Consider the following 81,523-nt stretch of genomic DNA (forward strand, 5'->3'; position numbering starts at 1 on the left):
GCCCGCTCCCACAGGGATTGTGCTGTTCAATCCCTGTGGGAAAGGCCTCTCACTACTGGGTGTTCAGGCGATCAGAACCACTGCTTGAAGCGGCGGATGTAGATCGTTTTCATGACCTGCGCGAAGACGCAGTAGCTGAGCAAGGTGCCCACCAGCCAAGGGAAGTACGCCCATGGCAACGGCTGCAAACCGACCAGCGTGCCCAGTGGCGAAAACGGAATGTAGATGCCCAGCACCATCACCAGTCCGGTCATCAGGATCACCGGCAATGCGGCCGTGCTCTGGAAGAACGGAATCTTCTGCGTGCGCAACATGTGCACCACCAGCGTCTGGGACAGCAGCCCTTCGATGAACCAGCCGGACTGGAACAGGCCCTGCATCTCCACGCTATTGGCGGCGAACACGTACCACATCAGCGCAAACGTGGTGATGTCGAACACCGACGAGGTCGGTCCGATCCACAGCATGAAACGGCCGATGTTCTTCGCGTCCCACTTGCGTGGTTTGCTCAGGAACTCCTTGTCCATCTTGTCCCACGGCAGCGCCAACTGAGAGATGTCGTACATGAGGTTTTGCAGCAGCAGATGAATCGACAGCATCGGCAAGAACGGAATGAACGCACTGGCCACCAGTACCGAGAACACGTTGCCGAAGTTGGAACTGGCGGTCATGTTAAGGTACTTCATGATGTTGCCGAAGGTTTCGCGGCCTTTGAGCACGCCTTCTTCGAGCACCATCAGGCTCTTTTCCAACAGAATGATGTCGGCCGATTCCTTGGCGATGTCAGTGCCGCTGTCCACCGAAATACCGACATCGGCATCACGCAGGGCAGGGGCATCGTTGATGCCGTCGCCGAGGAAGCCCACGGTGTGACCGTTCGATTGCAGCGCCTTGAGCACCCGCGACTTTTGCAGCGGCGTCAACTTGGCAAACACCGTGCGTTCTTCGACGCGCAACTTGAGGGTGGTGTCGTCCATGGTCTCGATGTCGTGACCGAGCAGCGGTGTGCCAGGCTCCAGACCGACTTCGCGGCAGATCTTGCACGTCACCACGGCGTTGTCGCCGGTCAGCACCTTGACGGTCACGCCCATGTCCCGCAGTGCCGCAATCGCCGGACCAGCGGTTTCCTTCGGTGGATCGAGGAAGGTCAGGAAGCCGCGAATCACCAGGCCATGTTCGTCCTGAGTGGTGTACTGGTTTTTGCTCTGCGCCTTGGGAATCTCGCGGGTGGCGACCAGCAATACGCGGAAACCGTCCTCGTTGTATTCGTTGGCCAGGCTCAACAGGTCTTTGCGACGTTGTTCGTCGAGTGCGACCACCGCGCCGTTTTCATGCAGGTGGCTGGAAATGCTCAGCATCTCCTCGACCGCACCCTTGCACACCATCAAATGATCGTCGTGGCTGTCCTTGACGACGATCGACAGGCGCCGGCGGACGAAGTCGAACGGCAACTCATCGACCTTGCTGTAGGCGAATGGCACACGGAACTTCGGGTTGCCGTTGGCGAACTGCACCACCGCCTGGTCCATCAGGTTTTTCAGACCGCTCTGGTGATGGCTGTTGAGCCACGCCAGTTCCAGGATCGCATCGTCGCGCCGGCCGTGGCTGTCGACGTGGTGCTCAAGGATGATCTTGTCCTGGGTCAGGGTGCCGGTCTTGTCCGTGCACAGCACGTCCATTGAACCGAGGTTCTGGATCGCGTTGAGGCGCTTGACCACCACCTTGCGCTTGGCCATGGCCATGGCGCCTTTGGCCAGGTTGGCGCTGACAATCATCGGCAGCATTTCCGGGGTCAGGCCGACCGCGACGGCCAATGCAAACAGCAACGCGTCGCTCCAGTCGCCCTTGGAAAAACCGTTGAGCAGGAACACGATCGGCACCATCACCAGCATGAAGCGGATCAGCAGCCAGCTGACGCTGCTCACCCCTCGGTCGAACGCCGTTTGTACCCGTGAACCGACAATGGCTTTGGCCAGCGAGCCGAAATAGGTGCGCGAACCGGTCGCGACCACCACGGCTTTGGCGGTGCCGCTGACCACGTTAGTGCCCATGAAGCAGATGTTCGGCAGGTCCAGCAGGTTCGACTGATCGGCAGCGTTGCCGGTCGCGCATTTCTGCGCGACGTTGCCCAGCGTGTCGTATTTCTCCACCGGCAAGGCTTCACCGGTGAGCACGGCCTGGCTGATGAACAGGTCGCGTGATTCGATCAGGCGGATGTCCGCCGGGATCATGTCACCGGCGCTGAGTTGCACAATGTCGCCGGCCACCAACTCGCGCATCGGCACTTCGCGCAGCGTCGCACGGCTGCCGCGTTGCCCGCGCCGCAGCACAGTCGCGGTGGTGCGTACCATGGCTTTCAGGGTTTCGGCGGATTTAGCGGAGCGGTATTCCTGCCAGAAGCGCAACAGGCTGCTCAAGGTGACCATGGTCATGATGATAATGACCTTGGTCAGGTCGGCTTCGTCGCTTTCACCCTGGCTGATTGGCAGCCAGTAGTCGGTGAAAAAACTGATGCCGGCCAGGGTCAGCAATACATAGATGAAGGGATTGTTCAGGGCTTTGAGCAGTTGGACGAGGGCGTGGGGCGGCTTGTCGTGGGCCACTTCGTTGTAGCCCCCGCGTGCCAGCCGCCCTTCGGCTTCCAACTCGGTCAGGCCGTCAGTGGTTGCGTTGAGGTTGGCGAGGGTTACGGCCAGGCCGTTCTGGGCTTCTCGTGCAGCGCGCATCGACAGCTTTGCGTTGTCGTTGCTGGCACCTTGGGTGCGGGTCTTCGGAGTTTTTACTGTGGTCATTGCGTGTGCTCCTGCCGCTGTCTTGCGGCACGACACACAGCCAACTCGCCGAACTAGAGGCGAGCGAACGTATGTCGAGCCGCAAACAAGCGATCGATGTCAGAAGTGTTGTTTTTTTGTTTTAACGTTCGCTGGCTATCAATAGGGAAGTGATAGGCAGCGAACCGTCTACTGGCTTCGTCCATAACTAACTCCGATTAACTAAAGTTTTAAAAGGCAATAAGAAGCTGCCGGTTTTCATCATAAGAAAACCGTTAGAAGAAGGACTTTAAAGTGCCTTCAAATCAATGGGCGGAGCGGGCCCCGAGGCTCGGATTCAGCCGGGGGGAGCGGCGCACGTAGCGCCGACTCGGTGGTTCCTGGTTGTCGTCCAGGCTCCAGCGCTGCACGAGCCGACCGGTCATCGGGCAGACGCGCCAGTTGGCACGCGGGTGTGCCTTGGCTTGGGAAGAAGGTGCGCAATAGGGCGCAATGGCGCGGTTTGCGGTGGTGCGCTCACGGCAGGGCTTGACCCGCATGGTCAAAGCAAAGGCGCGTACGCCGGGCATTACAGTGGTGTTGAAGTTCATAACATGCCTCTGGACCGGACTGACGCCGGTGAGGCAAGTTACGGTGGAGCATCAAGCTCTAGCGCAGCTCACCCGACCGAAAAGTCGAGCCCCGTCATTTTCTGGGTTGTGTGCCAGATTCTGCAGTTTTGCAGTAACCCGACAGCGACTAGATACTGTGTCCATTGGATTCTTTTGTGAGTTGAAAAAAGGCCTTCGTCGAAGGCCCGGGCAATTTACTCAGGGACGTTGGATACGTCAACCTTAAATGCCCGATTAATAGTGCATTGAGTGGAAATAGCGACAAACTTAATTAGTGGTTCAGCTAAATGACAGTGAGTTGTCTTTATCTAACTGCTTACACAATTGTGTAGCAGCTGCCGAGCCTGCGAGGCTGCGTCCGGCTGCGCAGCAGTCGTAAATCCTGCACGTGCGATTTGTCTGATGGAACCCAGTGTGTGAGTTGGCGACCACTGCGCCCGAGCGCGGACCGGCCGACGCAGGCTTCGCCAGTTGCTACAGAAGTCGTGTGGCGCAGGCGCCGGTTATCAGCGTTTGTGATGCGGCCCGCCATCAGGGCTATGCTTTGCAGTGCGCCCATCACCATGGGAGACCTCTGATGATCAACGTACGCACGGCCCGCATGCTTGCCGATTACAAAAACTGGGCCGACCAGCGCCTCTTTGACAGCCTGGCGGCATTGCCGGCGGGCGAGGTCAGCAAAGAGCGAGTGTCGGTATTCAAAAACATGATCGGCACCCTGAACCACATCTACGTCGTGGACTGCATCTGGCAGGCTCACCTCGAAGGCCGAGGCCACGGTTTCAAAACCTCACACGATCTGTTGCATGCCGACCTTGCCGAGCTGCGCAGGGCGCAACGGGAGATCGATCACTGGTACTGCGATTGGAGCGAACGCCAGACCGACGCATCGCTGGATAAACCCTTCGAATTTACGTTTGTATCGGGCGAAAGCGGCACCATGAGCGCCGGCGCGATGCTGATGCACGTGGTCAACCACGCCAGCTATCACCGTGGCTGGGTGATCCAGATGTACTTCGAGATACCGGCCATGCCGCCGGTCACGGACTTGCCGGTGTACCTGCGCGAGGCCCAGCCAACCGCTTTCAAGTCGCTGCATACCCCGGCAGTGGAGCCGACATGTGCTGTGCAATTTTCGAGCGCAACCAGCGTTCTGCCGGATCGTTATCGTTGACGCCGTTCCAGACCATGGACAGCTCGGACAGCACGATGTCGAACGGCGGGTCATCGGCCCGCAACTGGCTGCTGCCTTCGATCAATGCACACGCGGCATAATCCGGCACCGAGGCGAGCATATCGGTGCCGGCCAGCAACGAGCGCAAACCGGCGAATTGCGGCACCGCCAGCACGACCCGCCGTGAACGTCCGATACGCGCCAGGTCGTTGTCGATGGCCCCACTCAAATCCCCGGAAAACGACACCAATGCATGGGGGCGCTCGCAGAATTCATCCAGCGTCAGCGGGCCCGGGCGGTCATCGCCGCGCAGGATCTTCACGCTCAGGTCGCGCAACTTTTTGCGCTTGGCGTTGGCCGGCAACTCCGTGGTGTAACTGATCCCGACAGAAATCTCGCCGCTGGCGAGCATCGACGACATCAGCAGAAAATTCACGCGTCGCACCACCACCACAACGTTCTGCGCCTCTTCGCGAATTTGCTTGAGCAGCGGCGGAAACAGACCGAACTCAGCGTCGTCGGATAAGCCGATGCGGAACACATCACGGCTGGTGGACGGGTCGAAATCCTTGGCGCGGCTGACCGCGCCGGAAATGGTGTCCATTGCCGGCTGTAACTCCTTGAGAATCGCCAGCGCCCGTGGGGTGGGTTCCAGGGAACGGCCGATGCGCACCAGCAACGGGTCGTCGAACAGATCGCGCAACTTGGCCAGCGAGGCGCTGACGGCGGGTTGGCCGAGGAACAGTTTCTCCGCGGCGCGGGTCAGGTTTTTCTCGAACATCAGCGTTTCGAAAATCACCAACAGGTTCATGTCCACGCGGCGCAAGTCGTTGCGGTTCATGGAGAGGCTCGCAGGGATTTGAGGGTTTGTTCAGTAAAGCATCAAACCTGGAAGAGCCATTAAACAGCGATGTTTAACACACATCTCCAGACACTCTGCGAGGCTACACATCCTTGCGCCGTTACCTACGACTGCGCCAGAATCCGCCGGCTTGTGCGCCTTGGGCCGGGACTTTACTGTTTGCGGGTCGCTGCCAATTCAGCGACCGGATTTGACCGTCCGATTCGATCAAGGCGTATCAGTGTCCAAGAAAAGTGTCAGGCTTTTTGCGGTGGCTGTGCGCGGGACACCTTCGGGTGTGCCGGATTCCTTGATTTCCGGTCGGTCAACCCGCGTACAGCTGCCACCTTATCGTTTGACCGCGAACGGTGGCGGCTCCGCCAATCAAGGAGTTTCACTGTGTTCAAGATCACACCCAACCCACCCGAAACCRTCACCGACGACGTTTCCCCCTACGAATCCACCGATTCCAAAAAACTCAATACCGCCGCCGACCGCGCCCTCGATTACTACCTCAAACCCGTCATCCCCAAAGACACGCCACGCAAACCCAGCACGATCTACTTCGTCGGCCCCGACACCGATAACGAAACGTTGCTGGTGAACGCCTGCGAGACGTTGGCGTCCGCGAGCGTCATGTTGAGCGATTTCGCGGGGCAGTTAAGCGGCCCGCAGCGTCACACCCTGTTGGGCATTCAACACTCCGTCATGCTGGGTGAACTGGCGGTGAACTGGATGCTGGATAACGTCGACCCGCAAAACGCTTAACGCACAGATCGTTCCCACGCTCTGCGTGGGAATGCAGCCCGGGACGCTCCGCGTCCCATTTTAAAGCTGGAACGCGGAGCGCCCCTTTAGGCATTCCCACGCAGAGCGTGGGAACGATCCTCTCGCCTTAAGCCGCCCTTGGCTCTTGCGAACTGACCCTTGATCTGACCGATGCCCAACCCGACGGCTTCCTGCTGGCGGGTCGCTACACTCTTCTGGGCCATGATCGTGCCTTCAATGTCTTATGGACGTCGCGTTGGCACAGAACGTCGAGATCGTGGTCGGTGGTCCTTACAGTTCGGGCATTTTGGCCGGTGGTGCGCGAGGCCAAACGGGTGGCCGACCGCGCGCCATTGCCAATCACAGGAGTTTGAGCATGAAAATTGATCTGACTGGAAAACTCGCGATTGTCAGCGGCAGCACCGCCGGCATTGGCCTGGGCATCAGCAAGGCACTGGCCGAGTCCGGCGCCACGGTGGTAGTGATCGGCCGCGAGACGGCCAAGGTCGAGCAGGCGCTGGCGAGCATTCGTCAGAGTGTGCCAGGGGCTCAGTTGCGTGGCCTCACCGCCGACCTGGGCACCGCCGAAGGCGCCGAGGTGTTGTTCGCTGCCGAACCGCGCGCGGACATCCTGGTGAACAATCTCGGGATCTTCAACGACGTCGATTTCTTCGACACGCCAGACAGCGAGTGGACGCGGTTTTATGAGGTCAACGTGATCTCTGGCGTGCGCCTGTCCCGGCATTACGTGCCAGACATGGTCAAGCAGGGTTGGGGCCGGGTGATTTTCCTGTCCTCGGAATCCGGCATCGCGATCCCCGCCGACATGCTCAATTATGGCGTGACCAAAAGCGCCAACCTGGCAGTGTCTCATGGCCTGGCCAAACGGCTGGCCGGCACTGGCGTCACGGTCAATGCGATCCTGCCCGGCCCGACGTTGACCGATGGCCTGGAACAGATGCTCAAGGACGCCACCGCCGCCTCCGGCCGCAGCGTTCGCGAAGAAGCCGATGCGTTTGTGCGCAAGGCCCGGCCGACCTCAATCATCCAGCGCGTGGCAGATGTCGAGGAAGTCGCCAACCTGGTGGCCTACATCGCTTCGCCACTGTCCTCGGCAACCACCGGCGCGGCGCTGCGGGTCGACGGAGGTGTCGTCGATAGCCTGGCGATTTGAAAACCAGTGATTGAGAGAGCATTTCCACGAAGTATTTGGCGACGATCAACGTTGAAGCGCAGGGGCAGGGGGCGCGGGTGACGTGGTCGGCTTGGTTTGAGCCGGTGGGGGGAGTGAGGAAGAAGTCGTGGCGTTGTTTACCGGGATTAATCAGGGTGGACTGGACGCTTTGCGGGCCAACTATTCCGCTTAGAAGTACGACTTAACCTTGTAGCAGCTGCCGAGCCTGCGAGGCTGCGTTCGGCTGCGAAGCAGTCGTGGAATCAGATGACGCGGTGTTTCAGATAGACCGCGTGTGCAGGGTTTACGACTGCTTCGCAGCCGGACGCAGCCTCGCAGGCTCGGCAGCTGCTACAAGCGGACGCAGCCTCGCAGGCTCGACAGCTGCTACAAGCGAACGCAGGCTCGGCAGCTGCTACAGAGCTGCTACAACGGTTGTGTCAGTGCAGAGCTTTTGCAATCGAGCGCCAACCGCGCGCCACCGAGTTCGCTGTTACCCACTGCAAGCGCAAAGCCATGCAGGCTGGCAATCGCCGCGACGATCGACAACCCCAACCCAAACCCGCTTTTCTGATTTCCGCCTTCAGCACGATAGAAGCGCTGGAACACCGCCTCCCGCTCGGCCTCGGGAATCCCTGGCCCTGAATCGAGCACTTCGATTCGCGTAAACCCGCCCTCGCTGACCCCACGCAAAATCACCTCGCCACCCGGAGGTGTGAATTTGATCGAGTTGCTCAACAGGTTCGCCACGGCTTCGAACAACAGTGCGCGATCGCCAGTCAGTGCGGGCAATGTCGCCGGCAATTGCAGTGTGAACACCAGTTCGCCTTCTTCCGCCAGTGGCAGGTAAAAGTCGTGCAGCTCTTGCAGCAACGGCACGGGATCGAGTTGCACGAACCCCGACCGACGCTGGCGATCCTCCAGCTCGGAGATCCGCAGCAACCCACGAAAACGCGCCATCAGGGTGTCGGCTTCACCGAGTACGGAATCCAGTTGCACGGCCAGCGTCGAGCCGTCTTCAGCCTGCTGTTGAATCCGGTACAACTGGGCCCGCAGGCGTGTCAGCGGGGTGCGCAGGTCGTGGGCGATGTTGTCGCAAACACCCTTGACCTCGTGCATCAAGCGCTCGATGCGTTCGAGCATGGCGTTGACGATGGCAGCGAGCATGTCCAATTCGTCACGACGATTGGACAATGGCAGGCGCCGGGTCAAATCGCCGGCAACGATGGCTTCGGCGCTGGCCTGGATCGCGCGGATACGCCGCAGCGGTCGGCGGCGCAACACCTGCCAACCGACGATGCCCGGAAGAATGGTCAGCGTGACACCCCAGAACAACGCGTGAAGGATGATCCGGGTCACAGCGAACAACGAACCGTTGTCGCGCACCAGAATCAGCCAGCGACCGTCACGCGTCTGGGTCGCCACGGCGTCGCAACTGTCGGCGGGCAGGGTCGGGTCGTCGGACTCTGCGCAGTCGCTGAGCATGTGGATCTTGCCGTCCAGCGGCAAGTCTTCGGGGATATGGTGCAGCGCACCACTGAGGTAGCGATGCTGGTGGTCGAACAGGCCATAGGCGTCGATGCCACGTATGTCGAAGGTCATGCTGACGGCGAGGGCGTCCACCAGCTGTTCGCCCTGAAAGCGTGAAAACAGATGCTGACGTTGCATCAGCGAGTGTTTGGCCAGATTGTCCAGGTAAGCGGACACCTCGTAATACATGACACCCATGAGGATCGCGCTCCAGATCACGAACAGCGAGCTGTAGAGCGCCAGCAAACGGCTGCTGGAGGAACGCCAGCCTTTAGACGGGTTCGGCAATGACATAACCCGAGCCTCGCACGGTCCGAATCAGTGGGACCTGGCCTTGCGGGTCGATTTTCTTGCGCAGACGGCCGATGTGCACGTCGATCAGGTTGGTGCCGGGGTCGAAGTGGTAGCCCCAGACTTCTTCGAAAATCATCATGCGCGACAGGATCTGCCCGGTGTTGCGCATCAGGAATTCGAGCAACTTGTACTCGGTCGGTAGCAGTGTCAGCAGCAGGCCGGCGCGGCTGGCTTCGTGGCTGATCAGGTTGAGTTCCAGGTCGGCCACTCGCAAGGTGGTGGCCTGGGCGGTCACGGTGTTCTGACGGCGCAGCAGCACTTCGACCCGGGCGGCCATTTCATCGGTGGCGAACGGTTTGGTCAGGTAATCGTCACCGCCGGCGCGCAAACCACGCACGCGCTCATCGACGTCGGAGAGGGCGCTGATCATCAGGATTGGCGTGGCCACGCCCATGGTCCGCAACGTGGTGACAATCGCCAGGCCATCGAGCTCCGGCAGCATGCGGTCGAGGGTGATCAAGTCGTAATCGCCACTGACGGCACGCTCCAGGCCTTCACGACCGTTGTCGACCCAATCGACATCGAGGCCGTGGCTGCTCAGTTCGGCGACAATTTCCCGGGCGGTCACGGCGTCGTCTTCGATGGTCAAGATGCGGGTCATAAGGCTGGCCTGATAATCGGTTCAATACGGAGTGGGGAACATTTTGCCCAGAATTACGCGTGACTTAATAAATTAACTTTCATGTTGCACCAGGGGCCACTGCGGAACATTGATATCATACGGCCACAACTTAAACAGGAAGCTGCGTTGTGCACTCGTTGATTCGCCGTAGTGGGATGCTGATTGTATTGCTGTTGTGCCTCACCAGCCTGTCTGCCTGGGCGGGCAATACACCTTGTTCGGGAAAGAAAGGCGGTATTGCCCGCTGCGATGGCGATCTGTTTTTGTGCAATGACGGCTCCATCAGCGGTTCTAAGAAAAGCTGCTCGGCGATGTATGGCGGCCAAAGCCAGGCCCGTCCGCAAACGCTGATCCAGAGCGACGATGGCTGCGCCTGCGGCACTGGTTCGTTCTGCACCGGGCCCAGAGGCGGGGTGTATTGCCTGACGCCTAGCGGTAATAAAAGCTACAAGCGCAAGTAACTCATCTGCAGTGCATAAAACCCGTCGGGATGACGTGTTCCTTGCAAAATGCATGGAAAAGGGAAGTTCAATCTTTATAGATTATTGAAATACAAAGATTTATTTAATTGTCGCGACTGGCACGGTGACTGCAATTACTCATTCGAAGAGTTGTAACACCATCTTTCCTGCCTGGAGCGATACAACAATGAATAGATCCTCTGAAGGTTTCTATCCCATCGCAGAAGAAACAAGCACGCTGTCGGGGGTGTCCTGGGGCGCGATTTTCGCCGGGGCCGCGGCAGCCGCGGCGTTGTCGTTGATCCTTTTGCTGCTCGGTGTCGGCCTGGGTTTTTCCGCGGTATCGCCGTGGGCCAATGAAGGCGTGAGCGCCAAGAGCCTGGGCATATCAACCATCGTGTGGCTGGCGGCGACGCAAATCGTCGCTTCCGGGCTCGGTGGCTACATTGCCGGTCGCCTGCGGATCAAGTGGGCGAACCTGCACGGTGACGAGGTGTATTTCCGTGATACCGCCCATGGCTTTCTCGCCTGGTGCGTGGCGACGCTGGTGACGGCGACCCTGGTGGTCGGCTCGGTCAGCAGCATCGTCAGTGGCGGTGTGCAAGCCGGGGCGAGCGTGGTCGGCGGGGCGGCCAGTGCGGCCACTCAAGCGGCGAGCACTGCGGCCGGTAATACCGACAGCGATCAGTACGGTTACTTCGTCGACAGCCTGTTTCGTGACGATCGCCCGGCCGCCGTCAGCGATGACGCCGTGCGTGGCACGGTCACGCGCATCTTCATGCGCAGCCTGAGTAACAACGGCTTGACCGCCGAAGATCGGACTTACCTGGCGCAACTTGTTGCACAGCGGACCAACCTGACTCAGGCAGACGCTGAACGCCGTGTCGATGACGTCTACGCCCGTACGCAAAAAGCCGTTGCCGACGCCAAACTGGCCGCACAGCAAGCCGCCGACACGGCCGCGAAAGTCGCCGCCTGGACCTCGTTGTGGATGTTCATCGCACTGCTGATCGGCGCTTTTTTCGCCAGCCTCGCCGCGACCTTCGGCGGTCGCCGCCGGGACGCTGTGGTGTACGTCGAAACCGACGCCTACCTCACCACCGCTTCGCTGCAACCTGTTCGTTAACCCAGGAGAATCATCATGCGCTCATTACTGCTGTTCTTCCTCGGCGTGCCCATCCCGATCATCATCCTGATCGCCTTGTTCATGCATTGATCCCTTGAGGCACATGCCTCTGCCGCTTCTGCCTCTGGTGGAAGCGGCGTTTTGCTTTGTGGCCTCCAATAAAGCGAAGATGCCCGCCACGGTTCTTGAATTGGGTTGTCTTTGAAAGGGGAGTAGTGAGTTGGACAAAAAGGAAATCAAGCGGCAACTGGCGGCAATGCTCGAAGCCGGGCGCTCCAAAACCGAAACGTTCAAGGCGTTTTCCGGTGGGGCGGTCAAGGACCGGGTACTGGCTTACTGGATTGGCGCCCGAGCGGATCCGGCGCTACGGGAAAAACACGCACTCAAGGTCAATATTTTGCTCGCACTGATGTGCGTTCAAACCTTGCTAGGTGCCGTCAGCGGATTTTACCTGGGCTCGACGATCGGCCCTGGTGCCGTGGTGTTTTTTACTCTGTTTGCGGTGCTGGTGCCGCTGGCGTTTGCCTGGGGGTTCTACAAGAACTCGGCACGGGCCTACACCCTTTACTTGATTCTGACCGTCAGCCAGATCTCGCGGATGTTCAAGGGATATGAGGAAGACCCGGTGATGACCGTGGCCGGTTTTGTGATCACGTTGGGCATCGTGTGTTTTGTCGCTTGGGTAAAAGTGCTGCTGTTCCCGGACCTGGGCTTCGTCGGCTCGAAAAGGGTCAAGGGCGAGTACGTATTTTCCAACTGATTCTTGGGAGGCGCCTGGCATTGCACCGCGTCATCGTTCATCGCGGGCAAGCCATGCTCCCACAGGGGCACACTGTCACACTGTGGAAGCATGGCTTGCTCGCGATGGCGTCATCACAGTCGCCACACCGCTTAAACCTTGCTCGCCTCCTGCTCCTCCAACTGATCCGACTCAAACAGTTTCGCCAACTCTGCCCGCGCTTCCTGCGCCGTCTGCAACACCTTCGCTGCATCGTCATAAACCGCATGCTGTGCTTCCAGCACCTGTTCGTCGTGATGCTGGAAGCGCTTGATCCGCGCATCGGCCTGGGCCTGGGTCAGACCCAGGCCAACCAACGTGCGCCGGCTCATCTCAAGGCTCGAATAGTAGGTTTCGCGGATGGCCTCGGCGCCAAGGTCCACCAACCGGTGCACATGCTGACGGTTACGTGCACGGGCGATGATTTTGATGTGCGGATACAGCCGGTGCACGACCTCGGCGGTCTTGATATTGGTGTCTGGGTCATCGGTGGCGATGATGAAATATTCCGCCTGCTCGACCTTGGCCGCGCTGAGGATTTCCGGGCGCATCGGGTCACCATAGAACACCGGCACGCCGCCGAAACTGCGGGACAGTTCGATGGTTTCAACCGAGGTATCGAGCGCCACGAACTTGATGTTCTGCGCCCGCAGAATCCGCGCGACGATCTGCCCCATCCGGCCCATGCCGGCAATCACCACGCGCGGCGTATCGGTGTCGATGTGGCGGAATTTCTCGGGCACCACGACCGGTTGCACCTTCGGCGAATACAGACGTGCGCACAGCAGCAACAACAGCGGCGTCACCGCCATGGACAAGGTGATCGTCAGCACCAGCAAGTCGTACAGGTGCGGTTCGAACAAGCCCTGGTCGCGGCCGATCTTGAACACCACAAACGCGAACTCACCGCCGGCCGCCAGCACGATGCCCAAGCGGATCGCACTGACCTTGCCCAGCCCACCAGCCAATCGCCCGACCACAAACAGCAGCGGCAATTTGATTGCGATCAGCAGCAGGGTCAGCCCGAGTACTGCAATCGGTGCGTTGAGCAACAGGCTCAGGTTGGCGCCCATGCCGACGCTCATAAAGAACAGCCCCAGCAACAGGCCTTTGAACGGCTCGATCTGCGCTTCCAGTTCATGACGGTACTCGGAGTCAGCCAGCAGCAGCCCGGCGAGGAACGCACCGAGCGCCATGGACACGCCGACCAGGTCCATCAACCACGCCGTGCCGATCACCACCAACAGCGCGGTCGCGGTGGACACTTCCGGCAGACTGGTTTTGGCGACCACGCGAAACACCGGTCGCAGCAGGTAACGTCCACCGATCACTACCACGGCAATGCTGCCTAGCACGCGTAAGCCGTGATTCAGGTCTTGCGCAGCAGTGGAAGTGTGATCACCGCCGGCCAGCAACGGCACCATAGCAATCAGCGGGATCGCGGCGATGTCCTGAAACAGCAGAATCGCAAACGCCAGGCGACCGTGAGGGCTGGTCAGTTCCTTGCGCTCGGCGAGGCTTTGCAGGCCAAAGGCTGTCGACGACAAGGCCAGGCCCAGACCGAGCACGATGGCGCTGTTCAGCGGTTGGCCGAACACGAACAAGGCGACTACGCCGATGACCGAACCGGTCAGCAGCACCTGTGCCAGGCCCACGCCAAACACCGATTTGCGCATCACCCACAAGCGCCGCGGCGACAGCTCAAGGCCAATGATGAACAGCAGCAACACCACGCCCAGTTCAGAGATATGACTGACGCTTTGCGGGTTGCCAATCAGCCCCAGCACCGACGGCCCGATGAGGACGCCGGCAAACAGATAACCCAACACGGCACCCAACTGCATGCGTTTGGCCAGGGGAACGACGAGCACCGCCGCGAACAGAAACACGACAGCGGCTTGTAAAAGGTTGCCTTCATGGGGCATGACTGACTCCAACAACGGTACGGCGGGGGGGCAAGGATAAAGGCTGAGGCGAGAGGCGTCAGCTATGAACATAAACGGGGTTAGCGTCTACACCGTTGAAGCGCGCTGATGTTGAAGGTGCGGTTACATTTTGCATCAATTAGTGACATTCATAGGATAAGCTGATCAATCTGTTTGTTCACGAGTACACACCGATGGCCATCAATTTTGACCTGAACGATCTCCAGGCTTTTCGCGCGGTGGTTGAGCAGGGCAGTTTTCGCAAGGCCGCCGATACGGTGCGTATCTCCCAGCCAGCACTGAGTCGTCGGATCGAAAAACTTGAAGATGCCCTGGGTGTGAGACTGTTCGAGCGCACCACGCGCAAGGTCAGCCTGACCCAGGCGGGACGCGGTTTCATGCCCAGTGTCGAGCGGTTACTGGATGACCTGGACGTGGCGTTGCTGGGCATCAGCGAAGTGGCCTCGACCCGGCTCGGCCATGTCACGGTTGCCTGCGTGCCGTCGGCGGCTTACTACTTCATGCCGCGGGTAATCGCCCATTACCACCGGCAATTCCCACGGATCAAAGTCAAAGTGCTGGATTCCAGCGCGCACGAGGTGCTGAGTGCAGTGGTCAACGGTGAGGCGGATTTCGGCCTGAGTTTCATGGGCACGCTGGAGGCCGAAGTCGAGTTCGAACCGCTGGTGAAGGAGGGCTACGTGGTGGCTTGTCGGCGCGATCACCCGCTGGCCGGGCGCAGCAGCGTGACCTGGGACGAGTTCTATCAGCAGGATTACATCTCGCTGGACAAAACCTCGGGCAACCGCTTCTTGCTGGATCAGGCACTGACCGGCATCGTGCCGCAGCGGCCGAGCATCTGCGAAACGCGGCATGTGACGACAATGATTGGCCTGGTGGAAGCGGGATTGGGTATCGCGGCGGTGCCGTTGATGGCGATGCCAGCGGCAGATCATCCGATCCTGACCCGGGTGCCATTGATCGAACCGCAAGTGATGCGCAGCGTCGGTCTGATCAAGCGCCGGGGTCGTACATTGACCCCGGCAGCATTGGAACTGGAGCGGCTGGTGGTGGAAATGAAAGTGCAGTCACCTGCGATCAGCGGCTGACCGAATCCAGCCCTGTAGACTTTACATCCGACTGAGCGGCTGAGGAGGCCAGGTACTCAAGCAAGGCCTTGGCTTGCGCAGGGTGTTGCGCACCCACCGCAATACCGGCGGCGAATCGGGTCACCGACTGCACTGACTCCGGAATCTTCGCCACAAAACTCACCCCCGGCACTGGCAGCAATTCGCTGACCTGCTGAAAACCCAATTGATAGTCGCCACTGGCAACGACCGAACCCACCGGGATTTTCGGGATCATCTTCGACTTGGGTTTGAGCTGGTCTTCGATGCCCAGTCGCTTGAACAGTTGATCTTCGATGTACACGCCGCTGGCACTGTCGGAATAAGCAACCGAGCGGGCATCGAGCAGGGTCTTTTTCAGACCGTCGACGGAGCTGATGTCTGGCTTGGGAGCACCTTCGCGTACCACCAGCCCAATTCGCGAGTCCGCCAGTTCAACCCGAGAAGCCGGGTCGACTTTGCCCTGTTTGATCAGTTCATCCAGGGCGTAACCGACCATTATCACCACGTCGGCTTTCTCACCTCTGGCCAGACGATTCGGGATCGCTTCCGGGGCTTTGCCCATGGAAGGGCCGAGAGCGGTGTCCAGGGTATTACCGGTAGACTCGGCGAATTTCGGGCCGAGGATTTTGTACGCAGCAGTGAAACCACCGGAGGTCATCACGCGGATATCTTCGGCCTGCGCGATATTACTCAGGCCAAGGCTGGCAGCCAGCGTCAGGGTTGCAAATTTCAATAGTTTGTTCATGTCCATGTTCTCGAAAAGGGCAGGATCAAGACGCCGCCGGTTGCAGGCGACCGGTCGAACGGCGATACAGATACAGCGTTGCGCCCAAGGCGCAGAGTGCGGCGAAACTCATCCAGTAACCCGGCGCGGCCTTGTCGCCGGTGTACTGAATCAGAAACGTCGACATCGCCGGCGTGAAACCACCAAACACTGCTGTTGCCAGGCTGTAAGCCAGAGAGAAGCCGGCAACTCGAACCTCACTCGGCATGATTTCGGTGAGCGCGGGGATCATTGCGCCGTTGTACAAGCCGTAAATGAACGACAGCCATAACAGCACCAGCAACATGTGCATGAAGCTCGGTGCGTTCACCAGATAGGTCAGCGCCGGATACGCGGTGGCAAGGGTCAGCAGAGCCATGGCAATCAATACCGGACGCCGGCCTATACGGTCGGACAACGCGCCCCCGATCGGCAGCCAGATGAAATTCGAGACACCCACCAGCAAGGTCACCAACAATGCATCGGATGTGCTGAGGTGCAGCACGGTTTTGCCAAAGGTCGGTGCATAGACCGTGATCAGGTAGAACGCAGTGGTGGTCAGCGCGACCATCATCATCCCGGCGAACACGATGACCCAGTTCTGTGCCAGGGTACGGAACACATCAGCCATGCTTGGCCGGTGTTTGCGCGCAGCGAATTCCTCGGTTTCTTCCAGGTTGCGCCGAAGGAAAAAAATGAACGGCACGATCATGCAGCCGACGAAAAACGGAATCCGCCAGCCCCAGTCGGCGATCATCGCGGGCGCCATCCATTGGTTGAGCCCATAGCCCAGCGCCGCCGCAACGATGATTGCTACCTGCTGGCTGCCAGACTGCCAACTGGTGAAAAAGCCCTTGTTGCCGGGGGTGGCGATCTCGGAGAGGTACACCGACACACCACCCATTTCCGCTCCGGCCGAGAAGCCTTGAAGCAATCGGCCAATCAGCACGATGGCAGGTGCGAATAACCCGATGGTTTCGTAGCCGGGCACCAACACAATCAGAATCGTGCCGCTCGCCATGATCGACAGTGTGACAATCAACCCTTTGCGCCGGCCCACGTCATCGATGTACGCACCCAGTACGACGGCTCCCAGTGGGCGCATCAGAAAGCCTGCACCAAACACGGCGAAGGTCATCATCAAGGACGCGAACTCGCTGCTGGCGGGGAAGAACACCGCAGCGATCTGTGTGGCGTAAAAGCCGAAAAGGAAGAAGTCGAACTGTTCGAGGAAGTTGCCCGAGGTGACCCGGAAAATCGCACTGGCGCGGGAGCGCCCGGTCGGGATTGATGTTGTCATTGACGTGTACTCCACCGCTTTTATGACGTGCCCGCCTGGACGCGGAGCACGGTTCTTATTGGGGCGGATAGTGGAGCAGGAAGATCGATATGATAAGTGCATTGTTGGCATGCATTGATGCGCCAAACGGATCAATGCACTTGCGGGCGGTGCCGCTACAGATGGGCCTCGATGTGAGTAAACGCTTGCGCCACGTAGCCTTCTTTCTCACCCACGGGCGCGAAATAGTGCAGTACCTCGTGCGCCGTTTCAGTGCCCTTCAAACGTGCCAGCAACCACGCGACAAGGTACTGCGCCGACAAACAACCCCCCGCCGTGGCGACATTGCCATTGGCATAAAACGCCTGATTGACCACATTGACCCCGGCCGCCTGCACCCACGGTTTGCTGATGGAATCGGTGCACGCGGGGGCGTCGCCAAGCAGCCCGAGTTTTGCCAACAGAAAAGTGCCAGAACACTGCGCAGCCAGTAGCTGGCGGCTTGGGTCGAAGCGCAGTTGGTCCATGATCGTCGAATCCTCGGCCACTTCCCGGGTCTTCCTGCCACTRCCGACCAGCACCGCATCCGCCTGACAGGCCTCGGCCAGATCAATGTGCGCGTCGATGGTCAAACCATTCATCGACGTGACCCGCGATGTCGGCGAGGCAATGCTCACGTGCCAGTCCTTGTCGCCCAGCAGCGAAACCCGGCTGAGCATGCCGTAAGCAATCAGGGAGTCGAGTTCGTTGAAACCGTCGAAAGTCAGAATGGCGATGTGCATGGCGGTTGATCCCGGGTGTTTTTACGCAGCCTACGCCGACCCGGGGCGCAACTCCCGGTACAGTGCGGGACAGAATCATCGAAACAGTCAGAGACGAGCCTGCACGGCGCTTTCGCCGCCCAACCGATATTGATTATTGCCACTGCGCTTGGCTTCATACATCGCCAGGTCCGCAATATGAATCAACCGGTCCATGCTCTGTGCATGGTCCGGAAACACCGCGACGCCCAGGCTGGTGCCGATGTGACGCTGATCGTTGCCGATGGTGATCGGTGGTGACAGTTCGACGAAGATTTTCTGAGAGATAGTGCGGGCTTCTTCCTGCAGGCAGATGTTTTTGGACAAGCCTTGAAGGATGACCACGAACTCGTCACCGCCAATGCGGGCGACGGTGTCGGTTGAGCGCAAGATCGTCTTCAAACGTGTGGCGGTGGTGATCAGGACGCGGTCGCCGGCGGCATGACCGTAGTGGTCGTTGATCGCCTTGAAACCATTGAGGTCGACAAACACCAGCGCAATCCGGGTGGCGCTGATGCGTGCTTGTTCCAGCGCTTCGGACAAGCGTTCTTCGAGCACCAGGCGATTGGGCAGGCCAGTCAATGGGTCGTAGTGAGCCAGGTGTTGCAGGTAACTGGCGGAGGCTTTTTCCTCGGTGATGTCGCGCACTACACCCATCATTTTGATGGTGGCGTCGTGGTCGTTCTTGACCACATTGCCGGTTTCTCGCAGCCAGTGAATGCTGCCGTCGGGCCAGACCACGCGGTATTCTTCGTCATGGTTTTCGCCGGTTTCCAGGCAGCGCAACTCCCCGGCACGCACGCTGGCCCGGTCCTCCGGGTGTACGCAGGAACAAAACAGGGCGTAGGAGGGCGTCACTTCGCCGATCTTGAAGCCGAACATGCCGTAGATCGCATCCGACCAGTAAAGTTTTTCGGTGTCGACGTCCCAGTCCCAGGTGCCAATGCGGGCGAAATATTGGCTGCGCTTGAAGCGTTCGACATCGCCATCCTGGCGCACCGAAGGGCCCTGGGACAGGCTGGCGATCAGCGTCCGGCATTCGGCCAATTGCTTTTTCAGCGAACGTTCCCGATGGATCATCGCGATGAGCAGGGCAAGCAGGACTGAGCCGATGGCTGCGCTGGTCCAGAGCGGATTCATTCAGGGATCGCCATCATTGGGGTGTTAAACCGAGGAGGATTAGGTGTTTATGTTAGTTCACCCTGTCACCGGGTTACAGTCGCTTTCTTTGCAGCCAGCGCTAGACTTGATTGGCACGCCCTCAGCTTCGTGATCATCCACCTGCTGGAGATCATCAGCATGTCTCAGGTCAGTACTTCGCGGTCGAGGCGAAGCAGAAGGAAGACAAGAAAGTCGTGGAAATGTTGTCTCACCGAGATTAAGGCGCCTGAGTAGTTGCCAGCCGGGTGATTTTCTGGGAAAACCACGCCCCTCGAATTCCGCCAACAGATGAAACATCGTCATGAATGAAGAACTGCAAATCATCGACCTCCAGCCAGGCGACGGCAAAGCCGCTGTCAAAGGCGCGCTGATCACCACCCAATACCGTGGCTGGCTGGAAGACGGCACTGAATTCGACTCTTCCTACAGCCGTGGCAAACCTTTCCAGTGCGTGATCGGCACGGGTCGGGTTATCAAGGGCTGGGACCAAGGGATCATGGGCATGCAGGTGGGCGGCAAGCGCAAGCTGTTGGTGCCGGCGCATCTAGGCTATGGCGAGCGTTCGATGGGGGCGATCACGCCGAATTCGAATTTGGTTTTCGAGATTGAACTGCTGGAAGTGCTGACGCGGGATGATTGATTTGTTGGGTGTGGGCTGAAATGGCGAACCCCGCCATCTCTGTTAGAAGAAATGGTGGGGTTTTTATGTGTTGGGAGGGTGATTTCTGGTTTTGATTTAGCGAGTCAGGTGAACATTTCAATATCGTCGAGCGTGTCAGCAACTGTGGCTTCAAGTGCAGGGAATTTTCCTTTTACGGAATCAAGGGCGGGCATCACGGCTTGCATTTCAAGCTCACCGAATCTGCGGGCTACATGGCCGAGTGCGGTGATTGCTGCCGCAGCCACCGACTGAGTGCCACTCTCGAGATGTTTCAGGCAAATGGTCTGAGCCCAGGCACTGTCTTGCTCATTTAATCCGATGGAAATCAGCGCGGTGACAATGTTCCTTTCTAAGCCGCTATCAACGAGACTGACTGCTTCGTCATGGCTAATCGACGGATCGTGGTAGATAAGACTCACTGTTTAGCTCCCAGGATGTTTCCCTTGGTGTCGGCTTTTTTTGCCTTGATCAATACATTTTTCATATCTTGATGGAGTTTATTCCATGCTCTGACATGTCCGTGGTAATCGTCCCCTCCCGTATGATCAAAGACGACAAACTCGTTCGTTTTGGGATCAATACCAATCCTGCGTTCCGATGTAGGTTTTACCTGTACTGAATTATCCAAAGCATCCTGGCCATTCTCGGGACCCTTACTTTTAACTGGTGTATCCGTCTTTCCATGGTATCTGGCAGCATCGAATCGCAGGGAAAAGACAATGTAAAGAGGCTTGATGCCGGAATCAGCCGGAAAAACAAGGATGAAGTCCTTGTACTCAGGCGGGTAGATCGGGTTAACAATGATGCTGTCAGCCGCTGGTGTAGGCGGATAAATCCAGATTTGCGGAGCTTGTGGAGCTCCTTCTAGCGGCGGTATTCCCGAAGTGCTCGACGGATCTACGGCTGGTGTCCATATCAGCGTTACCCCGTTACCAAAGTCAGCCACTTGCTGAGAGCCTTGAGCTACGAACTGCACGACAGGAATCATTTCCCAGTCGCTGCGCTTTTGAGTGTTGTATCCGTATGCCTTCAAGGTGCCGTTGGCCTGTTGTTCTATATGCAGGCGAACTCGGGTGCGACCTTCTTTGAGTGATTTGAGCTGTTCTTCCGAATACAGAGAACTGTCCCCGAGCGTCGATGGCCAGAGCAACGCAACGACTCCCGCCAAAGCGCCAGCAACAACACCAGCCGTCACTACCCCCGCACCGCTTGCAGCCGCCCCGGAGCCAGCAGCTCCTACACCACCCAAAATCAGTGTTCCGAATGAGCGAGGTAATGCGCTACCACTGATTTTTTTTAGAGGTATGTTTCTTGCTTCATCCCTTTCGCTGCCATCTAAAAGCGAGAACTTTCCGTAGTCCGCCAATTTCTCGACCGGGACAAACCCGGTTGGATTGTCGTGGTTGATTACGCCGTCGGGGAGGTTGCAACTTTTGGCGAATACGCAACCCTTGGAGCTGGGCTGGTCATGTTGCTGAGGTTGCCTTATGAAACGGTTTTCATATGCCTGTTGTCGGGCCAACATGTCTTCATATGTTTTTTGCCTCGCGTCGCGTTCTGCCAGTTCGGAGGCGGTCATGTAGCGGCTGGTGTTGTGGTGCCCGTCGCCTGACGGTGGGTTTTGAACCCTGGGTATGTCTGTTTTGCGGGCCATGAGCGTCCTTGTTTCATTTTTTGAAAGCGATGCGGACGCTATATCAAAGGGTATTTGAAAGATGTAGGACGGGTCTGAAGCTCCGGCTGTTGTTACAAATGGCGCTCTTCGCTGTAGATCAGTACCAACCTACATATGCAAAACTTGCGACCAAGGGATCATGGGCATGCAGGTGGGCGGCAAGCGCAAACTGCTGGTGCCGGCGCATCTGGCCTATGGCGAACGGACGATGGGCAAGATCACGCCGAACTCGAATTTGATTTTCGAGATTGAGCTGCTGGAAGTGCTGACGCGGGATGATTGAGGCGGGGGGGCGGAACGCCTCACCGTCCTGTTGCGCAGCCACCTTCAAACCTGCGAATAATGCACTTCAGGAAACCCTACCCCCGCAACCCTATGAACAGATCCAGTTCAGTCGGTAGCTGCTCATTGAGCGCAATTGCGATTTGTTGGACTTGTCCGGCGGTTAGAAAACAGTCCCCGTCCTCGCTTTGATCAAGGTTTTTCCAGCCCAGTACTCCCAGTATCGTGACTTCAGACTCACGCGGAACGGTCAGTTCGTACTTCAGGAAGTCACCCTCCTGATCACCTTTTAGAAACCCACTGATCCAAAAATAATACTGGGACCCCTGGGTTGTTTTCGGAGGGCGATGCCAGTTGCAGGCAGGGAGTCCGTCGCCCGACGGTGGATTTTGAATCGTTGGTTTCTCTGTTTCGCGAGCCATAAGCGTCCTTGTTTCATCCTTTAAAAGCGATGCGGACGCTATCTCAATGAGCTTTTGATAGCTGTAGGACTGATCTGAAATTTTGGTCGTTATTTCAGATGGAGGCTTCCTACTGTGTGTCCTTGAGTGATGCTGCCACTCACCCCTGAAACGCCTCCCTATACGCATACAACCCCGGCGCACCACCCGTCATCACAAACAGCACATTGTCCCCACGCTGGAAGCGCCCGTCCCGGAGATCGGCCACTAGCCCGGCAAACGCTTTGCCGGAATACACCGGGTCGAGCAACAGGCCTTCTGCGCGAGCCATCAAGTGCACCGCCTCGCGCATGGCCGGCGTCGGGAGGCCGTAGCCATCGCCCAACTGACTGCCGTCGATGACAATATCTGAAGCCTGAACAGTGGCGCTGCTGCCCAGCAATGCCAGTATTTCCTGAGTCAGTTGCAGGGTTCGGGCCGCCGAAGTTTCTCTGTCTGATAAAACCGAGTAGGACTTCACCAGCGAGGCACTTCGATCCAGTAGCTCAAACCCGGCCGCGAGCCCGGCGTGGGTGCCGGCGCTGCCGTTCGGCACCACGACCTGGTTGAAGGCCAGGCCGAGTTCGGTTTGCTGTTGCGCGATCTCCGCCGCGCAGCGCGCATAGCCAAGGCTGCCCAGTGGTGTCGAACCACCCGTAGGAATCACCAGCACCTTGCGTCCGGAACCCCGAAGGTGTTCGGCACGATTCTCGGCTTCGGCGAGTGAATTGCTGCCGCCGGCAAGCACGCGGAGGGTGGCGCCGAATAATTGGTCGAGCAGGATGTTGCCGTTAAGTTCGTAGTCCACTTCTGTTTTGGGCACTGAACGGGTGAGGATCAGTTCGCAGGCGATGCCGAGGCGGGCGCATGCCGCGGCGGTCAGGCGCGCATGATTGGATTGAAGGCCGCCGATGGTGAAGACCGTGTCGACCCCTGCTGCCAGCGCTGCACCGAGATGAAATTCGAGTTTGCGCAGCTTGTTGCCGCCACCGCCAATCAGCATGTGGTCATCGCGTTTGACGAACAGGCCGATGCCTCGGGCCTTCAAACCCAACTGCTGTTCAATGCGTTCAGCGCGCTGGATTGGCGTCGGGCCTTGCAAAAGGTCGGTCCGGGCAAAAGAACTCAGAGACGTGTCCAGTAGGGTTTGCATCAATGGCGCCTCGCGGGTTTTGTTGCGGTGACTCTAGGGAGAAAGCCACTCTCGATAAACGCATCGCAGGTAATTACTCCTTTAACCTGATGTAATTAATGCAAGGTAAGGTCAGAGGATTTTTCTGATCGATTTGGATAGGCTATGGCGCGTCGTATCACCAACGCAATGGCATGGGAGGGCGCGTGTCGCCAATCAACGAATACGCGGCTGTTCAGTTGCTGGACGAGGCTTATCGGCACTGGACCGGCCAGGGGCTGCCGGCCCCTGAATCACTGACCGGGCCGGAACGCTTGCATTGGTTGCACGAGCACGCGCCTTACAGCCTGTTAGCCCATGGCACTGAAGGCGATCCCCGTTTCTTCTACGCCAATGAACAGACGCTGGCCTGTTTCAAATACGATCGCGAGCAGTTCCTTGGCATGCCGTCACGGTTCAGCGCTTCGCCGTTGGACCGAGCCATGCGCCAGTCACTGCTGGAACAGGTCACGGCGAACGGAATTGCTCATGGCTATAGCGGCTGGCGGGTGGACAGGGACGGCCATGCCTTCATGATTTACGAAGGCAAGGTCTGGACCCTGATCGATCAGCACGGCGAGCATCGGGGGCAGGCGGCATTGTTCTGGCCGGATGCAGAGTGTGTCGGGTCGTTAATGGATTGACAGGTCTCATGGCGCGTCACGAAACACCGGAACCCGGCCATTCAGCGAAGGCCGATACGCCCAGGCAAACTGCTCCAGCGCAGGTCGATGCGCCAGAATCTCCCGCAGCGTCGCACTGGCAATCCCCAACGCCAATACGTGCCCCGGACAATGATGCCTTCCGGCGCCGAAGGTAAAACTGCGACGCTGCGGGCGATCCACCAGAAAGACGTCCGCACGATCATTGAGCTGCGGATCGCGATTGGCCGACGCCAACAGCAGAAGAATCACATCGCCCGAATCAAGGCTTACCCCCTCGATTTCACACGGCGCGGCGACAAACCGGCGAGTGTTCTGTACCGACGGGTCAAAACGCTGGGTTTCGGCAATCACATCTTCTGCGCGTGCCTCCAGTAGCAATGGATGTCGAATCACTGCCAATAGCGCATTACCGATCAGTCCTGCAGTGGCATCAAACGTCTGGGAAAACAATCCGATCAGATTGGCAAACAGCGTTTCGGGGTCACCCGTAAAGCGCCCGCGAATCCCGGCGAGCAGCGGGCTCTTGTTATCCGCATCGTCGAGAAGCTCAATCAAGTAACCCCGTAAATGTTCGGCGGCAGCCTGTGCGGCATTGAGTTGCGCCTGATCGCTGAGCGGTGACAGGCACGCAACAAACTCCGCCGTCAGCTCGCTGATCGCCCGACCCTGAGCCGGCGTGAATCCCAGCAACGCCGCCACTACGCACACCGGCCCGCGAAACATGGCGTTGTATAACCCATCGGCGTGCGGCGTGATCAACCGCACGGCCACTAGCGAATTGACTTCATCCACATCAATCAGCGCTAACCCAGGCTCAATCGCCGACCTCGGACAGCGCTGCCGTTCGCCTTCATTCATGCGCATCAATTGCCCGAATACCCTGCCGGCCATGCCCCCGGCAATCGCCTTGGGCACGGGTTCAGCGGCTGGCCGGACATGGCAATCGGGATGCGCCAGCACCGCGGCAACAGCCTGAGCAGTGCTAGCCACCCACATATTCAGTCCTTGGTGAAAAACCAACCCGCCTTGTGCGCGCAATTGCGCGTAATAGGGATAAGGGTCGACGTGAGTCGCAGCGATGATCGGGTCCATGGGTCGCAGCCTCGTTCGTGGAGGGGAAAGTGTTGCTACTATCTCCAGTCCGAGCAGCCCTTGATTCGTCCGGGAGCGAAATATGAACGTAGAACAACACGACATCGGCGTCTCTCAGGTCGCGGCAGCCATCGCAGAGCCGGCCCGGACGAAAATCCTCTGTTCCCTGATGGATGGCCATGCACGTACCAGCACCGAGCTGGCGGCGATTGCCGAAGTCAGCGCCTCTACCGCCAGCGCGCACTTGGCCAAACTCAAGGAGCTGGCGCTGGTGCGGCTGCACGTGCAGGGCCGCCATCGCTATTACAGCCTGGCGGACAAGCGTGTGGCCCAGGCACTGGAAGCATTGATGGTGATTGGCCAGAACACTGCGCCGACGTTCAACTCGCGCACGCCGGATCGGCTGCAATTTGCCCGCACCTGTTACGACCACATGGCGGGGACGTTGGCGGTGTTGCTGCATGACCGGATGCTGGAGAAAGGCTGGTTGCTGGAAACCGATGAGCAGGCCTATCGGCTGAGCGACAGTGGCGAGGTGCTGTTCGAAGGATTGGGGATCGAGGTCAAGGACCTGAACACCTTGCGTCGTCGTTTCGCTTGCCCATGCCTGGATTGGAGCATGCGCCGGCCGCATCTGGGCGGCTCATTGGGTGCAGCGTTGCTGCAAACCGCGATCCAGCGCAAATGGGTGACGCAGGATCTGGACAGCCGGGCGTTGACGTTGACAGCGGTGGGGCGCAAGGCACTGAGTACGCGGTTTGACCTGATGTTACCGCCCTCAAGCGGATCGCCCGCTCCTGTTTATGAAACATCTCATGAGGTTGCTGTAAGACACTGATATATAAAAATATTAATAAGGTGCAGATGAAAAAAAGCCCGGTCATCCAATGGATGGCCGGGCTTTTTTACTCAAGCGTACTGCAACGTCAGATCAAACCTTGACGATCCAGCCCGCCGGCGCTTCGATGTCGCCAGTCTGCACACCGGTCAGCTCTTTGTAGAGCTTCTGGGTGACCGGGCCGACTTCGGTTTCACTGTGGAACACGTGCAGGTGATCGTTGTAGCTGATGCCGCCGATCGGGGTGATCACGGCAGCAGTACCGCAAGCGCCGGCTTCTTTGAAGTCCGAGAGCTTGTCGATGAACACGTCGCCTTCGATCACTTCCAGGCCCAGACGCGATTTGGCCAGCTCGATCAACGACAGGCGGGTGATGCCTGGCAGTACCGACGGCGAGTTCGGGGTGACGAACTTGTTGTCGTGGGTGATCCCGAAGAAGTTGGCCGAACCGACTTCCTCGATTTTGGTGTGGGTCATCGGGTCCAGGTAGATGCAGTCGGCGTAGTGCGCTTTCTTGGCCTGGGAGCCTGGCATCAGGCTGGCGGCGTAGTTGCCACCGACCTTGGCCGCGCCGGTGCCTTGTGGGGCTGCACGGTCGAAGCTGGAGATCAGGAAGTTGTGCGGGGTCAGGCCGCCCTTGAAGTAGGCACCAACCGGAATGGCGAAGATCGAGAAGATGAACTCGGGCGCGGTACGCACGCCGATGTTGTCACCCACGCCGATCACGAACGGACGCAGGTACAGCGCGCCGCCGGTGCCGTAAGGCGGGATGAAACGTTCGTTGGCGCGGACCACTGCCTTGCACGCTTCGATGAACTGCTCGGTTTCCACGAACGGCATCAGCAGACGTGCACAGCTGCGCTGCATGCGCAGGGCATTCTGGTCCGGGCGGAACAGGTTGATCGAACCGTCCTTGCAACGATAGGCCTTCATGCCTTCGAAGCATTGCTGGCCATAGTGAAGGGCGGTGGAGCCTTCGCTGATGTGCAGCACGTTGTCTTCGGTCAGGGTGCCTTTGTCCCACTCGCCATTGCGCCAGTACGACAAGAAACGCTTGTCTGTCTTGATGTAGTCAAAACCCAGCTTGTCCCAATTAATGCTTTCGTTACCCATGACACCCTCTATCACTGAACAACCGTCGAAACGGTTCAAGGCTTCTGACGTTTTTTGGATGGGGACAACAATACTTCATTCCGGACCCATTTCGCAGCCTGCAATTCGATCTCTGCGACCATCGATACGTCCCGGTGTAGCAGCTGTCGAGCCCCGCGAGGCAGCGTCCGGCGACGAAGTCGTCGTAATCCGGCTGGCTCGGTGTGCCTGACAGCACTGGGTCGCAGGTCTTGCGACGACTTCGTCGCCGGCCGCTGCCTCGCGGGGCTCGTCAGCTGCTACAAGGTATTGCGTACGGTTTTACAGGTGCAGCGCGTGGCCAAGGGCTCGCAACGCTGCTTCCTGCACGGCCTCGCCCAAGGTCGGATGCGCGTGGATGGTGCCGCCGATGTCTTCCAGGCGCGCGCCCATTTCCAGGCTCTGGGCGAAGGCCGTGGACAGCTCGGAAACCCCGACGCCCACCGCTTGCCAGCCGACAATCACATGATTGTCCCGACGAGCGACCACCCGCACGAAGCCGCTTTTCGATTCCAGCGTCATCGCCCGGCCATTGGCCGCGAACGGGAAGCTCGAAACGATGCAGTCCAGACCCGCCGCCTTGACCTCGTCCGGGGTCTGGCCGACCACCACCAGTTCCGGGTCGGTAAAGCACACGGCGGCAATGGCGGTAGGGTTGAACTCGCGGGTTTTACCGCTGATCAGTTCAGCCACCATCTCGCCCTGAGCCATGGCCCGGTGCGCGAGCATTGGTTCGCCGCTCAGGTCACCGATGGCGTACACGTTGCGCATGCTGGTCTGGCAGCGGTTGTCGATCTTGATCGCCGAGCCGTTCATGTCCAGGTTCAGCGCTTCGAGGTTCCAGCCCTGGGTGTTCGGTTTGCGACCCACGGCGACCAGCACCTGATCGGTTTCCAGGTTCAGGGTGTCGCCGTTTGGATCAAGAACTTTAAGAGAATTGTTCGAAGAATCAAAGCCTTGAACGCTATGCTTCAAGTAAAGCTTCACGCCGAGTTTTTTCAGTTCGTCGTGTACCGGCTGAGTCAGTTCAGCGTCGTAAGCCGGCAGGATCCGCTCCTGTGCCTCGACTACGCAGACGTCGGCGCCGAGCTTGCGATAGGCAATCCCCAGTTCCAGACCGATGTAGCCGCCACCGACCACGGTCAGTCGCTTGGGCACGGACGTCGGCGCCAGGGCTTCGGTGGAGGAGATGATCGGACCGCCAATCGGCAGCATCGGCAGGTTCACGCTTTTCGAACCGGTGGCCAGCACCAGGTGCTCGCACTGAATGCGCGTGTCGCCAACCTCGACGGTTTTACCATCGATCACCTTGGCCCAGCCTTGAATGACCTGGACCTTGTTCTTTTTCAGCAGCGCCGCGACGCCAGTGGTCAGGCGATCAACGATGCCGTCCTTCCACTCGACGCTCTTGCTGATGTCGAGGGTTGGTGCCGAAACGTTGATGCCCAAGGCTGAATGCTGGCTGTGGTGTTGCGTCTGGTGAAACTGCTCAGCGACGTGGATCAGCGCTTTCGACGGGATGCAGCCGATATTCAGGCATGTACCGCCCAGCGATTCACCTTCCACCAGAATGGTCGGGATGCCCAACTGACCGGCTCGGATCGCGGTCACATAACCGCCGGGGCCGCCGCCGATGATCAGCAGTGTGGTGTTCAGAGATTGCATGCCTTACTCCACAAACAGGGTAGCGGGTTGTTCGAGCAAGCCGCGAACGGCCTGGATGAATTGCGCCGCGTCCATGCCGTCGACCACACGGTGATCGAAGGAACTGGAGAGGTTCATCATCTTGCGGATCACGATCTGGCCTTTGACGACCATTGGGCGCTCGACGATTTTGTTGACGCCGACAATCGCCACTTCCGGCAGGTTCAACACCGGGGTGCTGACAATGCCGCCCAACGCACCGAGGCTGGTCAGGGTGATGCTCGAACCGGACAGTTCATCACGGCTGGCCTTGCCATTGCGTGCGGCGGTGGCCAAACGGGAGATTTCAGTCGCGCTGTCCCACAGGCTGCGGGCTTCGGCATGACGCACCACCGGCACCATCAAGCCGATGTCGGCCTGGGTGGCGATGCCCACATGCACCGCGCCGAGGCGGGTGATGACTTGGGCTTCGTCGTCATAACGGGCGTTGATCTGCGGGAAATCACGCAGGGCAACGACCAGGGCACGGACCAGGAACGGCAGCAAGGTCAGCTTGCCGCGAGTCGCACCGTGTTTTTCGTTCAGGTGCGCGCGCAATTCTTCGACGGCGGTGACGTCGATTTCTTCAACATAACTGAAGTGTGCTGCACGCTGGGTGGCGTCCTGCATGCGCTGGGCGATCTTGCGGCGCATGCCGATGACCGGGATTTGTTCTTCGTCGTTACGCTGGGCGTAAGCAGAGGGCACGGTCGATGCATTCGACTGACCCTGCGCCAGATAGGCGTCGAGGTCTTCGTGCAGCACGCGACCGGCAGGGCCGCTGCCACGCACCAGACGCAATTGAATGCCGAGGTCCAGCGCGTGTTTGCGCACGGCCGGGGAGGCCAGCGGGCGTTCGTCGGCCTCGCGTGCCACCATTGGGCCCAGGCAAGCAGCCATTCGCGGCGCTGCGGCAGCGACGGGTTTGCTGGCAACCACGGCTTCAACTTTAGGGGCTGCAACCGGTGCTTCTTTAACAGGGGCCGGCTGGGACGACTCTTTAACGTTGCCCGCGCCTTCCACTTCGATGCTGATCAGGATGCTGCCAACCGCCATGACTTCGCCAGGCACACCGCCCAGCGCAATCACCTTGCCGTGGACCGGGGAAGGGATGTCGACCATCGCCTTGTCGGTCATCACATCGGCCAGCACCTGATCTTCGACGACCATGTCGCCAACCTTGACGTGCCACACCGACAATTCAACTTCTGCAATGCCTTCACCAATGTCCGGCATTTTAATAACGTGCGTGCCCATTCAGACCTCCATAACCCGATGCAAAGCCGCGCCCACACGGGACGGACCAGGGAAATACGCCCACTCTTGTGCGTGCGGGTAGGGGGTGTCCCAACCGGTGACGCGTTCGATAGGCGCTTCCAGGTAGTGGAAGCAATGCTCTTGCACCAGGGCGACCAGTTCGGCGCCGAAGCCGCAGGTGCGGGTCGCTTCGTGAACGACTACGCAGCGTCCGGTTTTCTTCACCGATTTGACGATGGTCTCCAGGTCCAGCGGCCAAAGGCTGCGCAGGTCGATGACTTCAGCGTCGATGCCGGTTTCTTCAGCGGCCACTTGCGAGACGTAAACGGTGGTGCCGTAGGTCAGGATGGTCACGTCCTTGCCCGGACGGGCGATGGCGGCGACGTCCAGCGGCACGGTGTAGTAGCCGTCCGGCACTTGTGCGGCCGGGTGTTTCGACCATGGGGTAACCGGGCGGTCGTGGTGGCCGTCGAACGGGCCGTTGTACAGGCGTTTTGGCTCAAGGAAGATCACCGGGTCATCGTTTTCGATGGAGGCAATCAGCAAGCCCTTGGCGTCGTATGGGTTGGACGGCATGACCGTGCGCAGACCGCACACCTGAGTGAACATCGCCTCGATGCTCTGGCTGTGGGTTTGGCCGCCGTAGATACCGCCGCCGCAAGGCATGCGCAGGGTCATCGGTGCGGTGAACTCACCGGCCGAGCGATAGCGCAGGCGGGCGGCTTCGGAAATGATCTGGTCCGATGCCGGGTACACGTAGTCGGCGAACTGAATCTCGGCCACCGGGCGCAGGCCATAGGCGCCCATGCCCACGGCGACACCGACGATGCCGCTTTCGGAGATCGGCGCGTCGAACACCCGGGAGGTGCCGTACTTGTTCTGCAAACCTTCGGTGCAACGGAAAACGCCGCCGAAGTAACCGACGTCCTGGCCGAAGACCACGACGTTGTCGTCACGCTCAAGCATCACATCCATGGCCGAGCGCAGGGCCTGGATCATGGTCATGGTGGTCGTGGTCATGGCAGTTTCCGGCTTGATATTGTTGTTGTGGTCGTTCATGTCAGATCCCCAACTCTTGACGCTGGCGCTTCAAGTGCTCCGGCATCTCTTTGTAGACGTCTTCGAACATGGTCGCGGCGCTTGGAATCTGGCCACCGGCGAGGGTGCCGTACTGTTCGGCTTCTTTCTGCGCGGAGATGACCTGGGCTTCCAGTTCGGCGCTGACGGCGGTGTGTTCCTCTTCGGACCAGTGACCGATCTTGATCAGGTGCTGCTTGAGGCGGGCAATCGGGTCGCCCAGCGGGAAGTAGCTCCAGTCGTCGGCAGGACGGTACTTGGACGGGTCATCGGAGGTGGAGTGGGGGCCGGCGCGGTAGGTGACCCATTCGATCATGGTCGGGCCGAGGTTGCGGCGGGCGCGTTCGGCGGCCCAGGCAGACGCCGCATAGACTGCGACGAAATCGTTGCCATCAACCCGCAGGGAGGCAATGCCACAACCGACGCCACGACCGGCGAACGTGGTGGCTTCACCACCGGCAATCGCCTGGAAGGTGGAGATCGCCCACTGGTTGTTGACCACGTTGAGGATCACCGGCGCACGGTACACGTGGGCGAAGGTGAGGGCGGTGTGGAAGTCTGATTCAGCGGTGGCGCCGTCACCGATCCAGGCCGAAGCGATTTTGGTGTCGCCCTTGATCGCCGAGGCCATGCCCCAGCCCACACCCTGTACGAATTGGGTGGCGAGGTTGCCGGAAATGGTGAAGAAACCGAAGTCTTTGACCGAATACATGATCGGCAGCTGACGGCCCTTGAGCGGATCGCGCTCGTTGGACAGCAGTTGGCAGATCAGGTCCACCAGCGGCACGTCTCGTGCCATCAGGATGCTTTGTTGGCGGTACGTCGGGAAGCACATGTCATCAACGTTCAGCGCCAGGGCCTGGCCGCTGCCGATGGCTTCTTCGCCGAGGCTCTGCATGTAGAACGACATTTTTTTMTGACGCTGGGCGACCACCATGCGGTTGTCATAGATCCGCGTCTTGAGCATGGCACGCATGCCCTTGCGCAGGATCTCGACCGGTACGCCTTCAGCCCACGGACCGAGGGCATTGCCCTGGTCGTCGAGCACGCGAATGAGCCCTTTGGCCAGGTCGGCGGTGTCGGCGGGTTCGACGTCGATGGAAGGTTTGCGCACCGTGCCGGCGTCGGTCAGACGCAGGTAGGAGAAGTCGGTTTTGCAGCCAGGACGGCCCGATGGTTCGGGAACGTGCAGTTGCAGCGGTTCGTACGCTTGGTTCATGGCTTCTACGCTCGATCTTGTGAATTTCTTGTAGTGAGCTGACCGTCATTCTTCTGTGGAAGAAATCTTGTCCTACAACAATCATAGGCCCGGCGAAGAAGAATATTTATCTCTGTTTCGTTGCACTGGAGATCATTTGGGGATAAAAAATCTGCATATACAAAAAAAACAGGTGGTTTTGTCTCATGCGCAAATTGGACCGTACCGATATCGGCATTCTCAACAGCCTTCAGGAGAATGCGCGCATCACCAACGCCGACCTCGCACGCTCGGTCAACTTGTCGCCGACACCGTGCTTCAACCGGGTCAAGGCGATGGAAGAACTGGGCTTGATTCGTGAGCAAGTGACGCTACTGGATGCCGATCTGCTTGGGCTGCACGTCAATGTGTTCATTCACGTGAGCCTGGAGAAGCAGGTGGAAGAAGCGTTGCAGCATTTTGAGGAGGCGATCTCGGATCGCCCGGAAGTGATGGAGTGCTATTTGATGGCTGGCGACCCGGACTATTTGATCCGGGTGCTGGTGCCTACCATTCAGTCGCTGGAGCGCTTCATGATGGATTTCCTGACCAAAGTCCCTGGCGTTGCGAACATCCGTTCAAGCTTCGCCCTCAAGCAAGTGCGCTACAAAACCGCACTGCCATTGCCGGCCAACGGCCTGACCCTTTCGAGCTGACCCCGTCCCCGTAGCAGCTGACGAGCCACGCGAGGCAGCGTCCGGCGGCGCAGCCGTCGCAAACCTGGCCATCGAGTTTTGTCAGGTAAACCGCAGACGCAGCCTCGCGGTGCTCGACAGCTGCTACGAAGGGTGGGGAGTCAGCGTGGAAGTAATCGAACGTCAGAGTTTATTGATGGGGATTTTCAGGTACGTCACGCCATTGTCCTCAGGCGGCGGCAGATTCCCGGCCCGCACATTCACCTGAATCGCCGGCAGCAGAAGGTTCGGCATGCCCAACCCGGCGTCGCGGCGCGTGCGCATTTCAACGAAGGCGGTCTCATCAATGCCGTCATGCACGTGAATGTTGCTTTTACGCTGTTCGCCGACCGTGGTCATGCACTGGGATTCGCGGCCTTCGGGCGGGTAATCGTGACAGATGTAAAGACGCACGCTGGCCGGAAACGCCAGTAATTTCTGGATCGAGGTAAACAACTGATTCGCGTTGCCGCCGGGAAAGTCGCAACGCGCGGTGCCCACATCCGGCATGAACAGGGTGTCGCCCACCAGAATCACATCGCCGTCGACCAGGTAAGCCATGTCCGCCGGCGTGTGGCCGGGTACGTGCAGGGCGGTGGCCTTGAGGTTGCCGATCATGAACGACTCATCCGGTGCGAACAGATGATCGAACTGCGAGCCGTCAATGCGAAATTCCGGCTCCAGGTTGAACAGGTTTTTGAACACGCCCTGAACCAGGCTGATCGACTGGCCAATCGCAATGTTGCCGCCCAGCTCGCGGCGCAGGTAAGGCGCGGCAGACAAGTGATCGGCATGGGCGTGGGTTTCCAGCAGCCATTGCACCTGCAAATGATGTTCACGAACAAAGGCGATGATCTTGTCGGGTTGGGTGGTCGCGGTCCGCCCGGCCGCCGGGTCGTAATCGAGCACCGGGTCGACGATGGCGCAGTGGCCGCCATCGGTTTCATAAATCACGTAGCTATAGGTCGACGAGGCGGGGTCGAGGAAGGCTTTGATGAGGGCAGGCATGGTGAGCGTTTCTTACTGGGCGAGTGCTGAGGGTAGATTCATTTTCCCCGCATTGGCCAGCCCGGATTAATTCAAATGATGAAAAAATCTGCGCGGGCTCTATCCTGTCAGTCATCGATACCGGGCGGTCCCGGCTTTTTTCGCAGATCACGAGTGGTTTATGTTGCTGGCGAGTTTTTTTGGGGTGGTCATGGGCCTGGTCCTCGGGTTGACCGGGGCCGGTGGCGGCATTCTTGCGGTGCCGGCCCTGGTATTGGGGCTGGGCTTGACCATGACCCAAGCGGCACCCGTTGCCTTGTTTGCCGTGGGCAGTGCGGCGGCGGTCGGGGCGATTGACGGATTGCGGCATGGCCTGGTGCGTTATCGCGCGGCGTTGCTGATCGCGTTACTCGGCGCGGTGTTTTCACCGGTCGGCATTTACTTCGCCCATCAGTTGCCGGAAAAAATCCTGATGGTCCTGTTCAGTATGCTGATGGTCATGGTTGCCTGGCGGATGCTGCGACGTGAACGCAAGGACGAAGGGCCAAGCGATCACGGCCACGCCAACTGGGGCCAGAAAAACTGCATGCTCGATCAGCAGACCGGGCGTTTTTCCTGGACTGCCAAATGTACGGCGACCTTGGCCGCGCTCGGCGCGGTTACCGGTGTGGTGTCGGGGCTGCTTGGGGTGGGCGGCGGTTTTCTGATTGTCCCGGCGTTCAAGCAGCTCACTGATGTGCAGATGCGCGGCATCGTTGCCACTTCCTTGATGGTGATCAGCCTGATTTCCGCCATCGGCGTGATCGGTGCGTTTCATGCCGGCGTGCGAATCGACAGTCTCGGCGCAATCTTCATCGTCGCCAGCATCGTCGGCATGATCGTTGGCCGCAAGCTTTGTGCGCATGTGCCGGCCCGGGCGCTGCAGGTGGGCTTTGCCAGCATCTGCATGGTGATTGCGGCTTATATGCTGTTCAGAGTAGGCGTTTAGCCAGTACTGAGGTCTATGACTTCCAAGTGGGTCAACAGACCTACACCTTGAGTTCCGGGCCGTGCCGACGGCCGGTCTTACACCGTAGTTGTCATGCGTTCCCGGCCCTGCCAAAGCACTTGAGCACCGCTCCCAAGGCAGCGTATGGCGCCGCCGGTCACCTTTCGATAATCGCTTCCGACACCTCGTCCCCTGTCGCGGAGCGCGCCATGTACAACAATAAGAACGTCAAGCATCGCTTTTTACCCCTCTTCATCGCCAGCCTGTCCGGCCTTGGCCTGAGCTCAATGGCCGAGGCCGAGATCATGCTGTATGACAAGGACCAGACCACATTCTCGACCGACGGCTACATCAACGCATTTTATGTGAACAGCGATGTCGACCGTGCCGGTAATCAGTTCGACCGCCGACAGGCACGCGTCAAGATGGGGTTCCTGCCCAACTACCTGGGCTTCAACATGGGCAAGCAGGTCGATGACCTGAAGCTCGGTGCCCGGGCCTCGTTTTGGGTGACCATCAACGACAGCCAAACCAACGGCACCGACACCGCCATCGATGTGCGGCAGTTCTACGGTACGGTGGCAAACGCTGAGTGGGGTGAAGTGCTGATCGGCAAGGACTTCGGCCTGTTTGCCCGCTCCAACATCCTGCTCGATGAAATGCTCGCCGGTTACGGTCAGGTCAGCGATACCTTGGGGTTGGTGGATGGCGGCGGCGTCTCGTTCGGCAACATCGGCACCGGGTATCCGTATCCGTTCCCGACATCGCAGATCACCTACCGCACGCCGGTCATGGACGGTTTGCGCGTAGCGGTCGGGATCATGGACCCGGTTGATACCAACGACAGCAGCCCGACGGGCAAGGCTTATCAGGAAAACCCGCGCACCGAGAGCGAGATCACGTACCAGTTCGACGTCGCCGGGGCGAAGATCTACAGCTGGGTCAATGGCAGTTACCAGACTTCGGACAATACCGACTCCACCGTCAACACAGTCACCTCTAAAGGGGTTGGCTATGGCGTGCAGGCGAAGATGGGCGGGTTGTCACTCACTGGGTCCGGGTTCCAGGCCAAAGGCATCAATCCGTTCTTCACCAACAACGCCGGCGAGCCAACCTTGCGCAACGTCGACAGCGACGGATACCTGCTGCAAGGCTCCTACAAACTGGGCAAAAACCGCCTGGCCCTGTCCTACGGCAAGACCAACGATGATGGCAATGGCGTGGTCGGCAGTGGCGCGGACTACGAAACGCGCGGTATTGCGCTGTTCCATGACGTGAATGACAACCTCAAACTTGTCGCCGAGTACAACCAGTTCGAAATCAACGGTCATGACACCAGCGCCCAGAACGAAAACACCGATACCGTTGCGGTGGGGGCCGTGTTGACCTGGTAATCCTTGGTCGTGACCCTGGCTGTGCGCATCGCAGCCGGGGTCTCGACCCTTCTCATCCCATCGAAGTGGTTACCCGCTACCCAAGTAGCATTCGTTACGACCCACAGGCTTCGTACACTCATGCCTCATATCTACGCACCTGCGGGGGGCGATCATGGAGCAGGCCCAAGGCGCAGGCATTGTCAGCGCAATGTCCCAAGCCACCGATGCCCGGCAAGTGGCGCAAGAACTGGCGCGGCAATTGTTGCACCCGCATCTGGGTTTCGTGCTGTTTTTCTGTTCCGCCGAGTATGACTTGCAGGCGCTAGGGCAGGCCTTGCAACACAGCTTCGGCGGTATTCGTCTGGTGGGTTGCACCAGCGCCGGGGAAATCACCCCGCTGGGCTATGGGCGCAATTGCGTGACGGCAGTGGGTTTTGATCATCGGCACTTCTCCATTGCGGTCGAGCTGATCGACGAAATGGAACACTTCAGCCTGATCGATGCCCAGCAAATGGTCGAGCGTCTGGTCAGTGGCTGTCGCAGTAACACCCTGGCCCCGATCAAGGGCAACAGCTTTGCCCTGACGTTGCTCGATGGTTTGTCCAGCCGTGAAGAAATGGTCCTCGCGGCGCTCAGTGCCGCGTTGGGCGACATTCCGCATTTTGGCGGTTCGGCCGGTGACGACAATTACCTGACCCATACCCACGTTTACTTCGACGGCGAATTCCACAGCGGCGCGGCAGTGGTGGTGCTGGTCAATACCTGGCTGGATTTTGAAGTGTTCACCACCCACCACATTCTGCCCAGGGCCGAAAAACTGGTGGTCACCGGGGCCGACAGCGCCTCGCGCCGAGTCTATGAACTCAACGCCGAACCGGCCGCCGCCGAGTACGCCCGGCACATTGGCGTTCCGGTTGATGAGCTGGATCACCGGATCTTCGCTGCACACCCCTTGGCCGTGCGCATCAACGAACAGTATTACGTGCGCGCCATTCAGCAGGTGCACCCGGACTTGAGCCTGAGTTTTTACTGCGCCGTGGAGAACGGCATCGTGCTCACCGCCATGACCCCAGGCCCGATGTTGCCGAACCTGCAAAACCTGTTCGAGGGGTTACAGGAGCGCTTGGGCGACTTGTTGCTGACCATCGGTTGTGACTGCTTTCTCAGGCGTCTGGAGCTGGAAGACGACGGCAGTCTCGACGCAATCGGAACGTTTTTGCGCGAGCAGCGGGTGATGGGTTTCAACACCTACGGAGAACAGTTCAATGGCATGCACATCAACCAGACCTTCACCGGCGTTGCCATTGCCCGAGGCCGGTCCCCGGGGCACCGCTGAACTCCAGGCAGAAGTCGCCAGCCTGCTGCACGATAACCACAAACTTCAACGCATCAACGCGGCGCTGATCGAGCGCATCGAGTCCGGCATCACGCGCGGCAACGATCCATATGCGGCGTTCCAGCACTCAGTGGTGCTGGCCGAGCAGGTGCGTGAGCGCACCGATGCCTTGAACCAGGCCATGGCCGAACTCAAGGCTGGCAATCATTTGCTCAGTGAGGCACGCCTGCGCGCCGAAACGGCGCATCGACATCTGATCGATGCCATCGAGAGCATTTCCGATGCCTTTGTATTGTTCGACGCCGACCAGCGAATTGTCTTGTTCAACAGCCGCTTCAAGGCGTTCTGGAGCAACAGCCGGGTGCGGATCAACGCGGGCATGCGCCTGACCGAGGTCAAGCGCCTGATGATGAACAACGGGTTGTTCACCGAAGAACCGCGCGGCAATGCTGACGAGAGCCTGCTCTATCGCCTGCTGAACGGACGTTGGCTGCAGGTCAGCGAGCGGCCGACTCAGGAAGGCGGGCGGGTCATCCTGTTCACCGACATTACTGACGTCAAACTCAGCGAAACCGTGCGCCGCGAGCAGGCCGTGGCGCAGAAATCGCATTTGTTGYAGCGGGCGGTCGATAACCTGTCCCAAGGGGTCGCCATGGTCAACGCCGACGGCATCCTGGAGTTGTGGAACCGGCGTTTCCTCGAATTGAGCGGCCTGGCACCGGTTGCGGCCCATCGACCGTTTGCCGAAGTGATTGCCGACACGGAGTTGAATTTGCTCACCCCGGCCAGTCGCGATGGCAACGGTCGGCCCGTACAGGAATGCGAGCAACGCCTCTATGACGGCCGGGTCCTGGAGATCCGCACGCATCCGCTGCCCACTGGCGGATTCGTCAACACCTTCACCGACATCACCGAGCGCTACCAGCACGCCGAGGCACTGAGTGAAAGCGAGCGCTGGATTCGCCTGATCACCGACCACGTCCCGGCGCTGATCGCCTACCTCAATGCCGATCTGGTGTACGAATTCACCAACAAAGTTTACGAAGAGTGGTACTGCTGGCCCCGTGGCGTGATGCTCGGTCAGAGCCTGCGTGAAGTGCACAGCGAACAGCATTACCAGCGCCTGGAGTCTTACGTGGCCCGGGCGTTGGCCGGTGAGAGCGTCACGTTCGAGTTCGCCGAGACCAACGTCAATAATCAGGAACGCTACATGCTGCGCTCCTATGTGCCCAATCGACTGGCGACAGGGGAGGTGGTGGGGATTTTCGTGTTGATTCGCGACATCACCGAACGTCGCCGTACCGCCGAGGCGTTGCACCAGGCGTACCAGAATCTTGAGCTGCGGGTGTGTGAGCGCACCGCAGAACTGACCACCCTCAATGACCAGTTGTTGCGTGAAATCGATGAGCGTCGTCGGGTGGAATCCCGTTTGCGCGAGGCCAAGCTTGAAGCCGAGCAGGCCAACCTGTCGAAGACCAAGTTTCTGGCGGCGGTCAGCCATGATCTGCTGCAACCGCTGAACGCCGCACGATTGTTCACCAGTGCATTGATGGAGCGGCGCGAGCCCATCTCCAACGAAATTCTGGTGCGCAATGTCAGTAACTCCCTGGAAGACGTGGAAAACCTGTTGGGCACGCTGGTAGATATTTCCAAGCTCGATGCCGGGGTGATCAAGGCCGATATTGCGCCGTTCGCCCTGAGCGAACTGTTGGAAAACCTGGCGGCTGAATACACCCAGGTGGCGCGCAGCGAGGGCCTTGAACTGCGCTTTGTTGCCTGTTCGGCCTTGGTGCGCAGTGACATCCAGCTATTGGCGCGCATCCTGCGCAATTTGTTGAGCAATGCGATTCGTTACACCTACAGCGGTCGTGTGGTTTTGGGCTGCAGACGCCATCACCAGCGGTTATTGATTCAGGTCTGGGACACGGGCATGGGCATCGCCGAACATCGCCTGGAAGAGATTTTTCAGGAGTTCAAACGCGGTGACGTGCAGCGTCCGGATCAGGATCGCGGCCTGGGACTGGGCCTGGCAATTGTCGAGAAAATTGCCGGCATTCTCGGGCATCGCATTCAGGTGCGCTCCTGGCCGGGCAAGGGTTCGATGTTCTCGGTCGAAGTGCCGTTGAGTGCAACAGCGCCCAAGCCTCAGCCGACATTGCAGATGAGCGAGCCGATGCTTGAGCGCTTGCGCGGCGCGCGGGTATGGGTGCTGGACAACGACGCGACCATTTGCGCCGGTATGCGCACGTTGCTGGAAGGGTGGGGTTGTCGGGTGGTCACGGCGCTGTCGGAAGAGGATCTGGCCCGGCAAGTGGACAACTACCACGCCGAGGCCGACCTGCTGATCGCGGACTACCATCTGGACAACGATCAGAACGGTGTCGACGCCGTCGCCCGGATCAATGCCCGTCGGGCTTCACCGATCCCGGCAATGATGATCACGGCCAACTACAGCAATGAACTCAAACTGCAAATCCGTGAGTTGGGCCATACCCTGATGCACAAACCGGTGCGGCCAATGAAACTCAAGACCGCGATGAGCCATCTACTCGGCAGGCCTTGAAGGCTTGCTCCCATAAGGGTCGCGTTGTACCTGTGGGAGCGAGCTTGCTCGCGATGGGGGCGACGCGGTCCATCGGTTGCCGCTAATTTCAACGCCGCAAATAAGACCCGAAATCAATATCCCCGGCACTCAAGATCGCCTGCACCCGGTTGTGCACGTTGAGTTTGCGCAGGATCGCCGAGACGTGGGCCTTTACCGTGGTTTCGGCAATTTCCAGGGTGTAGGCGATCTGCTTGTTCGACTCACCTTTGGTCATGCGTTCGAGCACCTGCAATTGCTTGCGGGTCAGGGCCTGGAGCAGTTCGGGCGGGAAGCTCGGGGTGTCGTTCATCCGCCGGTGAGTGCTGCTTTTGGTCGTGCGAATGATGTCCGGGGGCAGGTAGACATTGCCGTTGAGGATTTGCTGGATCGCGTCGGTCATCTGAGTACGTGGCGAAGACTTGGTGATGAAGCCCACGGCGCCGTAAGTGATGGCTTGCAGGACGATTTGTTTGTCCTGCTCGGCGGAGACAATTACCACCGGAATGGTGGGCGCCTCGTTGCGCAGGTTGATCAGGCCATTGAGACCATGCATGCCGGGCATGTTCAGGTCGAGCAGGATCAGGTCCAGGTCGTCGTGTTCCTGAGTGAGCGCCAGGGCACTGTCGAGGTCGGCCGTTTCCATGACTTCGCTATTCGGGAAACCATCGCTGATGACGTTATGAATTGCTTCGCGGAACAGCGGGTGATCGTCGGCAATCAGAATTTTGTACATAGCCTTTCACCTCATTATTTTGATTATGGTGTGGCAACAACACGCCAGCGTAAAGGTCAGGGGAAAGGTTCGGGCCGGGCGGGCGTCACGGGCAGGTTTGCCGCTTGCCAGGCGTCCAGGCCGTCGCGATACCAATACAACGTCTTATAGCCCATGGTGGCGGCACGTTTAACCGCGTTCCAGCTCAACCAGCAGTCGGAGCGGCAATAGAAGACCAGCGGTTGCGCCGGATCGCCGGCGGTCAATGCCTTCAGGTTTCGCGCAAAGTAAGCCTGCCAGTCGGGCGTCAGGTTGCCGTCGCCGGTATTGGCCAGCCAATGACTGCCGGGCAGGTTTTCATGGGGCTGGTCTTCGATAAAACGCCCTTGCAGCCATTGGCGGCGATAGACGTCGATCAGAATCGGGGCAGGGGTTTGACTGAGCAGGTCTTGCAGGGCAGGGGTGTCAATCAGCGTMGCGCCTTGCAGGCTGTTGGGCGTCGGGCTGCGGTACAGGTCGATGCGATAGCCATCGGGCGAAAACAGCGCTGGCTCAGCCTGCGCGGTGCCCAGCAACAGGCTCAGCGACAGCGCAGCGAGAGTAGGGCGCAACAGACAACGTCGGGCACGCGGCATGGGTTCAATCCTTATAGTTATGAACCTATTACATGCCAGTCGGGGTGCGTTGGGAATGAGACGATAGACAGGTAAACCCGTACTAAAGTAGTAATTTTGCCGTGTTCAATGAAGATCAACGGTGCGGCGCTGTGTCATTAGCCGGCTTTGCGCAAGGCCGCATGCTGCGGGTTGAAGGTGAGCACGGCGAGTAACGTGAACATCACGGTCAGCCCCCCACACACCGCCAGTGCGAGCGGATTGAAGCGTTCATAAAGGGCAAACCGCACCAGCTCCACCGCATGAGTGAACGGGTTCACCGCGCACAGCCAGTACAACCACTCGTTGGCCTCACGCATTTTCCACAGCGGATACAGCGCCGATGAGAGGAAAAATAGCGGGAAGATCACGAAATTCATCACCCCGGCAAAGTTCTCCAATTGGCGAATGGCGTTCGACAGCAACAGGCCGAGTGCGCTGAGCATCAACGCCACCAGCAACAGCGCGGGCAGGGCAATCATCAAACCCATGGCCGGTGGCTGCACGCCGTAAACCCAGGCAATCGCCAAAAAGGCATAGACCTGCAGCAGTGAAATCAGTGAAGTGGCCAACAGCTTGCTGCACAGCAGAAAGGTTCGCGGCAGCGGGCTGGTCAGCAGCACGCGCATGCTGCCCATTTCGCGGTCGTACACCATCGACAGCGAGCCTTGCATGCCGTTGAACAGCAGAATCATGCAGGCAAGGCCAGGGATGATGTAGACCTCGTACGGAATGTAGGTGTCGTAGGGCTCGATGATCGCGATGCCCAGGGCCGCCCGGAAACCGGCGGCGAACACGAGTAGCCACAACAGCGGCCGTACCAGCGCACTGAGAAATCGCGTGCGCTGCAACACAAAGCGCAGCCATTCGCGCAACACGATGCCGCTAAAACATTGCCAGTAAGCATTCATCGAGCAACTCCTGTGGTCGCCAACGTGGTCAGGCGGGTGAAGACTGAGCCGAGGTCTGCGCCGTATTCCAGGCTCAATTCACTGGCCTGTCCGCTGGCCACCAACCGGCCCAGATGGAGAATCAGCAAATCGTCGCCGGCCTGCACTTCGTCCAGTAAATGAGTGGCCCAGAGCACGCTGATGTGGTGCTCGCGGCACAGGTTGCGAATGTGCTGGTTGAGCGCCAGGCGACTGGCGGGATCGAGCCCTGCACTGGCTTCGTCAAGCAGCAACAGGCGCGGCTCATGCAATAGGGCGCGGGCGATTTCCACCCGACGGCGATGACCGCCATTGAGTTCGCGCACCCGTTCGTGGCGGCGTTCAGTCAGGGCTTGACGGGTCAACTCGGCGTCGACACGAATGCCGGTCTGGCGCCGCGACAAGCCGTGCAACGCCGCGTGATAACGCAGGTTCTGCTCGACGCTGAGGTCCAGGTCCAGCGTGCTTTGCTGAAACACCACACCTAACTGCTTGAGTGCCGGGCGAGGTGCCTGGCGCAATGAATTCCCACCGACCCGGATGTCACCGTGTTGCAGGTCATAGAGCCGGGTCAGCAGGGCGATCAGGGTCGATTTGCCGGCGCCGTTGGGGCCCAGTAAAGCGGCGAAACGCCCCGGTTCCAGGCTGAAATTCAAATGGCGCAAGGCTTCCCGGGGGCCGTAGGCGAAGCTCAGGTCGCTGACTTCCAGGGCGTTCATGGCGTCACCACCACGCCCCACGGGTAGCGTCCGACTTTCACCGATTTGCTCACCTTCAGGCTGTCGACATCGATGATCGACACATCACCGCTGACGCCATTGGTGGCCAGCAGTTGTTTTTGGTCCGGTGTGAATGCCAACTGCCAGACACGCCGGCCCACCAGCAGGTAGTCGAGGATGTCGAATGTCTTGGCATCGATGACCGCCACATGATTGGCCGGACCGAGTGCGACGAAAGCGTACTTGCCATCGGCGCTGAGCTTGATCCCCACCGGCTGGACCTTGTCCGGGTGCACGCCTTTGATCTGGAAGTTCAGGGTCTTGAGGATCTTGCGGCTGGCCACATCGAGAATCGTCACCGTGCCGCCAATTTCCGCTGAAGCCCAAAGCTGTGAACCGTCCTGATTGAACTCGACAAAGCGCGGTCGCTGGTCCACCAGGGTGCTGTCGGCGAGGGTCTGGGTGCTGGTGTCGATCCAGTGCAGCATGTTGGTGGTTTCGCTGGTGTTCACCGCCCACTTGCCGTCGGGGCTGACGGCCATGCCTTCGGGCTCGACGCCGACGTTGATCTGGCCGAGCACTTTGGAGGTTTCGGTGTCGATCACGGTGACCAACGCATCGTCTTCGTTGGAGACGTACAACCAGCGGTTGTTGGGGTGCAGGGCGAATTGTTCGGGGTCTTTGCCTGAAGGCAGTTCCTTGATGATCTTGCGCGTGGCCACGTCCATCACCTGGACCCGGTCCGAGTCACTGGCGCAGATGTACAGCAGCTTGTTGTCATGGGACAGCAGCAGGCCGCGCGGGCGCTGGCCGACGGGCAAGGTGTCGGTGACTTGCTGAGTCTGCATGTCGATCAGGCTCAGGGTGTTGTCCTTTTCGTTAGAGACCCAGGCGGTGCTGGCAGCGGCATGGCCGGCGGCGAGCAGCAGGGCGCATGAAAGCAGGGTGCGGCGCATGGCGGATTCCTTGTTGTTGTAATTATCGAGTCAGGGAAAGCGGCAGCTGACCTCGGGCTTGTCGTAGCCCAGGCTGTCCATTTCGTTGAAGGGGTGTAGAAAGCCGTCCTGCGGTGAGGTACTGACCAGTGCCCGGGGCTGGACGATGGGGATCGGCTGGCGCAACTGGCCGTTCCATGGGCGATAACTGAGCTTGCGTCCTTTGAAACCGTCCAGCGGCAACTGATCGCTGATTTCAAGCGTCCGAATCGCCATCGGCTCGGTCTGACCCAGTTTGCTCACGGCACTGGCGATGCTGCGCACGGCGATCCACGCAGCGAAATCGCGGTCGTTCATCCAGCGTCCGGCCAGGGCTTCAAAACGCTTTTGCAGCTGTGCAGCGCCGTAGGTTTCCACGGTCTTGTGCCAGCCCACCGGGGTCAGGCCCTGAGTGCCGGCGACCGGGCGCGGGAACCAGGTCTGGTAGGGCACGTATTCACCGAAGTCGCCGCGTTCATCGGCCACCAGCACCACGTCATATTCGGCGGTCTGGGTGAAGAGCGGCATGTCGGCTTGGGCGCTGCGGCGTTGATCGTTATCGAAGCTCCAGGGTTTTTCCGCGACCAGTTGCAGACCGAAGCGCTTGGCGGCGCGGCGCAGGGCGGCGGCATAGGCTTGATCGTCAGGAGTCGGGCCGACAATTAGCAGCGCCCGTTGCCATTTGCGCACCACCAGAAATTGCGCCAGGGCATCGGCGAGCATCGCCCGACTCGGCAAGGTGTGCAGCACGTTCGGCAAGCAATCGGTGGTGCGCAAGCGGTCGTCGGGACTGCCGGCGTTGAATAGCAGGCTGTCGGGCAGGGCGGCGCTGAGTTGGCGCAAGGTGTCGACCGGAGCGTTCACCACAAACAGACGCAGGCCCTGTGCGTGCTGGTTTTTGGCCGCTTCAAGCAAGGCTTGCGGGTTGTCGACGCTGGCGCTGAGCAGGCTGTAACCATGGTTGAGAAAACGCCCGGTGCTGTTGCTGTCGGTGATCGCCAGTTCGGCGCCGCGCAGCCCGGCATCAGCCGGCTCGGGAATGACGTTCGACAACAGTGGCCCCGGATCGGGGCGATACCCCAGGTAGCCGATTCGCACCTGCAATGGCGCGTCTGCCGCCTGGCTGTGGGTGGCCACGCCCGCAGCGCAGGCAATCGCCAGCAGGTAGAGCAAGGCGTAAGGGGCAAGCTGGCGCATAGGGCACTCCTTTACAGGTAGCGCCAGCATAGGAAGCCCGTCGAGCTGGGGAAATATGCAGAAAGTACCGGTCGGCCAGTACCAAGGTAGTAACTCGCCCCGTGCGGCGCGGCTCTAGCATGGGCTGAAACGGTCATCGCCCGGGAGGAGAACGTCCATGCGAATTATCAAAGCGCTGCTCCTGCCTTTTTTGCTGATTTTGACCCTGATCGGCGTCGACCGGCTTCACGGCCCGCATCCACTGCCGTTACCCGTGTTGCCCACCACCCCGGGTCGCTAGGGCTGCTCCCGGTGTCGATCCATCGCCTTACTACCAAGGGACTAGGCGGCGAACACCAAAGCAGCATGGGGTGAATGCGAAGCCGTTTCTAAGATGGGTGCCATAGCCTCTGCCAAGAGGTTTTGCGTGCAATCCAGAGGGCATAACAATGACAACAAAACGCAACGCCTTACTTATCGCCGGGCTGCTGGCCGGTGTTATCAGTGCAGGTTCCGTATGGGCTCACGGCAACGTGGTGCCTCAAGCCGTGGAAACAAAAGGCCTGACGCCCATCAAGGACGCCGGTGTTCAGGTCGATGGCGATGGCTGGGCGGCAGTGAACCCCTACCGCACCTCCCCGGAGCACGACAAAGCGCTGGAAATCGGCTCGTCGGCCTACAACCAGAACTGTGCGGCGTGCCATGGCCTGGAAGCCAAGTCCGGCGGGATTGCCCCTGACTTGCGCATGCTGGATGTCGCTGAGTCGGGAGATGAGTGGTTTGTCGAACGCGTCCGTCATGGCGCAGTGCGTGACGGCCGGGTCTACATGCCGAAAATGGCTGACTACTTGAGCCAGGAAGCGTTGTGGGCGGTGCGCACTTATCTGGACAGCGTTCACGTCGAGGAGTAACCCCATGCGTCTGCTCGCGGTATTGATCAGCGCTGTGTGGCTGTGCTGCCAGGCGGTGCAGGCGCAGGTTCGCAATTACGACGAAATGATCGCCGCCGGGGAACTGAAAGTGGCGGTCTACAAAGACTTCGCCCCTTACAGTTTTGAGCAAGCCGGCCAGCCCCGAGGCGTTGATGTAGAACTCGCCGAGGCGTTGGCCAAGGCACTCGGTGTGCGCTTGACGCTGATGTGGGCGCCTGCCGGTGAAAAGCTCGACGACGATCTGCGCGACTACATATGGCGCGCCAGTGCACTGCACAACCAGCAACTGGCCGACCTGATGATGCGGGTGCCCTACGACCGTGACTACGCGCAGAGGCGCAACGAATTGGGCGAACTGGAAAACGGCCATGTGGTGATGTTCGGCCCCTACCAGAACGAACAATGGCAAGTGGCTTACGATCGTCGCCGACTGGACAAGGTCGCCAGCGTTGCAGTGTTCGAGCACCACCCGATTGGCGTCGAGGTCGACAGCGTGCCGTCGTTCTACCTGACCTCGGTGTTCAACGGCATGCTCGCCGGCAAAACCCACCACTACCCAGGCGTACCCCAGGCATTTGCGGCCATGAAGGCCGGAGAGGTCGACGCGGTGATGGCCATGCGTGGCGAAATTGACTGGCAGGTGCATGAAGCGGCCGACCCGCAAGTGGCACTGGCGGAGAACGCCTATCCGAACATGGGCAAACAGCTTTGGGAAATCGGCATGGCGGTGCACGAAAGCAACCGGCAATTGGCCTATGCCGTGGAAGAGGCACTGGAAGGCCTCATCCGCGACGGCTCGGTGAAAACGATCTACAGCCATTACGGCCTGCGGTATGACGTGCCCGAGATGTATCAATAGGAGCAGTTGATGAGCTGGCGAGTGACATGTCTGTTGGCCTGCTGGTTTCCCTGGATCGTTCAGGCCGCGAATATCGATCCGGGCAAGGACCCGGTGCCGTCGGTGATGTGGGGCTTCTATCACAAGCAGATGCTTGGTGATGCCCCCTTTGTTTTTGATGAGCGAGTGAAGCTGCTGGCGCCGCCGTTTGCCGAAGATGCCCGGCAAGTGCCGCTGGAAATCGATGCCCGCTCGTTCAAGGGCGAGGTGGTGAAAATCCTCGCCTGGGCCGAGCTCAACCCGCTGCCGAAAATTGTCGACTTCCAGCCGCTGGACCGTGTGCTGCCGTGGCTGTCGGTGCGGATTCGCATCGAACAGGCCACGCCGTTGCGCGCGGCGGTATTGACCCGTGATGGGCTATGGCACGTCGGTTCGACCCTGATCGACGCGGCGGGCGGTGGCTGCACCGCGCCGAGCGTCGTGCGCACCCAGCCAGGCTGGGAGGACCACATCGGCGAAGTGCTGGGTGGCCGCTATCCACGCAGTGAGTTCAGCCGATTACGTGTGCAGGTGGCGCATCCGATGGACAACGGCATGGTCAGCGGTATCCCGGAATTTTTCATCAACCATGCCGAATTGAAGGACCAGGACGGACAGGTGTTGGCCCGGCTTGAGTTGTTTCCCGCCGTCAGTGAAAACCCCAACCTGACCTTCGACATCGAAGGGGCAGGGCAGACACGCCTGTTCGTGCGGGACACCAGCGGCAACGAATTTGATGCGGCCATTCCCTGACCCAAAGGAGCGTTTCATGCGCTGGATACTGCTGATTGTGTTTAGCGTCAGTCTGTCGGCATTGGCCGACCTTGAATATTCACTCAAGCCCCGACAGATCGCCCAGGACACCTGGTTGCTGGAGGGCAGCACCGATAATTTTGCCAAGGATAACGGCGGCAACATCGTCAACACCGCCTTCATCGTCACCGAGCGCGGCGTGGTGGTCATCGACACCGGGCCGTCGAAACATTATGGCGAAGCGATGCGCAAGGCGATTGCCGCCATCACGGATAAACCGGTGATCCAGGTGTTATTGACGCACCATCACCCGGACCATGTGCTGGGCAATCAGGCCTTCACCGACGTGCCGATTGGTGCCTTGGCCGGCACCACCGAGCTGTTGCATCAACAAGGTGATGCGATGGCCGAGAACCTGTATCGAATGGTGGGGGACTGGATGCGCGGCACCGAAGTGGTGTTGCCTCGCCAAGAATTGACGCCGGGTCTCTACAGTTTTGGGAATCACGATTTGCGCTTGCTGAGCCTGGGTGGGCACTCAGGGGCGGATCTGGCTATTCTCGACCAGCAAACCGGCGTGCTGTTTGCCGGGGACCTGGTGTTTTATCAACGGGCCCTGACCACCCCCAACAGCCCCGGGTTGTCGGTGTGGCTGGCGGACATCGCCACGCTGCAGGACTTGCCATGGACGCTGATCGTGCCCGGCCACGGCCCGGTGGCCAGCGACTCAGGCCCCTTTGAGCAAATGCGTGACTACCTCACCTGGCTCGATCAACTGCTGCGCGACGGCGCGGCTAACGGCAGCGACATGGCCGAGATCATCCGCAGCCCCATCCCTGAACGTTTTGCCGGGATCAATCTGAGCCGTTATGAATTGATCCGCAGCGTTAGTCATTTGTACCCGCGTTACGAGCGTGGGCAGATGACCCGGGTCGATTCCGGCGCAAGCCGGTAAGGCCTGTACGAATTCGACCCGCTACTAAGGGATTAGGAATCTCCTTATTGCGGGTAATTGTTGTCGCGGCAGTGGCGCCCAAGAATCTGCACTACACCGGGAAACTTTCCCGCTAATAACAAAAACCGCAGAGGTAGCCGTCATGACTCAACCCGTACGTCGCCAGCCCTTCGTCTTGAGCCTGCTGCTCAGTGCCATGCTGTTGTCCGGCCAGGCATTGGCCGCCGTCTCCGACCAGGACATTCTCCAGGACCCGAAAAACCCGGAGCAAGTCGTCACCAACGGCCTGGGTGTCCAGGGGCAGCGCTACAGCCCGCTGGACATTCTCAACGTCGATAACGTGAAGGAATTGCGGCCGGCCTGGGCGTTTTCCTTCGGTGGTGAAAAACAGCGTGGCCAGCAAGCGCAGCCGATGGTCAAGGACGGCGTGATGTACATGACCGGCTCGTACTCCCGGGTGTTCGCCGTGGATGCACGCACTGGCAAAAAGCTTTGGCAATACGATGCACGTCTGCCGGATGACATCCGCCCGTGCTGCGACGTCATCAACCGGGGTGTTGCGTTGTATGGCGACCTGGTGATTTTCGGCACCCTCGACGCCAAGCTCGTGGCGCTGAACAAGGACACCGGCAAGGTGGTCTGGAGCAAGAAAGTCGCTGACCACAAGGAAGGCTATTCGATCAGCGCCGCGCCGCTGGTGATCAACGGCAAACTGATTACCGGCGTGGCTGGTGGCGAGTTTGGCGTGGTCGGCAAGATTGAAGCCTATGACCCGAAAAACGGTGATCTGCTGTGGACCCGTCCCACCGTCGAAGGCCACATGGGTTATGTCTACAAGGACGGCAAAGCCGTGGAAAACGGCATCTCTGGCGGCGAGGCGGGCAAGACCTGGCCGGGCGACCTCTGGAAAACCGGTGGCGCCGCCCCTTGGCTGGGTGGCTACTACGACCCGGAAACCAATTTGCTGCTGTTCGGCACTGGCAACCCCGCGCCATGGAACTCGCACCTGCGCCCTGGCGACAACCTCTATTCGTCGTCGCGACTGGCGCTAAATCCAGACGACGGCACCATCAAATGGCACTTCCAGAGCACGCCCCATGATGGTTGGGACTACGACGGCGTGAACGAACTGGTGTCGTTCAACTACACCGAGGGTGGCAAAGAAATCAAAGCGGCGGCCACCGCTGACCGCAACGGTTTCTTCTATGTACTGGATCGCACCAACGGCAAATTCATCCGCGGCTTCCCGTTCGTGGACAAAATCACCTGGGCCACCGGGCTCGATAAAAACGGCCGGCCCATCTACAACGAAGCCAGCCGTCCGGGTGCCCCGGGTTCTGAGGCCAAGGGCAGTTCGGTCTTCGTAGCGCCAGCGTTCCTCGGCGCGAAAAACTGGATGCCGATGGCTTACAACAGGGACACCGGGCTGTTTTACGTGCCGTCCAACGAGTGGGGCATGGACATCTGGAACGAAGGCATCGCCTACAAAAAAGGCGCGGCATTCCTCGGTGCCGGCTTCACCATCAAGCCATTGAACGAAGACTACATCGGCGTGCTGCGCGCCATTGACCCGAAAACCGGCAAGGAAGTCTGGCGCCACAAGAACTACGCGCCGCTGTGGGGCGGGGTGCTGACCACCAAGGGCAACCTGGTGTTCACCGGCACGCCGGAAGGTTTCCTGCAGGCGTTCAATGCCAAGACGGGCGAGAAAGTCTGGGAGTTCCAGACGGGTTCCGGCGTACTCGGCTCACCCGTGACCTGGGAAATGGACGGCGAACAATACGTGTCGGTCCTCTCCGGCTGGGGCGGCGCCGTGCCGTTGTGGGGCGGAGAAGTGGCCAAGCGGGTGAAGGACTTTAACCAGGGCGGCATGCTCTGGACCTTCAAGCTGCCAAAAGACCTCGTCGCCAAGCACTGATCGACGTCACCTACTACCAAATAACGAGAGTCCCCCTGCCAACGGCGCATTCGTCTGGTACGCGGGGCTCTCTAGTATCGGTTCATCGCCTGTTGGTACGACAGGCATCGACCCAGACAGAGGCCCACCATGATCTACGCACAACCCGGAACCCCAGGCGCCGTCATTACCTTCAAACCACGCTACGGCAACTTTATCGGTGGCGAGTTTGTCGCACCGATCAATGGCGAGTATTTCACCAACACCTCGCCCGTCACCGGTGAGGTGATTGCCGAGTTCCCGCGCTCCAGCGCCGCTGACATCGACAAGGCGCTCGACGCCGCCCATGCCGCGGCCGATGCCTGGGGCAAGACCTCGGCTCAGGACCGCTCACTGGTGCTGCTGAAAATTGCCGATCGCATCGAACAGAACCTGGAAATCCTTGCCGTCACCGAAACCTGGGACAACGGCAAGGCCGTGCGCGAAACCCTGAACGCCGACGTGCCGCTGGCCGCCGACCACTTCCGTTACTTCGCTGGCTGCATTCGTGCTCAGGAAGGCGGGGCTGCCGAGATCAACGAGCTGACCACGGCCTATCACTTCCACGAGCCGCTGGGTGTGGTCGGGCAAATCATTCCGTGGAATTTCCCGCTGCTGATGGCCGCCTGGAAACTCGCCCCGGCCCTGGCCGCCGGCAACTGCATCGTGCTCAAGCCTGCCGAGCAAACGCCGCTGTCGATCATGGTCTTCGCCGAGCTCATCGCCGACCTGCTGCCGGCAGGGGTGTTGAACATCGTTCAAGGCTTCGGTCGCGAGGCCGGCGAAGCACTCGCCACCAGCAAGCGCATCGCCAAGATCGCCTTCACCGGCTCCACCCCGGTGGGCGCGCACATCATGCATTGCGCCGCCGAGAACATCATCCCGAGCACTGTCGAGCTGGGCGGCAAGTCGCCGAACATTTTCTTTGAAGACATCATGAACGCCGAGCCACAGTTCATTGAAAAAGCGGCCGAAGGTCTGGTGCTGGCGTTCTTCAACCAGGGCGAAGTGTGCACCTGCCCCTCACGAGCGCTGGTGCAGGAGTCGATCTACGAGCCCTTCATGGCCGAGGTGATGAAAAAGATCGTCAAGATCAAGCGCGGCAACCCGCTGGACACCGACACCATGGTCGGCGCCCAGGCGTCGGAGCAGCAATACGACAAGATTCTCTCGTACCTGAAAATTGCTCAAGAGGAGGGCGCCGAGCTCCTCACCGGTGGTGCCGCCGAGCGCCTTGAAGGTGACCTGTCCAGCGGCTATTACATCCAGCCGACCCTGCTCAAGGGCCACAACAAAATGCGCGTGTTCCAGGAAGAAATTTTCGGCCCGGTGGTGGGTATCACCACCTTCAAGGACGAAGCCGAAGCCCTGGCGATTGCCAATGACAGCGAGTTCGGCCTCGGTGCCGGCCTCTGGACCCGCGACATCAACCGCGCCTACCGCATGGGCCGGGCGATCAAGGCCGGGCGCGTCTGGACCAACTGCTATCACCTGTACCCGGCGCACGCGGCGTTCGGGGGCTACAAGAAGTCCGGCGTCGGTCGGGAAAACCACAAGATGATGCTCGATCACTACCAGCAGACCAAAAACCTGCTGGTGAGTTACGACATCAATCCGTTGGGGTTCTTCTGATTCCGCAAGAACACTGAAAAACCTGTGGGAGCGGGYTTGCCCGCGATGAGGCCAGCACATTCAACATTGATGTTGAACGTCAGGCCGCCATCGCGGGCAAGCCCGCTCCCACATTGGTTTTCTGTATCCCGATCCATGTGCAACACCCCCTACCAAATCACCCCCAAAACTCCTTCGAAAGTAGCATTCGGGCACTCAACGCCCCGTGCATTAATGGCTCTACCGGAATCGCCCGGCACAAGAAGAGGATTGACCCATGTGGACTAAACCCGCGTTTACCGATCTGCGTATTGGCTTCGAAGTGACGATGTATTTCGCCAACCGTTGATTGATCACCCGGCCAGCCGTCGCGTTGGCCGGGCCTGCCTTCAGGAGCCTCCACCATGCACATTCGCGTTCTCGGTTCCGCCGCTGGTGGTGGGTTTCCACAGTGGAACTGCAACTGCCGCCAGTGCGCCGGTGTGCGCAATGGCAGCCTGCGAGCACAGCGTCGTACGCAGTCGTCGATTGCCCTGAGCGACAACGGGGTGGACTGGGTGCTGTGCAACGCATCGCCGGACATTCGTGCGCAACTCGAGAGTTTCCCTCTGTTGCAACCGGCCCGTCAGTTGCGCGATAGCGCCATCGCGGGCGTCGTGCTGCTGGACAGCCAGATCGATCATTGCACCGGCCTGTTGAGCCTGCGCGAAGGCTGTCCGCATGCCGTTTGGTGCACCGAGCGGGTGCATCAGGACCTGAGCAGCGGCTTCCCGTTGTTCAACATGCTGCGGCACTGGAATGGCGGGTTGCAGTGGCAGCCGATTGGTCTGGATCGCCAGCCGTTCAGCCTGCCGGCCTGCGAGCACCTGCAATGGCGGGCGATTCCCTTGGTCAGCAATGCACCGCCGTACTCGCCCAATCGCGGCAATCCGCAACCGGGCGACACCATTGGCTTGTTCATTGAAGACCTGCGCAGCGGTGCCTCGCTGTTCTATGCGCCGGGCCTTGGGCAAGTCGACGATGAAGTGTTGGGCTGGATGCAACGTGCCGATTGTCTGCTGCTGGACGGCACCCTGTGGCGTGATGACGAAATGCGCATCTGCGAAGTCGGCCAGAGCCTGGGCAGCGAAATGGGGCATCTGTCGCAAAGTGGCCCCGGCGGCATGCTGGAAGTGCTGGAGGGTTTTACCCGCCAGCGCAAGGTGCTGATCCACATTAACAACACCAATCCGATCCTTGATGAAGACTCGGCTGAGCGCGCCTTGCTGGAGCGACGCGGGATCGAAGTGGCTTATGACGGCATGAGTATTGAGCTGTAGCGAAGGACGCCTTCGCGGGCAAGCCCGCTCCCACAATGGATTTCTGCTGTACATGAAATGTGTGTTCACACCGAACACCTGTGGGAGCGGGCTTGCTCGCGATGAGGCCGAACCAGACGCCGCAGAACTTCCCGGAGAACCGCAATGACTGACAACGCAATGACCCCCAGCGAATTCGAAGCCGCCTTGCGTGCCAAAGGCGCCTACTACCATATTCACCATCCCTTCCATCAAGCCATGTATGCCGGGCGTGCCAGCCGCGAGCAGATCCAGGGCTGGGTGGCCAATCGTTTCTACTACCAGATCAACATTCCGCTGAAGGACGCCGCGATTCTGGCCAACTGCCCGGACCGTGACGTGCGCCGGGAATGGCTGCAACGGATTCTCGACCACGACGGCGTCCCCGGCAGCGAGGGCGGTATCGAAGCCTGGCTGCGCCTGGGTGAAGCGGTGGGGCTGGATCGCGAACAGATCCTGTCCCAGGAACTGGTGCTGCCCGGGGTGCGCTTTGCGGTGGACGCCTACGTCAATTTCGCCCGTCGCGCCTGCTGGCAGGAAGCGGCCAGCAGTTCGCTGACCGAACTCTTTGCCCCACAGATCCATCAGTCGCGACTCGACGCCTGGCCGACCCATTACCCGTGGATCGAAGCCGCCGGCTATGACTATTTCCGCACGCGCCTGAGTCAGGCCAGACGCGATGTCGAGCACGGTTTGCGCATCACCCTGGCGCACTACGTGACCGCCGAGGGGCAGCAACGCATGCTGCAGATTCTGCAATTCAAACTCGACGTGCTGTGGAGCATGCTTGATGCCATGAGCATGGCCTACGAGCTGGAACGCCCGCCGTATCACACGGTCACTGCCGAGAACGTCTGGCACCGGGGGATTGCCCTGTGAGCCTGATCAACCGCCAACAGTCACCGGCCTTGCGTCGTGGTTTTCGCCTGCAATGGGAGCCTCGCCAGGATTGCCATGTGCTGCTGTACCCCGAAGGCATGATCAAACTCAATGGCAGTGCCGGTCAGATCCTCGGTCTGGTGAACGGTCAGCGCAGTGTCGCAACGATCATCGATCTACTGGCCGCGAATTTTCCCGGTGTGCCGGGAATTGACGAGGATGTGCTGGCGTTTCTGGAGGTGGCCCATGCGCAATTCTGGATCGAGTGAGACCCCGCCGGGACCGCCGTTGTGGCTGCTCGCCGAGCTGACCTACCGTTGTCCGCTGCAATGCCCCTATTGCTCCAATCCATTGGATTTTGCCCGGCACGGCGAGGAACTGAGCACGGAAGAATGGATTCGCGTATTCCGCGAAGCGCGGGACATGGGCGCCGCTCAATTGGGCTTTTCCGGTGGCGAGCCGCTGGTACGTCAGGACCTCGCCGAGCTGATCAAGGCTGCCCGGGACATGGGTTACTACACCAACCTGATCACCTCGGGCATCGGCCTGACCGAGCAGAAAGTGCGCGACTTCAAGGTGGCCGGGCTGGACCATATCCAAATCAGCTTCCAGGCCGCTGACGAAGCGGTCAATAACATGCTCGCCGGTTCGCGCAAGGCCTTCGCCCAGAAACTCGCCATGGCCAGGGCGGTGAAAGCCCAGGGCTACCCGATGGTCCTGAACTTCGTCACCCATCGGCACAACATCGACCGGATCGCGCAGATCATCGAGTTGTGCCTGGAACTGGAAGCGGACTTCGTCGAATTGGCCACCTGCCAGTTCTACGGCTGGGCTGAACTCAATCGCGTCGGCCTGTTGCCCACCCGCGAGCAATTGCAGCGTGCCGAGCGCGTCACCAACGAATATCGCCAACGTCTGGAAGCCCAGGGCCACCCGTGCAAGTTGATCTTCGTCACCCCGGACTACTACGAAGAGCGTCCCAAAACCTGCATGAACGGCTGGGCCAATCTTTTTCTCGACATCACCCCCGACGGTACTGCCTTGCCTTGCCACAGCGCCCGGCAGTTGCCTGTGCAGTTTCCCAACGTGCGTGAACACAGCCTCTCGCACATCTGGAATGACTCGTTCGGCTTCAATCGTTTTCGCGGCGATGACTGGATGAAGGAGCCGTGCCGCTCCTGCGACGAAAAACACAAGGACCTGGGCGGCTGCCGCTGCCAGGCCTTCATGCTGACCGGCGATGCCAGCAATGCCGACCCGGTGTGCAGCAAGTCCGCGCACCACGGTGTGATCCTCAAGGCTCGCGAGGAGGCCGAGGCGCCGGGGTTGGGAATAGAACACCTGACACTGCGCAATGCGAAGACTTCACAGCTGATCTATCGCGGCTAGTCTGGCGACACAAATCCCCTGTGGGAGCGGGCTTGCCCGCGWTGAGGGTGGCACATTCAACATCGATGTCGACTGTCAGGCAGCTATCGCGGGCAAGCCCGCTCCCACAGGAGGAGTACACCGCAGGTAGGGCTACCCATTGGTCTGATTGCATTCGCAGCTGGATGGTTTAGTGTGGTTTCTACCTTCCAAAACAATAAAAACAGGCTTTCCAATGAGCCAGAGTCTCAACCAGCTGCGTAAATTCGTTTCGCCTGAAATCATCTTCGGTGCCGGTAGCCGGCACAGTGTCGGTAATTACGCCAAGACTTTTGGCGCGCGCAAGGTGCTGGTGGTCAGTGATCCCGGTGTGATTGCCGCCGGCTGGGTCGCGGATGTCGAAGCCAGCCTGCAAGCCCTGGGTATCGAATACTGCCTTTACACCGATGTCTCGCCCAACCCACGGGTCGAAGAAGTGATGCTCGGTGCCGAGATGTACCGGGAAAACCACTGCGACGTGATCGTCGCCGTCGGTGGCGGCAGCCCGATGGACTGCGGCAAAGGCATCGGCATCGTCGTCGCCCATGGCCGCAGCATCCTGGAATTCGAGGGGGTGGACACCATCCGCGTACCCAGCCCGCCGCTGATTCTGATTCCGACCACCGCCGGCACCTCGGCCGACGTCTCGCAATTCGTGATTATTTCCAACCAGCAGGAGCGCATGAAGTTCTCCATCGTCAGCAAGGCCGTAGTGCCGGATGTTTCGCTGATCGATCCGGAAACCACCCTGAGCATGGACCCGTTCCTGTCGGCCTGTACTGGCATCGACGCGTTGGTGCATGCCATCGAAGCCTTCGTGTCCACTGGCCACGGGCCGCTGACCGACCCCCACGCGCTGGAGGCTATGCGCCTGATCAATGGCAACCTGGTGCAAATGATCRCCAACCCGACCGACATCGCCCTGCGCGAGAAAATCATGCTGGGCAGCATGCAGGCCGGGTTGGCGTTTTCCAACGCCATCCTGGGCGCGGTGCACGCCATGTCCCATAGCCTCGGCGGCTTTCTCGATCTGCCCCATGGCTTGTGCAATGCGGTGCTGGTGGAGCATGTCGTTGCCTTCAATTACAACTCGGCACCGGACCGCTTCAAGGTGATTGCCGAGACCTTCGGCATCGACTGCCGAGGCCTGAATCACCGCCAGATCTGCGGGCGTCTGGTCGAACACCTGATCGCCCTCAAGCACGCCATCGGCTTTCACGAAACCCTCGGTTTGCATGGCGTCAGGACCTCGGACATTCCGTTCCTGTCGCAGCATGCCATGCACGATCCGTGCATCCTGACCAACCCGCGTGAATCCAGTCAGCGTGATGTCGAGGTCGTCTATGGCGAAGCCCTCTGACGAGCAGCAACGGGCTCTGGCGGGGCTACTCGGGTTAGGCAGCCATTCGGCGCGCAAGAGTCATTACCCGGAATTGGCCGCGCGGCTCGACGAACTGGAAGCCGAGCGCAATCGCTACAAATGGCTGTTCGAAAACGCGGTGCAGGGAATTTTTCAGGCCAGCCTGCAAGAAGGCATGCGGGCCGCCAACCCCGCGCTGGCGCATATGCTTGGTTATCAGGACCCGCAGGAGGTGCTGTTCTCCCTGACCGACCTGGCCAGTAACCTGTTCGTCGACGGCGCGCAGGAGTTGGAAAACATCGGCGAAATCCTCAGGCACCAGTGCAGCCTCCATGGCTATGAGACCCGTCTGCGCCGCAAGGACGGCAGCCACCTCGATGTGTTGATGAACCTGCTGCTCAAGCCCGGTCAGGAGGGACTGGTGGAAGGCTTCGTCGCCGATATCACCGAGCGAAAACTGGCGCAGCAACGCCTGCAGCAACTCAACGACGAACTGGAGCAACGCGTCACCGCGCGCACCGATGAATTGTTGGAAGCCAACCGCAACCTGCAACAGCAGATTACTCAGCGTAAACAGATTGCCCGCGCCCTGCGCGATGCCCGCGACGCCGCCGAGGCGGCCAACCGCAGCAAGGACAAGTACCTCGCTGCCGCCAGTCACGACCTGCTGCAACCACTTAACGCCGCGCGCTTGCTGATATCGACGTTGCGTGAACGCAAACTGCCCGACGTCGAGCAGGTACTGGTCGAGCGCACCCATCAGGCGCTGGAAGGCGCGGAAGATCTGCTCACTGATTTGCTGGATATTTCCCGACTCGATCAAGCGGCGGTCAAACCAGACATCGGTCTGTATCGTCTGGACGAATTGCTCGGGCCGCTGGTTTCCGAGTTTCAGTCGGTCGCCGAAGCGGCCGGTCTGAATCTGCGGGTGCATGTGGGCGATTACGCCATCAGCACCGATCTGCGCCTGATGACCCGCATCCTGCGTAATTTTCTCAGTAACGCCTGCCGCTACACCGATGAGGGGAGCGTTCTGCTTGCGGCCCGCCGACGGGGAGCCATGCTGCGCCTGGAAGTCTGGGACACCGGGCGCGGCATCGCTGCGGACCGACTGGATTCGATTTTCCTGGAGTTCAACCAACTCGACGTCGGACGCGCTGCCGACCGCAAAGGCGTGGGGTTAGGACTGGCCATCGTTGAACGCATCGCCAAGATTCTGGGTTATCAGGTTCGGGTTAAATCGTTGCCAGGGCGTGGTTCGCTGTTCAGCATCGACGTACCGATTGCCCATGAGGTGCCGCTACCGATCAGTCAGGCCACACCTCAGTTGAGCACGGGCAATCCCTTGCCTGGCCGACGTTTGCTGGTGCTGGACAACGAAGTGAGCATTCTCGAGAGCATGAGCGCGCTGCTTGGGCAGTGGGGGTGCGAGGTGGTCACGGCCACCGACGAATCCTCCGCGCTGGCGGCCCTGCGCGGGCAACCACCGGAGCTTATTCTGGCGGACTATCACCTCGATCACGGCATTGTCGGGTGCGATGTGGTCAGGCATTTGCGCGAGCATTTCGGCCAGGCTATTCCGGCGGTGATCATCACGGCGGACCGTACGGACCAGTGTCGACGCTCATTGCAGAGACTCGGCGCACCGCTGCTGAACAAACCGGTGAAACCCGGCAAGCTGCGCGCGGCGCTGAGTCAAATGCTCGGATAGTGGCGTGGTCAGAGCGCACGATACTGCAGGCTGAAGCCGAGCTCAGCCGACTGGCCTTGCTCCAGCAAGCGCAAACCTGGCCGACCCGGCAGGTGATGTGCGTTGACTGGGTGGCTCACCGGTTCGATGCAGAAAAACCCCAGGTCGACCGGGCAGTACAGCAGGTAGTAGTCGCTGCCGGTGGCCTGGCATTCAAGCGCATAACCGAGGTCGGGTTGCTGGATCAGGCAATGGCCGTCCCAGTGACAGAAACCGTTGTCGACCAGCGTCGCGGGTAATGCGCCCGGTTGCTGAAAGTCCCAGGCGGCGGGCAGCTCAATCAACTCGGTCGGCAGTTTCGAGCTATCGCACAACCAGACTTGCTCGGCCTTGGCCTGTAGCTGCGTGTTGGCGGTGCGTGGAAAGTAGGGGTGCAGACCGAGCCCATGCCAGGCAGCGCGGTCGGCCAAATGAGTGACCTGCAATTCGACGCTTAATCGACCCTTGCTCAGATGGAAGCGTTGGCGGGCGCGATAGGCGAACGGCGTGGTGCTGTCGAGTTGCAGGATGACTTCGTCGACGGCGTGCGACACCACCTGCCACGGTTGTTGCCAGGCACTGCCGTGAATGGGCAGCGGATCGGTGAGGCTGTTGGGCGTCAGGGCCAGCCAGCCATCGGGGCAGTCGAAGCCGCCTTCGGCGATTCGGTTGGACCATGGCACCAGGGGATAGCAGCCGAGTTTGCCCGGCAAACCGGTGTTCAGCGCTTGGGCATCGTTGTGACGCAACAGCGGTTGCCCCGTGCTGTGAACCGTCCAGTTGACGATGCTGCCGCCGTGCTCGGGGGCGAGGGTGAGGCGGGTGAATTCGTCTTCGAGCTCTAGAATCTTTGGCGTCATCTAAATGGGTTCCAAATATGAGAACACTAACCTTGTAGCAGCTGGCGAAGCCTGCGTTCGGCTGCGCAGCAGTCGTAAAACCATATTGCACGGTGCATCAGAAAGACCGCATTCACCGGATTGACGACTGCTGCGCAGCCGAACGCAGGCTTCGCCAGCTGCTACAGGTGATCGGCGGTGGTTCATGCGTTGAACTGAGGTTCGGGCAACCCGGTAACGCCTGGATTGAGGGCAAACACACCACCGGCCAGAGACTGCTCATCTTGGTCGTCACCGGGGCGGATCGAGGTCACGAACAGCGTGTCCAGTCGACTGCCACCGAAGGCGCACATGGTAGGCTTTTTCACCGGGACGGCGAGCGAGCGATCCAGGCGGCCGTCCGGGGTAAAGCGGTGAATCAGCCCGGCGTCATTGCCGCAGATCCAGTAGCAGCCATCGGCATCGACAGCGGCACCGTCGGGGCGGCCGGGGAACTGCTGCATGTCGACGAACAGCCGCCGATTGGACGGTATGCCGCTGCCGATGTCGTAGTCAAAGGCCCAGATCTGCTGGACCGAAGGATGAGAGTCAGAGAGGTACATCGTGCGACCATCCGGGCTGAAACCCAGGCCGTTGGGGACGATAAACCCGCCGAGTTGCGCCGCAAGTGGCCCGCGTTCACCGGCGCTGTAGCGATAAAGCGCGCCATCGGCCGCGTTGGCACCCATGTTCAGCACCATGCTGCTCGCCCAGAAACGGCCCTGGCGATCGCAGCGCCCATCATTCAAACGCATGTCGGTCCGGGCATGGTCGACATGCGCCAACAAGCGACTGTCGAGGCTGCCGTCGTTGTGCGTGTGCAAATGGAAAAAACCGCTTTCCATCCCGGCCACCCAGCCACCGTCGCGGTGGCGGGTGATGCACGCGAGCATCTCCGGTGCTGTCCACGTATGGACATCGCCGCTAGCGGCACTCCAGCGTTGCAGGCTCCCGGCAGGAATATCCACCCAGTACAGGGCGTTTTCCTCGTGGACCCACACCGGGCATTCACCGACGGCGTTACGGGCATCGACAATCAATTCGGCTTGCATGGCGCCTCATTCCCTTGGGTTTTTGTAGTGGGGTTCAACCGGGGAGCAGGGCGTCAGTCACCAAACGGGCCGGCCGCGCAAAAGGCGCCGCCCTGGTAGACACGGGCCGGATCATCGGCGGCTGGCATCGGCTGGGTTTCGACTTTTTCGCGGAACACTTCGGAAGTGTCGTTCGGGGCATAGCCCAGGTGCGCAGCGTAGCGGTTGTCCCACCAGATGTCCTTGTTGTCGGACATGCCGTAGACCACGGTGTGGCCGACATTCGGGGTGTACAAGGCTTGTTCGAGCAATTGGGTCAGGTCGCCGAAGCTCAGCCAGGTGCTCATCATCCGGCGGTTGTGCGGTTCCGGGAACGAAGAGCCGATCCGCACGCTGACGGTTTCGATGCCATAGCGATCGAAGTAGAAGGTGGCCATGTCTTCGCCRTAGGATTTGGACAAACCGTAATAGCTGTCCGGACGGTGAGGCGAGCGGGCGTCGATGACTTCGTCCTGCTTGTAGAAGCCGATGACGTGGTTGGAGCTGGCGAAGATCACTCGCTTGACGCCATGACGGCGTGCCGCTTCATAGATGTGGAATACGCCGCAGATGTTGGCGCCGAGGATCTGCTCGAACGAGTGCTCGGTCGACACGCCACCGAAGTGCAGGATCGCGTCCACGCCTTCGACCAGTTGATGCACCGCTTGCTTGTCGGCGAGGTCGCACGGCACGACTTCTTCACGGTCATCAATAGCCGGGGCGATGTCGGCGATGTCCGACAGGCGAATGACATTGGCGTAAGGGCGCAAGGTTTCGCGCAAGACTTTACCCAGGCCACCGGCGGCGCCGGTCAGCAGCAGGCGATTGAAAGGGGAGCGGGCGGTTGAAGTGGTCGTCATGGGGAATCCTGGGCAATCAGATTGTTGTTATTGACTCGTTGTAGGTTGTCATACGACTGTGCAGAAGTATCGTAAGGCTTTCCGGGTGTTGTCAACGTGACGTTGGTTGAAATGGACGGAGGGTTGTTTCCTCCTGCACAAACGCTAAACCTCCCGACTGGAAAGCCACCCCTGTAGGAGCAAAGCTTGCTCGCGATTGCGGTAGTTCAGTCAACTCATTTGCTGACTGAAAGATAGCCATCGCGAGCAAGCTCGGCTCCCACAGGGGTGGGGTAATTCCTGAAAACGTCGGTGTTACAACAACGAAATCGGGTAGTTGATGAAGATACGGTTTTCATCAAATTCGTTGGTGCTGAAGCTCTTGCGGATGGAAGCGTTGCGCCACTTGATGTTGAGGTTTTTCAGCGGGCCGCTTTGCACGGTGTAGGCCAGTTCCGATTCGCGACCCCATTCTTCACCGTCGGTGATCTTTCCGGTGTGCACGTTATCGCCGCTGATGTAGCGGTTCATCATCGTCAGGCCGGGAACGCCCAGGGCGACGAAGTTGTAGTCGTGGCGCACTTGCCAGGATTTTTCCCTGGCGTTGTCGTAGCTGGAGTTGTAGCTGTCGTTCGCCAGAGTGCCGCCGCTCGTGCCGTTGACGCGCATCCATTGATCGTCACCGGTCAGTTTTTGCAGTCCGACGTAGAAGGTGTTGCCGCCGTATTTGGCAGAGAGCAAGGCGAATGCGGTTTTGTTGTCGAGGTCGCCGGCCAGGGCGCTGCCGTTTTCTTTGCCGATGAAATAGCCCAGGTTGGCGCCGAGGGTCCAGTCGCCGATTGGCTGGCTGTGGCTCAGGTTGAAATACTGTTGCTGGTAGATATCGCTGAGTTCCGCGTACCAGACGCCGACCTGGGTGCGCTTGTCGTTGAACGCGTATTCACCGCCACCGAAGTTGAAGCGGTCCGAGGTGATCGCCGCCGATTTGCCGTTCATGAACATGTCTTCCATGCTCGCATCGTTACGCGGGCTATTTTGCTGGAACTGGCCGCCGTACAGCGTCAGGCCGCTGATCTCGGTGGACGTCAACTGGCCACCGCGGAAGGTTTGCGGCAGCGAACGACCGTCGTCCGAACGCAGGATCGGCAGCACCGGCATCCACTCGCCGACCTTCACTTCGGTTTTACTCACTTTCATCTTCCCGGCCACCGCCAGACGACCAAAGTCATCAACTGGGCGGCCGTCGCTGCCAATCGGCAGCAATTGGGTGCCGCCCGTGCCTTTGCCGCCATCGAGCTTGATCGACAACAGGCCCAGCGCATCGACGCCAAAACCCACCGGGCCCTGTGTGAACCCGGACTTGGTGTCGAGAATAAAGTTTTGCGTCCACTCTTCAGCCTTGCCCTGCGGATACGCCGGGTTGACGTAGTTGCGGTTGAAGTAGGCGTTGCGCAAATTGAGCGTCGCCTTGGCGTCATCGGCAAAACCTTCGGCATGACTGGTCATCGGCAGGGCGAGGGCCAGGCCGCTGCATCCAATGAGGCTTAGGGTATGACGGCGTTTAAAAGTCGGACGTGGGGTGCAGGCGGACGAATTGCGGGCGAGCTTGCTCACTGTGACGCTCCCTTACTTCTTGTTGTTTTTATTTTTGTCATACGTCGTCGTACAACATTGGCGGCGATTATTTGCGAGGCCTCGACGGGTTGTCAATTAGAAGTTGTACGACGACATGGCCGGTCGTCGCGGATGTCGACGAAACCGTGGGAGGGTGTCAGCTGGAAATCATGGGGGGCAGGGTGCCCAAGAGGGAGACGGTGGCGACAGCGCCAATCCCCAGCAGCCATTCGAGGATTACGCTGGTTTTCAGGGTTGCCAGGCGCTGCTCGCAATCGTCTATGCGCAGGCGATTGAACAGTGCCAGGCCCAGCATTGCGGCAATCAGCACCACCTTGATCAACAGAATCAACGCGAAACCGGTGAACAGGGGTGTGGGCCAAATGACGCCGGTAAGGACTCGAACATTGATCAATCCGGTGATCAGCAACCCCGCCACCAACGCGTAACCGACACCACTGAAACGCAGCAGAATCGCTTTGATGGGCTGTGCTGCCGGTTGTCGCAAGATCATCACCAACAGCAACAACCCGCCGAGCCAGGCGCCCACGCAGCTCAGGTGCACGACTTGGTTGAGGATCAGCAATTGGCCGTTGAGGCCGTCCAGCATGCCACCGTGACCGACCGGGGCGAGGGTTGCCAGCAACAGGCTGGCGAGGCCGATTTGCAGAGGGGTGTGCGCCCGCCACGGCGACATCAGCAGCGCTACCAACAAAGCGTTGAGCAGCAAATGCCAGCGCCAGACTTGACCGAAAAACGTATTGCCCAGCACCAGGTGCAGGGTCGACGGATCAACCGCCGCTTCCCAGGCACCGGCCATGCTTGCGGTACTCAGCAGCAACCAGGCCACGCCGCTGACCAACGCCACTGCTGCCAGCCAGCGAGTTGTCATCGTCAGCCGTCGATCAAGGTGTTCAGCGCTGCCCTTGAGCAGCAGTGGCCTGAACACCCATGCTCCAAACAGCATCAGCACCACGGTGAAATGCACAAAGCGACACAGCACCATCGCGCTGATCATGAATTACTGGCCGACCTTGAAGGCGTAGGCGCCTTCGCTTTTGTGGGTGTCGACCGAGACCGCGTGCCATTCGACTTTATAGGTGCCCGCCGTCAGCGGTTCGGCAGGCGTGACGATCAGGGTCTTCTTGTCGCTGCCTTCGCTGGTGAGGCTCTTCACGGGCACGGCGGCACCGTCCTTGCTGAGCATGACCTTGGTGAAGCTCGCCTCGACACCTTCGGAAAACTCCAGGCGCAGCTCCGATGGCGTGCTCACGGTGCTGTCGGCCGCCGGGGTCTGGCTTTTCAGATGAGCATGGGCAAACACCGACGAAGCGCCAAGCAGCGAGGAGAGCAGGGCGGTGGTGACCAGAGCTTTCTTGAGCATCGTGAGTTCCTATGAGTCAAGTTCGGAGTCAAGTTCGGAGGCAGGTTTGAAGTGGCGTCAGTTTAGCCGTCGAAAGCCTGGTGTACAGAGTTTCGTTTTAGCCTGTCGCCGCGACGTAGAGCGGATGCTAGTCTTGGTCAACGCAGGTGTCGGGGAGCCCATATGGGCAATCACAAGATCGGGATTCGTCGCAGTAACGTCGAGAAAATTCTGCTGGGGGCGGAAAAGGTCTTCGCCGAAAAAGGTTTTGGCGGCACCGCCATGGCTGATATCGCCGCGCAGGTGCAATTGCCGCGATCCAACCTGCATTACTACTTCAGCACCAAGACCGAACTGTACAGCGCAGTGCTGTTCGACCTGCTGGAAGTCTGGAAACAGGATGCGTTGTGCTTCGAGATGTTCGACGATCCCCGCGTGGTGCTCAGCAGCTACATCCGCGCCAAGATGAACCACTCGCGCAGCCGGCCTTACGGTTCGAAAGTGTGGGCCAACGAAATCATCCACGGCGCACCGACATTGGGTGAGGCCCTGGACGCCAGCCTTTACGACTGGGCCAAGATGAAAGAAGCGAAAATTCGCCAGTGGGTGGACGATAAACGCATCTTGCCGGTGGAGCCTTCGAGCCTGCTGTACATGATCTGGGCGTCGACCCAGCATTACGCGGACTTTGATCATCAGGTGAACATTCTCAATGACCATCAGCCGTTATCGGACATGCAATTCGAGCGGGCGGTGCAGACGGTGACCAGTGTAATTTTGCGCGGGATCGGGCTGGAGCCTTGAGATTTTCTGTGAGGCTGCTGGCCTCATCGCGGGCAAGCCCGGCTCCCACTGATCCTGTGGGAGCCGGGCTTGCCCGCGATGGCGTCAATTCAACCACCGCCTGCTTCAAGGTGAGACATGGTACGGATTCCTCGGATCATGATTCCAATCCAGAAACGGCTTGCCCGTGTCCATCGGCACCATCTCGATACAGTCCTGCACCGGGCAGGTGATCTGGCACAAATTGCAGCCCACACACTCCTCATCGATCACGGCATATTGATGCGTCCCGTCTGCCTGCTTCAGGCTGGCGATCGCCTGATGCGACGTGTCCTCGCACGCGATGTGGCAGCGCCCGCAACCGATACACGCCTCCTGATCGATTTTCGCGATCACCTGATAATTGATATCGAGGTACTTCCAGTCCGTGGTATTGCCCACCGCGCGCCCCGTAAATTGCGAAACACTGGTGTAACCCTGACTGTCCATCCAGCGTGACAAGCCGTCCTTCATCTCCTCGACAATCCGGAAACCATGCAGCATCGCCGCCGTGCACACCTGCACCGAGCCACTGCCCAGCGCAATGAATTCCGCCGCGTCGCGCCAACTGCCAATGCCGCCAATGCCGGAGATCGGCAGGCCTTGAGTCTGCGGATCACGGGCGATTTCGGCGACCATGTTCAGCGCAATCGGCTTCACCGCCGAGCCGCAGTAACCGCCATGAGTGCTCTGGCTGCCCACGATCGGGTTGGCGACCATGCGCTCCAGATTGACACTGGTAATCGAGTTGATCGTATTGATCAGCGACACCGCATCTGCGCCACCGCGATGGGCCGCGCGGGCGGCGACGCGGATGTCGGTAATGTTTGGCGTGAGCTTGACGATCACCGGCAGTGAGCAATACGTCTTGCACCAGCGAGTGACCTGTTCGACGTACTCTGGCACCTGGCCGACCGCCGCACCCATGCCACGTTCCGGCATACCGTGGGGGCAACCGAAATTCAGTTCGATGCCATCGGCGCCGGTGGCCTCCACCAGCGGCAGAATGTGTTTCCAGGACTCTTCGACACAGGGCACCATCAGCGACACGATCAGCGCGCGGTCGGGCCAGTCCTTTTTGACTTGGGTGATTTCCCGCAGGTTGATCTCCAGCGAACGGTCGGTGATCAACTCAATGTTGTTGAAACCCACCACCTCACGGTTGGCGCCGAAGTGCGCCGAATAGCGCGACGATACGTTGACCGCCGCCGGGTCTTCACCCAGGGTCTTCCAGACCACGCCACCCCAGCCAGCTTCGAAGGCGCGGACCACGTTGTAGGCCTTGTCGGTGGGTGGCGCGGAGGCCAGCCAGAACGGATTGGGGGCTTTGATGCCGGCAAAGACAATCGAGAGATCGGCCATTTACGCAGCCTCCACATTGAGCTTGAGTTGAGCGTTGATCGCCTCGGCGGCACGCTTGCCGTGCTGCACGGCTTGCACGGTGAGGTCCTGATCGAGGCTGGTGCAGTCGCCACCGGCATACACGCCGGGGATGCTGGTGCGCAGGTGTTCGTCCACTTTGATGCGCTCACCCTGACGCTTGAGTTCGCGGGCCAGCGGGTCGGCCAGGGCGCTGCCGTCAAAGGCCTGGCCGATGGCTTTGAAGATGGCGTCGGCGGCCAGTTCGAAGGTTTGTCCGGTGGTGTGCAGGCGACCGTCTACCAAATGGGTGCGGGCAAAGCGCATGCCGCGCACGTTGCCTTGATCATCGAGCAACACTTCTTCCGGTTGGGCCCACGTCAGCAACCGCACCTGATTGGCTTTGGCGATGTCCTGTTCGTGACCGGTAGCGCCCATGTCTTCAACGCCACGGCGGTACACCAGGTTCACATCGTGAGCGCCCAGACGCGCCATTTGCACGGCCATGTCGATGGCGGTGTTGCCGGCGCCGAGGACGATGCAATGATCCGCCAGCGGCAGTTGAGTCAGGTCATCGGCCTGGCGCAGTTCACGAATGTAATCGGTGGCGGCCAACAGGCCAGGCGCCTCTTCGTGGGGCAGGCCAAGTTGTTTGCTGGCGTTCAGGCCAAGGCCGAGAAACACTGCGTCGAATTGCTGATGCAGTTCGCTCAAGGTCAGGTTGTCGCCGAGTTTTTGCCCGTGGCGAATCTCGATTCCGCCGATCTGCAACAGAAAATCCAGCTCCTTCTGTGCGTAATCGTCCACCAGTTTGTATTTGGCGATTCCATATTCGTTGAGGCCGCCGGCCTTTTCCCGGGCTTCGAAGATCACCACGTCATGGCCATGCATCGCGCTGCGGTGGGCGCAGGACAAACCGGCCGGGCCGGCACCGACCACGGCAATGCGTTTGCCGGTGGCGGCAGCGCGCTGGAAGGGATGTTCGCTGAAGTGCGCGTTGTCGACCGCGTAGCGTTGCAGCAGGCCGATCAGCACCGGGGCGCATTCATGGTCGTTGTTGCGCACGCAGGCTTGCTGACAGAGGATTTCGGTGGGGCATACCCGGGCGCAACTGCCACCGAGGATGTTCGCCGAGAGGATTTTTTTCGCCGCGCCCTGAACGTTTTCCTGATGGATGTTGCGGATGAACGACGGAATATCGATTTCGCTCGGGCAGGCGTTCACGCACGGCGCGTCGTAGCAATACAGGCAACGCGAGGCTTCCAGATGCGCCTGGCGATCGTTGAGTGGCGGCGCCAGGTCGGTGAAATGACCGGCGAGGGCGGCCGCATTCTCATAGGGATGCGGGAGGTGGTTCAGGGTCTTGATCACGGTATTGGCCTCACGGTGATGGAGGTGCTGCCTCTGGTGGGCATTGTTTTTGTGTTGTCAGGGCTGACGCCATCGCGGGCAAGCCCGCTCCCACAGTTGAAATGCGTTCCCTTGTAGGAGTCGGGCTTGCCCGCGATAGGCCGAAGGCCGCTCTCAGCGTTTCACAGCAGCTGGCTTATTCAACTCAGCCCGCTTGCTCAGCAATTCAAACACCGCCGGATACGCCGGCCGTTCGACATACCGCCCCGCACCGCGCTCGGCGCGCAAATCGCCATCGGCCCAGACCACACGGCCCTGGCTGATGGTGTGGCTCGGCACACCGCGCACGGTCTTGCCTTCGAAGATGTTGAAGTCGACCTGCTGGTGGTGCGTCTTGGCTGAAATCGTCCGCGTACCTTGCGGGTCCCACAGCACCAGGTCCGCATCCGCGCCGACCCGAATCGCGCCTTTGCGTGGGTAGAGGTTGAAGATCTTCGCGGTATTGGTGGAGGTCAGCGCGACGAAATGCTGCATCGACAGACGTCCGGTGTTCACCCCTTCATCCCAGAGCACGGCCATGCGGTCTTCGATGCCGGCGGTGCCGTTGGGGATTTTGCTGAAGTCGTCGCGCCCGGCGGCTTTTTGCTCAGCGCAGAAGCAGCAGTGGTCGGTCGCGGTGGTGTGCAGGTTGCCCGATTGCAGGCCGTGCCACAGAGCCTCTTGATGACCGCGAGGACGGAAGGGGGGACTCATCACGTAACCGGCGGCGGTTTGCCAATCCGGGTGTTGATAGACGCTGTCGTCCAGCAACAGATGCCCGGCGAGCACTTCGCCGTAGACTTGCTGGCCTTTGCTGCGGGCGTAGGTGATTTCGTCGAGGGCTTCTTTGGTCGAGACATGCACCAGGTACAGCGGCGTGCCCAGGGTCTCGGCGATACGGATCGCCCGGCTGGCCGCTTCACCTTCAACCTGCGAAGGCCGTGACAGGGGGTGTGCTTCAGGGCCGGTGATGCCCTGGGCCATCAACTTGCGTTGCAGGTGATAAACCAGCTCGCCGTTTTCGGCATGCACGGTGGGCACCGCGCCGAGTTCCAGGCAACGTTCGAAACTCGCCACCAGCGTATCGTCGGCGGCCATGATCGCATTCTTGTATGCCATGAAATGCTTGAAGCTGTTGACGCCATGATGGTTAACCAGCTCAGCCATGTCCTCGCGCACCTGTTCGCTCCACCAGGTGATCGCCACATGGAAACCGTAATCCGACGCTGACTTTTCAGCCCAGCCGCGCCACTGGTGAAACGCCTCCATCAGCGATTGCTGCGGATTGGGAATCACGAAGTCAATGATCGACGTGGTGCCACCGGCCAGTCCTGCCGCCGTGCCACTGAAAAAGTCTTCACTGGCCACGGTACCCATGAAGGGCAGTTGCATGTGCGTGTGCGGATCGATGCCGCCGGGCATCAAGTACTGGCCGCTGCCGTCGAGCACTTCGGCACCCGCCGGAACGTCAAGATTGTCGCCGATGGCTTTAATCACGCCGTCGGCGCAATAGACGTCGGCGCGATAACTTTCATCATGGGTAATAACGGTGGCGCCACGGATCAACAGAGACATTCCGAGTTCCTCGCAGGCAATGACCGGCTTGGGCCGGTTCTAACTGTTTTATATAAATCGGCGTCAACAGGTGTATTCCTGTCAACGCTGTCAAGAATTGAAGCTAGTCTGAGTTTATGAATTCAGCAAGAATATTTTTTATAAGCTTATAGCCAGTTTAACCAGTTGATTAATAAAGATTAAATGTGCAAATCACCAAAATGGTGAGGCTGCTCACCAATTTGACGCACTTGACAGGATGGGAAAATGGTCAAGATTTTCTATGTGAAATCAACTGTTTGAACAGGGTCTATGATTGATGCGCCTCGATTGAAAAAAAAGCGGTGCACCCGTTTGAGGCCTGATGTTTCGGACAACTTGCCTGGCATTCGGCCTGAGTGAACGGGCAAGTCACCGAGGACTCAGCGGGTATATAAATAAAACTGATAAACATCAGTTGGTTGCAAGGTTTTATGGAACTGCCCGATGCGCAATCGGGGACGTTCGGCATGCTTATTGATGCCATCCGCCCTTGATGAGCAAAAAAATAATTCAAAGAACAGTGGAGCGGCCATGCAACAGATCAGATCGCAAGTGACCGAGCGCGACGGCTTGTACGAGCTCGAAGCCGGCAGTGACGTCCTCGACAGTCTCCGTTATAACCACGACATCGCCCCGACCAAGGTGGCCGAACGAACCTGGAACAAATGGCACATCACCGCGTTGTGGGTCGGCATGGCGATTTGTGTGCCCACTTACACCCTTGGCGGTGTGCTGACTGCCTACTTCGGCCTGAGCGTCGGTGAAGCGCTGTTGGCGATTCTGTTTGCCAACATCATCGTGTTGATTCCCCTGACCCTGAACGCCTTTGCCGGCACCAAGTACGGCATTCCGTTTCCGGTGCTGCTGCGTTCGTCCTTTGGCGTCCTCGGTTCCAACATTCCCTGTCTGATCCGTGCCGTGGTGGCGTGCGGCTGGTTTGGTATCCAGACGATGTTCGGCGGCCTGGCGATTCACCTGTTCCTCGGTTCGGTGTTCGAGGGCTGGAAGTCGTTGGGTGGCACCGGCGAGGTCATCGGCTTCATGGTGTTCTGGGCGTTGAACCTGTGGGTCGTGATCCGTGGCGCCGAGTCGATCAAGTGGCTGGAAACACTGTCTGCGCCGCTGCTGGTCGCGGTGGGCGTGGGGTTGCTGGTGTGGGCGATGCCGAATGTCTCAATGACCGAATTGCTGGCGATTCCGGCCAAGCGTCCTGAAGGCGCTGGCGTGGCCAGTTACTTCGCCGCCGGGCTGACCGCCATGGTCGGATTCTGGGCCACGCTGTCGCTGAACATTCCTGACTTCAGCCGCTATGCGAAAAGCCAGAAGGACCAGATTGTCGGGCAGATCATCGGCCTGCCGCTGACCATGTTCCTGTTCGCCTCCCTTGGCGTGGTCATGACCGCGGCGTCGGTGAAACTGGTCGGTGTGACGGTTTCCGACCCGGTCACGTTGATCGGCCATATCCAGAGCCCGTTCTGGGTGGCGATTGCCATGGCGCTGATCATCATCGCCACGCTGTCCACCAACACCGCCGCCAACATCGTTTCGCCCACCAATGACTTCCAGAACATCGCGCCCAAACTGATCAATCGCACCACGGCGGTGCTGCTGACCGGCCTGGTGGGGCTGGCGCTGATGGCCCATGAACTGCTGAAAAAACTCGGCTTGATCGTCTCGGACCTCAGCCTGGAAACCGTCTATTCCAACTGGTTGCTCGGTTATTCCAGCCTGCTCGGGCCCATCGCCGGGATCATGGTGGTGGACTATTTCCTGATCAAGAAACAGCAACTGGACCTGGCCGGGCTCTATCGCGATGACGTGTATCCGGCCTGGAACTGGTTCGGGTTTATCGCCTTCGGTGTGCCGGTGGCGTTGACGCTGCTGTCGTTGGGCAGCGATGCGTTCAGCTGGTTTTACAGCTACGGCTGGTTCACCGGGTCGGCGCTGGGCGGGTTGATTTATTACGGGTTGTGCTCGTTTCGGCCTGACCCGTCCGTAGCGAAATCTGCGGTGTGACGGATGGCCTCTTCGCGGGCAAGCCCGCTCCCACAGGGGAATGCATTCCAAATGTGGGAGCGGGCTTGCCCGCGAAGACGGCCTCACCGACACCAATGAAACGTCTGAAGAAACCTATAACAACTGCCTGAGGAGATCACCATGAACGCTGCCGTAGACGTTCTGCAATCCACCCATCAGCACATCAACCGCGACCGCTTGTGGGCCTCACTCATGGAGCTCGCCAAACTCGGCGCCACGGTCAAGGGCGGCGTCTGTCGCCTGGCCCTGACTGACCTCGACCGTCAGGCCCGGGACATCTTCGTCAACTGGTGTGAAGACGCCGGCTGCACCGTCAGCATCGATGCCGTGGGTAACATCTTCGCCCGCCGTCCGGGGCGCAATCCGAACCTGCCACCGGTCATGACCGGCAGCCATATCGACACCCAGCCTACCGGCGGCAAGTTCGATGGCTGCTTCGGCGTCCTGGCCGGCGTCGAAGTGCTGCGCACCCTCAATGACCTGAAGATTGAAACCGAAGCGCCGCTGGAAGTGGTGGTCTGGACCAACGAAGAAGGTTCGCGCTTCGCGCCCTGCATGATGGGTTCTGGCGTCTTCGCCGAAAAATTCACCCTCGAAGAAACCCTGGCCAAAGTCGACGCCGAAGGCATCACCGTCGGCGAAGCGCTGAACGCTATCGGTTACGCAGGCCCGCGTAAGGTCAGTGGCCACGCGGTGGGCGCCTATTTTGAAGCCCACATCGAGCAAGGCCCGATCCTTGAAGACGAACACAAAACCATCGGTGTGGTGATGGGCGCGCTCGGCCAGAAATGGTTCGACCTCAAACTGCGTGGCGTCGAAGCCCACGCCGGCCCGACGCCGATGCACTTGCGCAAGGACGCCCTGGTCGGCGCCGCGGTGATCGTCGGCGCACTCAACCGCGCCGCCCTCAGCCATCAACCTCACGCCTGCGGCACCGTCGGCTGCCTGCAAGCCTATCCCGGCTCACGCAACGTCATCCCCGGTGAAGTGCGCATGACCCTCGACTTCCGCCATCTGGAACCGGCACGCCTGGACTCGATGATCGCCGAAGTTCGCGAGGTGATCGAAAGCACTTGCAAGGCACATGGCCTGACCTTCGAACTCACCCCGACCGCCGACTTCCCGCCGCTGTACTTCGACAAGGGCTGCGTCGAAGCGGTACGCGGCGCGGCGCAAGGGTTGGGCTTGTCGCACATGGACATCGTCAGCGGGGCAGGGCACGACGCGATCTTCCTCGCCGAACTGGGCCCGGCCGGCATGATCTTCGTACCGTGCGAAGGCGGCATCAGCCACAACGAAATCGAAAACGCCGCGCCGGACGATCTGGCGGCCGGGTGTGCGGTGTTGCTGCGGGCGATGCTGGCGGCCTCGGCGGCGATTGCCAAGGGGGAATTGGCGGCCTGAAACGCCTGACGTGCGCTGAGAAAACACAGCGCACGCCGCTTGATCGTCTGGCGTCATGTCTGTGATTTCAGTGCTGCAAAGTGCGCCGCGCTGGCCTGGACCGAAGCTATGGCCGTACACAGGTTCTTCGCACGATCCCAGCCCTGTGCGGTCGTAATCTTCACAAAGCGCCGCTGAACGTGTGGAGATCCGATGAGCCAGGACGTCCTGAGTACCGAGACCAATCGTCGCCAGTTGCAGCAGATCATTGCCGGCTTGACCGACGGCGTGATTCTGCTGGAGCCAGACCAGAGCCTTCTCTGGGCCAATGATGCTGCGCTGGCCATGCACGGTGTCGGGCAGATCAGCGAACTGGGTGCCAATGCCCGTGAGTACGCCAAACGCTTCATCTTGCGCTATCGCAACAATCACCCGGTGCCGAAGGAAAACTACCCGATCAACCGTGTCGCCCGGGGTGAAACCTTCAGCGATGTGCTGGTGGAAGTAACGCCGTCCGACGATGAAGAACGCACTTGGGTGCACAACGTGCGCAGCATGGTGCTGGCCGACAGCGCCGGTGAACCGCAATCGCTGGTGTTGATCATCAACGACGTCACCGAGTGGGCCGGCGCCGAGCGGCGTTTCGAAAAAACGTTCAATGCCAACCCGGCTCCGGCCGTGATCTGTCGCCTCAGCGATTTGCGTTACATCAAGGTCAACAGCGGCTTTTTGGATATGACCGGTTTTGCCCGCGATCAGGTCATCGGCGCGTCGGCCTATGAATTGGATGTGCTGGAGGGCGCGGAAAACCGAAACCTGGCGATTGAGCGTTTGCGTGACCAAGCCACGATTCCGCAAATGCAGGCCCAGTTGCGATTGCCTGACGGCGGCAGCAAGCAGGTGATCGTCGCCGGGCAGCCGCTGGAGTTGAACGAAGAAGCCTGCATGCTGTTTTCGTTCGTCGACATGGAGCCTCGGCACAAGGCCGAAACTGCCTTGCGCCAGAGCGAAGAACGTTTCGCCAAGGCTTTTCGCCTGACGCCCGTGCCGACGTTGGTGTGCAGCGCCGAGGATCAGCGAGTGCTCGACGCCAACGAAGCGTTTTATGTGACCTTCGCCTATCCCAGCGAAGAAGTGCTCGGCAAGACCGTGGAGCAACTTGAGTTCTTCGACTCGGGCATTGGCACACGCTTGTTTTCGACGCTTGAGAACGCAGGGAGTCTGGACCGGGTCGACGTGAAAATCCGCAAGAAAGATGCGGGGCTGATTGATTGCGCGGTCTCGGCCGACACCGTGAACATTCAGGGCAGTCCTTGCTACCTGCTGGTATTGATGAACATCACTGAGCGTAAACGCACGGAACTTGAACTGGTCACGGCGATCGAGGAGGTGATGAAAGACGCCTCCTGGTTCAGCCGCACGCTGATTGAAAAACTGGCAAACGTGAAAAACGTCAACTCACCCCAGGTCCCTGGCGCGTCTTTCACCGATCTGACGGCCCGGGAGCGCGATGTACTTGGCCTGATCTGCGAAGGGCTGGCTGACAAGGAAATCGCTGCACGGTTGAAGCTGGCACCCAACACGGTGCGCAATCACGTCGCGACGGTGTATTCCAAGCTGAATGTTCACAGTCGCAGCGAGGCGATTGTCTGGGCACGCCAGCGCGGTTTGTTTTCCATTGAGTGGCGGCCCAAGGGCCAGCGCTAGAGTGCAAATGCACTAGTGGAGACAGTGCAAATTCATGTATTGGCGCATGCCTCTCTTTCTTAGGCTGTCAGGGTGCGAAACGGATTTTCAGCCGTTGTCGCATCCACTGCGTAACCGCTTAAGGAACCGTCCCATGTTTCGCCCTTTCAACAGCGTTTCAGTCGATAAACGTGCCCGTCAGCCAGCAGGTGAATCTTGATGATTTATCTGACGCAATTGCGCGATCAACTGGAGCGGCACTTTTCTCCCCGAGCCTGCGAATGCAGTGTGTCAGGCGACAACTCGGTGACGGTCAAGCTGTATCACCCAGCGTCGGGGCAGGTCGATCTGGTGGTCAGCGGGTTGAAGGTCACGAACCTCAGTTCGCCGCAAGCGGTGGCGTTGTTGATTGAAGAGCTGCGTTATGAGTTGGAGAGCAATGGTTTGCATCAACCCGGCGAGAATGCTTAGAAACTGTCGTTTTTTGCGGTAAAAATGAGGCTAAGTGCCTAATTTGCTGGCATTGGCCGGTGAGTGGACTATAAGAAATGCGAGGGTAAAATTTTCTGTGACCGGTCCGCGGCTTCGCGGTGTTCTTGTCGTGTCGCGGAAAGTCTCGATTACTTACCGCGGGTCAGCTTATGAACAGTCTTGGAAAACGTGCTTTTTCGCCGCTGTCGCTCGCTTTCTGCGTAGCGATCCTCAGTGGTTGCTCCAGTCCGCCACCTCCACCACCTCCTTTGCCACCTGTAGAACGCACCTGCGAAACCCTGGACAAGACCGATGTGATGGGGGACGCGAAAGGAGAGGGTGAAGTGACTCGGGTCACCACCACCACCCGCTGCATAACTCAATAGCCCAGGGCGCTTCGGACACCCATGATGAGCTGAAAAACATCCATGAAAAAGGCAGCCCCAAGGCTGCCTTTTTCTCATCCGGCGAATCGAATCAGGACAGGAACCCGCCGTCCACATTCAGCGAAACCCCAGTGGTGTAGCTCGACGCATCGCTCGCCAGGTACAACACGGCACCGGCCATCTCGCTTGGGTCCGCCACACGCTTGAGTGGAATTTGTGCCAGTGCGGTTTTCAGGATCGCATCGTTCTTGACCAGTGCCGAAGCGAACTTGGTGTCGGTCAGGCCTGGCAGCAGGGCATTGCAGCGGATGCCGAATTGCGCGCATTCCTTGGCGAACACTTTGGTCATGTTGATCACGGCCGCCTTGGTCACCGAGTAGATGCCCTGGAAGATGCCGGGCGAAACGCCGTTGATCGAGGCGACGTTGATGATGCTGCCGCCACCGTTTTCGCGCATCAGCTTGCCGGCTTCCACCGACATGAAGAAGTAGCCGCGGATGTTGACGTCGACGGTTTTCTGGAAGGCGCTGAGGTCGGTGTCCAGGACGTTGCAGAACTGTGGGTTGGTTGCCGCATTGTTGACCAGAATGTCGAGGCGGCCAAACTGTTCCTTGATGCCGGCGAAGACCTGGCTGATCTGCTCCATCTCACCAATATGGCAAGCCACGGCGGTGGCTTTGCCGCCGGCGGCGATGATCGCGTCGGCGACGTGCTGGCAACCGTCGAGCTTGCGGCTCGAGACGATGACGTGGGCGCCTTGCTGGGCCAGGAGCTTGGCGATGGCTTCACCGATACCGCGGCTGGCGCCGGAGACGAAAGCGATCTTGCCGTCGAGGTCGAACAACTGAGTCTTGGACATGGGATTCTCTTATGAAAAGTCTTGTTATTGGGCCAGGAGCGTAATCAAAGGCTGGATTTCTGGATGACTTGCAGGCTCATTTGCTCCAGCAGTTTGTTCATGTGAATGAACTGCGAGAAGCGTTTGTCCTGGGTCTGACCATGGAAGAAACGGTAGTAGATCTGCTGCACGATGCCGGCCAGGCGGAACAGGCCATAGGTGTAGTAGAAGTCGAAATTATCAATCTGAATGCCTGCGCGCTCAGCGTAGTAGTCGACGAATTCACGGCGGGTCAGCATGCCCGGTGCGTGACTCGGTTGGCGGCGCATCAGTTGCACCGGTGCCGGGTCGTCAGCCTGAATCCAGTAGGCGAGGGTGTTGCCCAGATCCATCAGCGGGTCGCCCAGGGTTGTGAGTTCCCAGTCGAGCACACCGATGATCTGCATCGGGTTTTGCGGGTCGAGGATCACGTTGTCGAAGCGATAGTCGTTGTGGACGATGCTTGAAGTCGGGTGATCGGCCGGCATCTTGTCGTTGAGCCAGGCTTTGACCGTTTCCCAGTGTGGAGCATCTGGCGTCAGGGCTTTCTCGTAGCGGTCGCTCCAGCCTTTGATTTGCCGTGCGACATACCCTTCGGGTTTGCCAAGGTCACCCAGGCCGTAGGCGTTGTAGTCAACGCGGTGCAGTTCAACGAACTTATCGATGAAGCTTTTGCACAAGGCTTCGGTTTTCGCCGAATCCAGGCCCAGTTCCGGTGGCAGTTCGGAGCGCAGGATGATCCCGTTGACCCGTTCCATCACATAGAACTCGGCGCCGATCACCGATTCGTCGGTGCAGTGCACGTAAGCCTTGGGGCAGTACGGGAAGCCATCGCGCAGTTGATTGAGGATGCGAAATTCGCGGCCCATGTCGTGAGCGGATTTGGCTTTGTGGCCAAACGGCGGCCGGCGCAGGACGAATTCCTGTTCCGGGTATTCCAGCAAGTAAGTGAGGTTCGACGCGCCGCCCGGAAACTGGCTGATCTGTGGCAAACCACTGAGGCCCGGAATGTGCGCCTTGAGATACGGATCGATCAGGCTGGCATCGAGTTCTTCGCCAGAGCGGATACGGGTGGACTGGTCAGTAAGCGCCATGCTTATCCCTTCTGCTTATTTTGGAGGCCAGACATCATTGGCTAATCTAATGGTGCGCCGGGGGAGCCACAAGTGCGGCACGGTCTTATAGGTTAGCGTGTTGCAGGATAATCAGCGTTCCTGATGTGCGGGAACAGGGACGGCGGGCTATGGTTCAGGGGGAACGGTGCTTCCAGTAAGGAGCGTTGAAATGGGCTGTCCGCAAGTCTGTGCCACCGCAACCCTGCAATGCAGTTTCGGCGCGGCACCTGCCGTGCTCAATGTGTTGCCGGTAAATCGCACCCTGACCGCTGGCCTGCCAGCGGCGAACATCATGGACCACATCCCGTTGGTGAATGTCATGCCGTTTGGCATGTGCACGAGCCTGGCCAACCCGATGGTCGCGGCGGCCACTGCGGCGGCACTTGGGGTGCTGACGCCAATGCCCTGCATCCCGGCCACCGCCAGCCCATGGATCCCCGGCGGTGCGCCAACCGTCCTGCTGGGCAATATGCCGGCGCTCGACGCCAACAGCACCTTGATGTGCAACTGGGCAGGGGTGATCAAAATCGTCATGCCGGGGCAGATGCAGATGCTCATTCCCTGAGTCAGCTACGCCTGCTCCGGATCCGTCCAGCGTCGAAACCACCAGCGCATCCGCGAAATCGGTTTGCCCTCGGCATCCAGCGGTCGCCCGTCACTGGCAAAACCCTGCTCCGGTTCAACCAGTTGCCCATTGAGGTAACGCGCATCAACCGCTGGTTTACCATTGGGATGAAAGCGCTGATAGCGCCCCTCGCGTACACCTTCGCGGTAAAACTCTGACTCGGCGATCTGCCCGTCGGGGAAGTAATTAGTCGCCTCACCCTGCAACAAGCCCCGGCGGTAGCTGGCCTTGCGCTGCAGCCAGCCTTCAGGCGCATAAAAACTGGCAATGCCCTGCAATTTATCCTGCACATAAGGCAACTGCGCCGATACCTTGCCGTTGGGGTGATACAGCACGCTGGGGCCTTGGAGTTCACCCTGGCTGTAATTCAGATCAGCCTGTGGCCGACCATTTTCCTTTATGTGCAGCGGGCCCTCCAGTCGATCATCGATCAGGAGTCCGTCCATGTGGCTGTCACCACGCTGCAAGTCCACTTTGCTGGATGTCATCGTCATCCGTCTCCTCAGTTGACTTTCACCAGCCCGCCCTTGAGGGTCAGCATGCCACCGCCGTCCACAGTCTGCTCGGCCCCGCCCTTGTTCATCAGACTGACCCCCGCATCGTTGGTCAGCGTGGTGCCGGCCTTGTTGGTCAGTGACGTCCCGGCCTGATTGGTCAGTGCAGTGCCGGCTTTGTGCGTGACGGATGTACTGGCTTCAGCCGCGAAGTCCGCGCCACTCTTCATCGAAAAAGTGCCGCCACTTTCCAGGGTCAGGGTGCCGGTCACTTTGATGGTCAGATTGCCGTCGACCGTCAGGCTGTAATTGCCCGTGACCTGGTGCTCGTAGTTGCCGCCGGTGCTGTGCGTCTGGTCGGCGCCGACCTTCACCGTGCGGCTGTCCTTCACGTCGAGCGTGTCGCTGCCGGTCTGGATCGTCACGCTGCGTTTGCCTTTCTCCAACGTCACGGTTTCGTCACCGTCCTTTACCGTGCGTGTGCGAGCGTTCTGCACCGTCAGGGTTTCGTCATGGCCGACCGTGGCGGTGGTGTCGTTGAGCACATTGATCTTGAAATCCTTTTGCGCCTGCAAGAACACCTCTTCGGCGTCTTTCTTGTCCTCAAAGCGCAATTCGTTGAAACCGCCGCCGCCCTTGGATGATTGAGTCTTGATCCCGGACTGGGTCTGATTCGCCGGCAAGGCATAGGGTAGGGCGTTGTCACCGTTGTAGACGCAACCGGTCACCAGCGGCCGATCCGGATCGCCATCGATAAACGTCACGATCACTTCCTGGCCGATACGCGGGACGAACTGCATGCCGAAACCCTTGCCACTCCAGGGCAGCACGACCCGAACCCAGCACGAACTGGTTTCATCGTTCTTGCCGTCGCGATCCCAGGGGAATTGCAACTTGATGCGGCCATATTGATCGGTCCAGATTTCTTCACCGGCCTTGCCGACGACGAGGGCGGTCTGAGGGTGCATGCGGGGTTTGGGTGTCGTGCGTTGCGGGCGGAACGGTGTGGCCTTGGGGATCGCTTCGAAGCGATTCTGGTAGTTTTCGTGACTGGCTTCATGAGTGACCGCCGTCACTACCCAATCGATATTCAGCGTCGAGTCATCATGGCCGGCGAGGGTGAACCAGTGCCCTGGCACCAGCCAGCGACAGTCACTCTCGCCGACAAAACGTTTCTCCTGGCTGCGCAGCCCGTCGACTCGCTGCTTGGTCAACGTATCGCCCCGAGCCTTGGCGTTGTAGCTGCCGGGGTGCTCGTACATCGAGCGCGGCCCGGCGACGGCTTCGGCCTGGCTGTAGAGCGACGTGGTCGGCGTCGTGAACTCGTAATCTGTTGCACGAAAAAAGCCGGCTACGGCTTGCATGCACACCTGGCCGGAGCGAATGCCGTGCAGTTCGCGCTCGCCCATTTGCTGGCCGAGGTAGTTGATCTTCGGTCCGTTGGGGATCTGCGCGAAGGCATCGTTGCTGTCCCCCAACACCAGCGTGTGCTTGCCTTCTTCGTGGGTGAAAAACCAGAAGATCCCTTCTTCTTCCAGCAACCGCGAAACGAAGGCGAAATCCGTTTCGCCGTACTGCACGCAGTACTCGCGAGGGGTGTAACTGCCGGTGAGTTTCAGCGCGAAGTCGGTGAAACCGTGAGCCTTGAAAATCGTGGTGACGATGTCTGAGGTGCTGAGGTTCTGGAACACGCGGTTGTTGYTGGCCAGCGTAAGCCACCAGAGCCATGGCCGCAGTACAAGCTGATAACGCTCGGCGGTGGCGTCGGCGGGGAGTTGGCGGATTTCGGCGACCAGTGCGTCGAACGCGCGACTTTGTGCGTCGTTGTGCAGGGTGGTGGTGACATGTGTGGCGACCGCAGAAGCCAGGGGCAGGGCGGAACCGTCGTTGAGGCCGTTGAGGGTTTGCGAGCCGAGCGAGTTGAGCGCTTCTTTGCCTGACAGCGACTCAGGATAAAGCGCCGACAGCGAGGTGGCGGTGAGGGAGAGAGTGGTGTTGCTGTCGGTGGTGCGTGGCATTGAACGCCTCAGCAGTGATCAATTACTTGGATAACCGGCACCGCCAGCAAAGTGTCTTCGATATTAATTATCTAGAGGCCTGTGACGTCGTATCCCTTTGAGATCAGGATGGTTTTTAAGTGGCCGGGGAACTCCTGGAT

At 59.6% G+C, this 81,523-nt stretch carries 75 protein-coding genes and 4 pseudogenes; 39 read left to right on the forward strand and 40 right to left on the reverse strand.

All coding sequences use genetic code 11. The features are described from left to right. Positions 1 to 71 precede the first annotated feature (71 nt). Both mgtA and AC1D2P_RS05875 read right to left on the reverse strand, forming a co-directional pair. Positions 72 to 2,792: a magnesium-translocating P-type ATPase gene (gene mgtA, locus AC1D2P_RS05870; protein WP_109786174.1), complete on the reverse strand. Its 2,721-nt coding sequence runs from the start codon at positions 2,790 to 2,792 to the stop codon at positions 72 to 74. A gap of 284 nt (positions 2,793 to 3,076) precedes the next feature. Beyond that, a complete protein-coding gene (locus AC1D2P_RS05875) occupies positions 3,077 to 3,361 on the reverse strand; it encodes a hypothetical protein (protein ID WP_109786173.1) in 285 nt (94 codons plus the stop codon). Between the two features lie 598 nt (positions 3,362 to 3,959). Between AC1D2P_RS05875 and AC1D2P_RS05880 the strand changes: the two genes are divergently transcribed. After that, on the forward strand, positions 3,960 to 4,556 hold the full coding sequence (locus AC1D2P_RS05880) for a DinB family protein (RefSeq protein ID WP_477758101.1): 597 nt from the start codon (positions 3,960 to 3,962) through the stop codon (positions 4,554 to 4,556). On the opposite strand, the gene AC1D2P_RS05885 is transcribed toward AC1D2P_RS05880, so the two are convergent. Further along, entirely contained in the window at positions 4,468 to 5,397 is a 930-nt protein-coding gene (locus AC1D2P_RS05885; protein ID WP_477758102.1) for a LysR substrate-binding domain-containing protein, read from the reverse strand. The genes AC1D2P_RS05880 and AC1D2P_RS05885 overlap by 89 nt on opposite strands. A gap of 399 nt (positions 5,398 to 5,796) precedes the next feature. Between AC1D2P_RS05885 and AC1D2P_RS05890 the strand changes: the two genes are divergently transcribed. From AC1D2P_RS05890 to AC1D2P_RS05905, 4 genes and pseudogenes are all read left to right on the forward strand, one after another. Further along, the gene (locus AC1D2P_RS05890; protein ID WP_477811343.1) at positions 5,797 to 6,165 is read left to right on the forward strand and encodes a DUF6124 family protein; all 369 of its coding nucleotides are present in this window, start codon (positions 5,797 to 5,799) and stop codon (positions 6,163 to 6,165) included. A gap of 146 nt (positions 6,166 to 6,311) precedes the next feature. After that, positions 6,312 to 6,491, forward strand: a pseudogene (locus tag AC1D2P_RS05895) (aldo/keto reductase); the annotation flags it as partial. Positions 6,492 to 6,541: 50 nt separating this feature from the next. After that, a complete protein-coding gene (locus tag AC1D2P_RS05900; protein WP_046031813.1) occupies positions 6,542 to 7,339 on the forward strand; it encodes an SDR family NAD(P)-dependent oxidoreductase in 798 nt (265 codons plus the stop codon). 23 nt (positions 7,340 to 7,362) lie between these two features. Further along, positions 7,363 to 7,532: pseudogene (locus tag AC1D2P_RS05905) on the forward strand (SRPBCC family protein); the annotation flags it as partial. Positions 7,533 to 7,765: 233 nt separating this feature from the next. Here AC1D2P_RS05905 and AC1D2P_RS05910 read toward each other — a convergent pair. Together AC1D2P_RS05910 and AC1D2P_RS05915 are read right to left on the reverse strand one after the other, a co-directional pair. Further along, positions 7,766 to 9,163 carry a sensor histidine kinase gene (locus tag AC1D2P_RS05910; protein WP_109786169.1) on the reverse strand — a complete coding sequence of 466 codons (1,398 nt, stop codon included), beginning with the start codon at positions 9,161 to 9,163 and terminating at the stop codon, positions 7,766 to 7,768. After that, a complete protein-coding gene (locus AC1D2P_RS05915; RefSeq protein WP_046031458.1) occupies positions 9,141 to 9,824 on the reverse strand; it encodes a response regulator transcription factor in 684 nt (227 codons plus the stop codon). Before AC1D2P_RS05915 ends, AC1D2P_RS05910 begins: the two co-directional genes overlap by 23 nt. Before the next feature lie 176 nt (positions 9,825 to 10,000). On the opposite strand from AC1D2P_RS05915, the gene AC1D2P_RS05920 reads away from it, so the two are divergent. The 3 genes from AC1D2P_RS05920 to AC1D2P_RS05930 all read left to right on the forward strand — a co-directional run bounded on the left by AC1D2P_RS05920 (position 10,001) and on the right by AC1D2P_RS05930 (position 12,192). Continuing rightward, positions 10,001 to 10,306, forward strand: a complete 306-nt coding sequence (locus AC1D2P_RS05920; protein ID WP_109786255.1) for a YdcA family protein — start codon at positions 10,001 to 10,003, stop codon at positions 10,304 to 10,306. A gap of 187 nt (positions 10,307 to 10,493) precedes the next feature. Continuing rightward, complete coding sequence (locus tag AC1D2P_RS05925) at positions 10,494 to 11,432, forward strand: hypothetical protein (protein WP_109786168.1); 939 nt, start codon at positions 10,494 to 10,496, stop codon at positions 11,430 to 11,432. Between the two features lie 220 nt (positions 11,433 to 11,652). Next, a complete protein-coding gene (locus AC1D2P_RS05930; RefSeq protein ID WP_223525161.1) occupies positions 11,653 to 12,192 on the forward strand; it encodes a hypothetical protein in 540 nt (179 codons plus the stop codon). A gap of 131 nt (positions 12,193 to 12,323) precedes the next feature. Here AC1D2P_RS05930 and AC1D2P_RS05935 read toward each other — a convergent pair whose 3' ends face one another. After that, positions 12,324 to 14,135 (reverse strand): monovalent cation:proton antiporter-2 (CPA2) family protein, encoded by a 1,812-nt coding sequence (locus AC1D2P_RS05935; RefSeq protein WP_109786166.1) that lies wholly within the window; start codon positions 14,133 to 14,135, stop codon positions 12,324 to 12,326. 194 nt (positions 14,136 to 14,329) lie between these two features. On the opposite strand from AC1D2P_RS05935, the gene AC1D2P_RS05940 reads away from it, so the two are divergent. After that, positions 14,330 to 15,244: a LysR family transcriptional regulator gene (locus AC1D2P_RS05940; RefSeq protein WP_046031454.1), complete on the forward strand. Its 915-nt coding sequence runs from the start codon at positions 14,330 to 14,332 to the stop codon at positions 15,242 to 15,244. On the opposite strand, the gene AC1D2P_RS05945 is transcribed toward AC1D2P_RS05940, so the two are convergent. The 4 genes from AC1D2P_RS05945 to AC1D2P_RS05960 form a co-directional block, all read right to left on the reverse strand. Beyond that, the gene (locus AC1D2P_RS05945) at positions 15,234 to 16,010 is read right to left on the reverse strand and encodes a substrate-binding domain-containing protein (protein WP_477758103.1); all 777 of its coding nucleotides are present in this window, start codon (positions 16,008 to 16,010) and stop codon (positions 15,234 to 15,236) included. The two genes, AC1D2P_RS05940 and AC1D2P_RS05945, sit on opposite strands and share 11 nt — an antisense overlap. A 25-nt stretch (positions 16,011 to 16,035) precedes the next feature. Then, on the reverse strand, positions 16,036 to 17,328 hold the full coding sequence (gene tcuC, locus AC1D2P_RS05950) for an MFS transporter (protein WP_223525165.1): 1,293 nt from the start codon (positions 17,326 to 17,328) through the stop codon (positions 16,036 to 16,038). Between the two features lie 155 nt (positions 17,329 to 17,483). Further along, on the reverse strand, positions 17,484 to 18,089 hold the full coding sequence (locus AC1D2P_RS05955; protein ID WP_109786163.1) for a DJ-1/PfpI family protein: 606 nt from the start codon (positions 18,087 to 18,089) through the stop codon (positions 17,484 to 17,486). Between the two features lie 87 nt (positions 18,090 to 18,176). Then, a complete protein-coding gene (locus AC1D2P_RS05960; protein ID WP_046031450.1) occupies positions 18,177 to 19,247 on the reverse strand; it encodes a sensor domain-containing diguanylate cyclase in 1,071 nt (356 codons plus the stop codon). A gap of 322 nt (positions 19,248 to 19,569) precedes the next feature. Here AC1D2P_RS05960 and AC1D2P_RS05965 point away from each other — a divergent pair, with 322 nt between their 5' ends. Beyond that, the gene (locus AC1D2P_RS05965; protein WP_109786160.1) at positions 19,570 to 19,908 is read left to right on the forward strand and encodes an FKBP-type peptidyl-prolyl cis-trans isomerase; all 339 of its coding nucleotides are present in this window, start codon (positions 19,570 to 19,572) and stop codon (positions 19,906 to 19,908) included. A 104-nt stretch (positions 19,909 to 20,012) separates the two neighbouring features. On the opposite strand, the gene AC1D2P_RS05970 is transcribed toward AC1D2P_RS05965, so the two are convergent. Both AC1D2P_RS05970 and AC1D2P_RS05975 read right to left on the reverse strand, forming a co-directional pair. Beyond that, positions 20,013 to 20,348 (reverse strand): hypothetical protein, encoded by a 336-nt coding sequence (locus AC1D2P_RS05970; RefSeq protein WP_109786159.1) that lies wholly within the window; start codon positions 20,346 to 20,348, stop codon positions 20,013 to 20,015. Further along, positions 20,345 to 21,583, reverse strand: coding sequence for an S-type pyocin domain-containing protein (locus AC1D2P_RS05975; RefSeq protein ID WP_477758104.1), 1,239 nt, complete (start codon positions 21,581 to 21,583; stop codon positions 20,345 to 20,347). The genes AC1D2P_RS05970 and AC1D2P_RS05975 overlap by 4 nt, the downstream gene beginning before the upstream one ends. A 139-nt stretch (positions 21,584 to 21,722) precedes the next feature. On the opposite strand from AC1D2P_RS05975, the pseudogene AC1D2P_RS05980 reads away from it, so the two are divergent. Continuing rightward, a pseudogene (locus tag AC1D2P_RS05980) lies at positions 21,723 to 21,887 on the forward strand (FKBP-type peptidyl-prolyl cis-trans isomerase); the annotation flags it as partial. A gap of 76 nt (positions 21,888 to 21,963) precedes the next feature. Here the strand turns inward: AC1D2P_RS05980 and AC1D2P_RS05985 are convergent. Together AC1D2P_RS05985 and AC1D2P_RS05990 are read right to left on the reverse strand one after the other, a co-directional pair. Beyond that, complete coding sequence (locus AC1D2P_RS05985; RefSeq protein WP_477758105.1) at positions 21,964 to 22,308, reverse strand: pyocin S6 family toxin immunity protein; 345 nt, start codon at positions 22,306 to 22,308, stop codon at positions 21,964 to 21,966. A gap of 139 nt (positions 22,309 to 22,447) precedes the next feature. Then, complete coding sequence (locus AC1D2P_RS05990; RefSeq protein WP_223525171.1) at positions 22,448 to 23,479, reverse strand: D-cysteine desulfhydrase family protein; 1,032 nt, start codon at positions 23,477 to 23,479, stop codon at positions 22,448 to 22,450. 173 nt (positions 23,480 to 23,652) lie between these two features. Between AC1D2P_RS05990 and AC1D2P_RS05995 the strand changes: the two genes are divergently transcribed. Further along, a complete protein-coding gene (locus tag AC1D2P_RS05995) occupies positions 23,653 to 24,141 on the forward strand; it encodes an MEKHLA domain-containing protein (protein ID WP_046031446.1) in 489 nt (162 codons plus the stop codon). Between the two features lie 6 nt (positions 24,142 to 24,147). On the opposite strand, the gene AC1D2P_RS06000 is transcribed toward AC1D2P_RS05995, so the two are convergent. Then, on the reverse strand, positions 24,148 to 25,254 hold the full coding sequence (locus AC1D2P_RS06000) for a cytochrome P450 (protein ID WP_477758106.1): 1,107 nt from the start codon (positions 25,252 to 25,254) through the stop codon (positions 24,148 to 24,150). Between the two features lie 82 nt (positions 25,255 to 25,336). Here AC1D2P_RS06000 and AC1D2P_RS06005 point away from each other — a divergent pair, with 82 nt between their 5' ends. After that, positions 25,337 to 26,092, forward strand: a complete 756-nt coding sequence (locus AC1D2P_RS06005; RefSeq protein WP_046031444.1) for an ArsR/SmtB family transcription factor — start codon at positions 25,337 to 25,339, stop codon at positions 26,090 to 26,092. A gap of 93 nt (positions 26,093 to 26,185) precedes the next feature. Here the strand turns inward: AC1D2P_RS06005 and AC1D2P_RS06010 are convergent, their stop codons facing one another. The 5 genes from AC1D2P_RS06010 to AC1D2P_RS06030 all read right to left on the reverse strand — a co-directional run bounded on the left by AC1D2P_RS06010 (position 26,186) and on the right by AC1D2P_RS06030 (position 32,459). After that, positions 26,186 to 27,205: a branched-chain amino acid aminotransferase gene (locus tag AC1D2P_RS06010; RefSeq protein WP_007948490.1), complete on the reverse strand. Its 1,020-nt coding sequence runs from the start codon at positions 27,203 to 27,205 to the stop codon at positions 26,186 to 26,188. A gap of 300 nt (positions 27,206 to 27,505) precedes the next feature. Continuing rightward, positions 27,506 to 28,888 carry a dihydrolipoyl dehydrogenase gene (lpdA, locus tag AC1D2P_RS06015; RefSeq protein ID WP_477758107.1) on the reverse strand — a complete coding sequence of 461 codons (1,383 nt, stop codon included), beginning with the start codon at positions 28,886 to 28,888 and terminating at the stop codon, positions 27,506 to 27,508. Positions 28,889 to 28,891: 3 nt separating this feature from the next. After that, on the reverse strand, positions 28,892 to 30,163 hold the full coding sequence (locus tag AC1D2P_RS06020) for a dihydrolipoamide acetyltransferase family protein (protein WP_477758108.1): 1,272 nt from the start codon (positions 30,161 to 30,163) through the stop codon (positions 28,892 to 28,894). Further along, positions 30,164 to 31,222, reverse strand: coding sequence for an alpha-ketoacid dehydrogenase subunit beta (locus AC1D2P_RS06025; protein ID WP_046031441.1), 1,059 nt, complete (start codon positions 31,220 to 31,222; stop codon positions 30,164 to 30,166). 1 nt (position 31,223) lies between these two features. Continuing rightward, positions 31,224 to 32,459 (reverse strand): thiamine pyrophosphate-dependent enzyme, encoded by a 1,236-nt coding sequence (locus tag AC1D2P_RS06030; protein ID WP_477811344.1) that lies wholly within the window; start codon positions 32,457 to 32,459, stop codon positions 31,224 to 31,226. Between the two features lie 185 nt (positions 32,460 to 32,644). On the opposite strand from AC1D2P_RS06030, the gene bkdR reads away from it, so the two are divergent. Continuing rightward, positions 32,645 to 33,133 carry a Bkd operon transcriptional regulator BkdR gene (bkdR, locus tag AC1D2P_RS06035; protein WP_027923281.1) on the forward strand — a complete coding sequence of 163 codons (489 nt, stop codon included), beginning with the start codon at positions 32,645 to 32,647 and terminating at the stop codon, positions 33,131 to 33,133. A gap of 162 nt (positions 33,134 to 33,295) precedes the next feature. Here the strand turns inward: bkdR and AC1D2P_RS06040 are convergent, their stop codons facing one another. Beyond that, entirely contained in the window at positions 33,296 to 34,159 is an 864-nt protein-coding gene (locus AC1D2P_RS06040) for an MBL fold metallo-hydrolase (protein WP_109786153.1), read from the reverse strand. Between the two features lie 160 nt (positions 34,160 to 34,319). On the opposite strand from AC1D2P_RS06040, the gene AC1D2P_RS06045 reads away from it, so the two are divergent. From AC1D2P_RS06045 to nahK, 4 genes are all read left to right on the forward strand, one after another. Next, positions 34,320 to 35,126 carry a sulfite exporter TauE/SafE family protein gene (locus AC1D2P_RS06045; protein WP_077432015.1) on the forward strand — a complete coding sequence of 269 codons (807 nt, stop codon included), beginning with the start codon at positions 34,320 to 34,322 and terminating at the stop codon, positions 35,124 to 35,126. A gap of 209 nt (positions 35,127 to 35,335) precedes the next feature. Further along, positions 35,336 to 36,520 carry a porin gene (locus tag AC1D2P_RS06050; RefSeq protein ID WP_223525179.1) on the forward strand — a complete coding sequence of 395 codons (1,185 nt, stop codon included), beginning with the start codon at positions 35,336 to 35,338 and terminating at the stop codon, positions 36,518 to 36,520. 154 nt (positions 36,521 to 36,674) lie between these two features. Further along, positions 36,675 to 37,838, forward strand: a complete 1,164-nt coding sequence (nosP, locus tag AC1D2P_RS06055) for a nitric oxide-sensing protein NosP (RefSeq protein WP_046031436.1) — start codon at positions 36,675 to 36,677, stop codon at positions 37,836 to 37,838. Then, positions 37,807 to 40,401, forward strand: coding sequence for a hybrid sensor histidine kinase/response regulator NahK/ErcS' (nahK, locus tag AC1D2P_RS06060; protein ID WP_477811347.1), 2,595 nt, complete (start codon positions 37,807 to 37,809; stop codon positions 40,399 to 40,401). Before nosP ends, nahK begins: the two co-directional genes overlap by 32 nt. An 88-nt stretch (positions 40,402 to 40,489) precedes the next feature. On the opposite strand, the gene AC1D2P_RS06065 is transcribed toward nahK, so the two are convergent. The 6 genes from AC1D2P_RS06065 to AC1D2P_RS06090 form a co-directional block, all read right to left on the reverse strand. Next, a complete protein-coding gene (locus tag AC1D2P_RS06065) occupies positions 40,490 to 41,155 on the reverse strand; it encodes a response regulator transcription factor (RefSeq protein ID WP_046031434.1) in 666 nt (221 codons plus the stop codon). Between the two features lie 56 nt (positions 41,156 to 41,211). Beyond that, complete coding sequence (locus AC1D2P_RS06070) at positions 41,212 to 41,769, reverse strand: PQQ-dependent catabolism-associated CXXCW motif protein (RefSeq protein WP_046031433.1); 558 nt, start codon at positions 41,767 to 41,769, stop codon at positions 41,212 to 41,214. Between the two features lie 137 nt (positions 41,770 to 41,906). Then, positions 41,907 to 42,698: an ABC transporter permease gene (locus tag AC1D2P_RS06075; protein WP_477758110.1), complete on the reverse strand. Its 792-nt coding sequence runs from the start codon at positions 42,696 to 42,698 to the stop codon at positions 41,907 to 41,909. Continuing rightward, positions 42,695 to 43,435, reverse strand: a complete 741-nt coding sequence (locus tag AC1D2P_RS06080) for an ABC transporter ATP-binding protein (RefSeq protein WP_109786148.1) — start codon at positions 43,433 to 43,435, stop codon at positions 42,695 to 42,697. Before AC1D2P_RS06080 ends, AC1D2P_RS06075 begins: the two co-directional genes overlap by 4 nt. Then, complete coding sequence (locus tag AC1D2P_RS06085; RefSeq protein ID WP_109786147.1) at positions 43,432 to 44,391, reverse strand: YVTN family beta-propeller repeat protein; 960 nt, start codon at positions 44,389 to 44,391, stop codon at positions 43,432 to 43,434. The genes AC1D2P_RS06080 and AC1D2P_RS06085 overlap by 4 nt, the downstream gene beginning before the upstream one ends. Before the next feature lie 30 nt (positions 44,392 to 44,421). After that, the gene (locus tag AC1D2P_RS06090) at positions 44,422 to 45,606 is read right to left on the reverse strand and encodes an ABC transporter substrate-binding protein (RefSeq protein WP_046031429.1); all 1,185 of its coding nucleotides are present in this window, start codon (positions 45,604 to 45,606) and stop codon (positions 44,422 to 44,424) included. A gap of 157 nt (positions 45,607 to 45,763) precedes the next feature. Between AC1D2P_RS06090 and AC1D2P_RS06095 the strand changes: the two genes are divergently transcribed. The 14 genes from AC1D2P_RS06095 (at position 45,764) to AC1D2P_RS06160 (ending at position 59,343) form a co-directional block, all read left to right on the forward strand. Then, positions 45,764 to 45,886, forward strand: a complete 123-nt coding sequence (locus AC1D2P_RS06095) for a hypothetical protein (protein WP_256594772.1) — start codon at positions 45,764 to 45,766, stop codon at positions 45,884 to 45,886. A 148-nt stretch (positions 45,887 to 46,034) separates the two neighbouring features. Further along, complete coding sequence (gene pedF, locus AC1D2P_RS06100) at positions 46,035 to 46,496, forward strand: cytochrome c-550 PedF (protein ID WP_109786146.1); 462 nt, start codon at positions 46,035 to 46,037, stop codon at positions 46,494 to 46,496. 4 nt (positions 46,497 to 46,500) lie between these two features. After that, positions 46,501 to 47,376 carry a substrate-binding periplasmic protein gene (locus AC1D2P_RS06105; protein WP_046031427.1) on the forward strand — a complete coding sequence of 292 codons (876 nt, stop codon included), beginning with the start codon at positions 46,501 to 46,503 and terminating at the stop codon, positions 47,374 to 47,376. Between the two features lie 9 nt (positions 47,377 to 47,385). Continuing rightward, entirely contained in the window at positions 47,386 to 48,147 is a 762-nt protein-coding gene (locus AC1D2P_RS06110; protein WP_109786145.1) for a quinoprotein dehydrogenase-associated SoxYZ-like carrier, read from the forward strand. 16 nt (positions 48,148 to 48,163) lie between these two features. Continuing rightward, positions 48,164 to 49,102, forward strand: a complete 939-nt coding sequence (locus AC1D2P_RS06115; protein WP_477758111.1) for a quinoprotein relay system zinc metallohydrolase 1 — start codon at positions 48,164 to 48,166, stop codon at positions 49,100 to 49,102. Positions 49,103 to 49,244: 142 nt separating this feature from the next. Next, positions 49,245 to 51,020 (forward strand): PQQ-dependent methanol/ethanol family dehydrogenase, encoded by a 1,776-nt coding sequence (locus tag AC1D2P_RS06120; protein WP_046031424.1) that lies wholly within the window; start codon positions 49,245 to 49,247, stop codon positions 51,018 to 51,020. A gap of 129 nt (positions 51,021 to 51,149) precedes the next feature. Beyond that, on the forward strand, positions 51,150 to 52,670 hold the full coding sequence (exaC, locus tag AC1D2P_RS06125; protein ID WP_258666031.1) for an acetaldehyde dehydrogenase ExaC: 1,521 nt from the start codon (positions 51,150 to 51,152) through the stop codon (positions 52,668 to 52,670). A gap of 256 nt (positions 52,671 to 52,926) precedes the next feature. Then, positions 52,927 to 52,998, forward strand: coding sequence for a pyrroloquinoline quinone precursor peptide PqqA (gene pqqA, locus AC1D2P_RS06130; RefSeq protein ID WP_003253598.1), 72 nt, complete (start codon positions 52,927 to 52,929; stop codon positions 52,996 to 52,998). A 55-nt stretch (positions 52,999 to 53,053) separates the two neighbouring features. After that, complete coding sequence (pqqB, locus tag AC1D2P_RS06135; protein WP_046031422.1) at positions 53,054 to 53,968, forward strand: pyrroloquinoline quinone biosynthesis protein PqqB; 915 nt, start codon at positions 53,054 to 53,056, stop codon at positions 53,966 to 53,968. A 144-nt stretch (positions 53,969 to 54,112) separates the two neighbouring features. Next, positions 54,113 to 54,865, forward strand: a complete 753-nt coding sequence (pqqC, locus tag AC1D2P_RS06140; RefSeq protein WP_046031421.1) for a pyrroloquinoline-quinone synthase PqqC — start codon at positions 54,113 to 54,115, stop codon at positions 54,863 to 54,865. After that, entirely contained in the window at positions 54,862 to 55,134 is a 273-nt protein-coding gene (pqqD, locus tag AC1D2P_RS06145; protein ID WP_109786142.1) for a pyrroloquinoline quinone biosynthesis peptide chaperone PqqD, read from the forward strand. Before pqqC ends, pqqD begins: the two co-directional genes overlap by 4 nt. Then, the gene (gene pqqE / locus AC1D2P_RS06150; protein ID WP_477758112.1) at positions 55,112 to 56,254 is read left to right on the forward strand and encodes a pyrroloquinoline quinone biosynthesis protein PqqE; all 1,143 of its coding nucleotides are present in this window, start codon (positions 55,112 to 55,114) and stop codon (positions 56,252 to 56,254) included. The genes pqqD and pqqE overlap by 23 nt, the downstream gene beginning before the upstream one ends. 214 nt (positions 56,255 to 56,468) lie before the next feature. Further along, complete coding sequence (gene ercA, locus AC1D2P_RS06155) at positions 56,469 to 57,632, forward strand: alcohol dehydrogenase-like regulatory protein ErcA (RefSeq protein WP_477811345.1); 1,164 nt, start codon at positions 56,469 to 56,471, stop codon at positions 57,630 to 57,632. Beyond that, on the forward strand, positions 57,616 to 59,343 hold the full coding sequence (locus AC1D2P_RS06160; protein ID WP_223525201.1) for a PAS domain-containing hybrid sensor histidine kinase/response regulator: 1,728 nt from the start codon (positions 57,616 to 57,618) through the stop codon (positions 59,341 to 59,343). Before ercA ends, AC1D2P_RS06160 begins: the two co-directional genes overlap by 17 nt. Positions 59,344 to 59,351: 8 nt before the next feature. On the opposite strand, the gene AC1D2P_RS06165 is transcribed toward AC1D2P_RS06160, so the two are convergent. From AC1D2P_RS06165 to copC, 6 genes are all read right to left on the reverse strand, one after another. Beyond that, entirely contained in the window at positions 59,352 to 60,221 is an 870-nt protein-coding gene (locus AC1D2P_RS06165) for an aldose 1-epimerase (RefSeq protein ID WP_109786138.1), read from the reverse strand. Positions 60,222 to 60,403: 182 nt separating this feature from the next. Further along, positions 60,404 to 61,291 carry an SMP-30/gluconolactonase/LRE family protein gene (locus AC1D2P_RS06170; RefSeq protein ID WP_046031415.1) on the reverse strand — a complete coding sequence of 296 codons (888 nt, stop codon included), beginning with the start codon at positions 61,289 to 61,291 and terminating at the stop codon, positions 60,404 to 60,406. A gap of 53 nt (positions 61,292 to 61,344) precedes the next feature. Continuing rightward, positions 61,345 to 62,169 (reverse strand): NAD-dependent epimerase/dehydratase family protein, encoded by an 825-nt coding sequence (locus AC1D2P_RS06175; protein WP_046031414.1) that lies wholly within the window; start codon positions 62,167 to 62,169, stop codon positions 61,345 to 61,347. A 294-nt stretch (positions 62,170 to 62,463) separates the two neighbouring features. Beyond that, positions 62,464 to 63,762 (reverse strand): OprD family porin, encoded by a 1,299-nt coding sequence (locus tag AC1D2P_RS06180; protein ID WP_046031413.1) that lies wholly within the window; start codon positions 63,760 to 63,762, stop codon positions 62,464 to 62,466. 157 nt (positions 63,763 to 63,919) lie between these two features. Further along, positions 63,920 to 64,780, reverse strand: a complete 861-nt coding sequence (copD, locus tag AC1D2P_RS06185) for a copper homeostasis membrane protein CopD (protein ID WP_477758113.1) — start codon at positions 64,778 to 64,780, stop codon at positions 63,920 to 63,922. A gap of 3 nt (positions 64,781 to 64,783) precedes the next feature. Then, positions 64,784 to 65,146 (reverse strand): copper homeostasis periplasmic binding protein CopC, encoded by a 363-nt coding sequence (gene copC / locus AC1D2P_RS06190; protein WP_046031411.1) that lies wholly within the window; start codon positions 65,144 to 65,146, stop codon positions 64,784 to 64,786. A gap of 162 nt (positions 65,147 to 65,308) precedes the next feature. Here copC and AC1D2P_RS06195 point away from each other — a divergent pair, with 162 nt between their 5' ends. Beyond that, complete coding sequence (locus tag AC1D2P_RS06195; protein WP_046031410.1) at positions 65,309 to 65,929, forward strand: TetR/AcrR family transcriptional regulator; 621 nt, start codon at positions 65,309 to 65,311, stop codon at positions 65,927 to 65,929. A gap of 105 nt (positions 65,930 to 66,034) precedes the next feature. Here the strand turns inward: AC1D2P_RS06195 and preA are convergent, their stop codons facing one another. From preA to hydA, 3 genes are all read right to left on the reverse strand, one after another. Then, positions 66,035 to 67,309: an NAD-dependent dihydropyrimidine dehydrogenase subunit PreA gene (preA, locus tag AC1D2P_RS06200; protein WP_109786133.1), complete on the reverse strand. Its 1,275-nt coding sequence runs from the start codon at positions 67,307 to 67,309 to the stop codon at positions 66,035 to 66,037. Beyond that, the gene (locus tag AC1D2P_RS06205; protein WP_477758114.1) at positions 67,310 to 68,677 is read right to left on the reverse strand and encodes an NAD(P)-dependent oxidoreductase; all 1,368 of its coding nucleotides are present in this window, start codon (positions 68,675 to 68,677) and stop codon (positions 67,310 to 67,312) included. It lies immediately after the preceding gene. A 153-nt stretch (positions 68,678 to 68,830) separates the two neighbouring features. After that, on the reverse strand, positions 68,831 to 70,270 hold the full coding sequence (hydA, locus tag AC1D2P_RS06210) for a dihydropyrimidinase (RefSeq protein WP_109786131.1): 1,440 nt from the start codon (positions 70,268 to 70,270) through the stop codon (positions 68,831 to 68,833). Between the two features lie 552 nt (positions 70,271 to 70,822). Between hydA and AC1D2P_RS06215 the strand changes: the two genes are divergently transcribed. The 5 genes and pseudogenes from AC1D2P_RS06215 to AC1D2P_RS06235 all read left to right on the forward strand — a co-directional run bounded on the left by AC1D2P_RS06215 (position 70,823) and on the right by AC1D2P_RS06235 (position 75,868). Then, positions 70,823 to 72,307 carry an NCS1 family nucleobase:cation symporter-1 gene (locus tag AC1D2P_RS06215; protein ID WP_046031406.1) on the forward strand — a complete coding sequence of 495 codons (1,485 nt, stop codon included), beginning with the start codon at positions 70,823 to 70,825 and terminating at the stop codon, positions 72,305 to 72,307. A gap of 141 nt (positions 72,308 to 72,448) precedes the next feature. Further along, positions 72,449 to 73,732 carry a Zn-dependent hydrolase gene (locus tag AC1D2P_RS06220; protein ID WP_109786130.1) on the forward strand — a complete coding sequence of 428 codons (1,284 nt, stop codon included), beginning with the start codon at positions 72,449 to 72,451 and terminating at the stop codon, positions 73,730 to 73,732. Between the two features lie 36 nt (positions 73,733 to 73,768). Continuing rightward, positions 73,769 to 73,849 (forward strand): annotated as a pseudogene (locus AC1D2P_RS06225) (carboxymuconolactone decarboxylase family protein); the annotation flags it as partial. Positions 73,850 to 73,924: 75 nt separating this feature from the next. After that, the gene (locus tag AC1D2P_RS06230; RefSeq protein WP_258666005.1) at positions 73,925 to 75,418 is read left to right on the forward strand and encodes a helix-turn-helix transcriptional regulator; all 1,494 of its coding nucleotides are present in this window, start codon (positions 73,925 to 73,927) and stop codon (positions 75,416 to 75,418) included. Between the two features lie 198 nt (positions 75,419 to 75,616). Further along, entirely contained in the window at positions 75,617 to 75,868 is a 252-nt protein-coding gene (locus tag AC1D2P_RS06235; RefSeq protein WP_109786129.1) for a DUF1652 domain-containing protein, read from the forward strand. A 477-nt stretch (positions 75,869 to 76,345) separates the two neighbouring features. On the opposite strand, the gene AC1D2P_RS06240 is transcribed toward AC1D2P_RS06235, so the two are convergent. Both AC1D2P_RS06240 and AC1D2P_RS06245 read right to left on the reverse strand, forming a co-directional pair. Then, positions 76,346 to 77,113, reverse strand: a complete 768-nt coding sequence (locus AC1D2P_RS06240; RefSeq protein WP_046031402.1) for an SDR family oxidoreductase — start codon at positions 77,111 to 77,113, stop codon at positions 76,346 to 76,348. 44 nt (positions 77,114 to 77,157) lie between these two features. Beyond that, positions 77,158 to 78,225, reverse strand: a complete 1,068-nt coding sequence (locus AC1D2P_RS06245) for a phosphotransferase family protein (protein ID WP_477758115.1) — start codon at positions 78,223 to 78,225, stop codon at positions 77,158 to 77,160. Between the two features lie 190 nt (positions 78,226 to 78,415). On the opposite strand from AC1D2P_RS06245, the gene AC1D2P_RS06250 reads away from it, so the two are divergent. Beyond that, on the forward strand, positions 78,416 to 78,811 hold the full coding sequence (locus AC1D2P_RS06250) for a DUF4280 domain-containing protein (protein ID WP_046031400.1): 396 nt from the start codon (positions 78,416 to 78,418) through the stop codon (positions 78,809 to 78,811). A gap of 5 nt (positions 78,812 to 78,816) precedes the next feature. Here the strand turns inward: AC1D2P_RS06250 and AC1D2P_RS06255 are convergent, their stop codons facing one another. Together AC1D2P_RS06255 and AC1D2P_RS06260 are read right to left on the reverse strand one after the other, a co-directional pair. Further along, on the reverse strand, positions 78,817 to 79,359 hold the full coding sequence (locus AC1D2P_RS06255; RefSeq protein ID WP_477758116.1) for a toxin-antitoxin system YwqK family antitoxin: 543 nt from the start codon (positions 79,357 to 79,359) through the stop codon (positions 78,817 to 78,819). Positions 79,360 to 79,373: 14 nt separating this feature from the next. Further along, entirely contained in the window at positions 79,374 to 81,383 is a 2,010-nt protein-coding gene (locus tag AC1D2P_RS06260; protein WP_477811346.1) for a type VI secretion system Vgr family protein, read from the reverse strand. Positions 81,384 to 81,523: the final 140 nt, after the last annotated feature.

The organism is Pseudomonas sp. P1_F1_2, from assembly GCF_056405815.1.

Coding starts and splice junctions, on each gene's coding strand:
- AC1D2P_RS05965 (WP_109786160.1), top strand. CDS start 19,570: ATGAATGAAGAACTGCAAATCATCGACCTCCAGCCAGGCGACGGCAAA.
- AC1D2P_RS06220 (WP_109786130.1), top strand. CDS start 72,449: ATGAACGCTGCCGTAGACGTTCTGCAATCCACCCATCAGCACATCAAC.
- AC1D2P_RS05935 (WP_109786166.1), bottom strand. CDS start 14,135: ATGCCCCATGAAGGCAACCTTTTACAAGCCGCTGTCGTGTTTCTGTTC.
- AC1D2P_RS06215 (WP_046031406.1), top strand. CDS start 70,823: ATGCAACAGATCAGATCGCAAGTGACCGAGCGCGACGGCTTGTACGAG.
- lpdA (WP_477758107.1), bottom strand. CDS start 28,888: ATGCAATCTCTGAACACCACACTGCTGATCATCGGCGGCGGCCCCGGC.
- AC1D2P_RS06230 (WP_258666005.1), top strand. CDS start 73,925: ATGAGCCAGGACGTCCTGAGTACCGAGACCAATCGTCGCCAGTTGCAG.
- AC1D2P_RS06165 (WP_109786138.1), bottom strand. CDS start 60,221: ATGACGCCAAAGATTCTAGAGCTCGAAGACGAATTCACCCGCCTCACC.
- AC1D2P_RS05945 (WP_477758103.1), bottom strand. CDS start 16,010: ATGAACAAACTATTGAAATTTGCAACCCTGACGCTGGCTGCCAGCCTT.
- AC1D2P_RS05995 (WP_046031446.1), top strand. CDS start 23,653: ATGGGAGGGCGCGTGTCGCCAATCAACGAATACGCGGCTGTTCAGTTG.
- hydA (WP_109786131.1), bottom strand. CDS start 70,270: ATGTCTCTGTTGATCCGTGGCGCCACCGTTATTACCCATGATGAAAGT.
- AC1D2P_RS06010 (WP_007948490.1), bottom strand. CDS start 27,205: ATGGGTAACGAAAGCATTAATTGGGACAAGCTGGGTTTTGACTACATC.
- AC1D2P_RS05915 (WP_046031458.1), bottom strand. CDS start 9,824: ATGACCCGCATCTTGACCATCGAAGACGACGCCGTGACCGCCCGGGAA.
- AC1D2P_RS05885 (WP_477758102.1), bottom strand. CDS start 5,397: ATGAACCGCAACGACTTGCGCCGCGTGGACATGAACCTGTTGGTGATT.
- mgtA (WP_109786174.1), bottom strand. CDS start 2,792: ATGACCACAGTAAAAACTCCGAAGACCCGCACCCAAGGTGCCAGCAAC.
- AC1D2P_RS06195 (WP_046031410.1), top strand. CDS start 65,309: ATGGGCAATCACAAGATCGGGATTCGTCGCAGTAACGTCGAGAAAATT.
- AC1D2P_RS05920 (WP_109786255.1), top strand. CDS start 10,001: ATGCTGATTGTATTGCTGTTGTGCCTCACCAGCCTGTCTGCCTGGGCG.
- AC1D2P_RS06250 (WP_046031400.1), top strand. CDS start 78,416: ATGGGCTGTCCGCAAGTCTGTGCCACCGCAACCCTGCAATGCAGTTTC.
- AC1D2P_RS05900 (WP_046031813.1), top strand. CDS start 6,542: ATGAAAATTGATCTGACTGGAAAACTCGCGATTGTCAGCGGCAGCACC.
- AC1D2P_RS06105 (WP_046031427.1), top strand. CDS start 46,501: ATGCGTCTGCTCGCGGTATTGATCAGCGCTGTGTGGCTGTGCTGCCAG.
- bkdR (WP_027923281.1), top strand. CDS start 32,645: ATGCGCAAATTGGACCGTACCGATATCGGCATTCTCAACAGCCTTCAG.
- AC1D2P_RS05975 (WP_477758104.1), bottom strand. CDS start 21,583: ATGGCCCGCAAAACAGACATACCCAGGGTTCAAAACCCACCGTCAGGC.
- AC1D2P_RS06025 (WP_046031441.1), bottom strand. CDS start 31,222: ATGAACGACCACAACAACAATATCAAGCCGGAAACTGCCATGACCACG.
- AC1D2P_RS06160 (WP_223525201.1), top strand. CDS start 57,616: ATGGCGAAGCCCTCTGACGAGCAGCAACGGGCTCTGGCGGGGCTACTC.
- AC1D2P_RS05985 (WP_477758105.1), bottom strand. CDS start 22,308: ATGGCTCGCGAAACAGAGAAACCAACGATTCAAAATCCACCGTCGGGC.
- AC1D2P_RS05875 (WP_109786173.1), bottom strand. CDS start 3,361: ATGAACTTCAACACCACTGTAATGCCCGGCGTACGCGCCTTTGCTTTG.
- AC1D2P_RS06000 (WP_477758106.1), bottom strand. CDS start 25,254: ATGGACCCGATCATCGCTGCGACTCACGTCGACCCTTATCCCTATTAC.
- pqqB (WP_046031422.1), top strand. CDS start 53,054: ATGCACATTCGCGTTCTCGGTTCCGCCGCTGGTGGTGGGTTTCCACAG.
- AC1D2P_RS06235 (WP_109786129.1), top strand. CDS start 75,617: ATGATTTATCTGACGCAATTGCGCGATCAACTGGAGCGGCACTTTTCT.
- AC1D2P_RS06115 (WP_477758111.1), top strand. CDS start 48,164: ATGCGCTGGATACTGCTGATTGTGTTTAGCGTCAGTCTGTCGGCATTG.
- AC1D2P_RS06065 (WP_046031434.1), bottom strand. CDS start 41,155: ATGTACAAAATTCTGATTGCCGACGATCACCCGCTGTTCCGCGAAGCA.
- copC (WP_046031411.1), bottom strand. CDS start 65,146: ATGCTCAAGAAAGCTCTGGTCACCACCGCCCTGCTCTCCTCGCTGCTT.
- AC1D2P_RS06095 (WP_256594772.1), top strand. CDS start 45,764: ATGCGAATTATCAAAGCGCTGCTCCTGCCTTTTTTGCTGATTTTGACC.
- nosP (WP_046031436.1), top strand. CDS start 36,675: ATGGAGCAGGCCCAAGGCGCAGGCATTGTCAGCGCAATGTCCCAAGCC.
- tcuC (WP_223525165.1), bottom strand. CDS start 17,328: ATGACAACATCAATCCCGACCGGGCGCTCCCGCGCCAGTGCGATTTTC.
- AC1D2P_RS06050 (WP_223525179.1), top strand. CDS start 35,336: ATGTACAACAATAAGAACGTCAAGCATCGCTTTTTACCCCTCTTCATC.
- AC1D2P_RS05925 (WP_109786168.1), top strand. CDS start 10,494: ATGAATAGATCCTCTGAAGGTTTCTATCCCATCGCAGAAGAAACAAGC.
- AC1D2P_RS06090 (WP_046031429.1), bottom strand. CDS start 45,606: ATGCGCCAGCTTGCCCCTTACGCCTTGCTCTACCTGCTGGCGATTGCC.
- AC1D2P_RS06240 (WP_046031402.1), bottom strand. CDS start 77,113: ATGTCCAAGACTCAGTTGTTCGACCTCGACGGCAAGATCGCTTTCGTC.
- pqqC (WP_046031421.1), top strand. CDS start 54,113: ATGACTGACAACGCAATGACCCCCAGCGAATTCGAAGCCGCCTTGCGT.
- preA (WP_109786133.1), bottom strand. CDS start 67,309: ATGGCCGATCTCTCGATTGTCTTTGCCGGCATCAAAGCCCCCAATCCG.
- AC1D2P_RS06110 (WP_109786145.1), top strand. CDS start 47,386: ATGAGCTGGCGAGTGACATGTCTGTTGGCCTGCTGGTTTCCCTGGATC.
- copD (WP_477758113.1), bottom strand. CDS start 64,780: ATGATCAGCGCGATGGTGCTGTGTCGCTTTGTGCATTTCACCGTGGTG.
- AC1D2P_RS06170 (WP_046031415.1), bottom strand. CDS start 61,291: ATGCAAGCCGAATTGATTGTCGATGCCCGTAACGCCGTCGGTGAATGC.
- pedF (WP_109786146.1), top strand. CDS start 46,035: ATGACAACAAAACGCAACGCCTTACTTATCGCCGGGCTGCTGGCCGGT.
- AC1D2P_RS06075 (WP_477758110.1), bottom strand. CDS start 42,698: ATGAATGCTTACTGGCAATGTTTTAGCGGCATCGTGTTGCGCGAATGG.
- AC1D2P_RS06045 (WP_077432015.1), top strand. CDS start 34,320: ATGTTGCTGGCGAGTTTTTTTGGGGTGGTCATGGGCCTGGTCCTCGGG.
- exaC (WP_258666031.1), top strand. CDS start 51,150: ATGATCTACGCACAACCCGGAACCCCAGGCGCCGTCATTACCTTCAAA.
- AC1D2P_RS06005 (WP_046031444.1), top strand. CDS start 25,337: ATGAACGTAGAACAACACGACATCGGCGTCTCTCAGGTCGCGGCAGCC.
- AC1D2P_RS05940 (WP_046031454.1), top strand. CDS start 14,330: ATGGCCATCAATTTTGACCTGAACGATCTCCAGGCTTTTCGCGCGGTG.
- AC1D2P_RS06245 (WP_477758115.1), bottom strand. CDS start 78,225: ATGGCGCTTACTGACCAGTCCACCCGTATCCGCTCTGGCGAAGAACTC.
- AC1D2P_RS06080 (WP_109786148.1), bottom strand. CDS start 43,435: ATGAACGCCCTGGAAGTCAGCGACCTGAGCTTCGCCTACGGCCCCCGG.
- AC1D2P_RS05960 (WP_046031450.1), bottom strand. CDS start 19,247: ATGAATCCGCTCTGGACCAGCGCAGCCATCGGCTCAGTCCTGCTTGCC.
- AC1D2P_RS06020 (WP_477758108.1), bottom strand. CDS start 30,163: ATGGGCACGCACGTTATTAAAATGCCGGACATTGGTGAAGGCATTGCA.
- pqqE (WP_477758112.1), top strand. CDS start 55,112: ATGCGCAATTCTGGATCGAGTGAGACCCCGCCGGGACCGCCGTTGTGG.
- AC1D2P_RS06085 (WP_109786147.1), bottom strand. CDS start 44,391: ATGCGCCGCACCCTGCTTTCATGCGCCCTGCTGCTCGCCGCCGGCCAT.
- AC1D2P_RS05910 (WP_109786169.1), bottom strand. CDS start 9,163: ATGTCATTGCCGAACCCGTCTAAAGGCTGGCGTTCCTCCAGCAGCCGT.
- AC1D2P_RS06040 (WP_109786153.1), bottom strand. CDS start 34,159: ATGCCTGCCCTCATCAAAGCCTTCCTCGACCCCGCCTCGTCGACCTAT.
- AC1D2P_RS06255 (WP_477758116.1), bottom strand. CDS start 79,359: ATGACATCCAGCAAAGTGGACTTGCAGCGTGGTGACAGCCACATGGAC.
- AC1D2P_RS06120 (WP_046031424.1), top strand. CDS start 49,245: ATGACTCAACCCGTACGTCGCCAGCCCTTCGTCTTGAGCCTGCTGCTC.
- AC1D2P_RS05880 (WP_477758101.1), top strand. CDS start 3,960: ATGATCAACGTACGCACGGCCCGCATGCTTGCCGATTACAAAAACTGG.
- AC1D2P_RS05990 (WP_223525171.1), bottom strand. CDS start 23,479: ATGCAAACCCTACTGGACACGTCTCTGAGTTCTTTTGCCCGGACCGAC.